The 112,018-nt window shown below is 73.1% G+C and carries 107 protein-coding genes, 2 tRNA genes and 1 other RNA gene (2 of these 110 only partly in view); 49 read left to right on the forward strand and 61 right to left on the reverse strand.

Annotated elements, in window-relative coordinates:
* From ATJ88_RS15850 to ATJ88_RS15870, 5 genes are all read left to right on the forward strand, one after another.
* On the forward strand, positions 1 to 891 hold the 3' portion of the coding sequence (locus ATJ88_RS15850) for a metallophosphoesterase (RefSeq protein ID WP_425432704.1). Its footprint begins 12 nt before the window's first position; only the last 891 of its 903 coding nucleotides appear in the window; the start codon falls outside the window, past its left edge; its stop codon occupies positions 889 to 891.
* A gap of 96 nt (positions 892 to 987) precedes the next feature.
* Positions 988 to 1,064: transfer RNA gene (locus ATJ88_RS15855), tRNA-Pro, on the forward strand.
* A 204-nt stretch (positions 1,065 to 1,268) separates the two neighbouring features.
* Positions 1,269 to 2,339, forward strand: a complete 1,071-nt coding sequence (locus ATJ88_RS15860) for an acyl-CoA dehydrogenase family protein (RefSeq protein ID WP_098464658.1) — start codon at positions 1,269 to 1,271, stop codon at positions 2,337 to 2,339.
* Positions 2,336 to 3,715, forward strand: a complete 1,380-nt coding sequence (locus tag ATJ88_RS15865) for a PIG-L family deacetylase (RefSeq protein ID WP_245852494.1) — start codon at positions 2,336 to 2,338, stop codon at positions 3,713 to 3,715. Before ATJ88_RS15860 ends, ATJ88_RS15865 begins: the two co-directional genes overlap by 4 nt.
* On the forward strand, positions 3,712 to 4,446 hold the full coding sequence (locus ATJ88_RS15870) for a glycosyltransferase family 2 protein (protein ID WP_245852497.1): 735 nt from the start codon (positions 3,712 to 3,714) through the stop codon (positions 4,444 to 4,446). The genes ATJ88_RS15865 and ATJ88_RS15870 overlap by 4 nt, the downstream gene beginning before the upstream one ends.
* A 26-nt stretch (positions 4,447 to 4,472) precedes the next feature.
* On the opposite strand, the gene ATJ88_RS15875 is transcribed toward ATJ88_RS15870, so the two are convergent.
* On the reverse strand, positions 4,473 to 5,327 hold the full coding sequence (locus tag ATJ88_RS15875; RefSeq protein WP_098464660.1) for an SDR family oxidoreductase: 855 nt from the start codon (positions 5,325 to 5,327) through the stop codon (positions 4,473 to 4,475).
* Between the two features lie 199 nt (positions 5,328 to 5,526).
* Here ATJ88_RS15875 and ATJ88_RS15880 point away from each other — a divergent pair, with 199 nt between their 5' ends.
* Positions 5,527 to 6,405 (forward strand): CPBP family intramembrane glutamic endopeptidase, encoded by an 879-nt coding sequence (locus ATJ88_RS15880; protein WP_098464661.1) that lies wholly within the window; start codon positions 5,527 to 5,529, stop codon positions 6,403 to 6,405.
* A gap of 73 nt (positions 6,406 to 6,478) precedes the next feature.
* Here the strand turns inward: ATJ88_RS15880 and ATJ88_RS15885 are convergent, their stop codons facing one another.
* The 8 genes from ATJ88_RS15885 to ATJ88_RS15920 all read right to left on the reverse strand — a co-directional run bounded on the left by ATJ88_RS15885 (position 6,479) and on the right by ATJ88_RS15920 (position 16,324).
* Entirely contained in the window at positions 6,479 to 8,533 is a 2,055-nt protein-coding gene (locus ATJ88_RS15885) for a glycoside hydrolase family 32 protein (protein WP_098464662.1), read from the reverse strand.
* 73 nt (positions 8,534 to 8,606) lie between these two features.
* Positions 8,607 to 9,587, reverse strand: coding sequence for a glycoside hydrolase family protein (locus ATJ88_RS15890; RefSeq protein WP_098464663.1), 981 nt, complete (start codon positions 9,585 to 9,587; stop codon positions 8,607 to 8,609).
* Between the two features lie 108 nt (positions 9,588 to 9,695).
* Positions 9,696 to 10,667 (reverse strand): carbohydrate ABC transporter permease, encoded by a 972-nt coding sequence (locus ATJ88_RS15895; protein WP_098464664.1) that lies wholly within the window; start codon positions 10,665 to 10,667, stop codon positions 9,696 to 9,698.
* A gap of 2 nt (positions 10,668 to 10,669) precedes the next feature.
* Positions 10,670 to 11,629: a carbohydrate ABC transporter permease gene (locus ATJ88_RS15900; protein ID WP_098464665.1), complete on the reverse strand. Its 960-nt coding sequence runs from the start codon at positions 11,627 to 11,629 to the stop codon at positions 10,670 to 10,672.
* Between the two features lie 64 nt (positions 11,630 to 11,693).
* Positions 11,694 to 12,944, reverse strand: a complete 1,251-nt coding sequence (locus ATJ88_RS15905; protein WP_245852498.1) for a sugar ABC transporter substrate-binding protein — start codon at positions 12,942 to 12,944, stop codon at positions 11,694 to 11,696.
* A gap of 155 nt (positions 12,945 to 13,099) precedes the next feature.
* A complete protein-coding gene (locus tag ATJ88_RS15910; protein ID WP_098464667.1) occupies positions 13,100 to 14,128 on the reverse strand; it encodes a LacI family DNA-binding transcriptional regulator in 1,029 nt (342 codons plus the stop codon).
* A 109-nt stretch (positions 14,129 to 14,237) separates the two neighbouring features.
* Positions 14,238 to 15,236: a carbohydrate kinase family protein gene (locus ATJ88_RS15915; RefSeq protein WP_098464668.1), complete on the reverse strand. Its 999-nt coding sequence runs from the start codon at positions 15,234 to 15,236 to the stop codon at positions 14,238 to 14,240.
* Positions 15,237 to 15,289: 53 nt separating this feature from the next.
* On the reverse strand, positions 15,290 to 16,324 hold the full coding sequence (locus tag ATJ88_RS15920) for a LacI family DNA-binding transcriptional regulator (RefSeq protein ID WP_245852501.1): 1,035 nt from the start codon (positions 16,322 to 16,324) through the stop codon (positions 15,290 to 15,292).
* 242 nt (positions 16,325 to 16,566) lie between these two features.
* On the opposite strand from ATJ88_RS15920, the gene ATJ88_RS15925 reads away from it, so the two are divergent.
* The gene (locus ATJ88_RS15925; RefSeq protein WP_098464670.1) at positions 16,567 to 17,061 is read left to right on the forward strand and encodes a low molecular weight protein-tyrosine-phosphatase; all 495 of its coding nucleotides are present in this window, start codon (positions 16,567 to 16,569) and stop codon (positions 17,059 to 17,061) included.
* A gap of 71 nt (positions 17,062 to 17,132) precedes the next feature.
* On the opposite strand, the gene ATJ88_RS15930 is transcribed toward ATJ88_RS15925, so the two are convergent.
* On the reverse strand, positions 17,133 to 17,666 hold the full coding sequence (locus tag ATJ88_RS15930; RefSeq protein WP_098464671.1) for a DnaJ family domain-containing protein: 534 nt from the start codon (positions 17,664 to 17,666) through the stop codon (positions 17,133 to 17,135).
* 69 nt (positions 17,667 to 17,735) lie between these two features.
* Here ATJ88_RS15930 and ATJ88_RS15935 point away from each other — a divergent pair, with 69 nt between their 5' ends.
* The 4 genes from ATJ88_RS15935 to ATJ88_RS15950 all read left to right on the forward strand — a co-directional run bounded on the left by ATJ88_RS15935 (position 17,736) and on the right by ATJ88_RS15950 (position 22,231).
* Positions 17,736 to 18,737, forward strand: coding sequence for a serine hydrolase domain-containing protein (locus ATJ88_RS15935; RefSeq protein WP_098464672.1), 1,002 nt, complete (start codon positions 17,736 to 17,738; stop codon positions 18,735 to 18,737).
* Between the two features lie 93 nt (positions 18,738 to 18,830).
* Complete coding sequence (locus tag ATJ88_RS15940) at positions 18,831 to 19,541, forward strand: HdeD family acid-resistance protein (RefSeq protein ID WP_098464673.1); 711 nt, start codon at positions 18,831 to 18,833, stop codon at positions 19,539 to 19,541.
* 80 nt (positions 19,542 to 19,621) lie between these two features.
* The gene (locus ATJ88_RS15945; RefSeq protein ID WP_098464674.1) at positions 19,622 to 20,821 is read left to right on the forward strand and encodes an NAD(P)/FAD-dependent oxidoreductase; all 1,200 of its coding nucleotides are present in this window, start codon (positions 19,622 to 19,624) and stop codon (positions 20,819 to 20,821) included.
* 72 nt (positions 20,822 to 20,893) lie between these two features.
* Positions 20,894 to 22,231 (forward strand): DUF4232 domain-containing protein, encoded by a 1,338-nt coding sequence (locus ATJ88_RS15950; protein WP_141538707.1) that lies wholly within the window; start codon positions 20,894 to 20,896, stop codon positions 22,229 to 22,231.
* A 4-nt stretch (positions 22,232 to 22,235) separates the two neighbouring features.
* Here ATJ88_RS15950 and ATJ88_RS15955 read toward each other — a convergent pair whose 3' ends face one another.
* Positions 22,236 to 24,404, reverse strand: coding sequence for a cytochrome c biogenesis protein DipZ (locus ATJ88_RS15955; RefSeq protein WP_098464676.1), 2,169 nt, complete (start codon positions 24,402 to 24,404; stop codon positions 22,236 to 22,238).
* Between the two features lie 37 nt (positions 24,405 to 24,441).
* Positions 24,442 to 25,047: a hypothetical protein gene (locus ATJ88_RS15960; protein ID WP_098464677.1), complete on the reverse strand. Its 606-nt coding sequence runs from the start codon at positions 25,045 to 25,047 to the stop codon at positions 24,442 to 24,444.
* Positions 25,048 to 25,185: 138 nt separating this feature from the next.
* Here ATJ88_RS15960 and ATJ88_RS15965 point away from each other — a divergent pair, with 138 nt between their 5' ends.
* Positions 25,186 to 25,881, forward strand: coding sequence for a fasciclin domain-containing protein (locus tag ATJ88_RS15965; RefSeq protein WP_098464678.1), 696 nt, complete (start codon positions 25,186 to 25,188; stop codon positions 25,879 to 25,881).
* 243 nt (positions 25,882 to 26,124) lie between these two features.
* On the opposite strand, the gene ATJ88_RS15970 is transcribed toward ATJ88_RS15965, so the two are convergent.
* Together ATJ88_RS15970 and sigK are read right to left on the reverse strand one after the other, a co-directional pair.
* Entirely contained in the window at positions 26,125 to 26,964 is an 840-nt protein-coding gene (locus tag ATJ88_RS15970) for an anti-sigma factor (protein WP_098464679.1), read from the reverse strand.
* Positions 26,957 to 27,523 (reverse strand): ECF RNA polymerase sigma factor SigK, encoded by a 567-nt coding sequence (gene sigK, locus ATJ88_RS15975; RefSeq protein ID WP_098464680.1) that lies wholly within the window; start codon positions 27,521 to 27,523, stop codon positions 26,957 to 26,959. The genes ATJ88_RS15970 and sigK overlap by 8 nt, the downstream gene beginning before the upstream one ends.
* Positions 27,524 to 27,758: 235 nt before the next feature.
* On the opposite strand from sigK, the gene ATJ88_RS15980 reads away from it, so the two are divergent.
* The gene (locus tag ATJ88_RS15980) at positions 27,759 to 28,733 is read left to right on the forward strand and encodes a hypothetical protein (RefSeq protein WP_141538708.1); all 975 of its coding nucleotides are present in this window, start codon (positions 27,759 to 27,761) and stop codon (positions 28,731 to 28,733) included.
* Between the two features lie 74 nt (positions 28,734 to 28,807).
* Here the strand turns inward: ATJ88_RS15980 and ATJ88_RS15985 are convergent, their stop codons facing one another.
* A complete protein-coding gene (locus ATJ88_RS15985) occupies positions 28,808 to 29,929 on the reverse strand; it encodes a 3-deoxy-7-phosphoheptulonate synthase (protein WP_425432690.1) in 1,122 nt (373 codons plus the stop codon).
* A 339-nt stretch (positions 29,930 to 30,268) separates the two neighbouring features.
* Between ATJ88_RS15985 and ATJ88_RS15990 the strand changes: the two genes are divergently transcribed.
* On the forward strand, positions 30,269 to 30,766 hold the full coding sequence (locus ATJ88_RS15990; protein WP_098464682.1) for an NUDIX hydrolase: 498 nt from the start codon (positions 30,269 to 30,271) through the stop codon (positions 30,764 to 30,766).
* A 14-nt stretch (positions 30,767 to 30,780) separates the two neighbouring features.
* Here ATJ88_RS15990 and ATJ88_RS15995 read toward each other — a convergent pair whose 3' ends face one another.
* The 19 genes from ATJ88_RS15995 to ATJ88_RS16085 form a co-directional block, all read right to left on the reverse strand.
* Complete coding sequence (locus tag ATJ88_RS15995) at positions 30,781 to 31,512, reverse strand: glutamine amidotransferase (RefSeq protein ID WP_098464683.1); 732 nt, start codon at positions 31,510 to 31,512, stop codon at positions 30,781 to 30,783.
* Between the two features lie 80 nt (positions 31,513 to 31,592).
* Positions 31,593 to 32,381: an ABC transporter permease gene (locus ATJ88_RS16000; RefSeq protein WP_098464684.1), complete on the reverse strand. Its 789-nt coding sequence runs from the start codon at positions 32,379 to 32,381 to the stop codon at positions 31,593 to 31,595.
* The gene (locus ATJ88_RS16005) at positions 32,378 to 33,352 is read right to left on the reverse strand and encodes an ABC transporter ATP-binding protein (protein WP_098464685.1); all 975 of its coding nucleotides are present in this window, start codon (positions 33,350 to 33,352) and stop codon (positions 32,378 to 32,380) included. The genes ATJ88_RS16000 and ATJ88_RS16005 overlap by 4 nt, the downstream gene beginning before the upstream one ends.
* Positions 33,353 to 33,396: 44 nt before the next feature.
* Positions 33,397 to 34,152, reverse strand: coding sequence for a hypothetical protein (locus ATJ88_RS16010; protein ID WP_098464686.1), 756 nt, complete (start codon positions 34,150 to 34,152; stop codon positions 33,397 to 33,399).
* A complete protein-coding gene (locus tag ATJ88_RS16015) occupies positions 34,149 to 35,132 on the reverse strand; it encodes an ATP-binding cassette domain-containing protein (protein ID WP_098464687.1) in 984 nt (327 codons plus the stop codon). Before ATJ88_RS16015 ends, ATJ88_RS16010 begins: the two co-directional genes overlap by 4 nt.
* Complete coding sequence (locus ATJ88_RS16020; RefSeq protein ID WP_098464688.1) at positions 35,129 to 35,515, reverse strand: GntR family transcriptional regulator; 387 nt, start codon at positions 35,513 to 35,515, stop codon at positions 35,129 to 35,131. Before ATJ88_RS16020 ends, ATJ88_RS16015 begins: the two co-directional genes overlap by 4 nt.
* Positions 35,516 to 35,776: 261 nt before the next feature.
* A complete protein-coding gene (locus tag ATJ88_RS16025; protein ID WP_098464689.1) occupies positions 35,777 to 36,175 on the reverse strand; it encodes a hypothetical protein in 399 nt (132 codons plus the stop codon).
* A gap of 245 nt (positions 36,176 to 36,420) precedes the next feature.
* Positions 36,421 to 37,536 carry an aspartate-semialdehyde dehydrogenase gene (locus ATJ88_RS16030; RefSeq protein ID WP_098464690.1) on the reverse strand — a complete coding sequence of 372 codons (1,116 nt, stop codon included), beginning with the start codon at positions 37,534 to 37,536 and terminating at the stop codon, positions 36,421 to 36,423.
* Between the two features lie 6 nt (positions 37,537 to 37,542).
* Positions 37,543 to 38,841 (reverse strand): aspartate kinase, encoded by a 1,299-nt coding sequence (locus ATJ88_RS16035; protein WP_098464691.1) that lies wholly within the window; start codon positions 38,839 to 38,841, stop codon positions 37,543 to 37,545.
* Positions 38,842 to 38,984: 143 nt separating this feature from the next.
* Positions 38,985 to 39,764, reverse strand: a complete 780-nt coding sequence (locus ATJ88_RS16040) for a TSUP family transporter (RefSeq protein ID WP_098464692.1) — start codon at positions 39,762 to 39,764, stop codon at positions 38,985 to 38,987.
* Between the two features lie 49 nt (positions 39,765 to 39,813).
* The gene (locus ATJ88_RS16045; protein ID WP_342744859.1) at positions 39,814 to 40,383 is read right to left on the reverse strand and encodes a DUF5063 domain-containing protein; all 570 of its coding nucleotides are present in this window, start codon (positions 40,381 to 40,383) and stop codon (positions 39,814 to 39,816) included.
* Between the two features lie 37 nt (positions 40,384 to 40,420).
* On the reverse strand, positions 40,421 to 41,020 hold the full coding sequence (recR, locus tag ATJ88_RS16050; RefSeq protein WP_098464693.1) for a recombination mediator RecR: 600 nt from the start codon (positions 41,018 to 41,020) through the stop codon (positions 40,421 to 40,423).
* 93 nt (positions 41,021 to 41,113) lie between these two features.
* On the reverse strand, positions 41,114 to 41,719 hold the full coding sequence (locus ATJ88_RS16055; protein WP_098464694.1) for a response regulator transcription factor: 606 nt from the start codon (positions 41,717 to 41,719) through the stop codon (positions 41,114 to 41,116).
* Positions 41,716 to 42,948, reverse strand: coding sequence for a sensor histidine kinase (locus ATJ88_RS19060; protein ID WP_141538709.1), 1,233 nt, complete (start codon positions 42,946 to 42,948; stop codon positions 41,716 to 41,718). The genes ATJ88_RS16055 and ATJ88_RS19060 overlap by 4 nt, the downstream gene beginning before the upstream one ends.
* Before the next feature lie 35 nt (positions 42,949 to 42,983).
* Positions 42,984 to 43,811 (reverse strand): ABC transporter permease, encoded by an 828-nt coding sequence (locus tag ATJ88_RS16065; RefSeq protein ID WP_098464696.1) that lies wholly within the window; start codon positions 43,809 to 43,811, stop codon positions 42,984 to 42,986.
* Positions 43,808 to 44,755 (reverse strand): ABC transporter ATP-binding protein, encoded by a 948-nt coding sequence (locus ATJ88_RS16070; protein WP_098464697.1) that lies wholly within the window; start codon positions 44,753 to 44,755, stop codon positions 43,808 to 43,810. The genes ATJ88_RS16065 and ATJ88_RS16070 overlap by 4 nt, the downstream gene beginning before the upstream one ends.
* A 138-nt stretch (positions 44,756 to 44,893) precedes the next feature.
* A complete protein-coding gene (locus tag ATJ88_RS16075; RefSeq protein WP_245852503.1) occupies positions 44,894 to 46,474 on the reverse strand; it encodes a serine hydrolase domain-containing protein in 1,581 nt (526 codons plus the stop codon).
* Positions 46,475 to 46,478: 4 nt separating this feature from the next.
* Positions 46,479 to 46,892, reverse strand: coding sequence for an NUDIX hydrolase (locus ATJ88_RS16080; RefSeq protein ID WP_098464698.1), 414 nt, complete (start codon positions 46,890 to 46,892; stop codon positions 46,479 to 46,481).
* Positions 46,889 to 50,056 carry a DNA polymerase III subunit gamma and tau gene (locus tag ATJ88_RS16085; RefSeq protein WP_098464699.1) on the reverse strand — a complete coding sequence of 1,056 codons (3,168 nt, stop codon included), beginning with the start codon at positions 50,054 to 50,056 and terminating at the stop codon, positions 46,889 to 46,891. The genes ATJ88_RS16080 and ATJ88_RS16085 overlap by 4 nt, the downstream gene beginning before the upstream one ends.
* Before the next feature lie 89 nt (positions 50,057 to 50,145).
* Here ATJ88_RS16085 and ATJ88_RS16090 point away from each other — a divergent pair, with 89 nt between their 5' ends.
* From ATJ88_RS16090 to ATJ88_RS16100, 3 genes are read left to right on the forward strand one after another with little or no spacing between them, the layout of a single operon-like run.
* The gene (locus ATJ88_RS16090) at positions 50,146 to 50,703 is read left to right on the forward strand and encodes a TetR/AcrR family transcriptional regulator (protein ID WP_098464700.1); all 558 of its coding nucleotides are present in this window, start codon (positions 50,146 to 50,148) and stop codon (positions 50,701 to 50,703) included.
* Entirely contained in the window at positions 50,700 to 51,416 is a 717-nt protein-coding gene (locus tag ATJ88_RS16095) for an ABC transporter ATP-binding protein (protein WP_098464701.1), read from the forward strand. The genes ATJ88_RS16090 and ATJ88_RS16095 overlap by 4 nt, the downstream gene beginning before the upstream one ends.
* Complete coding sequence (locus tag ATJ88_RS16100; RefSeq protein ID WP_098464702.1) at positions 51,413 to 52,204, forward strand: hypothetical protein; 792 nt, start codon at positions 51,413 to 51,415, stop codon at positions 52,202 to 52,204. Before ATJ88_RS16095 ends, ATJ88_RS16100 begins: the two co-directional genes overlap by 4 nt.
* Here ATJ88_RS16100 and ATJ88_RS16105 read toward each other — a convergent pair whose 3' ends face one another.
* Positions 52,205 to 53,071, reverse strand: a complete 867-nt coding sequence (locus ATJ88_RS16105) for a hypothetical protein (RefSeq protein WP_098464703.1) — start codon at positions 53,069 to 53,071, stop codon at positions 52,205 to 52,207.
* 301 nt (positions 53,072 to 53,372) lie between these two features.
* Between ATJ88_RS16105 and ATJ88_RS16110 the strand changes: the two genes are divergently transcribed.
* Genes ATJ88_RS16110 through ATJ88_RS18440 form a run of 6 tightly spaced genes read left to right on the forward strand, consistent with a single transcriptional unit; the run spans position 53,373 to position 56,754 of the window.
* Positions 53,373 to 53,642, forward strand: coding sequence for a hypothetical protein (locus tag ATJ88_RS16110; protein WP_098464704.1), 270 nt, complete (start codon positions 53,373 to 53,375; stop codon positions 53,640 to 53,642).
* On the forward strand, positions 53,639 to 54,253 hold the full coding sequence (locus ATJ88_RS16115; protein ID WP_098464705.1) for a DUF2589 domain-containing protein: 615 nt from the start codon (positions 53,639 to 53,641) through the stop codon (positions 54,251 to 54,253). The genes ATJ88_RS16110 and ATJ88_RS16115 overlap by 4 nt, the downstream gene beginning before the upstream one ends.
* 19 nt (positions 54,254 to 54,272) lie before the next feature.
* Positions 54,273 to 54,986, forward strand: a complete 714-nt coding sequence (locus ATJ88_RS16120; RefSeq protein ID WP_098464706.1) for a hypothetical protein — start codon at positions 54,273 to 54,275, stop codon at positions 54,984 to 54,986.
* A gap of 1 nt (position 54,987) precedes the next feature.
* Entirely contained in the window at positions 54,988 to 55,557 is a 570-nt protein-coding gene (locus tag ATJ88_RS16125) for a DUF2589 domain-containing protein (protein WP_098464707.1), read from the forward strand.
* Positions 55,558 to 55,561: 4 nt separating this feature from the next.
* Positions 55,562 to 56,107 (forward strand): hypothetical protein, encoded by a 546-nt coding sequence (locus ATJ88_RS18435; RefSeq protein WP_170023672.1) that lies wholly within the window; start codon positions 55,562 to 55,564, stop codon positions 56,105 to 56,107.
* Positions 56,104 to 56,754 carry a hypothetical protein gene (locus ATJ88_RS18440; RefSeq protein WP_170023674.1) on the forward strand — a complete coding sequence of 217 codons (651 nt, stop codon included), beginning with the start codon at positions 56,104 to 56,106 and terminating at the stop codon, positions 56,752 to 56,754. Before ATJ88_RS18435 ends, ATJ88_RS18440 begins: the two co-directional genes overlap by 4 nt.
* An 8-nt stretch (positions 56,755 to 56,762) precedes the next feature.
* Here the strand turns inward: ATJ88_RS18440 and ATJ88_RS16135 are convergent, their stop codons facing one another.
* The 4 genes from ATJ88_RS16135 to ffs form a co-directional block, all read right to left on the reverse strand.
* Entirely contained in the window at positions 56,763 to 57,416 is a 654-nt protein-coding gene (locus tag ATJ88_RS16135) for a methionine ABC transporter permease (protein ID WP_098464709.1), read from the reverse strand.
* Positions 57,416 to 58,624 carry a methionine ABC transporter ATP-binding protein gene (locus ATJ88_RS16140; RefSeq protein WP_170023676.1) on the reverse strand — a complete coding sequence of 403 codons (1,209 nt, stop codon included), beginning with the start codon at positions 58,622 to 58,624 and terminating at the stop codon, positions 57,416 to 57,418. Before ATJ88_RS16140 ends, ATJ88_RS16135 begins: the two co-directional genes overlap by 1 nt.
* 261 nt (positions 58,625 to 58,885) lie before the next feature.
* Positions 58,886 to 59,782 (reverse strand): MetQ/NlpA family ABC transporter substrate-binding protein, encoded by an 897-nt coding sequence (locus tag ATJ88_RS16145; protein WP_098464711.1) that lies wholly within the window; start codon positions 59,780 to 59,782, stop codon positions 58,886 to 58,888.
* Positions 59,783 to 60,143: 361 nt separating this feature from the next.
* Positions 60,144 to 60,240, reverse strand: an RNA gene (gene ffs / locus ATJ88_RS16150) — signal recognition particle sRNA small type.
* Positions 60,241 to 60,399: 159 nt separating this feature from the next.
* Between ffs and ATJ88_RS16155 the strand changes: the two genes are divergently transcribed.
* Positions 60,400 to 60,484: transfer RNA gene (locus tag ATJ88_RS16155), tRNA-Ser, on the forward strand.
* A gap of 75 nt (positions 60,485 to 60,559) precedes the next feature.
* On the opposite strand, the gene ATJ88_RS16160 is transcribed toward ATJ88_RS16155, so the two are convergent.
* Entirely contained in the window at positions 60,560 to 61,864 is a 1,305-nt protein-coding gene (locus ATJ88_RS16160) for a glycoside hydrolase family 6 protein (RefSeq protein ID WP_098464712.1), read from the reverse strand.
* A 160-nt stretch (positions 61,865 to 62,024) separates the two neighbouring features.
* Between ATJ88_RS16160 and ATJ88_RS16165 the strand changes: the two genes are divergently transcribed.
* Complete coding sequence (locus ATJ88_RS16165; RefSeq protein WP_098464713.1) at positions 62,025 to 62,321, forward strand: type II toxin-antitoxin system VapB family antitoxin; 297 nt, start codon at positions 62,025 to 62,027, stop codon at positions 62,319 to 62,321.
* A gap of 37 nt (positions 62,322 to 62,358) precedes the next feature.
* A complete protein-coding gene (locus ATJ88_RS16170; RefSeq protein ID WP_098464714.1) occupies positions 62,359 to 63,024 on the forward strand; it encodes a LytR C-terminal domain-containing protein in 666 nt (221 codons plus the stop codon).
* Between the two features lie 2 nt (positions 63,025 to 63,026).
* Here the strand turns inward: ATJ88_RS16170 and ATJ88_RS16175 are convergent, their stop codons facing one another.
* From ATJ88_RS16175 to ATJ88_RS16200, 6 genes are all read right to left on the reverse strand, one after another.
* Positions 63,027 to 64,370 carry a uracil-xanthine permease family protein gene (locus ATJ88_RS16175; protein WP_098464715.1) on the reverse strand — a complete coding sequence of 448 codons (1,344 nt, stop codon included), beginning with the start codon at positions 64,368 to 64,370 and terminating at the stop codon, positions 63,027 to 63,029.
* Positions 64,371 to 64,503: 133 nt separating this feature from the next.
* On the reverse strand, positions 64,504 to 66,603 hold the full coding sequence (locus ATJ88_RS16180; RefSeq protein WP_098464716.1) for a glycosyl hydrolase: 2,100 nt from the start codon (positions 66,601 to 66,603) through the stop codon (positions 64,504 to 64,506).
* Positions 66,600 to 67,331, reverse strand: coding sequence for an efflux RND transporter periplasmic adaptor subunit (locus ATJ88_RS16185; protein WP_098464717.1), 732 nt, complete (start codon positions 67,329 to 67,331; stop codon positions 66,600 to 66,602). The genes ATJ88_RS16180 and ATJ88_RS16185 overlap by 4 nt, the downstream gene beginning before the upstream one ends.
* Positions 67,328 to 69,097, reverse strand: coding sequence for a glycosyltransferase family 2 protein (locus tag ATJ88_RS16190; protein ID WP_098464718.1), 1,770 nt, complete (start codon positions 69,095 to 69,097; stop codon positions 67,328 to 67,330). The genes ATJ88_RS16185 and ATJ88_RS16190 overlap by 4 nt, the downstream gene beginning before the upstream one ends.
* A gap of 261 nt (positions 69,098 to 69,358) precedes the next feature.
* On the reverse strand, positions 69,359 to 70,282 hold the full coding sequence (locus ATJ88_RS16195) for an LLM class F420-dependent oxidoreductase (protein WP_098464719.1): 924 nt from the start codon (positions 70,280 to 70,282) through the stop codon (positions 69,359 to 69,361).
* 36 nt (positions 70,283 to 70,318) lie between these two features.
* On the reverse strand, positions 70,319 to 70,939 hold the full coding sequence (locus tag ATJ88_RS16200) for a mycothiol-dependent nitroreductase Rv2466c family protein (RefSeq protein WP_425432691.1): 621 nt from the start codon (positions 70,937 to 70,939) through the stop codon (positions 70,319 to 70,321).
* 77 nt (positions 70,940 to 71,016) lie between these two features.
* Between ATJ88_RS16200 and ATJ88_RS16205 the strand changes: the two genes are divergently transcribed.
* On the forward strand, positions 71,017 to 71,247 hold the full coding sequence (locus ATJ88_RS16205; RefSeq protein ID WP_245852505.1) for a DUF4231 domain-containing protein: 231 nt from the start codon (positions 71,017 to 71,019) through the stop codon (positions 71,245 to 71,247).
* Between the two features lie 479 nt (positions 71,248 to 71,726).
* Here ATJ88_RS16205 and ATJ88_RS16210 read toward each other — a convergent pair whose 3' ends face one another.
* From ATJ88_RS16210 to ATJ88_RS16235, 6 genes are all read right to left on the reverse strand, one after another.
* Entirely contained in the window at positions 71,727 to 72,308 is a 582-nt protein-coding gene (locus ATJ88_RS16210) for an ECF transporter S component (RefSeq protein WP_098464720.1), read from the reverse strand.
* A gap of 14 nt (positions 72,309 to 72,322) precedes the next feature.
* Positions 72,323 to 73,183: an energy-coupling factor transporter transmembrane component T gene (locus tag ATJ88_RS16215; protein WP_098464721.1), complete on the reverse strand. Its 861-nt coding sequence runs from the start codon at positions 73,181 to 73,183 to the stop codon at positions 72,323 to 72,325.
* Positions 73,180 to 74,958 carry an ABC transporter ATP-binding protein gene (locus ATJ88_RS16220; RefSeq protein ID WP_342744860.1) on the reverse strand — a complete coding sequence of 593 codons (1,779 nt, stop codon included), beginning with the start codon at positions 74,956 to 74,958 and terminating at the stop codon, positions 73,180 to 73,182. The genes ATJ88_RS16215 and ATJ88_RS16220 overlap by 4 nt, the downstream gene beginning before the upstream one ends.
* Positions 74,959 to 75,247: 289 nt before the next feature.
* Positions 75,248 to 77,917 (reverse strand): discoidin domain-containing protein, encoded by a 2,670-nt coding sequence (locus ATJ88_RS16225; protein WP_141538710.1) that lies wholly within the window; start codon positions 77,915 to 77,917, stop codon positions 75,248 to 75,250.
* Positions 77,918 to 77,958: 41 nt separating this feature from the next.
* Positions 77,959 to 79,392 carry a DUF1996 domain-containing protein gene (locus ATJ88_RS16230; RefSeq protein ID WP_098464723.1) on the reverse strand — a complete coding sequence of 478 codons (1,434 nt, stop codon included), beginning with the start codon at positions 79,390 to 79,392 and terminating at the stop codon, positions 77,959 to 77,961.
* A gap of 145 nt (positions 79,393 to 79,537) precedes the next feature.
* A complete protein-coding gene (locus tag ATJ88_RS16235) occupies positions 79,538 to 82,213 on the reverse strand; it encodes a discoidin domain-containing protein (RefSeq protein WP_098464724.1) in 2,676 nt (891 codons plus the stop codon).
* Positions 82,214 to 82,424: 211 nt separating this feature from the next.
* Between ATJ88_RS16235 and ATJ88_RS16240 the strand changes: the two genes are divergently transcribed.
* Genes ATJ88_RS16240 through pnuC form a run of 3 tightly spaced genes read left to right on the forward strand, consistent with a single transcriptional unit; the run spans position 82,425 to position 84,974 of the window.
* Positions 82,425 to 83,465, forward strand: a complete 1,041-nt coding sequence (locus ATJ88_RS16240; RefSeq protein WP_098464725.1) for a LacI family DNA-binding transcriptional regulator — start codon at positions 82,425 to 82,427, stop codon at positions 83,463 to 83,465.
* Between the two features lie 42 nt (positions 83,466 to 83,507).
* Entirely contained in the window at positions 83,508 to 84,248 is a 741-nt protein-coding gene (locus ATJ88_RS16245) for a TetR/AcrR family transcriptional regulator (protein WP_098464726.1), read from the forward strand.
* 36 nt (positions 84,249 to 84,284) lie between these two features.
* Positions 84,285 to 84,974, forward strand: a complete 690-nt coding sequence (gene pnuC / locus ATJ88_RS16250) for a nicotinamide riboside transporter PnuC (protein WP_098464727.1) — start codon at positions 84,285 to 84,287, stop codon at positions 84,972 to 84,974.
* Between the two features lie 140 nt (positions 84,975 to 85,114).
* Here pnuC and ATJ88_RS16255 read toward each other — a convergent pair whose 3' ends face one another.
* The gene (locus tag ATJ88_RS16255; RefSeq protein WP_098464728.1) at positions 85,115 to 86,359 is read right to left on the reverse strand and encodes an acyl-CoA dehydrogenase family protein; all 1,245 of its coding nucleotides are present in this window, start codon (positions 86,357 to 86,359) and stop codon (positions 85,115 to 85,117) included.
* 152 nt (positions 86,360 to 86,511) lie between these two features.
* Between ATJ88_RS16255 and ATJ88_RS16260 the strand changes: the two genes are divergently transcribed.
* The 5 genes from ATJ88_RS16260 to ATJ88_RS16280 all read left to right on the forward strand — a co-directional run bounded on the left by ATJ88_RS16260 (position 86,512) and on the right by ATJ88_RS16280 (position 93,336).
* Positions 86,512 to 87,861 (forward strand): glycosyltransferase 87 family protein, encoded by a 1,350-nt coding sequence (locus ATJ88_RS16260; RefSeq protein WP_098464729.1) that lies wholly within the window; start codon positions 86,512 to 86,514, stop codon positions 87,859 to 87,861.
* Positions 87,862 to 87,952: 91 nt separating this feature from the next.
* The gene (locus ATJ88_RS16265; protein WP_098464730.1) at positions 87,953 to 89,074 is read left to right on the forward strand and encodes a glycosyltransferase family 4 protein; all 1,122 of its coding nucleotides are present in this window, start codon (positions 87,953 to 87,955) and stop codon (positions 89,072 to 89,074) included.
* 147 nt (positions 89,075 to 89,221) lie between these two features.
* Positions 89,222 to 90,958, forward strand: coding sequence for a choice-of-anchor I family protein (locus ATJ88_RS16270; protein WP_211287530.1), 1,737 nt, complete (start codon positions 89,222 to 89,224; stop codon positions 90,956 to 90,958).
* Positions 90,959 to 91,113: 155 nt separating this feature from the next.
* A complete protein-coding gene (locus ATJ88_RS16275) occupies positions 91,114 to 92,646 on the forward strand; it encodes an AAA family ATPase (protein WP_141538711.1) in 1,533 nt (510 codons plus the stop codon).
* Positions 92,647 to 92,703: 57 nt separating this feature from the next.
* Entirely contained in the window at positions 92,704 to 93,336 is a 633-nt protein-coding gene (locus tag ATJ88_RS16280) for a hypothetical protein (protein ID WP_098464732.1), read from the forward strand.
* Between the two features lie 9 nt (positions 93,337 to 93,345).
* Here ATJ88_RS16280 and ATJ88_RS16285 read toward each other — a convergent pair whose 3' ends face one another.
* Positions 93,346 to 94,080: a class I SAM-dependent methyltransferase gene (locus tag ATJ88_RS16285; protein ID WP_425432705.1), complete on the reverse strand. Its 735-nt coding sequence runs from the start codon at positions 94,078 to 94,080 to the stop codon at positions 93,346 to 93,348.
* A 121-nt stretch (positions 94,081 to 94,201) separates the two neighbouring features.
* Positions 94,202 to 95,872 carry an Ig-like domain-containing protein gene (locus ATJ88_RS16290; RefSeq protein WP_170023678.1) on the reverse strand — a complete coding sequence of 557 codons (1,671 nt, stop codon included), beginning with the start codon at positions 95,870 to 95,872 and terminating at the stop codon, positions 94,202 to 94,204.
* A 232-nt stretch (positions 95,873 to 96,104) separates the two neighbouring features.
* Between ATJ88_RS16290 and ATJ88_RS16295 the strand changes: the two genes are divergently transcribed.
* From ATJ88_RS16295 to ATJ88_RS16315, 5 genes are all read left to right on the forward strand, one after another.
* Positions 96,105 to 96,884 (forward strand): SDR family oxidoreductase, encoded by a 780-nt coding sequence (locus ATJ88_RS16295; protein ID WP_098464735.1) that lies wholly within the window; start codon positions 96,105 to 96,107, stop codon positions 96,882 to 96,884.
* A 165-nt stretch (positions 96,885 to 97,049) separates the two neighbouring features.
* Positions 97,050 to 97,292: a helix-turn-helix transcriptional regulator gene (locus ATJ88_RS16300; protein ID WP_245852507.1), complete on the forward strand. Its 243-nt coding sequence runs from the start codon at positions 97,050 to 97,052 to the stop codon at positions 97,290 to 97,292.
* A 1-nt stretch (position 97,293) separates the two neighbouring features.
* The gene (locus tag ATJ88_RS16305) at positions 97,294 to 98,553 is read left to right on the forward strand and encodes a HipA domain-containing protein (protein WP_098464736.1); all 1,260 of its coding nucleotides are present in this window, start codon (positions 97,294 to 97,296) and stop codon (positions 98,551 to 98,553) included.
* A gap of 227 nt (positions 98,554 to 98,780) precedes the next feature.
* A complete protein-coding gene (locus ATJ88_RS16310) occupies positions 98,781 to 99,041 on the forward strand; it encodes a hypothetical protein (protein WP_098464737.1) in 261 nt (86 codons plus the stop codon).
* A 111-nt stretch (positions 99,042 to 99,152) separates the two neighbouring features.
* Entirely contained in the window at positions 99,153 to 99,821 is a 669-nt protein-coding gene (locus tag ATJ88_RS16315; protein ID WP_098464738.1) for a Type 1 glutamine amidotransferase-like domain-containing protein, read from the forward strand.
* Between the two features lie 61 nt (positions 99,822 to 99,882).
* On the opposite strand, the gene hxlA is transcribed toward ATJ88_RS16315, so the two are convergent.
* Positions 99,883 to 100,506, reverse strand: coding sequence for a 3-hexulose-6-phosphate synthase (gene hxlA, locus ATJ88_RS16320; protein WP_098464739.1), 624 nt, complete (start codon positions 100,504 to 100,506; stop codon positions 99,883 to 99,885).
* Between the two features lie 71 nt (positions 100,507 to 100,577).
* Entirely contained in the window at positions 100,578 to 101,156 is a 579-nt protein-coding gene (gene hxlB / locus ATJ88_RS16325) for a 6-phospho-3-hexuloisomerase (RefSeq protein WP_098464740.1), read from the reverse strand.
* A gap of 97 nt (positions 101,157 to 101,253) precedes the next feature.
* Between hxlB and ATJ88_RS16330 the strand changes: the two genes are divergently transcribed.
* The 4 genes from ATJ88_RS16330 to ATJ88_RS16345 all read left to right on the forward strand — a co-directional run bounded on the left by ATJ88_RS16330 (position 101,254) and on the right by ATJ88_RS16345 (position 104,078).
* Positions 101,254 to 102,120, forward strand: a complete 867-nt coding sequence (locus tag ATJ88_RS16330; RefSeq protein ID WP_098464741.1) for a helix-turn-helix transcriptional regulator — start codon at positions 101,254 to 101,256, stop codon at positions 102,118 to 102,120.
* Between the two features lie 347 nt (positions 102,121 to 102,467).
* Positions 102,468 to 102,953: a hypothetical protein gene (locus ATJ88_RS16335; protein ID WP_141538712.1), complete on the forward strand. Its 486-nt coding sequence runs from the start codon at positions 102,468 to 102,470 to the stop codon at positions 102,951 to 102,953.
* A gap of 257 nt (positions 102,954 to 103,210) precedes the next feature.
* A complete protein-coding gene (locus ATJ88_RS16340; protein WP_098464743.1) occupies positions 103,211 to 103,432 on the forward strand; it encodes a hypothetical protein in 222 nt (73 codons plus the stop codon).
* A gap of 22 nt (positions 103,433 to 103,454) precedes the next feature.
* Complete coding sequence (locus ATJ88_RS16345) at positions 103,455 to 104,078, forward strand: site-specific integrase (RefSeq protein WP_170023680.1); 624 nt, start codon at positions 103,455 to 103,457, stop codon at positions 104,076 to 104,078.
* Between the two features lie 7 nt (positions 104,079 to 104,085).
* Here ATJ88_RS16345 and ATJ88_RS16350 read toward each other — a convergent pair whose 3' ends face one another.
* Together ATJ88_RS16350 and ATJ88_RS16355 are read right to left on the reverse strand one after the other, a co-directional pair.
* Entirely contained in the window at positions 104,086 to 104,619 is a 534-nt protein-coding gene (locus tag ATJ88_RS16350) for a hypothetical protein (protein WP_098464745.1), read from the reverse strand.
* A 489-nt stretch (positions 104,620 to 105,108) separates the two neighbouring features.
* Positions 105,109 to 105,534, reverse strand: coding sequence for a hypothetical protein (locus ATJ88_RS16355; RefSeq protein ID WP_141538713.1), 426 nt, complete (start codon positions 105,532 to 105,534; stop codon positions 105,109 to 105,111).
* An 87-nt stretch (positions 105,535 to 105,621) separates the two neighbouring features.
* Here ATJ88_RS16355 and ATJ88_RS16360 point away from each other — a divergent pair, with 87 nt between their 5' ends.
* The 4 genes from ATJ88_RS16360 (at position 105,622) to ATJ88_RS16375 (ending at position 109,913) form a co-directional block, all read left to right on the forward strand.
* Entirely contained in the window at positions 105,622 to 105,843 is a 222-nt protein-coding gene (locus ATJ88_RS16360) for a hypothetical protein (protein WP_098464747.1), read from the forward strand.
* A gap of 338 nt (positions 105,844 to 106,181) precedes the next feature.
* Positions 106,182 to 107,405, forward strand: coding sequence for an ABC-three component system protein (locus tag ATJ88_RS16365; protein ID WP_098464748.1), 1,224 nt, complete (start codon positions 106,182 to 106,184; stop codon positions 107,403 to 107,405).
* A 53-nt stretch (positions 107,406 to 107,458) separates the two neighbouring features.
* Positions 107,459 to 107,950 (forward strand): three component ABC system middle component, encoded by a 492-nt coding sequence (locus tag ATJ88_RS19150; RefSeq protein ID WP_098464749.1) that lies wholly within the window; start codon positions 107,459 to 107,461, stop codon positions 107,948 to 107,950.
* A gap of 292 nt (positions 107,951 to 108,242) precedes the next feature.
* Positions 108,243 to 109,913 carry a DUF3732 domain-containing protein gene (locus ATJ88_RS16375; protein WP_211287531.1) on the forward strand — a complete coding sequence of 557 codons (1,671 nt, stop codon included), beginning with the start codon at positions 108,243 to 108,245 and terminating at the stop codon, positions 109,911 to 109,913.
* A 6-nt stretch (positions 109,914 to 109,919) separates the two neighbouring features.
* On the opposite strand, the gene ATJ88_RS16380 is transcribed toward ATJ88_RS16375, so the two are convergent.
* A complete protein-coding gene (locus tag ATJ88_RS16380; RefSeq protein WP_141538714.1) occupies positions 109,920 to 110,654 on the reverse strand; it encodes a hypothetical protein in 735 nt (244 codons plus the stop codon).
* A 56-nt stretch (positions 110,655 to 110,710) separates the two neighbouring features.
* Complete coding sequence (locus ATJ88_RS16385) at positions 110,711 to 111,541, reverse strand: hypothetical protein (protein ID WP_098464751.1); 831 nt, start codon at positions 111,539 to 111,541, stop codon at positions 110,711 to 110,713.
* 184 nt (positions 111,542 to 111,725) lie between these two features.
* Here ATJ88_RS16385 and ATJ88_RS16390 point away from each other — a divergent pair, with 184 nt between their 5' ends.
* A protein-coding gene (locus ATJ88_RS16390; RefSeq protein ID WP_211287532.1) for a plasmid replication, integration and excision activator crosses the window boundary here: on the forward strand, positions 111,726 to 112,018 show its 5' portion. 106 nt of this gene lie beyond the right edge of the window; 293 of the gene's 399 nt are visible here — the first part of the coding sequence; its start codon is at positions 111,726 to 111,728; its stop codon lies beyond the right edge, outside the window.

A 112,018-nucleotide genomic window follows, 5' to 3' on the forward strand; every position in this document is an offset into this window, starting at 1 on the left:
GGCGGCGTCGCCGGCGTCGCCGCGGCCGGGCTGGCGTACGCGCACCTGGAGACCAAGCTCTTCACGCTGCGCCGCGTCACCGTGCCGGTGCTGGCGCCCGGCGAGCGGGACGTGCGCGTCCTTCAGGTCTCCGACCTGCACCTCACCCCGGGGCAGCGCCGCAAGATCGAGTGGGTGCGGTCGCTCGCCGCCCTGGAGCCGGACCTCGTCGTCGACACGGGTGACAACCTGGCGCACCCGGACGCCCTCGACCCGCTGCTGCACGCCCTGGAGCCGCTGACGGCGTTCCCCGGCGCGTTCGTCATGGGGTCGAACGACTACTACTCCCCCACGTTCAAGAACCCGGCGCGCTACCTCCTGCCCGACGCGCGCAGCCCCATCCGTCGGCAGCCGGACCTCCCCGCCGACGAGCTCGCGAAAGCCCTGTCCGCCGCCGGCTGGGCGGACCTCACCAACCGGCGCGACGTCGTCGAGGTGCACGGCCGCCCCGTGTCGCTCACGGGCGTGGACGACCCGCACATCGACCGCGACGTCTACCCGGCGCCGCAGGACGCACCGCCCGGCACGGTGCTGCGCCTCGGCGTCACGCACGCCCCGTACGTGCGCGTCCTCGACGAGATGCACGCCGACGACGTGGACGCGATCATCGCGGGCCACACGCACGGCGGCCAGCTCTGCCTGCCGTTCTACGGCGCCCTCGTGACGAACTGCGACGTCGACCGTCGACGTGCGAAGGGCCTGCACGGCTGGCCCGGGCCGCGCCCCGACGAGCGCGGCGGCCAGGGCTCGACGTGGCTCCACGTGTCCGCCGGTGCGGGCACCTCGCCCTACGCCCCCGTGCGGTTCGCGTGCCGCCCGGAGGCGACCTTGATCACGTTCACCGCCCGGTGAGGACCTGAGTTTTCTTTCCGGGCCGATCGTCGGCTATTCTGAGCAGGCTTCCGCACGCGGGGCCCGGTCACCGGGTACGTGGCGGACGTGATCCCTCGGGGTGTGGCGCAGCTTGGTAGCGCGCTTCGTTCGGGACGAAGAGGTCGCAGGTTCAAATCCTGTCACCCCGACCACAGAGAGGCCCTCCGGCCGGCGGAAACGCTGGGCCGGGGGGCCTTTCGCCTTGCTCCGGTCCTGGTCCGGGAGCGGCCCGGGAGGGATCGGGGCGTCACCTGTCGCGTCGCGGTGCGTGCATCGTTTGCACGGTCCGGTACCCGCCCGCATCCTGGTGGACGGTTCCCGAGGGAGGGGACGCACCCGACGACCTTGGAGGCCCTGTGGTGAGTTCTTCCGGGTCGGCGCCGCCCGTTCCCGTCCTGCTGCGCCCGGCGGTCCGTCCGCTGCTCGACGGTGCGGATCTCGCCGCCGTGGCAGCCCGGCCCGACGACGTCGACGCCCTGCTGGCGTGGGCCGGCGAGGTGTCCGGACGGTTGCCGCTGCCCGGTGCCGGTGCCACGGCGGCGCTCTGGTCGGCGCTGGCGTCCGTCGCGGCCGCGGACGTGGGCGCGGCCCGCGTCCTGGAGCCGCACCTCGACGCGCTGTCGATCCTCGCGCAGGCGCCTGCACCGGTCGACCTGGCGGCGGTGGGTGCCGGTGACGGGAGCACGTGGGGCGTCTTCGCGGCGGAAGGGCCGGGTGTGCGGCTCGACGCCCGGCAGGGGGACGGGACCTGGGTCCTGAACGGCACGAAGCCGTGGTGCTCCCTCGCGGGTTCGCTCTCCCACGCCCTGGTGACGGCCTGGGTGGGTGCCGACGAGCGTCGCCTGTTCGCCGTCGACCTGCGCGGCCACGGCGTCCACCCGGCGGCGGGTCCCTGGGTGTCGCGCGGGCTGGCGCAGGTGGTCAGCGCGCCGGTGAGCTTCGACGACACCGCTGCGGTCCCGGTGGGCCCGTCCGGCTGGTACCTGCGCCGGCCGGGTTTCGCGTGGGGCGGCATCGGTGTCGCGGCGTGCTGGTGGGGCGGTGCGGTCGGTCTGGCCCGCGCCCTGTGGGAGGCCGTCGGGCGGCGCGAGCCCGACCAGCTCGCGCTGGCCCATCTCGGTGCGGTGGACGTCGCGCTCGGGGCCGCTCGCGTGTGCCTGGCCGAGGCGGCCGATCTCGTGGACGCCGGGATCGACGGCAAGCCGTCCGCTGTGCTGGCCCGCCGGGTGCGCACGGTCGTGGCGGGCGCCGTCGAGGAGGTCCAGCGCCGGTGCGCGCACGCCCTCGGTCCTGGTCCTCTCACCGCCGACGAGAGGTACGCGCGGCGCGTCGCCGATCTCGGGGTGTACGTCCGCCAGCACCATGCGGAGCGCGACGAGGCCGCCCTGGGTCGGGACCTCGTGGCGGTCGGGGAGCTGCCGTGGTGAGGTTCGACCACCGCGAGCCCGGCACGTCCGAGGCCGCGTGGGTGTCCGTCGGCGTGCTGGACCGTCCCGCCCCGCTGCAGGTCGAGCAGGTCGACGCCCTGGTCGTCGTCGCGGCCCATCCGGACGACGAGTCGCTCGGTGCGGGTGGCCTGATCGGTCGGCTCGCCGACCGCGGGGTGCCGGTCACGGTCGTGGTGGCCACCGACGGGGAGGGGTCCCACCCCGACGACGACCTCGACGAGCTGCGCGCCGTGCGCCGTCGCGAGGTCGCGGACGCCCTGGCCGCCCTCGCGCCGGCGGCACGTCTCGTCCTGCTCGGTCTGCCGGACGGCGGCCTGAGGGAGCACCGCGCGCAGCTCGCCGAGAGGCTCGACGCCACGCTGGACGCCGCCGGCGGACCCGGTGGACCCGGCGTGGTGGTGTGCGCTCCCTGGCGCGGTGACGGCCACCGCGACCACCGCGTCGCCGGCGAGGTCGCCGCTCAGGTGGCCGGTCGCCACGGTGCCCGGCTCCTGGAGTACCCGATCTGGCTCTGGCACTGGGGTGACCCGTCGGCGGCGGACGTCCCGTGGGGCGAGCTGCGCGGGCTCGACCTGACGGCGCGGGAGAGGCGGGCCAAGGAGCGTGCGGTGCGCTCGCACACGAGCCAGGTCCGGCCCCGGTCGGGCCTCCCTGCCGTCGTCGGCCAGGAGATGCTGCGGCACGCGGCGCGCACCGTCGAGGTGTTCGTCGAGGCCGAGGACGCGTCCGCCGGCGACGCCGCCGCGGTCGGGCCGGGCGGGTCCCTGGGTCGCGACTTCTTCGACCGCTTCTACGCCGGCCGGGACGATCCGTGGGGTTTCGAGTCGCGGTGGTACGAGGCCCGCAAGCGTGCCGTGCTCCTCGCCTCGCTGCCGCGGGCGCGGTTCCGCCACGCGCTCGAGCTCGGCTGCTCCACCGGGGTGCTCACCCAGGAGCTCGCCGCTCGCTGCGACCGGATCACCGGGGTCGACATCGCCGACGCTCCCCTGGCGTCGGCCCGGGAACGGCTCGGGGACGACGCCGAGCTCCTCCGCCTCGACACGCCCCGGCGGTGGCCGGACGGGTCGTTCGACCTCGTCGTGCTGTCGGAGGTCCTCTACTACTACGGACGCGGCGACCTCGACCTCACGCTGGACCGGGTGGTCCGCTCGCTCGACGCGGACGGCGTCGTCGTGGCGTGCCACTGGCGCCACGAGGTGCCCGAGTACCCGCTGGGCGGGGACGAGGTGCACGACGTCCTGCGGTCGCGGACCGACCTGGCGGTCCAGGTCCGCCACGAGGAGGACGACTTCGTCCTCGAGGTCCTCGCGCGGCCCCCGGTGAGGTCGGTCGCGGCGACGGAGGGACTGCGTTGAGCGACGGCGACCTGGGATCGGTGCTCGTCGTCGTCCCCGTGCGGGACGAGGAGGACCTGCTGCCGGCCTGCCTGACGGCGCTGCGCCGGGCGGTCGACAGGCTGGGCGACGCCCGGCCGGACGTGGACGTCGAGGTCGTCGTCGTGCTCGACGGGTGCACGGACGGCAGCGCGTCGATCGCGCGACGCTCCGGCTTCCGGACGGTCACGACGTCGGGCGTCGGGGTAGGGGCCGCGCGGCGTCGCGGCGTCCGGGCGGTGCGCACCGGCGTCCCGGCCGAGCGCGCGTGGATCGCCTGCACCGACGCCGACTCCGAGGTGCCGCCGGGGTGGCTCACCCGGCAGGTGGAGCTGGCCGACAGCGGCGCGGACGTCGTGGTCGGCACGGTGCGGCCGCGGCTGGAGGACCTGTCCCCGGAGCGCGCCACGGTGTGGCGGGCGACCCATCGTGACGGCGCCGCGAACGGGCACGTCCACGGGGCGAACCTGGGGATCCGCCGGTCGGTCTACACGGCCGCCGGGGGTTTCGCCGCGGTCGCGGAGCACGAGGACGTCGCGATCGTGGAGGCCGCCCGGGGTCTCGGCGGGTGCGTCGTCGCCGACGCGGTGGCGGAGGTGCTGACCTCGGCCCGGCTCGTCGGGCGGACGCCCGGCGGGTACGCGCGGCACCTGCGTGACGACCTGGTCACGGACCGCACGACCGGCACCGGGCGGCGGGACCTGGCCGGCTGACCGGCCCGGTCCCGCCGGTCGGTCGGTCAGAAGACCGGCTTGCCGCCGGTCACGCCCAGGACGGTCCCGGAGACGTACCCGGCGTCCGACGGCGAGGCGAGGAACACGAACGCCGGGGCGACCTCCGCCGGCTGGCCCGCTCGGCCCAGCGGGGTGTCCTTGCCGAACTGCTCGATCTTCTCCTCGGGCTGGGTGGCCGGCTGCAACGGCGTCCAGATGGGGCCGGGCGCCACGGCGTTCACCCGGATGCCGCGCGGTCCGAGCTCGGCCGCGAGGTTCACGGTGAGGTTGTTGATCGCGGCCTTCGTGGAGGCGTAGTCCAGGAGGGCCGTGGAGGGCTGGAACGCCTGGATGGAGGAGTTGTTGATGATGCTCGCCCCGTCCCCCAGGTGGGGCAGCGCCGCCTGGGTCACCCAGAACAGGGCGTACAGGTTGGTACGGAGGACGCGGTCGATCTCGTCGGTCGTGACGTCCTCGAACGAGTCGCGCCGCGCCATCTGGAAGCCGGCGTTGTTGACCAGCACGTCCAGGCCCCCGAGGGCCTCCGCGGCGCGTCCGGGCAGGGCACGGGCGGTGTGCTCCTGCGTGAGGTCGCCCGGCAGCAGGTGCGCCGTCCGGCCCGCCTCGGCGACCCAGCGGGCGGTCTCCTCGGCGTCCTCCTGCTCCTCGGGCAGGTAGCCGATGGCGACGTCCGCGCCCTCGCGGGCGAAGGCGATCGCCACCGCCCGCCCGATCCCGGAGTCTCCGCCTGTGATCAGGGCACCCAGCCCGTCCAGCCGGCCGCTGCCGCGGTAGCTGGACTCGCCGTGGTCGGGGACCGGGTCCATCGCACCGGTCAGGCCCGGCGGCTGCTGCTGCGCGGGGAACGCGGGGTCCGTCATGGATGTCCTCCTGGGGTGAACGGTGGTGGTGGAGCCGTGCGAGCGGCCCGTCCCGACGGTAACCGCGGGCACGAGGAGCGGCCAGCGCTGCCCAGGGCAACGACGGACGGCGGGTCGCGCACCGCGCGCCGACTCTCCACCGCGTCGCTACCGTGTGCGCAGAGGCACATCCTCACCCTTTCGAGAGGGGAGCACCACGATGACCGAGTCGTCCTCCGCCGCACGAGCCGGGTTCTGGGACCGGGGTGGGTTCTGGAAGGCCGTGATCCTGGCCACCCTCTACGTGGCGCTGAACTTCGCCCTCGGGCTCACCATCGGCGCGCTGTTCGCCGACAGCCTCGACGCGGACGACCTCCTCGGGGACCCGCTCACCCTGTTCCTCGCGGTGATGCTGCCCACCGCCGTCCAGGGCGCCGTGATGGCGTTCATCGCCTGGCGGCTCGGCTGGCTGCGGTCGCTGTTCAGGACGCAGCCCACCACCCTGTCGCGGAGCTGGTGGATGTGGATCCTGCCGATCGCCGTCCTCGTCTGGAACGTCCTGCGCCTCGCCGCGACGGACTACTCGCGGTACACGTTCACCTCGATCGCGTTGATCCTGCTGCTCGGTCTCCTCATCGGCTTCGGGGAGGAGCTCACGACGCGCGGTCTCGGTGTCACGCTGCTGCGCCGCGCCGGCTACCGCGAGCTCGCGGTGGCCGTCCTGTCGTCGCTGGTGTTCGCGGCGATGCACCTGGGCAACATCGCCGGCATGGACGGCCTCACCGTGGGGATCACGGTCTTCTACACGTTCTTCTTCGGCGTCGCGATGTACTTCACCCTGCGCGTCACACGGAACCTCGTCTGGCCGATGCTGCTGCACGCCACCACCGACCCGTCGGCCATGCTGCTGACCGGGGGCATCGACGAGGCGACCGAGACGGCGTCGACCTCCGGGCTGGCCGCCGTCGCCGGACTGGCGAACTTCGTGGTGATCGGGCTCGGCATCCTGCTGCTGTGGTGGGTCCGCGGTCGGGTCGACCGGTTCCGCGAGTTCGGGCTCGGCGAGCCGTCCGGCGACGCCGCACGGGTGACGGCCTGAGGTCGACCCCGCCGGGAGCCGGGTCGAGCACGGGGAGCCCCGTCCTCGACCCGGCCGTCCCCTCGCAGCGGTGTCAGTCGCTCAGCGTCACGTGGTCGACCACGAGGTGCCCCCAGTCGGCCGTCGCGTCGTCGAGCACCTGCAGCTGGACGGTCCGCCCCTGCAGGTCCGCGAGGTCCCACTCGACCAGTCGCAGCGTCGCGTCGTCGTTCCCCGTCGCGGTCCGGACCGGCCGGCCGTCGAGGAGCAGGTTCACGGACGTCGCCGGCTCGACGCCGAGGGGATGGTCGCCGCCCGCCACCCGGAGGCGCAACCACCGGCGGTCCACGACGAACGGCGGCGAGGTGACGACGCCCGTCGCGGCGTCGGCGCCCGCGAAGGTGTCCAGCACCCGGTGCCCCGCCTGACCGGCCAGGTCCGACACCTGCGGTGCCAGACCGGAGAGCCCGCCGGTCGCGGTCCAGCCGGCCGGCAGCGCGTCGCCCTCGAAGTCGGCGATCAGCCGGGCGGCCGGGCGGTTGACGTCCCCGAAGGTGGTGACGGTCAGGTCGCGGAACGTCGCGGTGCCGCCCACGGCGTACAGCGCCGCACCCACGTCCTCGGGCCGGCCGAACACCTGGCTCGAGTGGACGACACGGCCGTCGTCGACGAACACCTCGACGGAGGTGCGGTCGACGAGCACGGTGAGACGGACGTCGTCGGACCCGGCCGCGCCGGCCAGCGGGGCACGCGACTCGAGCTTCTCCCTCGACGCGTCGGGCTGCACCGTGCCACCCCGGTTGAGGTAGGAGTACGCGACGTCGTCGCCGAAGAACGCACCTACGTCGGCGTGCCGAGTCCCGTCGGCGGAACGGCGGAGCTGGAGGCCGACGTTCTCCGCCGTGCCGCGCGAGACCGTCGTCTCGATCCGGTAGGCGACCTCCTGCTGGTCGAGCACGACGGGGTCGCCCGCCGGGACGTCGACGTCCCCGAGGACGGTCGTCGAGGTCGCGTGGTCGTCGAGCGCGGCCACGGGTCGTGACAGGAGCGAGTAGCCCGACGGGTCGTCCGACGCCCCGAGCCGCAGCTCCCGCACGATCGAGTCGGTGCCGTTGAACCCGTCGACGTCCCACGTGGGTGTCGAGTGCGGGTAGGCCCACGAGTTCATCCAGCCGATCGCGTACCGCCGGTCGAGCGAGCCGTCCCGGTCCTCCCAGGTGACGGCGCCGTACCAGTCGAACCCGTGGTCGAGCCACTGCGGGTCGGCGACGTCGGGGGTGAACGTCTCCCCGTCGAAGTCACCCGTCCAGTAGGCGTAGGTCGCCCGGTCGCCCGTGAGGTACCCGTTGGCGCTGACCCCCAGGACCCAGTGCAGGGTGCCGTCCGCCGCCCGGATCCGGAACAGGTCGGGGCACTCGATCATGCCGAGGTCGTCGCGCACGAGCTCGGACACCCGTTCCCACGCGTGGAGGTCCGGCGAGGTCCAGAAGCTCACCCGGTCCGCCTCCGCGACGAGCGCGACCCAGCGTCCGCGCTCCTCGTCCCACACGACCTTCGGGTCGCGGAAGTCGGCTCGACCGCCGTTCGCCATGACCGGCTCGTCACCGTCGGGACGGAACGTGCGTCCGCCGTCGGTGGAGTACCACAGGAACTGGGCCTGCGGCCCGGAGGCGTCGGCGATCTCGGCGAGGGTCGGGTGGTCCATCTGGGTGACGAGCATGATGACGGCCCCGGCGCCGAACCCCGCGGTGTCGTCGTGGTCCACGACGGTGGAACCGGACCACAGGTCGTAGTTCGCGTTCGTCCCCTTGGCCGCCGCGACACCCTGGTCGCGGAAGACGACGCCGTCCGAGCTGGCGGTCAGGCGCCATGACGTGCCGACCTTCTCGTCGTAGTCGGGGTTGTACAGGTAGTGGTACCGGAGCTCGCCGTCGACCCAGATCGGTCGCTGCGGGTCGTTCTTCCAGTGGTCCGGCACGGAGTGGTGGTAGACCGGCCGGTACGTCGTCGCCTCCGTGGTCGTGGTGGTCGGCCGGACCTCGGCCGGCGCGGCTGCGCCCGCCGTCGGCGTGGCGGCCGCCAACGGTGCGGCGAGGGCGAGGGCGAGCAGGGTGGGCGCGAGCACGCGCCCGGGGTTGCGGTTCGTCATCGTGACTCCGTCGTCTCGATCCGTCAGGGGACGGCCTGCCGGGGTCGCGCGCGACCCCGGCAGGCCGGGGGGACTAGCGGGTGCCCGCGGGACGCGCCGTCGGGGCGGGCACACCGGTGACGACCAGGCGGTCGCCCTCCCGGTGGACCGGCATCGGGTCGCTGATGCTCCCCACGAAGGACCCGTCGGGCGCGTCGTGGTGGAACGCGAGCAGCATCCAGCGCCCGGACCGGTCGCGCACGAGCCGCCCGCTGTACATCGACGAGTCGGTGAGCTGCTGGGCCCGGGTGACGTCGAACGGGCCGAGCAACGACTCCGCGGGGGCCGCCCATACGCCACCGGTGGTCCCGGCGCGACGCTCCGCCGACATGTCGGCGGCGAGGCAGGAGAACAGCAGGACGGGCGCGCCGTCGACGATCTCGACCTGCGTGACCTCGAGCTGGCCGAACCCGTGACCGGGCTCGCTGAGCGGCGGGCGTAGCTCCCAGCGGCGCAGGTCGGGCGACCAGGCGTGGCCGACGACGCCGCGGTCGTCCGCCGGCCCGCTGCGACCGCGGGCGGTCAGGAGCATGTGCCACCCGTCGCCGTCCGGGTCGGGCAGCACCCACGGGTCGCGGAACGCCTCGTCGTGCCACTGGCCGTCGGCGAGCGTCTCGTACCAGCGCCCGTCGGCGGTGAGCACGGGGTTCTCCGGCGCCTTGGTCCACGTCGCCAGGTCGGACGACGTGGCGTACCCGACGCGCTGGACGTTGCCGGCCGGGGTCAGCGTGGAGCCGGTGTAGAAGAGGAACCAGGTGCCGTCGGGGTGCCGCACGACCGACCCCGTCCAGGTCGCGAGGTCGTCCCAGCCGCCGGCGTCGGACCGGACGAGCGCGTCCTCCACGCGCGTCCAGTGCACGAGGTCGTCGGACACGGCGTGCCCGATCGACGCCCGGTAGTGCCGCGCGTCGGGTTCGTGCAGCGCCCGGGACGCGTAGAGGAAGAACAGGTGGTGCCGGTCACCGTCGTCGGCGAACCAGAAGTCCCACACCCAGGAGTCGGGAAGCGTGAGCATGCGAGAAGGACCTTTCGGGAGGCTCCGCGGAGGAGTCGAGCAGGAGCGCGGGGAGCGCGGGGCGGTCCACCGGGGGCCCGGTGGACGGGGGCGGGTGGGGGCGTCAGGTCAGCCCTTGACCCCGCTCGCCGCCACGCTCGAGACGAACGCGCGCTGGAAGGACAGGAAGACGACGAGCACGGGCAGGGTGATGAGCGACGTGTACGCCATGACCTCTCCCCACGCGGTGTTGAGCTGGAAGAAGTACTGCATGCCGACCATCACCGGGCGCAGCTCCTCCTGCTGCACGACCATGAGCGGCCACAGGTACTGGTTCCACGCCGGCAGGAACGTGAGGATGGCGACGGTCGCGAACGCCGGGCCCGCCAGCGGTGCGACGATGCGCCGGTAGATGGTGAACCAGCCCGCGCCGTCGATCCGGGCCGCCTCGTCGAGCGACGTCGGGATCGTCGAGAAGTACTGGGTGAACAGGAAGATCGAGAACGCGTTCGCGATGAACGGGACGATCTGCACCTCGTAGGTGTTCAGCCACCCGAAGTCGTACTTCGGGATGCCGCCCTCCAGGACGATCGTCGGCAGCTTGGACACCCAGTAGACCATCGGGACGGCGATCGTCTCGAAGGGCACGATGAGGGTCGCGATGACGAGGCTGAGCACCAGGGTGCGGCCCTTCCAGCGCATGCGCGCCAGGGCGAAACCCGCCATCGAGTTGACGACCAGCCCGAGCCCGACGGTGAGGACGGTGACGAGCACGGAGTTCAGCAGGAAGCGGCGGACGGGGACGCGGTCGAACACCCCGTAGTAGTTGTCGAGGCTGATGTCGCCGACGGGGAGGAACGCCCGGACGGAGTCGACGTCCCCGAGGATCTGCGCGTCCGGCTTGAGCGAGGACACGAACATGAACACCAGGGGGAAGAGGAACACGACGGCGAGCGCGCTCATCGCGAGGTAGGACCAGGCCCTGCGGCGACGCCTCAGGTGGCGCTCGCCCTGGTGGTCGCCTCCGCCGGCGCGGCGTCCGGGGCGTGCGCCGCCCGGGTCGGGCGTCGTTCCCGTGGTGTCGAGGGATGCGGTGGTCATGGTCAGTCCTTGTCTCGGGTCAGGAAGCGCTGCACCAGGGCGATCACCAGCACGAGCACGAAGAAGATGAGCGAGATCGTGGCGCCGTACCCCGTCTCCATCTCCCGGTAGCCCTTGCGGACCGCGTGGTAGACGAGGGTCGAGGTCGAGTTGACCGGCCCGCCCTGCGTCATGACGTCGACCTGCACGAAGAGCCCCAGGGCCGCGATCGTGATGGTCACCAGGACGAAGACCATGGTCGAGCGCAGGCCCGGCCACGTGACGTTCGTGAACTGCTGCCACGGTGTGGCGCCGTCCATCCGGGCGGCCTCGTAGAGCTCCTCGGGGATGGTCTGGAGCCCGGACAACCAGATCAGCATGTGGAAGCCCACCGCCTGCCAGATCGACAGCACGATGATGGCGCCGAGCGCGGTGCTGGGGTCGTTCAACCAGGCGGTGCCCTGCCACGCCCCGAACGTGAGCGTGTCGATGAACGAGTTGACCAGGCCGTTCTCCTGGTACATGAACTTCCACAGGATCGACACGACGACGATCGACGTGACGACCGGGATGAAGTAGATGACCCGGAACGCGGTGACGCCGCGGATCTTCTGGTTCACGAGGACCGCGAGGAGCAGCCCGAGCCCGGCCTGCACCGGGACGACCACGAGCGCGAACACGAACGTGTTGACCGTCGAGCGGAGGAACACCGGGTCGGCGGTGAACGCGCGGACGAAGTTGTCGAGCCCGACGAAGCGGGGCGGGTTGGGCGAGATGAGGCGCGCGTTGGTGAAGGACAGCCCGAACGCGAGCATCACCGGGACGACGAGGAACAGCACGAGGAGGACCAGGGCCGGCAGGACCATCGCGAGGCCGGAGCGGCCCTCGTGCCGGCGAGCCCTCCCGGCGCCTCGCCGGCGTGGGGGCAGGGGGTGGGAGGCGGCGCCCGCGCCGGTCGCGGGCGCGCTCGTGGGGGTGGTCATGATCGACTCCGTCCGTGCGTGGGCGGGCCTGCACGGCCCGCCCACGCCGATCTGGAGGGACGGCTCAGAAGCCGTACCCGTCGTTGGACTGGATGTTCGCGTCGATCTCGGAGACGGCGCCGTCGAGCGTCGACTGCACGTCGGCGCCGTTCATGATGTCCTTCGCCGCCTTCTCGAACGTCGAGGAGATCACGGGGTAGGCCGGGGTCTGCGGGCGCAGGACCGCGAGCTGCTGCGAGAGCTCGACGAACGGACGCAGGTCGCCGTCGGTGGAGAAGTGCTCGGACGCCTCGGTCGCGCTCTCGGTGGCGGGGATGACGATCTGCTTGTCCGAGAACGCGGTGAGGTACTCGTCGGCGAAGGAGAACTCCAGGTAGGCCCGCGCACCCTCGGGGCTCGCGCAGGTGGAGGAGATGCCCCACTGCCACGAACCGCCGCCGATCTTGGGGCCGTTCCCGAAGTCCGGCGGGGGCAGGATCAGCAGGTCGTCACCGACCGCGTCGAGCGAGTCGAGGGCGTTCCAGACGCCGGTGTAGCTGAGCGCGACCTCGTCGGCGTTGAACTCCTCGTTGCCGATCGTGCCCGCGTTGCTCGTGTACCCCTGGTCGAACGCGCCCTGGAACCAGGTGAAGAAGTCGACGGCCTCGGGGCCGTTGAGCGTCCCGTCCGAGGTGAGCATCGTGTCGCGGTCGACGAGGTCGCCGCCGGAGCTCTGCAGCATGGGCGAGTACGCGTAGGACCACCACTCGCCGGTGTCCTCGGCACCGATGTCGAGCGGGGTGTCGTAGCCGGCGTCCTGGAGCGTGGCCAGGACGGTGTCGAACTCGTCCACCGTCCACGGCTCGTCGATCGTCGGGATGCGGACGTCGTTCGCGGTGAGCACGGACTCGCGCGCGAAGATCGACAGGGCGGCGTCCCAGTACCCCGCCGAGTAGATCTCGTCCTTGTACGTGCCGACCGCCGTGGGCAGCAGCGAGTCGGTGATGTCCGTCGACAGCCCGAGGGGCTGGATGTAGCCGGCCCAGGCCCAGTTCGGGACGATGGGTCCGTCCATGTCGAGCAGGCAGGGCAGGTCGTCGGCGGCGGCCGCGGCGACGATGGCGTCGTTGTAGGCGCCCTGCGGGAACGACTCCTCGACGACCTCGTACTCGTCCTGCGACGCGTTGAAGTCGTCGATGATCTGCTGGTAGACCTCGAGCTCGGCCGGGTTGCCGGCGGAGTGGGTCCACATGGTCAGCTGCACGGGTCCGTCGCCGTCGGCGGCGGCACCGCCCTGGCCCGCCTGGCCGCAGGCGGTGAGCGTGAGTGCCGACACCGCCGAAGCGGATACGATCGCCATGAGGGATCTGCGGTTCATCTAAGGTTTCCTCTCCGGGTACCGGACGTCGACGTCCGGCATCTGATCGGTGACCGCCGTGTCTTGGCGGATGGGAGCGGTCACGATGGATCACGGTTCGTCGCCGACGGCAGTCAGGCTGCTGTCGGCGGCGGACCTACCGAGTCCCGACGCACGATCGGGCACGGCATGAGGTGGGTGCTGTCCTCGCGCGGGGGTTCACGGACCCCCAGCGCGACCTCCGTCGCCCAGCGCCCCATCTCGTAGTGGGGCAGCGCGACGGTCGTCAGGGGCGGGTCCTGCTCGCCCGCGACGAGCTGCTGGTCGTCGTATCCGACGATCGAGACGTCCCGGGGGACGTCCATCCCGCGGCGGTGCGCGGCGACGTACGCGCCGGCCGCCATGCGGTCGTTGAAGCAGAAGATGCCCGTGGGCCGCCGGTCGGCGGGCAGGTCGAGCAGCCGTCCGACGGCGGCGCACCCGCCCGCGGCGGAGGTCTCGCCGCGGGCGTGCAGGGCGGGGTCGGGGGTGATGCCCGCCTCCGCGAGCACCTCCAGGTAGCCCTGGTGGCGCAGGCCGGAGGCGACGGGCGGCTCGTCCTCGGCGACGTCCACGTACGCGATCCGCCGGTGTCCCGCGGCGACGAGCTCGCGGACGGCGGCGACGCCGCCCTGACGGTCGTCGGGGACCACGGCCGGGAAGCCCCCGCCCGAGGGGCGGCAGTCCAGGAACACCGTGCCCGTCGGCAGGCCGGCAGGGGCTTCGACGACGCGGTGCCACATCGCGGCGTAGATCATGGCGTCCACCTGCTGGCCGACCAGGGCGCGGATCGCCTTCTCCTCGACCTTCGGGTCCGCGTCCGTGTCGACGAGGAACACCAGGTATCCGTGCTCGCGCGCCGCGTCCTGGGCCCCGGCCAGCATGCGGCCCGCGAACGGGGTCGTCGCGATGGTGTCGGAGATCAGTCCCAGGGTGTGGGTGCGCTGCGTCCGCAGACCGCGGGCGACGGTGTTGGGGGTGTAGCCGACGGCGGCGGCCGCCTGCCGGACACGGGCCGCCGTCGCGGGCGAGATCCGCTCGACACGGTCGTTGAGGACCAGCGAGACGGTGGCCGTGGACACGCCTGCCGCGGTCGCGACGTCGGAGATCCGTACGCGGGCCATGCTGCCACCTCCTCGTGGTTAATCGATTGAACAGGATGGTGCCCCTCGCTCACCGCGTTTGTCAAGCGGCTCCGCCCGGGCGCCCGGCGCCGCGGCGCCGCGGGACGCGTCACGCGCCCTGCCGCGGGATCGGCGGCGCGGCGTCGAGCTCGGCCCGGCGCGGCGGGTTGGCACCGGCACGGGAGACGGTCACCGCCGCCACCGCGACGCAGTGGTCCAGGAGGCGCCCCAGCGTGGCGCCGTCGACCTCGCGCAGCGCGTCCCGACGGGCACCGCCGAGCAGGTCGGCCGCCCACAGGCCGTCGACGAGCGCACCCATGAAGGAGTCCCCCGCGCCCACCGTGTCCACGACCTCGACCCGTGGTGCGACCGCCCGCCGCTCGCCCGCCGCCGAGACCGCGACGGCACCCTCGCCGCCCAGGGTCACGACCACGAGCGCGGGACCGAGGCCCAGCCAGGAGCGCGCCACGACGAGGGGGTCCGCACCCGGGGCCAGCCATCCGAGGTCCTCGTCGCTCACCTTGACCACGTCCGCGAGGGAGACGAGCTCCTCGACCGTCGGACGCACGTCGGCCGGGTCGCCCATGAGGTCGGGTCGGACGTTGGGGTCGTAGGTGATCGTCGCGGTCGGTCGCGCCGTCCGCACGAGGTCGCGGACCGCGGAGGCGCCGGGTTCGACCACGGCCGCGATCGAGCCCGTGTGCACGGCGAGCGCGTCGGGGGACGCGGCCGCGCCCGTCGGCACCCTCCAGTCGAGCCGGAACTCGTAGGTCGCCGCGCCGTGCTCGTCGAGGCGCGCGACGGCGACGCTGGTGGCCGGGGCGTCGGTGCTCCCCGGTGCGAGCAGGACGCCCGAACCCTCCAGCCAGGTCCGCACCGCCGAGCCGCGGCCGTCGGCGCCGAGCCAGGTGACCAGCCGGACGTCGCGGTCCAGCCGGCCCAGGGTGAGGGCGACGTTCGCGGGGCTGCCGCCCGGCAGCTCGTCGACGCTGCCGTCCACCCGGTGGACGACGTCGAGGAGCGCCTCGCCGACGACGACCACGTGGGGTCGCCGGTCGTCGGCCGGCGGGGAGTCCGACCGGGTGACAACGATGTCAGTCTGTGCCATGGGGACATTGAACCCCATCGTGGGGACCGCGCGGAACAGGGTCCGGACGGCGGCTAGCGGGCCGGTCCGCGGATCTCCCCCGAGCCACGGGCGACGAGCGACGTCGGCACCACGACCCGGCGGCAGGGCCCCGCGTCACCGTCGAGCCGGGCGAAGAGGAGCTCGGCCGCACGCCTGCCGAGCCCGTCCGTGTCCTGCACCACGGCCGTCAGGCCAGGCACGACCAGGTCGCCCGCCTCGACGTCGTCGAAGCCGACGCACGCGATCTCGCGCTCACGACCGGCCTGCTGCAGGGCACGGACCACACCCAGGGTCACGGTGTTCCGGGCCGAGAAGATCGCCGTCGGCGGGTCCGGCAGGGCGAGCAGCCGGTGGACCGCGGCGGTCGCGCTCGCCTCGTCGGGCAGACCCGGCACGACGAGGCGCGGATCCACGTCGAGCCCGGCGGCAGCCATCGCGGCCGCGTACCCGTCGCGGCGGAGCCGGGCCGTCTGGACGCTCTCGACGTCACCGAGGAACGCGACGCGTCGGTGCCCGTGGGCGACCAGGTGGCGCACGGCCGCACGAGCACCGTCGACGTGGGACGACACGACGCGGTCCGCCTCCAGACCGGTGGGCTCCCGGTCGACGCACACCACGGGCGTGCCCCGGTCGACGTGGACGGCCAGGTAGGACTGGTCGTCACGCACCGGCGTGACCACGAACCCGTCGACGCGACGACGCGCCAGCTCGGTGACGGCACGCACCTCGGCGTCCGGGTCGTCCTCCACGCTGACCGCGAGCACGGCGTAGCCGTGGGCGGCGGCGACGCGCTCGATCCCGCGGTGCACCTGCCCGGCGAACGGGTTGGCCACGCTGGACACCACCAGCCCGAGCGTCCGGGTCCGGCCGTCACGACGACGCAGGTTGCCGGCGTGCAGGTCGGGCTCGAAGTCCAGCCGGGCCGCTGCGGCACGCACCTTCGCCGCGGTCGCGCTCGAGACGTTCGGCTCACCGTTGACCACCCGCGAGACCGTCTTCACGCCGACGCCCGCCAGCGCGGCGACGTCGCGCATGGTCGGCCGCGGGCGGGTCGAGCGCGGTGTCACGTGTCCCGGCTCCGTCGTCAACGGCTGCCACCCCTCGTCTCGAACCTCGGTCCCGGACCCCGCAGCCCGACGACCCCGCCGGGGCGGGGAGGGCCCACGCCGCACATCCTCCCACCGCCCTCCCGGACGGCCGTCGCCGTGTCCCCTGGACGGAGGTCCCGGACGCGACGCACGTCACCGGGACGGCAGCCCGTCCGACCCCGCGGATCGTGGATGATGGAAGGGTGAGCCCGTACCGCGTGATGACCGTCTGCACCGGAAACATCTGCCGCTCCCCCATGGCCGAGATCGTGCTGCGCGACCGCCTGGAGGCCGCCGGCCTCGGCGACCAGGTCGTGGTCGACTCGACGGGGGTGAGCGACGAGGAGCACGGCAACCCGGTGGACCCGCGGGCGCGCCGCACCCTGGCCGCGCACGGCTACCCGGCCGGTGAGGGTCACCGCGCCCGCCAGGTGTCGCCGGGCGACCTCGCCGAGCGCGACCTGGTGCTCGCGATGACGTCGCAGCACGCGCGGCGGCTGCGGACGCTGGCCCCGGGCGCGCCGGTGCGCATGTTCCGGTCGTTCGACCCGGCGGCGCCGGCGGTCGGCCTGCAGGACGAGCACCGCATCGACGTGGAGGACCCCTGGTACGGCGACCAGGCGGGGTTCGAGACGACGATGGCGGAGATCGAGGCGGCGGCCGACGGCATCGTCGAGCACGTCCGCGCCGGTCTCGCCGCGCACGCGTCCGCCTGACTCCCCCGGGCACCGGCGACGCGACGCCGGGCACACCTCGCCCGTGACGGCGGTCGAGGCGGCCGGTCCGGTCAGCCCCGGATGCCGCGGGCGTGGCGCCGTTCGCGCCACCGCCGCACCTCGACGTCGACGTCGCGGGTGGGGGTGACCACGGGCGGTCCGCCGAGGAGCTGGCGGCGGGCGTCGACGACGCGGGCGTTGAACTCCTCGACGACGCGCCGCACGCCGCGCTCGTCGTGCTCCCGGTCGACGGTGTCGTCGAGCTCGGCGGCGTCGCGGCGCAGCTGCGCCGCGGGCAGGACCCCGGTGATCTGCTCCCGCTCGACAAGGTTCTTGAGCCACCAGTCGGGGTCGTGGGTGCCCTTGATCCCGCGCAGCGGCTTGCCCTGGCCGGGGAGGTCGTCGAACTCGCCGCGCCGCATCGCCTGGTCGATGACGGTGTCGACCCACAGGGCACGGTCGTCCATGCGGGGTCGCGGCTGTTCCACGCCCTCGTCGGACCCGGTGTCCTGACCGTCCTCGGGTCCGGGTCGCGCCCGGTCGCGGGCCGCCTCCCGGTCCACGCGGTACTGCGCCGCCCGACGGGCGGGGTCGTCGTCGCTCATGCCCCCAGGCTACGGACGGGCCGGAGAAATCGCTGTCCTCACCCGCGCCCGGCGGGGCACGATCGAGGCATGCGGATCGACGAGGAGGCGCTGGCCCGGGCCGTGGAGCAGGGCACGTTCACGGGCGTGGTCACGGTCGACGTGGGTGACGAACGCGTGCTGGAGCAGGCGCACGGGTTCGCGCACCGCGCGGCGGGGGTGCGCAACACGCCGGCGACGCGGTTCGGGGTGGCGAGCGGGTCCAAGGTGTTCACCGCGCTGGCGGTGCTGCGCCTCGTCGAGGACGGCGCGCTGGACCTGGGCACGCGGGTGCGGGACGTCCTCGACGACGACCTGCCGGACGTGGACGACGGCGTGACCGTCCAGCACCTGCTGACGCACACGTCGGGGATCGGCGACTACCTGGACGAGGAGGCCGCCTGGGACCCGCACGACCACGTGCTGCGCACCCCGGTGCACCTCCTCGGAACGGCGGAGGCGTTCCTGCCGGAGCTCACCGGGTTCGCGCAGGTGTCGCCGCCGGGCGAGCGCTTCGCGTACAACAACGGCGGCTACGTGGTGCTCGCGGTCGTCGCCGAGCGGACCTCGGGCCGCACCTTCCACGACCTCGTGCGCACCGAGGTGATCGACCGTGCGGGCCTGACCACGACCGACCACCTGCGGTCGGACGACCTGCCCGGGGACGCTGCGCTCGGCTACCTGGACGCGGAGGGGAACGCCTGGAACGTGCTGCACCTGCCGGTGCTGGGCACCGGTGACGGCGGGGCGTGGACGACGGCGGACGACCTGCACCGGTTCTGGCGCGCGCTGCTCGACGGCCGGGTGGTGTCGCGGGAGACGGTCGCGTGGATGGTCCGGCCGCGGCACGACGTCCCCGGTGAGGACCTGCGCAGCGGCGCGGGAGTGTTCCTGCACCCCACGGGCGAGGCCCTCGTCGTCGAGGGGTACGACGCCGGGGTGTCGTTCCGGTCGACGCACGACCCGGCGACGGCCACGACGGTGACCGTGCTGGGGAACAGCTCGGAGGGCGCCTGGCCCGTGATCGGCGCGCTGGCGCCGCTGTTCGACTGACCGGCCGGGGACGTCCCGACCAGGCGTGTTGCCACGCGGATCACGGCGTCCGCTCGTAGCATCGTCGCAGGACCGGCGACGGGGAGGCCCTCGATGACCGACAGCGGCACACCGCTCTCCCAGCGGACGATGGGTACCGCCCGCAGACTGTGGGGGCTCGTGTACGTCCGCGCCGCCGCCTACCTGGTCGTCGGGGTGCTGCTGTTCGTCAACCCCGACGACGGCCTGGAGGCGTTGCGCTGGCTGATCGGCATCGCGATCGCCGCACAGGGGATCCTGCTGGCGCTGGAGGGGTACGCGGCCCGTACGGGGCCGGACGACGGCCAGTCGTGGCGCCTGATCGCGGGCGTCGTCAGCATCGTGGCCGCGGCGATGATCGTGCTGTGGCCGTCGATGACGTCGTCGGTGGTGTTCCTCGCGGTCGGGATCTGGGCGTGCATCGCGGGCGTGCTGGGCACGATCGCGGGGCTGCGGGGCCGCGTGACGCGCAACCTCGCGTGGGACTGGCAGCTCGTCAACGCGATCCTGTGGATCATCCTGGGCATCGCCGTCCTCGCCCGGCCCACGGACGACGTGACGACGATCGCGATGCTGCTGGGTCTCTACCTCATCCTGTCGGGCGCGGTGCTCGCCGTCGGCGGGCTGTCCACCACGACCCGGCAGAAGGACCTCGACCGGCGGTCCGGTGGCCGTCGGGCGTCCCGGCGCACGCCCGACGCCGACGCGGGGACGGCCCCGGCGGGCGGGGCGGACGACGACGCGTGGCCGGACGACGCCGGCCCGGCGACCGACCGCACCCGCTGAGCGCGGCGCCTCCCCCGGCGCTGACCGGGTCACCGTGGCAGGGTGGTGGGTCGAGGAGCACCCGACCCGGAGGAGCACCGATGGACCCGATCGTCGTCGTCGGAGGCGGGCTCGCCGCGGCCCGCGCCACCGAGACGCTGCGCAGCGAGGGGTACGACGGCGACCTCGTCGTCCTCGCCGCCGAGCCGCGCACCCCGTACGAGCGTCCCCCGCTGTCGAAGGACTACCTGCGCGGCGAGGCCGACGGCGCCTCCCTGTCGCCGTTGAACGCCGACTGGTACGCCGACCAGGGCGTGGACCTGCGCACCTCGACGAGCGCGACCGCCCTCGACGTCCCCGGCAGGGTCGTCGAGACCGCGCCCGGCGGCTCCCTGCGGTACTCCCGCCTCGTCCTCGCGACGGGGTCACGGGTGCGCCGGCTCGACGTGCCCGGGGCCGACCGGGACGGCGTGCACCACCTGCGCACCGTCGCCGACGCGGACGCGCTCGCCGCCGCCCTGCACGGCGACGGCCCGGTGGTGGTCGTCGGGGACGGCTGGATCGGGATGGAGGTCGCCGCGTCGGCGCGCCAGATGGGACGCGACGTGACGGTGGTGGGCCGCGGACCGCACCCGCTGGGCGTGCTCGGCGCGGAGGCCGCGACGATCTTCGCGTCGCTGCACACCGAGCAGGGGGTGCGCCTGCTGGCGGGCCGCAGCGTGGTCGAGGTGCTCGGGGACGGCCACGTCACCGGGGTCCGGCTCGACGACGGCAGCACCCTGGACGCCGCCACCGTCGTCGTGGGGATCGGCGTCACCCCGGAGGTCGGGCTCGCCGCCGAGGCCGGGATCGACCTCGTGCCGACCGGCGCGGGCGGCGGGATCGCCGTCGACGGGACGCTGCGCACGAGCGCGCCCGACGTCTGGGCCGCCGGCGACATCGCGGCCGTGCCGTCGCGGCGCTACGACCGGCTGCTCCGGTTCGAGCACTGGGCCACCGCCGACGAGACGGGCAAGCACGCCGCCCGGTCCGTCCTCGGCGACGCGTCGGCCTACGACGTCCTGCCGTACTTCTACTCGGACCAGTTCGACCTCGGCATGGAGGCCAAGGGCCTCACCGAGGGCGAGATCGTGGTGAGCGGGTCCGCGGCCGACCGGGAGTGCGTGCTGTTCTGGGTGGACGGCGGGCGCGTGCAGGGCGCCATGGGGATCAACGTGTGGGACCGGATGGACGACGCGGAGGAGCTGATCCGCGCGACCACGGCGGTGGACCGCGCCACGCTGGAGGGCTTCACCGGCTGACCGCGAGCCCCGTGCACACCTCCTGCACGGGGCTCTCACCTGCCCGGACGGGCGGCCTGCCAGGATCGTGGCGTGCCCCGCCGCCTCGTCCTGCCGACCGCCGTCGTCGTCGCCGCGCTCGTCGGCCTGCTCTGGTGGAGCCCCTGGGACCCGGCGCTGCCGGGCGACGTCCGCCGCGCCGTCGACCGCGCCGCCGCCGTCCCCGGTGTCGTCGCGGTGGAGGCCGAGGCCTGGGACGACGACCTCGCGGCGGGCGGCGTGGACGTCACGGTCCGGCTCGACCCCGGGCTCGACCCCGACGCCGCGCAGGACGCCGCCGACGCCGCGGCCGCCGCGCTCGACGGCTCCCGGTCCCCGACGCCCCGTGCCGTGCAGGTCACCGTCGTGGTCGGCGGGTCCGACGGGCCGGTCGACGCTCCCGTCCGCCTCTCCTCCGTCGAGGACGGTGCGGTCGCGCTCGCCTACCGGCTGCGCGCCGCCGGGGCGACGGCGGTCGACGACGTCTCCGTCACCGTGCCGCACGCGGCGGACCTGCCCACCGCCGCCGGCCTCGTCGTGGACGCCGACCTGTTCACCTCCCCCGCCACGTTGCGCACCGGCGACGGGAGCGTCGTCTACGACGCCGGGCTGGTGCCCCGCGCCACCACGGCGACGCTGCTCGCCGACCTCGCCGCGCGGCCCGCCGTCACGTCCGTCGCCTTCACGTGGAACCAGGGTGCTCCCAGCCGGCTGGCGGTGACCGCGACGTCCGCCGACGCCGCGGCCGACGTCGCCGCCTGGCTCACCGGCCAGGACGAGGAGTCGGTCGTGACCCCCGCCGTCGCGGAGATCACCGTCGCGGGCGACGACCCGGTGCACGCCTGGGTCGCCGGGCTCGAGCCGGCCGTCGTCGTCCCGCACACCGTGCCTCTGCCCGACGACGTCGAGGCCTGGCCGGCGGACCACGCCGCGCCCGACTGCGCGGGCGACGACCTCTCCCTGGCCCTCGGCGCGCCGGACGCCGCCGCCGGGCAGCGGTACCTGGCCGTGCTGGCCGAGAACACGTCGGGCCGCGCCTGTGCGCTCGACGGCGTGCCCCGGATCACCTACCTCGACGCCGACGACGAGCCGCAGGACGACGTCCGCACTGTCGCGGCGTCCGACGGCGTGGTGCCGGGACGCGTCGTCGTCCCGCCCGGCGAGCGGGCGATGGCGACGCTGCAGTGGGGCGCGATGTCGACCGCGAACGACCCGGACGTCACCGTCGCCCTCGACGTGGTCGCCGTGGACGGGGCCGACGCGGTCCGGCTCGTGCCCCAGGTCCCCGCCGGCGCGGGCGCGGCCGGCCCCACGACCCTCGACGTGCTGGACGGCGCCGAGGTGCGCGTCAGCCCCTGGGTGCAGGGGGCGTCCGGCTGGGCGACGCCCTGACCCGTCACCCGAAGGTGAACGTGTACACCGTGACCCCCGGCGGGACGTCCAGCTCGACCACGCCCGACGTCGGCCCGTCGCCCCGCAGGACGTCGTGGAGCGTCGGGCTGCCCGTCACGTCGACCTCACGCTCGGCGCGCACCGACCCGTCGTCGGCGAGGACCCGCGCCGTCACGGTGCCCTCCCCGCCCAGCACCGCGTACACGTCGGTCGCCCGGTAGGCGAGCCGCAGCCGCGCGTCGTCGGCCGCCGCCGTCGCCCCCTGGAAGTCGACCTCCCAGCGTCCCGCGAGCGAGAACGTGTCGTCCTGCTGGTCGGGCGCGGGCTCGTACGCCCGCTCGCCGCTGCCGTAGTCGGTCGGCCCCGCGTAGTTGAACACCCGGTTGAGGGACAGGTACGTCTCCGGGGTCCGCTCCCCGCCCGGCGTCGAGTCGACGACGTCCGTCGGGTCCGGCAGGACGACGTCGGGGTCCGCCGCGCGCAGCAGCTCGCGGACGTGGCCCTCCGTCGTGGCGTAGTCGCCCTCGCCGAACTTGAGGTACCGCACCGTCCCCTCGGCGTCGATGAGGTACTCCGCCGGCCAGTACCGGTTCCGGTAGCCCGTCCACGTGGAGTACGCGTTGTCCTGCGCGATCGGGTGGTCGACGCCGAGGTCGGCCGCGCCCGCGACCACGTTGCGGGTCTCCCGCTCGAACGCGAACTCCGGCGTGTGCACCCCGATGACCTCGAGCCCGGCGTCGGCGTACGCGTCGTACCAGGCGTTGACGTGCGGCAGCGCCCGCTGGCAGTTGATGCAGGAGTACGTCCAGAAGTCGATGAGCACCACCTTGCCCCGCAGGTCCGCCAGGTCGATCGGCTCGCCGCCGGGCGTGTTCAGCCACTGCGTGATGCCGGTCAGCGGCGGCGCGGTCCCGCAGTCCGCCAGCTCGGTCGCGCCGCTCTCGCAGTTCGACAGCTCCCGGTTCGCGTCCGTGACAATGCCGCCGAGCCCGAGGGCCTCCTCCACCGTCCCGCTGGAGTCGAGCCGCTCCTGCAGGGTGCCCGTGTAGTCCGGGAGCGCCCGCTGCAGCTGCGCCGGCAGGTCGAGCGCGAGCGCACCCGCCAGCGCGATCATGACGATGCCGCCGGTGACGCGGATGCCGCGCTGGTGACGCTGGAAGCCGCGCACCCGCTCCGCCACGCGCCGCCCCGCCAGGGCGAACACGAGCAGGGGCACCGCCGCACCCACCGCGAAGCTCACCGTGAGGGCCACCGTGCCCGGGCCGATGTCGCCCGTCGCGCCCGCCACCGTGATCGCGGCCAGCACGGGCCCCGCGCACGGCACGTACAGCACGCCCAGGCCCAGACCCAGCAGGAACGCGCCCCGGTCCTGGCTGGGCCCGCGCCGCGAACCCAGCGCCGCGAGCCGCAGGAACGGCCGCTCCAGCACCTCCTCGAACCGCGGCACGACCATCCCCACCCCGATCGCCGCCAGGAGCGCGATCCCCAGCCAGCGCAGCAGGTCCTGCGGCAGGCCGAGCGCGCCCAGGAGCAGCGACCCCAGCAGCGTGAACACGCTGAAGCTCACCACCAGGCCCGCGATGACCAGGTACGGGCGCCACGACCGGGCCGTGGCCGGCCGGCGCGACGCCGCGTGCCGCGCCGCACGCGCCCGCCCGTCGGCCGGGACCGCGCCCGTGCCGTCCGCCGCGGTGCCGCCGTCGGGGTCGCCGGTCGGGGTCGCGCCCGGTGCGGCGTCCGTCGACGTGGCGACCGACCGGTCCGTGCCCGACGGACCCGCCGAGATCGGCACCGTCACCCGGCCGCCCGGGCGCTGCGCCGCACCCGTCACGATCCGGCCGCCACGCCCCACCCGCACCGCCGACGGCGCCCCGGCGAACAGGCCCGGGTCCACGCCGCCGGTCGGCACCGGCAGCGGGTCGGACGTGGTGCCGGCGTCCGGGTCGGCCAGGCCGCCGGCGTCCGGGGAGCGCGACGGACCGCCCTCCGTGCCCGCCGTCCCGGGCGGACCGTCCAGGCCCGACCCACCGGAGGACCCGGCGTCCGCGGCGGCCCGCTCCCGGGCCGCCTCGACCCCGCCGGCGAAGAAGATGACCGGCAGCATCGGCAGGATGCACGGCGAGATCCCGGTGATCAGACCACCGAGCAGACCGATGAGGATGAGCGTCTCCATGCCCCGGGTTCGGAGCCGACGCCCACCCGGATGGCGCCTACCCCCGCACGGTCGTCGTCACCGCCGTCCACGACGGCCGCCGCGGCGTCGACCCGAACCCGAACTTCACCGGCGGGTCGACGTCCGCGAGCGCCCCCAGGTCGGCGCCGTCCCACGACGCGCGCACCGCGTCGACGGCATGCACGTCCCAGGCGCCGTACGTCTCCCGGCGCCCACCCCCGGCGCTCCCGCGGGTACGGACACCGTCGAGCAGCAGCCCCGCCACAGGATCGGTGAGCAGCGTGAACGACGACGACGCGGCCAGCCGCCGCGGCACCAGGCGCAGCACCCTCCCGAGCGGGGTGCGGCCGCCGAGACCGGCGACCAGCCGCAACGGGCCGGCCTCGACCCGCACCGCGCCGTCGGCCACGACCGCCTGCACGTCCGTCTCCACGACGTCGTCGAACCCGTACGTCGACGCCACGAACCCGGCGACGTGCGCCGGCGCCAGCAGCCGGCGGCGCCCCGCGGCGTCCTCCACCATGACGTCCGCGAACCCGCCGAACGGGGAGCGCACCCAGCACCCCACCACCAGCCGGGTCCCCGACGTCGTCCCCACGCCGAGGATCCCGCCCTCGAACCGTCGCACCGGCGCACCCGTCATGCCCCGAGTCTGCCCCGCCGACCCACCACGGACCGCGCCGAAAAAACTTCCCGTCCGCCACCCATCCACCCCGCGACCGGCTCCGAACCCTCCCTGAAGCCCCGGAGAGGTCGGGGCGACGACGCATAGGAGAGAACGATGAACGCCTCCGCCCGCACCCGCACCGCCGCCGCCGGCTTCGCCACCCTGGCCCTGCTGGCCCTCGGCGCGTGCTCCTCCGACGACGGTGACATGACCGGATCCGAGGACTCCATGTCCGAGGAGTCGATGTCCGAGGAGCCCATGGACGACATGACGTCCGAGTCCCCCATGGAGGACGACGCCATGGCGATGGACCCCGCCGCCAACCTCGTCGGCCCCGGCTGTGCCGCCTACGCCGAGCAGGTGCCCGACGGCGCCGGCTCCATCGAGGGCATGTCCACCGAGCCCGTCGCCGTCGCGGCGTCCAACAACCCCATGCTCACCACCCTCGTGTCCGCCGTCAGCGGCGAGCTCAACCCCGACGTCAACCTCGTCGACACCCTCAACGGCGGCGAGTTCACCGTGTTCGCGCCCGTCGACGACGCGTTCGCCGCCGTCGACGCCGACACCCTCGACACCCTCGCCACCGACGCCGACCTCCTCACCTCCGTGCTGACCTACCACGTGGTCGAGGGCCAGACCCTCCCCGAGGACCTCCCCGGCGAGCACACCACCGTCCAGGGCGACACCCTCGAGGTCACCGGCTCCGGCGACGAGCTCATGGTCAACGACGCCACCGTCGTCTGCGGCGGCGTCATGACGCAGAACGCCACCGTCTACCTCATCGACTCGGTCCTCATGCCGCCGATGTGACCCCGCTCCCCGGGCACGCAGGGGGCGCCCGGGGCCCGTGCACCGGCCCGTCTCGTCACCGACGAGGCGGGCCGGTGTCGTGCGCGGTCAACCCCAGCGTTCATGGTCGGGACGACCTGCACTCGCGAGCTCGCTCCGGTCATCCCCAGCGTTCATGGTCGGGACGACCTGCACTCGCGAGCTCGCTCCGGTCATCCCCAGCGTTCATGGTCGGGACGACCTGCACTCGCGAGCTCGCTCCGGTCATCCCTCCGCGAGCACGACGATCGGGTCCGACGTCGGCTGCTCCGAACCGCCCTCCGGCTCCATCGTCACCGCCACGCCCACGCCCGGGACGTCCTGCACCAGGTGCTCCACCGCGCCGTCGTGCGTGCTCAGCACGCCCGCCGGGGCCACGGCACCGTCGGCGCCCACGACCCACAGCTGGTAGTCCTGGCCGTCGCCCGGCCCGGGCAGGCCGCTCGCGCTGAACAGGTAGTCGTCGCTCGTCATGAGGACCGTCGCCTTACCACCGCCGGCGACCTCACCACGCACGAGGTGCGCCGACGGGTCCGCCATGATCCGCGCGACGGCGTCCGCCCGCTGCTGGAGGACCGCCTGCTCCTGGCGGGCCTGCACGGCGACCGTGGTCGGCACCGCGACCGCGACCACCGCGGCGGCGGCGGCCGCGACGAACGTCCAGCGCCGCCGGCGCGGCCGGTCGATCGGCACCACCGCGTCGCCCGCACCGCCGTCGTCGGTCCCGACGTCCGCCGCTCCCCGCGCGTGCGACCCGGCCGGTCGGCCGTCATCGGCGGACGGCTGCGCGGTCCCGGGAGCGGGCAGCGGCGCGATAGCTGCGGGGAGCCCTGCGTGGGCCGCGGGCAGTCCCGTGATGCGCGCCATGACGGCGTCACGGACGGACGCCGGAGGTTCGGTCTCGACGGTGAACGCCGCGACGACGTCGCGGTACTCGTCCAGCGCCCGGCGCGCGGCCGGGTCGGCGGCGAGCAGCCGCTCCACGGCACGTCGGTCCAGGTCGTCGACCGCGTCCAGCGCGTACGCGGGCAGCAGCTCCCAGGCGTCGCGGGCGTCGTCAGCCACGGTTCACCCCCAGGCAGTCGCGCAGGCGGCCGAGGCCGTCGCGGATGCGGGACTTCACGGTCGGCAGGGCGGCGCCCAGCCGGTCGGCGACCTCCCGGTAGGTGCGGCCCCCGTAGTAGGCGTCCACCACGGCCTCCCGCTGCGTGGGCGTGAGCGAGTCGAGGCAGCGTCGCACCGCGGCGTCCTCGAGGCGGCGCTCCACGTCCTCGGCGACGACGTCCCGGTCGGCGCCCGCGCGGGAGCTGTCGACGTCCCGCTGGTCACGGTCGCGGCGGGCCTGCTCCGAGCGCACCCGGTCCACGGCCCGGCGTCGCGCGAGCGTCACGACCCAGGTGCGCGCCGAGGCGCGGGCCGGGTCGAACCGTGCTGCCGTCTGCCACACCTCGACCATCACCTCCTGGGTCACCTCGGCGGCGTGGTCGGGGTCGCGCAGCACGCCGAGCGCGGTGCCGTGCGCGACGGGCGCGAGCGCGTCGTACACGGGCGCGAACACCGCGGGGTCGCCGCCGGCGCACGCGACGAGCGCGTCGTCGATCGGTGTCGTCCCCGGTGGTGGCACCCGCTCAGTGTGCCGCACCGCGCGTGCGGGGTCGATCTGCGTGCCTTCCGCCGTCGTCCCGGGCTCTCCGGGACACCAGTGGTTCGGCGCCGAGCCGCCCCCGGATGGGTCCCCCGCGTCGAGCGTCTCTGAAAGTCCGGGATCAGGTGCCGATGCCGGATTTTCAGAGACGCTCGACGGCGGGGCCTGTGGACGGCTGCGGCGAGCAGACCGCCGGCCTGGTTCGCTGCGTCAGGTGCCCAGCCGTCCCCCCGCCGTGCCCGACCGCCTCCGCGCCCTGGCCACCCGTCAAGAAGGTCTGCTCGCCGTCCGGCAGTGCGTGGCGGCCGGGATGACGCGGGAGCAGGTGGCCGCCCTGCTGCGCACCACGGACTGGGGACGCCCCGCACGCGGTGTCGTCGACCTCGGCGTCCCGGGAGGGTCCGACGACGTCGAGCACCGTCGACGTCGCGCCGCGGTCCTGGGGCTCCTCGCGCACCCCGGGTCGGTCGCGACCGGGCTGTGCGCCCTCGTGCTGCACGGGGTGCAGGGTGCTCCGCTCACCGTGGGGCCCGAGGTGTCGCTGCCGACGGGAGCGCCGCGCCGCGCGCGCACCGGCGTCCGGCTGCGACGCACCTCGATCGCCGAGGCGGTCGAGGTCGACGGGTGGCGGTGCGTCCCGCCCGGGCAGGCGCTGGCCCAGGCCGTGCCGGAGCTCGGGCGGAGGCACGCCGTCGCCCTCATGGACTCCGCGCTCCACCGGGGTGTCGTGACCCCTGGCGGGCTCGCGCTCGCGCACCGGGCGTCCCGCGGCCGGCGCGGCGTCGCCCGCACCCACGCCTGGTGGGGTGAGGCGGACGGCCGCGCCGAGTCGCCCGCCGAGACGTGGGCCCGGCTGTCGTGCCTCGACGCGGGCGTGCCGCCCGACGTCGTCCAGCTCCCGTTCGTCGCGGGCGGCGTCGTCGGGCGGGTCGATCTCGCGTGGCGGCTCCCGGACGGGACCTGGCTGCTGGTCGAGGTCGACGGGCAGGACGTCCACGCCGCTCCGGCAGCCGTCTACCGGGACCGTCGTCGGCAGAACCTGCTGGTCACCCCGCGGACGGTGCTGCGCCGGTTCACCGGGACCGACGCCTGGCACGGTCGGGTGGGCGAGCACCTGGGACGTGTGCTCGACGACGCGGGGTGGCGGGCCGGCCAGGTGCGGCCCGACGGCGTCCTCCGCCTGCCGTGACCGGCGTCGAGCGTCTCTGAAAGTCCGGGATCAGGGGCCGATGCCGGACTTTCAGAGACGCTCGGCGACCGGGGTCAGCCCTCGCGACGCGCGCGGACGGCCGCCGCGAGCTCGGTGAGGAGCTCGGCGGTGGTGCCCCAGTCCATGCACTTGTCCGTGACGGACCGACCGTAGACGAGCTCGTCGAGCGGCGCCGGAGCCTGGGCGCCCGCCTCGATGAAGCTCTCCATCATGAGCCCGGAGATGCCGCGCTCGCCGTCGGCGAGGCGGGCCGCGATCTCGCGGACGACCTCGGCCTGGCGCACGTGGTCCTTGCCGGAGTTGCCGTGGGACGCGTCCACGACGACCCCGGTCTCGACGGCGCCGCCCAGCCCGGAGGTGCGCGCGGTGGCGAGCGCGGCCGCGACGTCGTCCGTACCGTAGTTGGGGCCGCCCCGCCCGCCGCGGAGGATGACGTGACAGTCCGGGTTGCCGGCCGTCTTGACGGCGGCGGCGCGACCCTCGGCGTCCGCCCCGAAGAACGTGTGCTCGCTGGCGGCGGTGATGCAGCCGTCGACGGCGATCTGGACGTCCCCGTCGGTGGCGTTCTTGAACCCGACCGGCATCGACAGCCCCGACGCGAGCTGGCGGTGCACCTGCGACTCGGCGTTGCGCGCCCCGATGGCGCCCCAGGTCACGGCGTCCGCGATGTACTGCGGGCTGGTCGGCTCGAGGAACTCGCACGCGGCGGGGACGCCGGCGTCGAGCACGCCGAGCAGGACCTCGCGGGCGAGGCGCAGGCCGTGGTGGACGTCGTGCGTGCCGTCCAGGTGCGGGTCGTTGATGAGGCCCTTCCACCCGACGGTCGTGCGGGGCTTCTCGAAGTAGACGCGCATGACGACCACGAGGTCCTCGGACAGCTCGCGGGCGAGCGGCGCGAGCCGACCCGCGTAGTCGAGGGCGGCGGCCGGGTCGTGCACGGAGCAGGGGCCGACGATGACGACGAGCCGGTCGTCCTCGCCGCGCAGCACGTCGCGGACCTCGCGGCGCGAGGTCGTGACGAGGTCGCTGCGGGTGGTGCCGAGCGGCAGCTCGGTGCGCAGGGACCGCGGTGCGGGCAGGGGGTCCAGCGCGCGGACGCGCAGGTCGGAGGTCTCGGCCATCAGCTCAGTATGGTCCGGGCGGGCGTCGCGCGCCGGGGTGGTCGTGGTGCTCATCGGGGCTCCAGGTCGTCGGTGCGTCGGGTTCGGGGCGGGAGGCTGGTCCGGCGTCGTCGCCGCACAGGACCCGATCCCGACCGGTGGCCCGTCCGACGACGAAGGGCCTGGACGCAGACGCGTCCCAGGCCCTGTGCTGGCTCCGGTGGAAGGTGTCGGTCAGGCGCGAGCCCGCCGAGCTCCCAGCGGAGCCGGCGTAAAGCGCCAATACCAACGGTTGTTCACGGCGTCGACAGTACGCCGCGACCTCGTGCTCGTCCAGGCGTGTCCACGATGCGGGCCCGGAACGTGGCCGACGGCACACGCCACGCCCCGGCGGGCGTCGGCTAGCGTCGGGGCATGCCGGTCCCCGACTTCGTCCTCGCCCTGCGCGCCCAGGTGGGCACCGCCCCGCTCTGGCTGCCCGGCGTGACGGCCGTGGTGCGCGACGACGCGGGCCGGCTGCTGCTCGGCCGACGCAGCGACAACGGCCTGTGGGCGCTGGTGAGCGGCATCCTGGAGCCCGGCGAGGAGCCCGCCCGCGGGATCGCGCGGGAGGTCCTGGAGGAGACGGGCGTCGAGGTGGAGGTGCTGGCGCTGGCCGCGGTGTCCACCACGCCGGAGGTGACCTACCCGAACGGGGACCGCACCACGTACCTGGACCTCTGCTTCGTGGCCCGCCCCGTGTCGGCCGCCGCGGCGGCGGCCGCGCACGTCGCGGACGACGAGTCGACCGAGGTCGGCTGGTTCGCGCCGGACGACCTCCCGGCGGACCTGGCGGGCTCGACGCGCCACCGCCTGGGCCTGGTCGAGCGGTACCTCGCGGCCCCGCACGCGGGCACCGTGTTCGTGCACTGACGGCACGCCGGGCATCAGCGCCCGTAGCGCGCGACGAAGTTCCGCAGGATCTTCGGGGGCTGGGTGACCCGCCGCGACGAGGCGCGCGCGATGACGGCGTCGGCGTCGCCGGGCGCGAAGTACCCGTAGTCGCGGTAGACCCGCACGCGCTGGACCAGGCCGTCGAGGTCGAGCTCCGGGTGGAACTGGGTGGCGTACAGGTTGTCCTGGAGCCGGAACATCTGCACGGGCGACCGCGGCGACAGGGCGAGGCGCACCGCCCCGGGCGGCAGGGTGCGCATCGCCTCCTTGTGCCCGACGAACGCGGAGAACGCGGGCGGCAGCCCGGCCAGCAGCGGGTCCACGGCGCCCTCCCGAGTGAGCTCGACGGTGGCGAGGCCGACGTCCTCCCCGAACGTGCGGTCGACCGCTCCCCCGGCGTACGCGCCGAGCGTCCCGACGCCGTAGCAGGCGCCGAGGAACGGCAGGTCGCGGGCGACGACGACGTCGAGCAGGGCGTTGATCTCCCGCTCGACGCGCCGCTGGTCCGCGGACTTCTCCTCGTCCGGGTCGGAGAAGTTGTAGGGCCCGCCGCCCACGAGGATGCCGGAGTAGTCGTCGAGGTCGAGGTCCGGCATCGGCCCGGCCTCCAGCCGCACCCGGTGCAGCTGTGCGGGCTCGAGGCCGCCGAACCGGCACAGCGCCGCGTACTCGGCGTCCGCGGCGTCGTCCTCCGCCCGCGACGCCAGCAGCAGGAACGGCTTCATGCCGAAACCCTAGGCCGCGGTCCCCGACGACGCGCGGCACGACGGGAGCGGCGACGTGCTCGTCCGCTCCCGTCGTGCGTTCAGGACCAGCGGAACACGCGGATCGCGATCGGCAGCAGCACCACGGTCCACCCGATCATGACGACCGTCTGGACCAGCGGGAACCCGGTCTCGAACCAGCCCGTGGTGAGCGCCTGACCGGCGGCGCCGAGCGGCGTGAACTGGCCGACCTGGCGCAGCAGGTCGGGCATGATCGGCCCCGGTGTCCACAGCCCGGCGAGCAGCAGCATCGGGAAGTACAGGGACATCGCGACCGCGTTCGCCGCGGAGGCACGCGGGGCGAGGGCCGCCACCAGCATCCCGAGCGCGAACATCGACGTCAGGCCCAGGACGAAGGCGACGAGGACGACTCCCGTCCGGGTCGGCACGGGCACCCCGAACACCACCTGGGCGACGACGAGGGCCAGCACCACCCCGAGGACGGTCGTGACGGCGTTGATGATCAGGTGCGACACGACGATGCCCTGCGGCCGCATGGGCGTCGTGGACAGCCGCCGCAGCACGCCCTTCTCGCGGTAGGTCGCGATCGTCACCGGCATGACGGTGAGCGCCGCCGTGCCGATCGCCATGGCGAGCACGGTCGGCAGGTACGTCGCGATCGGGGTCAGGCCGTACCAGACGGACGACGGCGGCGCGTCGGTGATGGGGTCGCGCATGCCGGGGATGAAGAACCCGACACCGAGCAGGATGATCGTCGGGAACAGCATCCCGAAGAACGGTGCGGCGAGGTCCCGTGCCCACACGCGGGCCTCGGTGCGCAGCAGCAGGCCGAATCCCCGCCAGGGGGCGGGTGCGGTGGTCGTGGTCACGGTCGTCCTCCTTCGGTGGCGGGCTCGACGTCCTGCGTGGCGTACGTCCGGCCGGTCACGGCGAGGAAGACGTCCTCCAGCGACCGGGTGACGGTGCGGACGTCGTCGGGCACCAGGTCGGCCTCCGCGAGGGCCGGGACGACGGCGAACAGCACGCGGGGCGACCCGGTGACGGCGACCTCGCCGCCCTGGCCCGGCTCGACCCGGTCGACGTCCGGGTGGGTGGCGGCCAGCGCGGTCAGCACGCCGCGCGCCCGGTCGGCGTCGGCGGCGGGGAAGCGCACGACGACGGTGCGGTCGTCGTCGAGGTCGTCGATCAGGCCCTGCGGGGTGCCGGACGCCACGACCCGTCCGGCGTCGATGACGACGAGCCGGTCGCAGAGGCGTTCGGCCTCGTCCATGAAGTGCGTGACCAGCAGGATGGTGACGCCGCGGTCCCGCACCCGCTCCACGAGGTCCCAGGTGGCGCGGCGGGCCTGCGGGTCGAGGCCGGTGGTGAGCTCGTCGAGGATCGCGACGCGCGGGTTGCCCACGAGGGCGAGCGCGATGGACAGTCGCTGCTTCTGCCCGCCGGACAGCCGCGCGAACTGCTTGTGGGCGTGCTCGGTGAGGTCCAGCAGCGCGAGGAGCTCGGCAGGGTCCGCGGGGTCGCGGTAGAACCCGGCGAACAGGTGCAGCGCCTCCGACACGGTGATCCGGTCGTGGAGGGTGGCCTCCTGGAGCTGCACGCCGAGGAGGTCCCGGACGGCCGCCGGGTCGCGCTGCGTGTCGACGCCGAGGACGCGGACGGTGCCGCCGTCGGCGGCGCGCAGCCCGGCGAGCGTCTCGACGGCGGTGGTCTTCCCGGCGCCGTTGGGGCCGAGGATCCCGAAGATCTCCCCGGGGGCGACGGCGAACGAGACGTCGTCGACGGCCACCTTCGGTCCGTAGGTCTTGCGGAGGTTCGTCACCTCCACGACGGGTGCGGTCATGGTGTCCTCCTGGGACGGGGCGGGCGGGTCGTGCGGGGACGGGGTCAGCGGGTGGGGCGCAGCCGCAGACGGGACAGGTGGAGGTGCATCCAGCCGGCGGCGACCGCCAGGACGGCCACGCCGACACCGGCCCAGAGGACGCCGGGGCCCACCCGCAGCGGGGAGAGCAGGTCGTCGGCGCTGCCGGTGCCCGCCGCGAGCTCCACGGCCGCGAGCAGCACCAGGCCGGGCAGGAGCAGCAGGGTGCCGGTCCAGGCGCCGTGGTTCTGGTAGCCGACGGCCACCGCGACGCCGACCATCACGTAGACGCTGACGACCAGCAGCTCGGACAGCGCCACACCGGTCCACCACAGCAGGTCGCCGGGGACGACGTCGACGGGGGCGGTCCAGGTCCAGCCGAGGCCCGTGAAGACCGCCCGTTCCACGAGGAACGCGACGACGTTGAGCACGCCGTACACCGCACCCGTGAGGAGCGCCGCGACGACCGACCCGGTGAACAGGGAGCGGCGCGTGCCGCCCGCGGCGACGTGGTTCGTCATGATCGTCGACACCAGGATGATCCCGAGCGTGAACGCGAACCAGCGGGCGCTGTACTCGGCGCCGACGAGCACGCCGTTGCCCATCTCGTTGCCGGCGGCGTCGACGATCAGCGGCACGACGACCGCCACCAGGGTGAACACGGCCCAGAACCCGGCACCGACGATCACCCCGCCCTCGGTGACGCTCCGCACGACGCGGCGGAACCCGCGGCGGCGGGCGGCGGCGACGAAGACGTCGCGGTCGGTCAGGACGGTCGTCATCGGGCTGCCCTCGCAGGGTCGGCGGCGCGGTCGCGCCGGGGGTCGGTGAGACGGACGAACAGGTCCTGCAGCGGCAGGGAGCCGATCTCGACGCCCGCGTCCCGGGCGGCCGCGGCCTCCCCGTCGACGGGGGCGCCCTCGATCGTCACCTGGACGGTGCTCCCGAGCTGCTGGCGGTGCAGCACGCGCCGGCCGTCGACCAGCCGGTCCACGGCCGGGGCCGGGCCGGTGAGGCTGAACCCGCGCGCCTGCATCTCCTCGGCGGTCTCCGCCAGGAGGACGCGGCCCCGGTCGAGGACGACGACGTCCTCGAAGAGCCGCTCGACCTCCTCGACCAGGTGGCTGGACAGCAGGATGGTGCGCGGGTGGGCGGCGTAGTCGGCGAGGATCTCGTCGTAGAACGCGTACCGGGTGGGTGCGTCCATCCCGAGGTAGACCTCGTCGAACACCGTCAGCGGCGCGCGGGACGCGAGACCGATGGTCGCGCCGACGGCGGACCGCTTGCCGCGGGACAGCGCCGCCGGCTTCTTGCGGACGTCGACCTCGAACAGGTCGAGGAGGCGGCCCGCGAGCTCCGCGTCCCATGCCGGGCGGAGCGCCTCGTAGTACCTCAGCGTCTCGACGACCTTCTCGTCGTCCTGCAGGTCGCCGCTCTCACGGACCACCTGCACGTTGGCGGTCACCCACGGGTTCTCCCACGGGTCCTCCCAGCGGCCGGGGTCGACGTCCGCCGCGCCGACGCGCACCGTGCCCGACGAGGGCCGCGTGAACGCGGCCAGCAGGGACAGCATGGTCGACTTCCCGGCGCCGTTGCGGCCGAGCACGCCCGTGATGACGCCGGGTCGCAGCGTCACGCCGACGCCGTCGAGCGCCGTGGACGCGTCGTTCGTGACGGTGGTCCCGTCACGGGTGATGCGGCGCTGCCTGCCGAACTCGACGACGACGTCGTCGAGTCTCGCGCCGAAGGGTGGGGTCGTCATGACTTCTCCGGGGTGGTCGGACGGGCGTGGCCGTCGGTGCCGAGGACGTAGGCGACGATCTCGTCGGAGCCGATGCCGAGGACGGCGGCCTGGGCCAGCGCCGGCGCGAGGACGTCGGTGAAGTAGGTGTCACGGTGCTGGTCGAGGAGGCGGCGGCGCGCGCCCGGGGCGACGAACATGCCGAGACCCCGCCGCTTGTAGAGCACGCCCTCGTCGACGAGCCCGGAGAACGCCTTGGCGGCGGTCGCCGGGTTGATGCGGAACGTCGTCGCGAACTGGGTGGTGGACATGACCTGCTCCTCCTCCGCGAGATCACCGGCGAGCACCTGCGCCCGGATCATCTGTGCGATCTGGACGTAGATCGGCTCGGGTCCGTCGAACACGCGGGCCTCCTGACCGTGTAGTGCTGGGGTTCATTACTTAACTAATGAACCACAGATGCTGGGGAGCGTCAACCCCCTCCCGCGAGTCAGCGCACGACGGCGCGAGTCAGCGCACATCCGCGCGAGTCAGCGCACGACGAAGCGCACCGGCCTCCGGACCGACGGGATGTCGTCGGTCCGGAGGCCGGTGCGCTCGGGGGTCATGGCCGCACGGCGCGGCCGTCGCACGCCCGACTCCGGGCGGTGCGGCGCGGGCTCAGGTCAGAGGGCGGCGCGGATCTGGTCGGCGAGCTTCTGCGCGGACTTCTTGTTCTTCTTGCCGTCGAGCAGCGCGGTCGGCCGTCCCGGCATGTTCGCGACGTAGATCGCCACGTGCGACCCCTGCGCGGTCGGCGTGATCTCGATCCCCGTGGCCAGCTCCCAGCTCAGCCACGTCTTGCGCGTGATGACGGCGATGGTGCGCTTGTCGTCGCTCTCGCCGGCCACCTGGTGCTTGTTCGCCGCCACGACGGCGTGGACCGCGGCGCTCACTTGCTCCGGCGTCCCGGGCAGGTCGACCTCGACGGCCGCGGACGAGTCGACGAATCCGAACGACGGGGCCAGCGCGGCACCGTACTGGTCGACGAAGCGCGACTCCAGGACCTTCTCAAAGATGGGCATGGGGGAACATTACTCACGAAACGGGCGCCGGTGATCGTCCGACCCGCAGGACGTCGCGCACGTCCTGCGGGCGACGCGGGCCTGCCCGGACTCCGGGACGCCCGCCGACGGCGAAGGCCCGTGGCGGGAGCACACCCGCCACGGGCCTTCGTGCGCTGACTCGCGCTGATCAGCGCTGAGTCGCCGGAACCTGCGCTGAGTCAGCAGAACCTGCGCTGAGTCAGCAGGACCGGCGCTGACTCGCGTCAGATGTCGGCGGCGGCCGCCGCCTCCGCGACGTCGATGGTCGACAGCTCGGCCAGGTCGGCCGCGACGAGCTCCGCGATCTGCACGGCGTTGAGCGCCGCGCCCTTGCGCAGGTTGTCGTTGGAGACGAACAGCACGAGACCGCGGCCGCCGGGGACGGACTGGTCGGTGCGGATGCGGCCCACGTACGACGGGTCGGCGCCGGCGGCCTGGAGCGGCGTGGGGACGTCGACGACCTCGACGCCGGGTGCGGTGGCGAGGAGCTCGCGTGCCCGCTCGGGCGTGATGGGCGACGCGAACTCCGCGTGGATGGCGAGCGAGTGGCCGGAGAACACGGGCACCCGGACGCACGTCCCGGCGACGGCCAGGTCGGGCAGGCCGAGGATCTTGCGGGACTCGTTCCGGAGCTTCTGCTCCTCGTCGGTCTCGCCGGACCCGTCGTCGACCAGGTTCCCCGCCAGCGCGATGACGTCGAACGCGATGGGGGCGACGTACTTCTCCGGCGCCGGGAAGTCGACGGCGGACCCGGAGAGCGCGAGACCCTCGAGGTCCCCGGCGACGGCGGCCCGCGCCTGGTCGGCGAGCTCGCGCACGCCGCCCAGCCCGGACCCGGACACCGCCTGGTAGGTCGCGACGCGCAGGCGCTCCAGGCCGGCCTCGTCGGACAGCGGCTTGAGGACCGGCATGGCGGCCATCGTGGTGCAGTTGGGGTTCGCGACGATCCCCTTGGCGGCCTCGGAGATCGCCTCCGGGTTCACCTCGGACACGACGAGCGGCACCTCGGGGTCGAGGCGCCACGCGGACGAGTTGTCGATGACGACGGCGCCGGCCTCGGCGAACCGCGGCGCGTGCTCGCGGGACGTGCCGCCGCCCGCGGAGAAGATCGCGACGTCGACGTCGGCGAGGTCGTCGGTGGCGGTCGCGGCGACGTCCTCGACGACGACCTCGACGCCCTCGTAGGTCAGCGTGGTCCCGGCGGACCGGGCCGACGCGAAGAACCGCAGGTCGCGGACGGGGAAGGCCCGCTCCGCGAGGAGGCGCTGCATGACGCCGCCCACCTGGCCGGTCGCGCCGACGACGGCGACGTTCACCCCGGAGTCGTTGATCAGTGCCATCTCAGCTCACCGCCCCGTGCCCGCGTAGACGACGGCCTCGCCGTCGGCGGAGTCGAGCTGGAACGCGGTGTGCACGGCGCGCACGGCGTCGTCGAGGGAGTCCTCGCGGGTGACGACGGAGATGCGGATCTCGGAGGTGGAGATCATCTCGATGTTGACTCCGGCGTCGCGCAGCGCACCGAACAGGCGCGCGGACACGCCCGGGTGCGACTTCATGCCGGCGCCGACCAGCGACAGCTTGCCGATCTGGTCGTCGTGCTGCAGCTCGACGAACTTCAGCTCGTCCTTGACGGCGTTGAGCGCCGCCATGGTGGAGCGCGCGTCGCCGTGGGGCAGCGTGAAGGAGATGTCGGTGAGGCCGGTGTCCGCGGCGGACACGTTCTGCACGATCATGTCGATGTTGGCGCCGGCACCGGCGACGACCTCGAAGATGCGGGCGGCCTGCCCGGGGACGTCGGGCACGCCCACGATGGTGATCTTGGCCTCGCTGCGGTCGTGCGCGACGCCGGAGATGATCGGGTCTTCCATGGCTTCCTCCTGGTCGTGCGAGGCGTTCGGGTCGATGAGGTCGCCGTGCGTGCCGACGACCATCGTGCCGGTCGCGCCGGAGAACGAGCTGCGGACGTGGACGGGCACGCCGTAGCGGCGGGCGTACTCGACGCTGCGCAGCGCCAGCACCTTGGCGCCGGACGCCGCGAGCTCGAGCATCTCCTCGTAGGTGGTGCGCTCGATCTTGCGGGCGTTGGGGACGATGCGCGGGTCGGCGGTGAACACGCCGTCGACGTCGGTGTAGATCTCGCAGACGTCCGCGTCGAGGCCGGCGGCGAGCGCGACGGCGGTCGTGTCGGAGCCGCCGCGACCCAGCGTGGTCACGTCGTTGGTGCTGCTGACGCCCTGGAACCCGGCGACGATCGCGACCTGGCCGCGCTCGACGGTCTCGCGGATGCGGTGCGGGACGACGTCGACGATCCGTGCCCGCCCGTGGACGGCGTCGGTGATGAGGCCGGCCTGCTGGCCCGTGAAGGACTTCGCCCTGACGCCGAGGTTGGTGATCGCCATCGCCAGGAGCGACATGGAGATCCGCTCGCCTGCCGTGAGCAGGATGTCGAGCTCTCGTTGCGGGGGTGTGGCGGTGATCTGGTCGGCCAGGTCGAGGAGCTCGTCCGTGGTGTCGCCCATGGCGCTCACCACCACGACCACGTCGTTGCCGGCCCGCTTCGCCTCGGCGATGCGCTTCGCCACCCGCTTGATGGACTGGGCGTCCGCGACGGACGACCCACCGTACTTCTGCACGATCAGTGCCATGTTGTGCTGCTTCCTCCTCCCGGCCTCCGTCTCTCTCAACGGTCCGCCGGTGCTCGATGCTTGCGCCGACCATCGTAACGGCCGACGCGGGCGGCGCCAGGGCACGTCCGTCCCGTGGGCGCCCGGGCGCCGGGGCGCGCCCGTCAGAGCAGGTCGCCGACGACGTCGTAGCCGAGCTTGCAGACGAGCGCCCCGACGACGACGACGAACACGACGCGCACGAACCCGCTGCCCTTCGCGACCGCCATCCGCGCGCCGACGTACCCGCCGACGAGGTTCGCCGCACCCATCGCGAGGCCGAGGCCCCAGATCACCGCGCCGTGCGGGACGAAGTAGAGCAGCGCGCCGAGGTTGGTCGCGAAGTTGACGATCTTCGCCAGCGCCGACGCCGGGAGGAACGCGTACCCGAGGATGCTCACGAGCGAGATGACGAGGAACGTGCCGGTGCCGGGACCGAGCAGCCCGTCGTACGCGCCGATGACGAGCCCGATGCCGGCGGCCGTCCAGCGGTGCCGGTTGCCCTCCCAGCGGAGGTCGTCGTGCGCGCCGAGCTGCGGCTTGAGGATCGTGAAGAGCAGGACGCCGATCAGGACCACGAGGATGATCGGGGTGAAGAGCTCGGCGGGGATCAGGGTGGCGAGCGCGGCCCCGCCGAACGCCCCGACGAGCGCGGCGAGCGCCATCGGCCCCGCCGTGGTGAGGTCCGGCCCGACCCGGCGGTAGTAGGTCAGGGAGCTGACCGAGGTCCCCATGATCGAGCCCAGCTTGTTGGTCGCGAGCGCCTGCACCGGCGAGATCCCGGGGACGAGGAGCAGCGCCGGGAGCTGGATGAGCCCGCCGCCCCCGACGACGGCGTCCACCCACCCGGCCGCCAGGCCGGCGAGGACGAGCAGGAGGACGGTGGTGAGGTCGAGTTCGGGCACCCGGTGATCCTAGGCACCGCCCGCCCGCGGGGCGGCGGCTGCCCGCCCCTCAGGAGTGCAGGGCGTCGTACTCCGCCTCGGCGGCGACGTCGTCCTCCACGTCGAGGCGCAGGTGGGACAGCACGCCCTGCAAGACGCGCAGCACGGACGACGCGCGCTCGCCCCAGATCGACAGGTAGGAGAACTGCCACCACCACAGGCCCTCGAGCTCGTGGCCGTCGTCGTAGTGCTGGAGGCCCTTGGCGATCTCCTCCGTGACGCAGGCGAGGTCGCCGGACATCGTGGCGGGGGTGACGTCGCCGCCGAGCACGGGGTCGGGCACCTCGACGTAGTCGTCGAAGCCGTCGAACATCTGCGCGAGCGCGTCGCGCAACGGGTCGACGTCGGTCTCGCGTCCGGCGTCGGGCTCGAACCGTTCGACGGGGACGACGTCGACGATCGCGGCGAGGCGCGCGCCGGCCGCGAGGAGGTCGGAGGTCGCCAGGATGAGGAGGGACAGCTCGGCGCCGGGGAAGCCGCCGGACGCGACCTGCGTCGTCGTGGACAGGAACGTGCGGGCCTGCGCGGACATCAGCTCCGCGACCTCGCGGAGCTCGGAGTCGGCTGCGATCTCTGGCACGGTCCTCACCTGGTCCTTCCGGGGGCCGTGGTGCCGGTCAGGCTCCGACGACCCGTCGTCCTTCGAACGCCCGGCCGAGGGTGACCTCGTCGGCGTACTCCAAGTCTCCCCCGACGGGCAGGCCCGACGCCAGACGGGAGACGGTCACACCCATGGGGGCGATGAGGCGGGACAGGTAGGTGGCGGTGGCCTCGCCCTCGACGTTGGGGTCGGTGGCGAGGATGACCTCGGTGACGGTGCCGTCGGCGAGCCGGGTGAGGAGCTGGCTGATGCGCAGGTCGTCGGGGCCGACGTTCTCCAGCGGGTTGATGGCGCCGCCGAGCACGTGGTACCGGCCGCGGTACTCACGGGTGCGTTCGACGACGACGACGTCCTTGGGCTCCTCGACGACGCAGATGACGTCGTCGGCGCGGCGCGGGTCGGCGCAGACGCGGCACTGCGCGGACTCGGCGACGTTCCCGCACGTCTCGCAGAACTGGACGCGCGCCTTGACCTGCGTGAGCGCCTCGACGAGGCGGCGGACGTCGGCCGCGTCGGTGGCGAGCAGGTGGAACGCGATCCGCTGCGCGCTCTTGGGCCCGACGCCGGGCAGCCGGCCGAGCTCGTCGATCAGGTCCTGGACCGCGCCTTCGTACACGTCCTCAGCCTACGGCCCGCCGGTGACGCCGGTGCACGCGGCGCGCGTGACGCTCGCCGCCGACCGTCCGCGCCCCCGGCCGTCGGGCGCCCGTCACACCCAGCCCTGGGCGCGGGCGATCCGCACCGCCTCGTGCCGGTTGGCGACGCCCAGCTTGGCCACCGCCGACGACAGGTAGTTGCGCACCGTGCCCGGCGCGAGCGCGGCGCGGGCCGCGATCTCCTCGACGGGGGCGCCGTCGGCGGCGAGCTCCAGGACGTCGGCCTCCCGAGCGGTCAGCGGCGAGTCCCCGGCGGCGATGGCGTCGGCCGCGAGCTCGGGGTCGACGTACCGGCCGCCGGCCGCGACCTGCCGGACGGTGTCCGCGAGCACGGTGGCGGGCACGGACTTGGGCAGGAACCCGCGCACCCCGGCGCCGAGCGCCTTCTTGAGGTGGCCGGGACGCCCGTGCCCGGTGACGATGACGACCCCGCACCCCGGCTGCCCCGCCAGGACGGCCTCCGCGACCTCGATGCCGTCCGCGCCGGGCATCTGCAGGTCGAGCACGGCGACGTCGGGCCGCTCCCGCTGCACGACGGCCACCGCCTCGGGCCCGGTGCCCGCCACCGCGACGACCTCCAGGTCGTCCTCCAGGTCGAGCAGGCGGGCGACGGCGTCCCGGATGAGGGTCTCGTCGTCGGCGAGGACGATGCGGATCATGCGGCGGCTCCGGCGGGGACGCGGGCGGTCAGGGTGAAGGAGTCGCCGGGGGCGGCGGCGTCGAGGGTGCCGCCGACGGCGGCGAGGCGTTCCCGCAGGCCCGTCAGGCCCGTCCCGGCGGACGGCCCGGGGCGGACCGTGGACGCACCGGCGGGCGCCGCGCCGTCGTTCTCCAGGCGCAGGACGACGGCGTCGCCGTCACGGTCGAGGTCGAGACGGCAGCGGGTGGCGCGCGAGTGCCGCACCACGTTGGTCACGCCCTCGCGCACGACCCAGGCGAGCGCCTCCTGGCGCGCCGGGTCCAGGGCGGGCACGTCCCCGACGACGCGCACGGAGATCCCTGCGGCGCGCAGGACGGAGCGCGCGCCCGCGAGCTCGGTGGCGAGGTCCGCCGTCCGGTACCCCGCGACGACGCCGCGCACCTCCCGCAGGGAGTCGTGGGCGAGGGTGCGGACCTCGACCATCTCGTCGGCCGCGCGCGCGTCGCCACGGCGGGCCAGCGCCGCCGCGAGGTCGCTCTTGACCGCGACGGCGGACAGGGCGCGCCCGACGACGTCGTGCATGTCCCGGGAGATGCGCAGCCGTTCCTCGGCGACGGCGAGCCGCGCGGCGACCTCACGGGCCGCGGTGAGCTCGCGCACGACCTCCAGCACCCACATCGACAGGCGCACGGTGCCCGTCCAGAACAGCGTCGCGAGGTAGAGGAACACGGCGACCGGGACGGTGCCCGCCCGCAGGTCCCCGTCGAGGGCGGCCGCGGCCACCACCAGCACGGGCACCGCGACCGCCGCGACCGCCAGCCGGCGGAACGGGAACCCGACGGCCAGCGCCCCGAACGTCGCCGCGCCGCACACGCCCACGGCCGTCGCCCGGGCGTCCGACCAGCCGTCCCCGCCCGGCAGGACGGCGACGGTGAGCGCCAGGAGGACCGCGGTGGCCCCGAGCATCGCGACCATCGCCGGGTGCGGCCGTCCGCCGTCCACCAGCGGACGGTCGAACCCGGCGTGGATCGTCGCGAAGCACAGCCCCATGTGGACGATCGCGGCGACCGCCACCGCGCCCAGCGCGAGGTCCGACGGCATCGGTCCGGGGTGCTCGGACACCGCGGCGACCGGGTAGAGGTAGAAGAACCCCTCCAGCGGCACGAACAGGTAGAGCGTGACCCGCGTGTACAGCTCGACGCCGCGGGCACCGCCGGCGAGGGACGCGGCGGGCCGGTGGGAGGTCACCCGGCCAGCCTGCCACGTCCCCGCGTCCGCACCGGTCACCGGCGCGGCGCCCAGCGCATCCACCGCTGCGCCACCCACGCCGCGAGCGCCGTCCACGCCACGACCACCCCGAGGGGCTGCGCGGCCGCGGCGAACGTCGCGGCGAAGGTGAGGGTGGCGCCGTCGCCGGCGCTGCCGGTCAGCCCCAGCCACAGCAGGTCCGTGACGGCCCGCAGCGGCGTGAACCCGGCGACGACGTCCACCACGCTGCCGGGCGGCAGCGGGAACATGCCCGCGAACGGCAGGACCAGCACGATGACGGGCAGCGTGGTGAGCTGCACCGACTCGACGGTGCGCGACATGCCCGCCGTGGCGGCGGCGAGCGCCACCATGACGGCCGTGCCGCCCAGGGCCGCCACGAGCACGAGCACCGGGTTCGCGAGCCCCGGCGGGTCGAGCAGCAGCGCCACCGCGGTGTACCCGAGGACGAGCTGGACCAGCACGATCACGGCGGGCGGGACCGCGGGCGCCAGCAGCACGTCGAGCCGCGTCGACGACCCCGTGAGGAGCCGCTGCAGCACCCGGTCCTCGCGGCGGGCCACGTACGCGGTCGTGATGTTGTAGTAGACGACGAAGATCAGCGACACCGTCAGCAGCGTCACCAGGACGCCCGCCGCGACGTCCTGGCCGACGGCGTCGTCGCGACCCACCCCGCCGACGACGGAGAACAGCAGGACGAACGCGACCGGCAGCGCCAGGGCGTACATGAGGGCGGTGCGGTTGCGGACCAGCAGCAGCGTCTCCGCGCGGGTCAGGGCGAGCAGCCGGCGCACGCGCGGGGCGGTGGGCCGGGTCGTGCGGGTGGTGGCGGTGACGGCGCTCATGCGGCGACCTCCTCGTCGACGTCGGCGCCCTGCGCGAGGGACAGGAACGCCTGCTCGAGCGACGCGGACCGCGCCCCGAGCTCCTCCAGGGCCAGACCGCGCTCGCGGGCCCACACCAGCAGGGTCTCCAGGTCGTGCTGCAGGGCGGTGGTGCGCACCAGGACGCGGTCCCGCTCGACCTCGGCGTCGACCAGGCCCGACAGGGCGGGCAGGTCGGCCGGCGTGAGGGTGAGGCGCTCACCGCCGACGCCGGACGGCACGAACTCGACGCGCGCGGGCTCCGCGGCCACCGTCTCGGCGACGGTGCCCTCCCGGACGACCCGCCCGGCCCGCATGATCGCGATCCGGTCCGCGAGCGCCTCGGCCTCCTCCAGGTAGTGGGTGGTGAGCAGCACCGTCATGCCGTCGTCCAGCAGGCCGCGCACGAGCCGCCACACCGCACGGCGGCTCTCCGGGTCGAGGCCCGTGGTGGGCTCGTCCATGATCAGCAGCTCGGGGCGCCCCAGGATCGCGAGCGCCAGGTCGAGGCGGCGGCGCTCGCCGCCGGACAGGCTGCCGACGCGCACGTCGGCGCGACCGGAGAGCGACAGGGCGGCGAGGACGTCGTCGACGTCCCGCGGCGCGGCCAGGGTGCCCGCCCACGTGCGGGCGGTCTCGGCGGTGGTGAGGTCGGCGGAGAAGCCCGCCTCCTGCAGCATGATGCCGAGGCCGCCCACGACCTGGTGCCGGTCCCGGTACGGGTCGTGCCCGAGGACGCTGATCGTGCCGCCGTCGGCGGGCGCCAGGCCCTCGACGAGCTCGACGAGCGACGTCTTGCCGGCGCCGTTGACGCCGAGGAGGGCGAGGAGCTCGCCGCGGCGGACGTCGAGGTCGACGCCGCGCACCGCCTCGAAGCGGCCGTAGCGGCGCCGCACGCCGCGCAGGGAGATGATGTTCTCGGTCATGACCCCAGCCTGTCGCCGCGGCGTCGTCGCAGGTAGTGCCGCCTGTCACGGGTTCGTGTGAGGTCCGCACGGGCGGGGCGTGACATCTGTCATCACGTGCGTGGACCGCCCGACCCGGAGGTCAGGAGGGCGGGTCCCTCAGGCGCCGAGACCGGTCGCGCGCAGCACCGCGGTGGGGCCGAACGAGACGTTCTGGTCGACGGCGACCTCCACGTGCCGGCCCTCGCCGTCGCCGCCGAACCGCAGCGTGACGTCGAGGGCGAACGGCGTCCCCCGCCAGAGCAGGCGCAGCAGGAGCGTGTCGGGCGCGGTCCACGCGGCGGCCCCCGCGACGCGCGTCGGGGCGCCGTCCAGGTCGACCTCGCCCGTGGTCCACGACCCGACGCCGCACCGCACGACGTGCCACGGCCCCTCCGGCGTCGTGGTCCAGGACAGCTCGATCCCGTCGCCCGTGTGGTGGACCGCGAGGGCGTGCCACCGGCCGAACGCCTCGGCGCGGTCGTCGTCGGGAGCGCCCGTGGCGACGTCACCGGCAGGGGTGTGGTCGCCCGCGTGCGGCGCCAGGACGAACGGCGCGCCGTCGACCATGCGGCCGAGCAGCGTCGTGGCGGCACCGCTCGGGCGGGCGACGGCGAGACCGGTCGGGGCGAGGGGCGCCCCGAGGGTCGCCTCGGTCGCGGGACCACCGGGCGTCCCGGTGCCGGGCGTGCGCGGTGCGGCGCCGTCCGACGGCGCGCACGCCGCGCCCAGGTCCTCCAGCAGCACCGTGAGCTCCTTGGCCGTGCGCACGGTCCCGCTGGTGAGGACGGCCACGAGGTCGTGCTCCGGCCGGACGAGGCAGAACTGCCCGAACGCGCCGTCGGCGCGGTAGGCGTCGAACCGGCAGCGCCAGAACTGGTAGCCGTACCCCTGCACCCAGTCGACCTGCTCCCCCGGTCCCTGCGGGTCGGTCGGCCCGTTCGGCACCTGCGCGGACGTCATCGCGTCCACCCAGGACGCCGGGACGAGCTGCCGGTCGCCCCAGCGTCCGCGCTGCAGCCAGAGCTGCCCCAGGACCGCCACCTGCTCGGTGGTGAGCGTCAGCCCGTACCCGCCGACGTCGATCCCTCGCGGGCACTGCTCCCACGTCGCGCCGGTGATGCCGAGCGGTGCGAACAGCCGCGGCGTCAGCCAGTCGAGCAGGCGCTCGCCCGTGAGACGGTGCAGGATCGCGCTGACCAGGTACGTCGAGCCCGTGTCGTAGACGAACCGGGTGCCCGGCACTTGCGGCACCGGCGCGGCCAGGATGTCCCGCGCCCACGACGCGCCCGGTCGGTGCAGGGTGCGCAGCGTGAAGTGCATCGAGTCGGCGTCGTGCCCGCTCGTCATCGTCAGCAGGTCCCGCACGCGCATCCGGGCCAGGTTCTCCCCCACCTCGGCGGGGGCGTCGTCGGGCAGCAGGTCGACCACCCGGTCGTCCACCGACAGCAGGCCCTCGGCGACGGCGATCCCGACGGCGGTCGCGGTCACCGACTTCGACACCGAGAACAGCTGGTGCGGCTCGACCGGGCCGAACGGGTCCCACCACGCCTCGGCCACGACGTGCCCGTGCCGCAGCACCATGAGGCTGTGGACGTCCCGGACCGTGTCCAGGCGCTCCACCATCCGGGCCAGGGCGGCGGGGTCCACCCCCTGGGACTCGGGGGTCGCGCGGGGCAGCAGGTGCGTCGTCGTCGTCACGCGGTCAGTCTGCCCGACCTCCGGCCGCGGCGAGCAGGTCCACGGACAGCGGCGCCACGGGGTGGCTCGTCACCGGCGCCGCGGGGTCCACCCACACGGTCTCGGCGAGCTCGGCACGCGGCTCGGGCTCGAACCCCGCTGGGAGTTCGACGGCGAACACGTGCGCGTCGACCACGTGGTCCGGCTCGTTCGCGGCCACGGCGTGCCGACGCCCCAGCGGCCGCACGCTGCCGGCGTCGACGACGAGACCGATCTCCTCGGCACACTCCCGCAGCAGCGCCGCGAGCGGGTCCTCGCCGGGCTCGATCTTGCCGCCCACCTGCATGAACGCGCTCGTCCCCTGCTTGCGGACGAGCAGGGCACGGCCGTCGCGCTCGATGACGGCCGCGACGATGTGCAGCGTCGTCGGGGCCGTCACGGCTGGTCCACGACCTCGTCGATGACGGTGCCGTCGAGCATCTTCACCACGAGGGGCACGCCCACCAGACCCGTGGACGCGATGTCCGGGTCGTCGTCGGACATGTCGTCGTAGCCGTCGGGGTACCCGGCGTCCGGCGCGGACGGTTCCGCGGCCCGCTGCGGTGCGGGGCGCTCCGGTGCCGACGCCGTGGGTCGCACGGCGGCACGGGCCGCGGCGGTGGCGCCACCGGAGGCCGCCCTGCCCGCGGGCGCGCCGGACGCGGCAGAGCCTCCCGCCGGCGCGGACGGCGCCGAGGACGCGGAGGCGGAGGGTCCGGAGGCGGTGGGTGCCGACGCGGTGGGTGCCGACGCGGGCGCACCGCCACCGGGACCGGACGGACGGCCGGTCGGTGCCGGCTCCGGGGCGCGGGTCGGATGCGCGGGCGTGCCGGCGAGCCAGGCCGCGTCGGCGGCCGCCGCGGCGGACCTTGCGCCCGCATCGGGCTGCGACGCGGTGGACCGCGCGCCGACGTCGGACCGGGCCGCGGACGCACCACCCGCGAATGCGGCCGCGGAGCCCGCGCCGCGGGCCGACGCCGCCCCCTCCTGCGCCGGGCGGTCGGGGTCCGTCGTGCGGGCGGCGGCCGGACCGGCAGGCGAACCGCCTGCGGGAGCCGGGTCCGCGCCGTGGGCAGGTACGGGCGGTGCCCCCGCGTCGGCGGGGAGGTGCTCGGTGTCGTCGTCGGGCGGGGGGACGTCTGGCCAGGGGTCGGCGTCGCCGGGGTCGTCGCCCGGCGGGACCTCCGCCGCGGTCCGGGACTCCCGGGCCGCGGGCGCGCCCTGCCGCGGGGCGTCCGTCCGGGTGGCGTCCGAGCGGGTGGCGTCCGCGCGGCCCGGACGGTCGACCGGCGCGCTCGCGGGTCGCACCGCCTGCGGGGCGGCCTCCGGGCCCGGCGCCCCCACCGTCACGTCGAGCTGCACGCGCAGGCCGAGGGTCTGGTAGAGCGCGTCGCCGAACGCGTCCAGGTGCCGCGGCTGCGCGAAGTTGCGCGCCAGACCGTCGGTCTGGAACGCCAGCAGCAGCCGGTCCCCCGCGAGGGAAGCGACCTGCGCGTTCTGGTCCACCAGGGCGCGCGTGACCGGGCTCGACAGGTTCGCGACGACCTCGTCCCAGCGGCGCCGCACCTCCTCGGCGGTCATCCCCCCGGCGGCCGGGGCCGCCGGCGCGGGCACCGTCGCGACCGGCTGCGGCTGTGCCGGCGCGGGCGTCGGCGCGGGCATCGGCGTGTCAGGCTGCGACGTGCTGCCGGTCCCCTCGGCGTGCTCCGGGCCGTCGGCGAGAGCCGGGGTGGCGTCCGTCGTCCCCGCGGCGGGCGAGGCCGTGGCGTCCGCCGCTTCCGTCGCGGACGCCCCGACGGAACCCTCGTCGGGGACGGCGGGCGACGACCCCGGTCCGTCGACCGCGGCCACGTCCCCCGGGTGGGCGGCGGGCTGCTCGGCGCCCGTCGGCGCCGCTGCCGGACCTGCAGCCGGACCGGCCCCGCGGGCCGGCGTGCCCGCGGCGGTCCCGGCAGCGTCGGGGGGCGCAGGGGAGCCCGCCGGCGCGCCGGAGCCGGGCGCAGCGGTCTCGCGCTCGACCTCCCGGTCCGCGGCGGCGGGGCTCGCGTCCTCGACGGCAGGGGTCGGACCCGCGTCGGACGCCGACTCCGCCGAGGTGTCCGGGGCCGCGGGGACTGCCGGTGCGGAGGCAGCCGGCGCCGACGCGGCGGGCGCGCTCGACGCGGGAGCCGCCGGTGCGGGGGCGTCCCCCGCGGACCCGGCCGACGAGGTCGAGCGGCGGCTCGCCTGGAGCGCGGCGCGCGCAGCGGCAGCACCCGAGAGTCCGCCCGCGACGACGGTGGCGACGGGAGCGGCGTCCGGCACCGGGCCCGGCACGGGGGCGGGAGCGGTGGGCCGATCCGGCGCGGCTCCGGCAGCCGGCGCCTGGCCCGCGGGGGCGACGGGACCGGCGGCGACCGCGCCCCGCTCGAGGCGGTCGAGACGGGCGGCGAGACCCTGCGTGCCGTCGTCGGCGCCCGGCAGCAGGAGCCGCGCGCACAGGAGCTCCAGGTGCAGGCGCGGCGACGTGGCGCCCGCCATCTCGGTGAGGGCGTCGTTGACGAGGTCCGCGGCGCGGGACAGCTCCGCCACGCCGAGGTTCGCGGCCTGGTGCCGCATGCGGTCGAGCTGGTCGGCGGGCAGGTCCCGCAGGACGGCGGCCGCGGCGTCGCCGGACACCGCGATGACGATGAGGTCGCGCAGCCGCTCCAGGACGTCCTCGACGAACCGGCGGGGCTCGTGCCCGGTGGCGACGACGTGGTCGACGACGCGGAAGATCGAGCCGCCGTCGCGGGCGGCGATCGCGTCCACGACGTCGTCGAGCAGGGTGGCGTGGGTGAAGCCGAGCAGGCCCACGGCGGTGTCGTACTCGACGACCTTCCCGGTGGCCCCGGCGATGAGCTGGTCGAGGACGGACAGGGTGTCGCGGGCGGACCCTCCGCCGGCCCGCGTGACGAGGGGCGTGACGCCCGCGCCGAGCTCGACGCCCTCGGCGGCGCACAGCTGCTCCAGGTAGGGCCCGAGCACGTCGGGCGGCAGCAGCCGGAACGGGTAGTGGTGGGTGCGCGACCGGATGGTGCCGATGACCTTGTCGGGCTCCGTCGTCGCGAACACGAACTTGATGTGGGGCGGCGGCTCCTCGACGATCTTCAGCAGCGCGTTGAAGCCCGCCGGGGAGACCATGTGGGCCTCGTCGATGACGAAGATCTTGAAGCGGTCGCGCGTGGGCGCGAACGTGGCGCGCTCGCGCAGGTCGCGGGCGTCGTCGACGCCGCCGTGCGACGCGGCGTCGATCTCGACGACGTCGAGCGAGCCGGAGCCGCCGCGGGCGAGCTCGACGCACGACGGGCACACGCCGCAGGGGGTGTCGACCGGCTGCTCGGGGGTGTTGGCGTGGCAGTTGAGCGTGCGGGCGAGGATGCGCGCCGACGTCGTCTTGCCGCAGCCGCGCGGGCCGGAGAACAGGTAGGCGTGGTTGACGCGGCCGGTGCGCAGCGCCTGCATGAGGGGCGCGGTGACGTGCTCCTGGCCGATCACCTCGGCGAACGTCTCGGGCCGGTAGCGGCGGTACAGAGCGGTGGTCACCGGCCCAACGATAGACGCCGACGCCGACACGCACGAGGCCGGACCGGCCCACAAATGTGAGTCTCTAACATTTGGCGTAGGATCGATCCGTGAGCACCCCGGTGACCCCCCGCGCCCGGCGCACCCGCGACCGCATCCAGGCCGTCGCCCTCGACCTGTTCGAGCGGCACGGCTACGGCGCGACCACCGTCGAGGCGATCGCCGGTGCCGCCGGCGTCACCCCCATGACGTTCTTCCGGCACTACCCCACCAAGGACGCCGTGGTCGTCACCGACCCGTTCGACCCCCTCGTCGCCGCCGCCGTCGGCGCACAGCCCGCCGACCTCCCCGTCCTCGACCGCGTCCGGCGCGGGCTCCTCGCCGCCCTCGACGCCGTCGACCCCGACGAGGACGAGGTCGCCCGCCGCCGCGTCGCCGTCGTCGCGGCCGAACCGGCCCTGCGCGCCGCCGTCGTCGCGTCCACCGCCGCCACCGAGGCCGCGATCGTCGACCGTCTCGTCGCCGACGGCGCCCCCCGGCTGGACGCGACCGTCGCCACCGCGGCCTGCCTCGCCGCGTGCACCGCCGCCCTGCTCGCCGCCGACCCCGGCACCCCCCTGCACGCCACCGTCGCGCGCGCCCTCGACGTCCTCGCGGTCGCACCGTGACCGCCCTCGAGCTCACCGCCGTGCACCACGCGTTCGCGGGGCGCCCCGCCCTCGACGGCCTCGACCTCGCCGTCGCGGCGGGCGAGGTCGTCGCGCTCGTCGGCCTCAACGGCGCCGGGAAGACCACGGCCCTGCGGGTCCTCACCGGCCGCCTCCGCCCCGACACCGGGCGGGCCCGGGTCCACGGGCAGGACCCCGCCCGGCTCGACCCCGCGACCGCCCGCCGGTTCGGGCACTGCGTCGGCGCCGGGCTCGTCACGCCCGACCTCACGGTCACCGAGAACCTGCGCACCGCGGCCCTCCTGCACGGCCTGCCCCGCACCGCCGTCGACGCCGCGAGCGCCGCCGCCCTCGACCGGCTCGACCTCGGCCCGTGGGCCGACGCCCGCGCCCGCACCCTGTCGGCGGGGAACGCGCAGCGCCTCGGCATCGCGTGCGCCGTCGTGCACTCCCCCGCCGCGGTCGTGCTCGACGAGCCGACGGCCACGCTCGACCCGCGCGGCGTCGTCGTGGTCCGCACGCTCGTGCGGTCCCTCGCCGACGCCGGGGCGGCCGTGCTGGTGTCCAGCCACCACCTCGACGAGGTGGCGCGCGTCGCCGACCGCGTGCTCGTGGTGCACGCCGGCCGGGTCGTGGGCGGGCTCGCGCCGGGCCCCGAGATGGAGCGACGGTTCTTCGCGGCCGTGCTCGCCGCGGACGGGGGCGCACGATGACGGGGCTCGCCACGGCGCTGCGCGTCGAGGCCGCGGCGTGGCGGCACTCGACGGTGGCCCGCCTGACGACGCCCCTGCTGGTGCTGCTCGTGCCCGCGGCCTGCGTCGGGCTGGTGGCGCTCGCCCGGTCCGGCGCGATCGTCGGCGCGGGCGGGGCCAAGCTCGTCGGCCTCGGTTCCGCGGACGCCGCGACCGACCAGCTCGTCGCCGCCGGGCAGGTCCTCGCCGTGGCCGGGCTCATGGCGGGCGGCTTCGCGCTGGCCGCGGCGTTCGGTGCACCCCTGGCCGACGGCCGGGTCGGCGGCTGGTTCGCGCTCGCCGTGCCGCGGGACGTCGTCGCGCTCGCCCGGGCCGTCGTCGTGCTGGCGTGGACGGCCGCGTGCGCGGTCGCGGCGACGGTGGTCGTGGTGGCGTGCGCCGCGACGACGGCGGCGCTCGACCCGGGCGTCGCCTGGGACGGCGGGCACTGGGCGGCCGCCGGGCGGGCCGTCGTCGCGGGAGTCCTCTCGGCCGGGCTCGCCCTGCCGTTCGGCGCGGTCGCGACATGGACGCGCAGCCCCCTGGCGACGGTCGGGGCGCTGGTCGGGACGGTCGCGGTGACGCAGGTCGTCGTCATGCTCGGTGGCGGCGCCTGGTTCCCGTGGGCCGTGCCGTCCCTGTGGACGGGCACGGGCGGGGACGCCGCCGCGGCGGCGGTCCACGGGCCCGCGCTGCTGCTCACCGCTGCCGTCGCACCGGTCTTCCTCGCCGTCCTCGTCGGGCAGTGGCGCCGCCTCACCGACGTCTGATCAGTGCGTCGTGACCGGGCTCAGGTAGAGCCAGGGCACGCAGCCGAGCTCGCCCGGCTCCAGCAGGACGCGGTCGAAGTCGCTGAACCGCCACGCCGCCTCGCCGTCGGGTCGCACCCCGACGACGCAGTCGCGGGCCCGCAGCACGCCCACCGCGGCGACCAGCTCGCTCCCCTTCCGCTCGACCCGCACGTCGACGAACCCGTCGAACGCCGCCGCGAGCGCCGACTCCGCCGCGGCGGCGGTCGCTCCCGTCGGCAGCCCGTCCAGCGTCGTCAGGACGACGGCCTCGGCGTCCGGGCCGAGCGACGGCAGCGGCGTCGGGGAGGGCGAGGGCCGGTCCGTCGGCGACGGCCCGGCGCGCACCACGTCCTGCGGGCAGTCGAACCGCTCGTGGTCCGCGACGTCGTCGTGCTCGTGGGCCCGCACGACGAACCGCCAGCACTGGGTCGTGCTGCTCGCCTCGCGCCGCTCACCGAACATCGCGCCGTCCGACCAGGAGGCGACCTCGACGTGGATCGCGACGTCGACGGTGGCGCCGCCCTCCCCCGAGTCGCCCTCCCAGGCGAGAGCGACGACGTCGTAGTCGACGGCCGGGTCGGGCGGCCGCCGCGGGTCGGCGACCGCCATCTGGACGAGACGTTCCGCGTCGAGCGGTTCGGCGTACGACCCCTCGACGTCGTCCGCGATCCCGATCGCGACGCGCTCGGCCAGCTCGTCGGCCAGGCCGCCACCCGACCGACCGGTCACCGCGGCGGCAGCCCACACCACGACGGCGGCGAGCGCCAGGAGCATCACGAGGGCGAGTCCGCCGAGCACCTTCAGCAGAGTTCGGACGCCGTGCGCCCCCGGTCGGTCGTCGGCCATCCGTCGATCATGCCGGTGCGCCGGCGCGCCGACGACCCCTCTGAGCGGAAGGAGAGGTTCTCGGCCCGCAGCCCCCGCCGCGTTTTTCACCCGCACGGACCGAGCGAGCAACAGTGCCCGAGGCGACCATGAGAAGGACGGCGAGGCCGCACCCGCGACCAGCCCGTCCCCGCACCCCGCTGACCCCGGCCCGGCACCGTCCCCGGGGACACGACGACCACCCGCGGCAGTCCCGCGGAGGCCGCCACCTCGCAGGCGCGACGACGCGCCGCCTGTCCTCGCCCCCCGAGGAGGTGTCGTGATGGCCGACGAGTTCCTCGTGCTCGGCCTCGGAGACGAGCACATGAAGGTCGGCAAGTCCTACCTGCTGCTCGGGGTCGCGCCCACCGCGGCGAAGGCCCGCGAGCTCGCCGAGGAGCTGCCCGCGGCCACGGCGTCCCGCGTCGTGATCGCCCAACGGCACGCCCTCGTCCGCCGGGTCCCCGCCGTCCGGCTCGAGGACCTCGATGACAGCCTCGTCGACACGGCCACGTCGGCCCGCGCGACCTCCCGAAAGGAAGCCTCGTCATGACACGCGCAGTCCAGGAGCTCTCCCAGATCCCCTTCGCCCACCTCATCGGCGGACCCATGAAGGCGGCCGTCGAGGCGCAGGCGCTCGCCGCGCAGAGCACGGTCGAGTTCATCCAGAAGGTCGGCTTCAAGCAGCCCGCCACGGGCGTCGCCGGCGACATGCTCTTCACCAACCAGTCCGGGAACGCCGAGGCGGGCGAGATCCGCAGCGTCACGTTCGAGTACGAGAAGACCGACGAGAACAACGACGCCGCCACCTTCTCCCTGACCGTGCCGCTGCTCGCCATCGTGCCCATCCCGTACCTGCGCATCGACGAGATGACGATCGACTTCAAGGCGAAGCTCACCGACTCCGTCGTCCGCAACACCAACACGTCCTTCGAGCTCAACACGTCCGTGGGCGGCAGCTACAGCGCCTTCTGGTCCCCGGTGAAGCTCGACTTCCGCGTCAACGCCGCGTTCAAGACGTCCAGCGCGTCCCAGGCGACGTCGACCCGGGAGTACTCCATGGACATCCACGTGCGCGCCGTGCAGGACACCATGCCGGCCGGGCTGTCGCGCGTCATCGACATCCTCGAGGCCGCCATCGTCGAGGAGAAGGAAGCCGCGTGACGACCGGAAGGGCTGACACATGGCCAGGCTGAGCAGCATCGTCGGCGGCCTCCTGCGCGACCTCGCCGAGAGCCACAGCGTCGCCGACGCCTTCACCGTCCAGACGCTCGAGACGTACCGTCACGACCCGGTGCTGTCCCAGCTGCCCGTCCCGAGGATGGCGATCGGCGAGGTGCAGCTCACGCTGCGCTTCGTCGTCGACGCCGTCGAGGACCCGACCGGCACGGTCGACCCCCAGCAGCTCCTCGACGTGTGGCGTGCCGCCGTGCGGGACCGCGTCCTGCCCCGGGCGCTCGCGTCCGCCGGACGCCTCGACAACCCGCGGATCGTCGCCGCCCTCGACAAGCGGCTCGCCCGCCCGGGGGTGGCGCAGGAGGTCGACCTCGCCTCGGCGCTCGACCCGAGCCGCACCGGCACCCTCGACGACCTCACCGTGAAGTTCGTCGAGGAGCAGGTCGCCGCGCTCGCCCCCACCTTCCGCAAGAGCCTCGACGGCTCGTCGTTCTCCGAGGACCTGAAGGCGGTCGTGGCCGAGGAGGCCGGCGGGATCGAGCGCGAGGTGGAGGCGTTCCGGCAGGCGCAGGTCGCACCCCAGTCCGACGTCGACGTCCGCATCGACGCGGCCGCCCTCGCGGCGACGCCCGAGAGCCAGGTCAGCGAGCTGCGCCTCACCGTGCGGCCCGAGGAGCTGAGCCTCGGCGCGTCGGCCACCACCGGACTGAAGGCGGTGTGACGTGGCGACCGTCATCGACCCGCTGACCGCCCTGACGCTGGGCCAGGCCGTCGGCAACATCATGTCCGCGCTGGTCGACGCCCAGGCGGCCGCCGCCCGCACCACGGTCGACTTCATCGACGAGGTGGGCTTCGACGGCCCCGCCCTCACCGCGCCCGCCGACGCGCAGGACCCGCCCTCGCTGCGCCAGGTCTCGTTCAGCTACCGCAAGCGGGACGAGAACGGCGACGAGTCCGACTTCGAGGTACGCATCCCCCTGCTGGGCCTCGTCGACGTCCCCCTCATCGCGGTCCGGCGGGCCACCATCGACCTGGAGTTCCAGGTGTCGACGGTCGACGAGACCCCCACCAGGGCGACCCCGGCGTCGTCGTCGCCCGCCGTCGCGTCGTTCGCCCGGCCCGCCGTCCTGCGCGGGCAGGTGCTCAGCGGCCGGGCCACCCCGACCGACCAGCGGGCCTCCATCAAGGTGCGGGTCGAGGTGGAGAAGGCCGAGATGCCGCCCGGCCTGCTGCGCGCCCTCGACATCCTGGAGGTCGCCGCGAACGAGTCCAAGACCGAACCACAGGGGTGAGCCGATGTCCGTGGACGAGCTGACCCGCAACATCGTGCGGACCGTCGCCACCGCCGAGACGATCCTCACCCACTTCGAGGACGCCCTGCGCCGGTCCGGGTTCGCCGAGGGCGCCGAGCAGTACGGCCAGCTCGCCGACACCCTCCTCGGCCAACGGATGTGGGCGGCCTCCAGCGGCCAGCCGTCCGGAGCGCGCTTCGGCGCCGTGGGCGAGCGAGCCCAGGCGATCCACGCCCTGCTGCTGCCGTACGTGGAGGCGTTCCGCAAGATGGGGGCGCTCGCCGAGCCCGCGCTCGCCGACCCGCCGCCGACGGACGACGCCCCGCAGGACGCCGACGTCGCGCCCGTGCCGCAGGAGACCGGCGGCGCCGCGGGGCGCGTCCTCGCCGCCCTCGAACGGTCCGGCCGCCCGCTGTCGATGACGGCCCTGCGGGCCGAGCTGCGGGTCCCCCGGGCCGAGCTCGACGCGGCGGTCCGGTGGCTCGGCGAGGAGCACCTCGTCGAGGTGCGGGACGCGGGCGGGCGCCAGATGGTGCGGAGCCTGCCGTGAGGGTCGGGATCCTGAGCCTCGGCAGCCGCGGCGACGCGTCGACCTTCCAGGCCGGCGCGGTCGCGCTCGGGTTCACCGCGACCGCGCCGATCAAGAAGTCCGCCCCGACCCTCGCCGAGCTGAAGGACTTCTTCGCCCACGACCACGAGTGGCTCTACCTCGGGGGCCACTTCGGTGGGCGCGAGCTGTCCAACGACGCCGGCGACGTCACGCTCACCTTCCACGCCGACAGGATCGAGCTCGCCTCGGGCAAGGAGTCGGCGACCCTCCGTCGCGGTTCGGCGGACCTCGGCGTCGTCCCCCGGCTCGTGCTGTGGGGCGGGTGCAGCACCCTCGGCAACAACCAGCTCGTCGCCGACCTCGGCGTCCTGTTCGGCGCCCACGCCATGCTGGGCTTCCGCGACGTCACCGGCTGGAAGATGGTCGACGCCGCGCTCGGCAAGGGATTCCTGGCGGGCAAGAAGCACTTCTTCACCCGCGTCGCCGCGGACTCGACGCCCGCGGTCCTCACCGACGCGTGGATGCAGACCGCGAAGCTCGGCTGGGGCGGCGGGACCGAGGAGCACCGGTTCGCCGCCGTGGACGACACCGGTCAGCGCTGGGTCCTGCGCGACGGACGCGTCGTCAAGGACAAGAAGCTGTTCTGAGCCCGCCGTCAGCGACGCAGCGCCCGCTTCGCGAGCGTGTTCCCCAGCCACTGCACCAGCTGCACGATGACGACGATGATGACCACGACGACGGCCGTCACCGCCCAGTCGTACTGGCGGTACCCGTACTGGATCGCGAAGTCACCCAGACCGCCCGCGCCCAGGTACCCGGCGATCGCCGACATGTCGAGCACGCCCACGAACAGGAACGTGTAGCCGAGGATCAACGGCGACAGCGCCTCCGGCACGACGACGGTGCGGACGATCCGCAGCGGCGTCGCCCCCATCGCACGGGCCGCCTCGATGACCCCCGGGTCGATCGACACCAGGTTCTGCTCCACCAGGCGCGCGAACACGAACGACGCCATCACGCACATCGCGAACGTGAACGCCTCGATGCCGATCGTCGTGCCGACGACGGCACGCGTCACCGGGCCGAGTGCCACCAGGAAGATGAGGAACGGCACCGGCCGCACCACGTTCACTGCGAGGTTCAGCACGGCGAACACGCCCCGGTTCGCCAGCAGGTTGCCCGGCCGCGTCAGGTACAGCCCCAGCCCGATCACGAGGCCGAAGAACCCGCCCACGACCAGCGTGATGAGCACCATGTACACGGTCTGGCCGAACGCGTCGACCAGCAGAGGTGCGAGATCAGGTCTCATCAGTCGATCCCTCCCAGGGCTGCGGTGGTGCCGCCGAACGTGCCGCCGCCCGGCAGCCGGGGCGGCAGGTCGGCGGTCGGTCGGGTCTGGCCCGGCTCGACGACGTCGTCCGGGGCGGCGGGCAGGTCGCCCGCGTCGTCGACCGGCCGGGCGGCGGTGCCGTGGTCGGCGACGACCGTCACGCGCCGCAGCGCGTCGAGCGCGGCCGTGACGGCGTCGTCGGACCCGACGAGCTCGAGGGTGAGCGACCCGTAGGGGCGCTCCGCGACCTCGGAGATGCCGCCGTAGACGATGGTGCCGGTGACGCCGTGCTCGGCGAGCGCGCCCATCACCTGGGCGGACGACCCGGCGACCTCGTCGACCCGGACCGTGACGATGCGCCCGGCGTGCCGGGTGCGCAGCCGTGCGAGGACGGCGTCGGACGGGCGGTCCCGCAGGGCCGAGGCGACGAAGCGACGCGTGACCGCGTGGCGCGGGGCGCTGAAGATGGAGTAGGCGTCCCCGACCTCGACGACGCGGCCGTGCTCCATGACGGCCACGCGGTGACAGATGGACCGCACGACCTCCATCTCGTGCGTGATGACGACGACGGTGATGCCGAGCTCGCGGTTCACGCGCTGCAGCAGGGCGAGGACGTCGGCCGTGGTCTCGGGGTCGAGCGCGCTCGTGGCCTCGTCGGCGAGGAGGATCCGCGGGTTCGCGGCCAGCGCCCGGGCGATGCCGACGCGCTGCTTCTGCCCGCCGGACAGCTTCGCGGGGTGGACGCCCGCCTTGTCCGCGATGCCGACGAAGTCGAGCAGCTCGGCGACCCGGGCGTCCCGGTCGGCGCGGGACCAGCCCGCGACATCCAGCGGGTAGGCGACGTTCCCCGCGACCGTGCGCGACGACAGCAGGTTGAACTGCTGGAAGATCATGCCGATGCCGGCGCGGACCGGTCGCAGGCGCGCCTCGCTCAGCCCCGTGAGGTCGGTGCCGTCGACGACGACCGCGCCGGACGTCGTCGTCTCCAGGGCGTTGACGAGCCGCACGAGCGTGGACTTGCCGGCGCCCGAGTAGCCGATGACGCCGAAGATCTCCCCGGCCGCGACGTCCAGCGTGACGCCGTCGACGGCCCGCACGGCGGCGCCGTGACGCCGTCCCCGACGGAACCCTCGGGGGGCGGGGAACTCCTTGACGACGTCGCGAAAGCTGATGATGGGCTCGCTCACGACTCTCCTTTCGAACGACTCTCGACCGCGACTCAGCGCGGCTCCCCGCGACTCAGCGCAACTCTCCGCGACTCAGCGCAGGTTCCCGTGACTCAGCGCAACTCTCCGCGAGTCAGCGCGGGAACCCGCGAGTCAGCGCTGTCGGCCGCGAGTCAGCGCGGGATCTTGCAGGATCCCGCGCTGACTCGGACGGATCTGCGCTGAGTCACGGGAACCTGCGCTGACTCGGCGGAACCTGCGCTGACTCGCGGGCGGGACGGATCAGCCCTGGGCGGCAAGGTTCGTCTCGATGCCGTCGAGGATGGCCTGGAGGTCGGCGGCGTCGTTGTCCTTGATGACGCCGGTGCCGCCGGAGGCCTCGATGACGCCCTCCTCGACCTCGGTGGTGTGGAAGATGTCGACGAGCTTGTTCAGCGTCTCGTCGTCGGCGTCCTCGGCCCGGGAGACCCAGATGTTGATGTAGGGCTCGGCGGCCGACGCGTCGGGGTCGTCGGAGAAGATCGCGTCGTCGACGGTGAGGCCGGCGTCGCCGACGAAGTCGTTGTTGATGATCGACGCGTCGACGTCCTGGAGGGCGAGCGCGGTCTGCGCGGCGTCGACGGGGGTGACGGTGACCTTCGACTCCTCGGCGACGACGTCGGCGGGGGTGGAGAACGAGTTGCCGCCGTCGCGCAGCGTGAGGAGGCCGGCCTCCTGGAGGACGAGAAGGGCGCGCGCCTGGTTGGTCTCGTCGTTGGGGATGGCGACCTGGCCGCCGGCGGGGATCTCGTCGAGGCTCGCGTGGGCGGTCGAGTAGAGGCCGAGCGGATAGACGGCGGTGGCGCCGATGGGGGTGAGGTCGTCGCCGCGGGCCACGTTGTAGCCGGCGAGGAACTGCAGGTGCTGGAACTGGTTGAGGTCGAGGTCGCCGTCGGACAGCCCCTGGTTGGGCAGCTGGTAGTCGGAGAAGTTCTCGATCTCGACGGTGATGCCCTCGGCCGCGGCGGCCTCGGTGAAGGTGGTCCAGTAGTCCTCGCCGGAGGAGACGACGCCGATGCGGATCGGGTCCTCGGGGGTGCCGGCGGCGGGGGCGGCGGCCTCGCTGTCGCCACCGCAGGCGGCGAGGGCGAGGACGGAGGCGAGGGTGCCGGCGGCGAGCAGGGTGGAGCGCAGGTTCACGATGGTGTCCTTCGGGCAGGGCTGCACGACGGCGGGTCTCGCCGGTGCGGGGAGGGTGAGGGGTGCGAGCCGCGGCCATCAGCGCGCGGCGGGCGAGCCGTCGGTGGTCGACGGCGGTGGGGGCGGGGGCGTGTCAGCCCCGGCGCATTCGCCCGCTGGCCGCAGGACAGCACATGCCGGCGCGCAGGGTGCGGCGCGCGGGGCTGGGTGCTGGGCTGACGGTGCGGTGCATGGCACCAGATGACCATCCGGGGGGCGGGTTCTCCAACTCGGAACCCGGGAAATCCCACTCTTCGGACGATTCGACGTCCGCATCGCGAGATCGGTGCCGAGAACGGGGCAAAACGCCCATCGTCGGGCAGCAAAGGACCCCTCGCGCACCCACCAGAGCTCACTTACCCTTGCTGCCTTCCGGCCCTGGGGGAGTTCGGCGAGATGGTGCCGCACGAGGGGTCTGCCCCCACCCTAACCGAGACCCGGGCCTGTTCCGAAACCCGTCCGCACCCCGGCCTCGCGAGCGGGTCGTGCACCTCACAGCACCCCGATTCGGAGTCCGGGCCCTGCGTCCGCTATTCTGCTGAAGTTGCCTGCGCAGACGTGCAGCGGGTGGCACCAAAGGAGGATTCGCCTAGCGGCCTATGGCGCACGCTTGGAAAGCGTGTTGGGTTCACGCCCTCGGGGGTTCGAATCCCCCATCCTCCGCCGGCCGAAGGCCCGCACCGAACGGTGCGGGCCTTCGTCGTACCCGCCGGACGCACCGGCGGGGACGAGGTCACGTCAGAACGCCGGGTCGGCGAGGGCGATCAGCTCGTCCGCCTGCTCGACGAACCACTGGCCGGCCGGCGGGTCGACCATCCCGCGCTCGGGGTCGAGCGGGCCGCCCGTGCCGCGGTAGCACTGGCCGTCCGACTCCCCCGGCACCTTGATCCACAGGTACGCGTCGACCAGCGGGTCGTCGACGTCGAGCGTGGGTCGCGCACCGAGCCCGCGGTCCGGCGGGTTGCACCACGTCTCGGCGTCCGGGTAGGTGTTCGCCGACGTCGACGGGTCCCACGGCCCCTGCCCGTTGCGGGAGGTGTCGATCACGAAGTGCGTGGACGGCTCGACGTCGCCCAGCGCCGCCGCGTACCGCGAGTCGATGCCGAGCGTGTTGCGGTCCAGCGGTACCTCGTCGAGCGGACCCGACGACCACGGGGCGAACGACGTCATGGCCGTGCCCTGCCAGTCGGTGGCCGGGCCGCCGTTCCAGTACTGGTTGCCGCAGTCGCCCGGCGCGCCGCCCACCTCCGTGACCAGCGCGAGGCACGAGCTGATCCAGCGGCCGTAGGCGGTGACGTTGGTCGTGTGCTCGTAGTTGGAGGCGTTGAGGAAGAACCCGTCGGCGCGCTCGACGCCCGCCTGGAGCAGCCGGTCCGTGATGTCGCCGACGTTGAGCCACCCGCTGTGGGTGCCGTCCAGGTAGACCGAGGTGCCGGCGAGGCCCGCGAAGGCGTCGACGGCGTGGTTCAGCATGGCGAACCTCTCGGCGGCGGCGGTCTCCGCGTCGGCCTCGGCGGGTCGGCACCACTCCTCGGTGCCCTCGAACGTCGTGTACCAGGGGATGATCCCCAGGCCGTCCGGCTCGAGGACGACGATCGCCTGCTTGTTGCCGATGCCGCGGGCGAACGCGTCGATCCACGCCTCGTACTCGGCGGCGCTGGTGGCGCCGCCCGCGGAGTACTGGGCGCAGTCGCGGAACGGCAGGTTGTAGGCGACGAGCACGGGCACCTGGCCGGCGGCGTGCGCGTGCACGACGACGTCCTTGACGTCCTGCTTGACGCTGACGGGGGTGCCGCCGGTGAACCAGGTGGCGGTCGGCACGGCGGCGAGGGCCTCGGCGTCGGCGCGGGCGTCGCCCTGGAGGTCGAGCTCGGCGACGTGCTGCCGGGTGGAGCTGTCGGGGTTCGTCCACAGGACGGGGTCGCGGGGCGGCGGCGGGGCCGCCGACGCGGAGCCGGCGACCAGTGCGGGAACGGTGAGGAGCGCGGCGGCGGCGATCGCCGCCACCCGACGGAGCGCGGGCGCACCGGCGTGGTGGGACATGATCGATCTCCTTTGATCGGACGGTGGTCCCGACCGGCTGTGGAAGCGCTACCACGCCGGTCAGGGCACCAGTGTCCCGCATCCGCGGGGCCCACACCAGCCGACCCGACCCCGCCGGGCGCCCGGCCCGGCCCGACCGGTGCCCCCTACGATGGCAGCCATGATCTTCAAGGCCGTGGGCGCAGGACGCCCCTACCCGGACCACGGACGCGACGGCGTCGGGGACTGGTCGGACGTCCCGCCCCGACAGGTGCGCCTCGACGAGCTCGTGACGACCAAGCGGACCCTCGACCTCGACGCCCTGCTGGCCGACGACTCCACGTTCTTCGGCGACCTCTTCGCCCACGTCGTCGAGTACCACGGGGTGCTCTACCTGGAGGACGGTCTGCACCGCGCCGTCCGGGCCGCCCTCCAGCAGCGGCCCATCCTCCACGCTCGCGTCCTCACGGTGGCGTGAGGCCGGTGATTCTCGGATTCTCGGGTAGTTTCGTCGCGTGACCTCGACAGCTCAGGACCCGGCACGCGTCACCCGGCGCCGCCGCAAGCACGAACGCCAGGCCGTGATCTTCGGGCTGCTGCTGGCGTTCCTCGTGCTGGTCGGCCTGGGTGCCGTCGCCATCTACACGGACACGATCGAGGCGCCGTTCGCCGAGCCGATCCACACCCCGGCGGCCACGGCCACCGCCATGCGCCCGGCCTGCCTGCCGGAGTCCGCCGACGGCACCCTCCCGCTGGCGTACGACAAGGTGCGGGTGCGGATCTACAACGCCGCGGACGACCGGTTCGCCCTCGCCGGCGCCAACGAGGAGGTCCTCAGCGAGCGCGGCTTCGACGTCCGCGACTCCGGCGACTTCTCCCGCCCCGTCGAGGGCCTGTCCGAGATCCGGTACGGCGCGAAGGGGGTCGTCGCGGCCTACACGCTCGCCGCGCAGTTCCCCGACATCGAGCTGATCCTCGACGACCGCAACGGCGCCGTCGTGGACCTCGTCGTCGGCACGGAGTGGGTGGAGCCGCTGCCGGTCGAGGAGGTCCCGCTCGCGGCGGACCAGCCGATGCAGAACCTGCCGGGCTGCCAGCCGGTCGACGAGATCACCCCCGTCGCGCGCGAGTACGGGCTCGGGCGGGACCCCCAGGAAGAGGCCCCGCCCGAGGACGCCTGACGTCAGTCGGACGTCGTCCCGTCCGACCCCACCGGGGAGTCGTCGACGCGGTCGTCCGTCATCGACGCGGACGCCGGGGAGGCGATCTCCGCGGTCGTCCCGCGCCAGCGGCCGATCGTCCGCATGAGGTGGTAGATCACCAGGGCGGCCGCAGTGCCGAGCGCGATGCCCTCGAACACGAGGTCGCCCACGCCCCACGTGTAGTTGGCGATGCCGATGATGAGCGGCACGGCCGCCGTCGTGAGGTTCACCGGGTCGGCGAAGTCCACCTTGTTCTGCACCCAGATGCGGAACCCGAGCACGCCGATCATGCCGTACAGCACCGTGGTGACGCCGCCGAGGACGCCGACGGGCACACTGTTGATGATCTCGCCGAACACCGGGGAGAACGACAGCAGCAGCGCACCGATGCCCGCCACCCAGTACGCGGCGGTGGAGTAGACGCGGGTGGCGGCCATGACGCCGATGTTCTCGGCGTACGTGGTGGTGCCGGAGCCGCCGCCGGTGCCGGCGAGCGTGGTCGCCACGCCGTCGGCGATGAGCGCGCGGCCCATCCGGTCGTCGAGGTTCTGGCCGGTCATCGCGGCGACCGACTTCACGTGGCCGACGTTCTCGGCGACGAGGACGAACACGACGGGCAGGAAGAGCCCGAGGACCGACAGGTCGAACGTCGGCGCGGTGAAGTCCGGGAGACCGAAGAGGTCCGCCTGCTCGACCTGGCTGAAGTCCACCTCGCCGCGGACGACCGCGACGACGTAGCCGACCAGGACGCCGAGGAGGATGGACAGACGCCCCAGGATGCCGCGGAACAGCACGGAGATGAGCACCACGGACGCCAGGGTGACGGTGGCGGTCACCGGGGCGAGCTGGTAGTTGTTCCAGGCGGCCGGGGCCAGGTTGAGGCCGATGAGGGCGACGATGACGCCCGTGACGACCGGGGGCATGACGACGTCGATCCAGCGCGGGCCCGCGAAGTGCACGACCACGCCGACCAGCACGAGCAGGAGACCGGTGACGAGGATGCCGCCGACCGCCGCCGAGTGGCCGCCGGACGCCGTCGCCGCGCCGATGGGCGCGATGAACGCGAAGCTCGACCCCAGGTAGCTCGGCAGGCGGTTGCCCGTGATGAGCAGGAACCCGATGGTGCCGATCGCCGAGAAGAACAGCGTCGTCGACGGCGGGAAGCCCGTGATCAGCGGGACGAGGAACGTCGCACCGAACATGGCGACGATGTGCTGGAGGCCGATGCCGATCGTCCGCGGCCACGAGAGCCGTTCGCCGGGGGCGACGACCTCGCCCGGGGCGACCCGGCGACCGTCGCCGTGCGTGGTCCATCCGCGCTGCATGATGCTCCGTCCGTGAAGAAGGTGTGAAGAGTCGCCTCACTGTACCCGCGCGGACCGCAGCATCCCGCTGGTCCCGGCGTGGGCTGACTCACGCCGACCGGCACCGCCCCCCTGGCCGAACCCGCCGCTGCGGTCAGGTGCGCGACGCGATCCAGGCGAGCAGCCAGGCGCGGGTGGAGCCGTCGTCGATGCGCTCGTCCGGCAGGTCCCGGGCGACGTCGAGCGCCGCGGCGGCGTCCTGCGGCCCGAGCAGGGCCGCGTACCCGAGGAGCTGGTCGCCGAACATGACGTCCCAGGTCGCGGGGTCCGCCCACAGGTCGTCGGTGCCGAGCGCCTCGACGAGGTTCGCCCGCACCCGGTCCGGGTCGCCGCCCAGGTACGTCGAGACTCCCGTGACGGGCAGCACGAGGATCCCCAGGGCCGCGCTCGGCTCCGCGGAGAACCACGTGGCGCGCTCCCGCTTGCCGTCCCACACGAGCGACGTCACGGACGCCTCCAACCCGTCGACCGCGGGGTCGGCGGTGTCGAAGTCCGTCCAGTAGGCCCGCGCGGACGCCGCCTCCGCGGACAGCAGCCAGCGCGCCTCCCCCGCGAGGGCGTCGTCGCCGCGGGCGTCCGCCCACAGCGCGAGCCCGTTCCACGCGTTCACCGCCTCCGACGACGACTCCTGGTTGTTCCCGTCCCCGAACGGCGCCTGGCCGGACGCCCACGAGTGCCCCATGACGACGTCGAACACCCGCAGCGCGGGCATCGGGGCGCCACCGTCGACCGGCACGTCCGCGCCCGCGGCCACGTCCGCCGCGAGCAGGTCGACCACCGGCGCGAGGTCGTCGCCCAGCGCCGGGTCGTCGGCCGCCAGCACGCCCGCCGCGTAGAGCAGGTAGCCGTAGTGGAAGTGGTGGTCGTTGCCCTCGTCGCTGCCGAACGACGGCGCCTGCCCGACGACGGTGCGCAGGGACCCGTCGAACGTGAAGCAGCGTTCGGGGCGGGTCGTGCAGCCGTCCGGCTCGGTCCAGGTGCGCAGGTCCGTCACGAGGGAGTCGTGCAGGTCGGCGGCGACGCCGTCCAGCCCCAGCTCGCGGGCCAGCGACCACAGGTTCGCGTCCCGCGCCAGGGCCTTGCCGCCGAAGTAGGTGTCCGCCGGACGCACCTCCGCGAGCACCGCGGCGGCGTCCGCACGCACCTGGTCGGCGAGCTCGTCACGCAGGCCGGCGTCCACGCCGGACAGGTCGGGAGCGGCCGCCGGTTCGCGGGCGGGCACCGTCCAGCCGAGGGTCGTCGCGAGACAGACGTCGGCCGTGCCGAGCACCGTGGCGTACGTGCCGAGCCCGCACGTCACGTCGTCCGCGGCGTCCCCCTGGTGCGGGAACCGCACGACCACCGCCGGACCACCGCCCGCCGTCGCCCAGGTGAGATCGGTGGTGACGTCGTCCGCGGACGTCGCGTACCCCACCTCCGCGGCGACCACCGGGTCGCGGACCGCCTCGACGAGGTCACCGAGCGACCCCTCGCCGCCGTCCGGAGCGACCAGCCACGACACCGTGTCGTCCGCCGCGAGCGCCAGCGACGTACCGTCCTCGGCGAGGACGCCGGTGACGTCGAGGCCGTCCGCCCCGACGAGCACGTGGGTGCGCCCCTCGACGTCCGTCGCGGCGACGTCGGCGGGCAGGCCGTCCGTCGCGGCGAAGGGCCGGCCGAGAGCGAGGTCCTGGTCGCGGCCCGCGGTGTAGGTGACCACCGGGGAGCCGCGGGTGAGGCGCAGGGTGCCGAGCACCGCGTCGTCGCCCGCGACGAGGTCGACGACGACGGTGGCCGCGTCGTAGCCCGACACGACACCGGTCACGGGCTCGCCCAGGTCGGCCTGCACCTGCGCCGCGTGCCCGCCCATGACGAGCGTGCCGTCCGCGGACACGTCCGGCAGGCCGTAGGCGAACCCCGACGCGGTGAGGCCGACCGAGACGGGCAGGGGGAACACGGGCTGCGGGACGTCGCCGAACACCAGCCCGGAGAACCAGCGGTTCGTCGGCGGGGCGAGCCCGTCCGCGAGCCGCATCGGGACGGCCGGGGCGTCGGCGTCGGGCAGCGACGCCACGTCGACGTCGGGCGCCTCGGCGTCCGTCACCGTGACCCCGGACGCGGCCGGCGCCGGCGCGGAGACGACGTCCGCCGTCGTGCACCCCGCGAGCAGGGTCACGACCGCCGCCGCGGCGAGGACGCGACGCGTCCGGGTCACAGGCCCAGCCTCTGCAGGAACCGCTGGAACGCGAGGTCGGGCCCGGCCAGGGGTCCGTCGTCGCGCAGCTCGACGCGCGCCACCACGGGGGTGCCGGGCAGCACGAGCTCGTCGGCGGCCTGCTGGTCCAGGGTCGGGCTGACCACCGACACCGTCGCCTCCGCACGGTTGCGGGTGTTCTGCACGGCGACGGACGCGACCTCGCCGGGCACCTCCGTCTGGTCCGGCAGCACGATGCGGACGTAGGAGCCCTTCTCGATGCGGGCGAAGTCCGCCGGGTCGAGCAGCATCTGCGCGTCCACGCGGGTCGTGCCCGCCTCGTGCAGCGTCGCGACGACCTCGCCCGCCTGGATGAATCCGCCCTGCGTCGCGTCGATCTCCGCGACGACGCCGTCGACCGGCGCGACGACCGTGATCTCGCCGTCGTCCGTCACCTCGTTGACCGACGCCCGCTTCGACACCAGTCCCACGGACAGGTCGTGCGCGAGGACGAGGCTGCGCAGGCTGAACAGGGGCTCGCCCGCCGCGACGGTGTCGCCCTCCTCGACGAACGACTGCAGGATCGTGCCCGCGTAGTCCGTGCCGACCGCGACGTCCTCCGACACGATCGTGGCCTGCGACGACGTCGCCTGGGTCAGCCGGCGGTTCAGCACCAGCGTGAGCGTGGCGCACAGCGCCAGGACGACGACGACGCCGACGGCGAGCTTGAGTCTCGTGGCCCAGGTCATGCGGCACCTCCGGTGGTCACGACGTCGCGCCGGGTGGCCCGACGGGTGGGCGGTACTACATCGGCCCGGCGGGCGGCCCGGGCCGGTCGGCGCGCGGCGCGCTGCTCGCGCACGGCGGCCCGGTGCTCGCGCAGCGCCGTCACGAGGAAGCCGCCGAGGATGACGGTGTTGGTGATGTTCCAGGCCACCGAGAGGCCCGGCAGGCCGTCGTCGCCGCCGTGCTTCCACACCCCCACCACGGAGGTGACCAGCAGGAACACGAAGCACAGCACCTGCGGCACGATCACCTCGAACGGGGACGTGGCGCCGCCGGTCCGCCCCGTGACCGACCAGGCCTGCTGCTTGCCGGTCAGGGCGTTCCAGAACGCCTTGACGTAGATCGGCCAGGACACCGCCGACAGCAGCAGCACCTCCCAGCGGAACGACCCGAGCGTGAAGAACGCCAGCGCGATCTGCAGGCCGTAGAACCCCAGGTAGTACAGCAGCCACGTGCCCACCGACACGTCCAGCCGCATCGGGGCGAGGTCCAGGTAGATCTGCAGCGGCGGCACCAGCAGGAGCAGCAGCGGCGCGATCCCCGACAGGTAGTGGGTCGAGGTGACGAAGTACTGCAGCCGCTGGTCGACGGTCAGCTTGCGGCGGGGCGACAGCGGGTTGTGCTGCAGCAGGATCTCGAACCCGCCCGTCGCCCAGCGCAGCTGCTGCTTCGCGTACGCGACGATCGTCTCCGGGGTGTCGCCGACGGCAAGAGTCTGCGGGATGTAGACGGACCGCCAGCCGCGCTCGTGCAGGTGCAGGGACGTCCACACGTCCTCCGACTTCGAGTCCGTGCACATGCCGCCGATGTCGTCGATGGCCTCGCGACGGAACATCACGTTCGTCCCCACGCAGAACGCCGCGTTGAACCTGTTCCGGCCCGGCTGCACGAACCGGTAGAACACGGCCTGCATGTACCCGGCACCGCGCGAGATGAGGGTGTGCATGTTGCCGTACGTCTGCGGCGACTGGACGAACGCGACGTCGTCACGCACGAAGAACGGGACCATCTCGACGAGCAGGTCCGGCTTCGGCACGAAGTCGGCGTCCAGCACCACGAACAGGTCACCCTTCGCGATGCTCAACGCGTGGTTGATGTTCCCGGCCTTCTGCCCGCCGCTCGACATCCGCCGCACGTACCGGGCACCCAGCGTCGCCGCGAGGTCCCGCACCTCGTCGTCCCGGCCGTCGTCCAGCACCCACGTCCGGTGCGACCCGTGCACCGCCATCGCCGCGCGCACCGTCCGCGCGATCGTGTCCACGTCCTCCCCGCACGTCGTGACGAAGACGTCGACCTCCACCGGACGGTCGTGCAGGTACAGGCGCCACCGCGTCGGGTCGTCCGCCACCCCCTCGCGCAGGATCTCCGGCGCGTCGAACATCCGGTCCCGCGCATGGTGGTACGCGAAGTCGCGCGGGTTGTACCCCGACGACAGCACCGTCCACATCGCCAGCAGCGCCAGCCCCAGCAGCACGCACTCCGCCGTGATCACCAGCGCGTACGGCAGCCAGTCACCCCGATGGTCCGGGTCCAGCAGGAACACCGCGTACGCCACCGCACCCAGGGTGGCCAGCATCATGATCAGCATCAGCGACGGCGAGTGCGCCGCCGCGTTCGCGTCCCGACGGCGAGCCGCAGCCTGCGGGTCGCCCTGGATCGTCGTGGTCGGCACCGGCGGAGGACCCGCAGGGAACGGGAGCTCCGGGGTGCGCGTGTCGAGCGTGGTCATCGGCGTGTCCCATCACGAGGCGGTCGGACTCGGTCCAGCACGACGGGGAGACCTCCCCCGGGACGCAGAAAGTGGGTCCCCCGCACTGGGGAACCCACTTCCTCGTCTGCTCACAACGTACGGTCGTCACGCCCCGCTGTCACCGGTCCGGGCACACCGGACGGGAATCTCCACGAGCCCGCAACGCCCGGAGGCTCTGCCCGCAACCGCCCGTTCACACGGCACCGGCCCGCCGGTCACCGGTGCCGACGGCGGGGACGCTCAGAGCTGCGTCGCGACCTCCCGCGCCACCAGGTCCAGGTGGTCCAGGTCCTGCAGGTCCAGGACCTGCAGGTACACCCGCTCCACACCCGCGTCGCGCAGCGCACCCAACCGGTCCACCGCCTCCGACACCGTGCCCGCGATCCCGTGCTCCCTCAGCTCCGCCGGCTCCCGGCCGATCGCCGCCGCACGACGCGCGAACTCCGCCTCGTCCCGGCCGACCGCCGACACCAGCGCCACCGACTGCGTCAACGACCCCGGCTCACGACCCGCCGCCGCCAACGCCTCCTCGATCACCGCGATCCGCGGCCCGATCGTGTCGAACTCCGGGAACGACTGGTTGTACTCGTCCGCGAACCGCGCCGCCAGCGCCGGCGTGCGACGCGGGCCGCCGCCACCCACCACGATCGGGATCCGCGCCTGCGCCGGCTTCGGCAACGCCGGCGAGTCCGTCAGCGTGTAGTGCTCGCCCGAGAAGCTGAACGTCTCCCCCGCCGGCGTACCCCACAGACCCGTGACGACCTCCAGCTGCTCCTCCAGCAGACCGAACCGCTTCGCCGGGAACGGGATGCCGTACGCCGCGTGCTCCGCCGCGAACCAGCCCGCCCCCAGACCCAGCTCCACCCGGCCGCCCGACATCTGGTCGACCTGCGCCACCTGGATCGCCAGCACCCCCGGATGGCGGAACGTCGCCGACGACACCAACGTCCCCAACCGGATCGTCGACGTCTCCCGCGCCAGACCCGCCAAGGTCGTCCACGAGTCCGTCGGCCCCGGCAGCCCGTCCCCACCCATCGCCAGATAGTGGTCGCTGCGGAAGAACGCGCCGAACCCCAGCCGCTCCGCCGCCAGCGCGACGGCGAGCTGGGTGTCGTACGACGCCCCCTGCTGGGGCTCCGTGAAGATACGCAGGTCGAGAGTCATGATTCTCCAGAAGTGCTCGGTGCAGGACAGGCCAGGTCAGTCGTGGACGGGCGACTCGGTACGCGTCCGCTTCAGCTCGAAGAAGTGCGGGTACGCCGCCAGCGTCACCGCCGCGTCGAAGATCCCCACCGCCTCCTCGCCGCGCGGCACCCGCGTCAGCACCGGACCGAAGAACGCCACCCCGTCCACGTGGAACGTCGGCGTCCCCACCTCGTCGCCCACCGGGTCCATGCCCGCGTGATGGCTCTGCTCCAGCGCCGCGTCGTACTTGTCCGACGACGCAGCCTGCGCCAGCTCCGCCGGGAGACCCGCCTCGGCCAGCGACTCCGCCACCACCACGTCGACGTCACGCACCTTCGCGTCGTGCCAGCGCGTGCCCCACGCCGTGTAGAAGCGGCCGAACGCCTCCGCACCGTGCTCCGTCTGCACCGCCGACGCCACCCGGCCCGGGCCACGGCTCGACGCCAGCATCTCCCGGTAGTCCGCCGGGATGTCCTTGTCCGCGTTCAGCAGGTACAGGCTCATCTGCTTGAACGTCAGCGCGACGTCACGGTGCTCCGCGACCTCGAGCGCCCAACGGGACGTCACCCAGGCGAACGGGCAGAAGGGGTCGACGTACACGTCGACGACGGGCATGGCGGTCTCGGTGGAAGTCACCACCGCACGGTACCCCCGCTCGCCGCCCGCACCGACGTCGGTGACCCGCCGCGCCCTCGGACCGGTAGCCTCGCAGGGTGCTGCAGAACGTCGTCCGCGCCGTCCGCGAGGTCCGCTGGTCCAGCGTCGCCACCGTCGTCGGCGCCGGCGTCATCGCCCTCGTCGCCCTCGTCGCCGCCCTCCGCGGACGCACCTGGGCGTGGCTGCCGTTCGTCCTCGCCGCCGCCATCGCCGTCCGCGAGGTCCGCTACCTCCAGCGCCTCCTCCACCCGCCGGCCGGCTTCGACGAACCCGACCGCCGCGACTGAGCGCCACTCAGCGCAGATTCCCGCGAGTCAGCGCAGGTCCCGGCGAGTCAGCGCAGGTCCCGGCGAGTCAGCGCGGATTCCCGCGAGTCAGCGTGGCGCGCTCGGGTTCCGGACGTGGGAGGGGGCCGCGCGACGTCGCGTTCACGGGCGCAGGGCGCCCTCCACTTCGGGTCTGACGACGACGCGCGACCCCCTCCCACGTCCTTTCAGCGTCGCGTCCGATGTCGGTCCCGCAACCAGCACTGACCGGTGGCAGCTTGCGCTGACTCGCGCACAACTGCGCTGAGTCGCGTCGGAGAGCGCTGAGTGGCGGGGTTCTGCGCTGAGTCGCGTCGGAGAGCGCTGACTCGCCAGACGGTGCGCTGACTCGCGGAGTTCTGCGCTGAGAGGCGGGGTTCTGTGCTGAGTGGCGAAGTTCTGCGCTGAGTCGCGGGGTTCTGCGCTGAGTCGCGTCGGTAAGCGCTGAGTCGCGAGGGTCGTCAGGAGGTCGGGGCGGTGGGCTCTGGCACCGCGGTGCGGACCGGTGCGGGGGCGAGACCCCGCGCGACACCGACCCGTGCGAGCTTGCGGGCCAGCAGCAGGCCGAGCGCGGTGCACACGACGAAGCTGCCCACCATGAGCACGACGAACGTCACGAGGACGACCGGCGACATCGCGGCCATGTCGAACGCGGCCCAGCCGGACGCGACGTACAGGACTCCCAGGACGACCGCGTCGACGTAGAACAGCCACGACCTCCAGACGCGGTAGCGGGTGACGAGGAACGCCAGCTCGACGGCGGCGCCCGCCATGAGGCAGGTGACGATCGACCAGGCGCCCACGGGCGACGCGGACGACACGACGCCGGCGACGAACGACGTCAGCAGGGCCGCCGCGGGACGGCGCACGAGGGCGGTGGCGAGCACCGGCCCGATGATCCACAGCCCCACCAGCGGGGCGTACGCCATCGGCGCGGCGGCGGCCAGCGGTGCGCTGACGAAGTTCGCGGGGATGAGCAGGACGCCCAGGGCGGCGCCGATGGCGGCGCACGTCATGAGGTAGCGGGTGGTCAGCGAGGACATCGGACGCTCCAGGGTCAGACGAGGGTGGGGGCCACGACGCACGCGGCGCCGACGACCCAGATCGAGACGAGCAGGACGACGTCGCGCGCGCCCCACGGCACGACGACGCGTTCGGTGCGGCGCGGGTGGGCGCCGAACCCGCGGGACTCCATCGCGAGGGAGACACGTTCGGCGTGCCGGATGCCACCGGCGAGCAGCGGCACGACGGTCGCGAGCCACCGACGCATCGCCGCGAGGGGGCCGCGGCCGTCGGCGACGCCCCGCACCCGGTGCGCGCCCTGGATGACCTCCAGCTCGTGGGCGAACCGGGGCACGAACCGCAGCGCGGCGAGCGCCGCCCAGCCGACGCGGTACGGGAGCCGGAGCTGCTGGGTGAAGGCCCGCACGAGGTCGGTGCCGGTGGTGGTGAGCCCGCCGAGCAGGACGAGCAGGAGCAGCGCCGTGGTGCGCAGCGCCGTCGCGAGGCCGACGGCGAGCGCCCCCGACCACAGCTCGAACGGGCCGACGGCGACGAGGAGTCGCGTGTGGTCGACCTGCGCGGGGTCGGTCAGGACGCCGAAGGAGACCGTCATGACCAGGCACAGCGCGGGCAGTCCCGCGAGCAGGCCGGCGAGGGTCCGGCCGCGAGGGCGCGCCATGACGAGGATCGCGCCGAGGGTGGCGGCCGCGACGAGCGTCGGGGTGAGCACGTCGCGGGACGCGACGACCGCGACCATGACGGGCAGCGGACCGAGGATCTTCACCAGCGGGTGGTAGGTGCGCAGGTCGGCGAGGCTCCCGCGACGGGGCGCGGCGCCGTCCGAAGTGGTGGCGGCGACGCGCGCCGGGGTGACGGGCGGGGTCCCGCGGGTCCCGGCGGTGGTCGCCGCGCTCATGCGTCCACCCCGGCGAGGCGACGGGTCGGGAGGTCCGCCAGCCGGGCCACGCCCCGCCAGGCGGGGTCCCGCAGCGCACGGGTCGCGCGGGCCAGCGCGGGGACGCGCAGACCGGCGGCGTGCAGGACGTCGTCGTCGCCGAGCACGTCCCCCGGTGCGCCGTCCGCGACGACCCGGCCGTCCGCGAGCGCGACGACGCGCGTCGCGTGCTCGGCGACGAGCTGCATGTCGTGGGAGACCACGACGACGGTGGTGCCGTCGTCGTGCAGCGCCGTGAGGAGGTCGACGAGCTCGACGGCGCGCTCCCGGTCCTGGCCGTAGGTCGGTTCGTCGAGGACGAGCACGTCGGGGCGGGTCATGAGGGCGGTGCCGACGGAGAGGCGGCGCTTCTGCCCGCCGGACAGCCAGAAGGGGTGGCGGTCGCGCAGGTCCGCGAGGCCGAAGCGGTGCAGGACCTCGTCGACGCGGGCCGCGACCTCGTCGTCGGTCAGGCCGCTGCGGCGCAGGCCGAGGGCGAGCTCGTCGTCGACGCGGGACGTGACGAGCTGGTGCTCCGGGTTCTGGAAGACGAACCCGACGGACGCGGTGAGGTCCCGCACCCGGGCGCGACGCGGGTCGAGCCCGGCGACGCGGACGGACCCGGTGACGTCCCGCCGGCGCGGTCGGTGCACCCCGGCGAGGAGCTGCGCGAGCGTCGTCTTGCCGGCACCGTTCGCGCCGACGAGCGCGACGAGCTCCCCGCGGGCGACGTCCACGTCGACGTCGTGCAGGACGGTGCGGTCGCCCCGTCGCAGCGTGAGCCCTCGGACCTGCACCACGGGCTCGGGTCGCGCCGTGCCAGGTCCGAGGGCGGCGCGCGCGGCCGTCGCGCCAGTGGTGCCGCCGGGCGGCGGGAGCGTGGGCAGCGCGTCGAGGGCGGCGGTCAGCTCGGCGGGCAGCAGCGGCAGCGGGTCGAGGACGACGCCCGCGTCGCGCAGGCGCAGCGCGGCGAGCGTCGCCGTGGGCAGCCAGACGCCGAGCGCCGCGAGCCGGTCGGCCTGTCCGGCGAGGACGTCCCGGACGGGGCCCTCGGCCACGACCCGGCCTGCGCCGTCGAGCACGACGACCCGGTCCGCGACGGGCACCGCGGCGTCGAGGTCGTGCTCGACGAGCAGCACGCCCCGCTCCCCCGACGCCGTCAGACGGCGCAGGACGGCGTACACCTCCTCGACGCCCGCGGGGTCGAGGTTGGCGGTGGGCTCGTCGAGGACGAGCAGCCGGGCGCCGGACGCCAGCGCGCAGGCGAGCGCGAGACGCTGCCGCCCGCCACCGGACAGGACGGCGGGGTCGTCGTCGCGCCGGTCCCACAGACCGACCTCCCGGAGCGCCGACTCGGCGCGGGCCAGCACCGCGGTCGCGGGCAGGCACAGGTTCTCGGGGGCGAAGCACACCTCGTCGAGCACCGTCGCGGTGACGACCTGCGCGTCCGGGTCCTGGAAGACCGTCGCGACGGCGTCGGCGAGGAGCGGCGGTCGGGTCGTGGCGACGTCGCGCCCGACGACGTGCACCGCGCCGGTGACGTCGGCCGTCACCACGTGCGGGACGAGCCCCGTCGCGGCGAGCGCGAGGGTGGACTTGCCGCAGCCCGACGGGCCGAGCAGGAGGACGACCTCGCCGGGGTGCACGGCGAGGTCCACGCCGTCGGGGGCCGGGGCCGCGAGCGCGTGGGAGCCGTCGTCGAGCGGCAGGTGGTGCCGGACGCGCAGGCCGCGCAGCTCGAGCAGGGCAGAGGTCACCGGCACAGGATAGGCAAACCTCACCTGCGCTGGCGAGAGTCGCCCACGGACCAGACGTGCGCTGACTCGGCGGAGTCTGCGCTGACTGGCCGGAATCCGCGCTGAGTCGCGAGAGTCTGCGCTGACTCGCGGGAGCCCGCGCTGAGTCGCGAGAGTCTGCGCTGACTCGCGGGAGTGCGCGCTGGGTCGCGGGAGCCCGCGCCGGCTCGGAGGAGTCGGCGCGGGCTCGGCGTGTGTCGTGACGGACCGCCCGCTCGCGGGGCCGACGGTCGTCGGCCCCGCGGAGGGGTCAGCCGGTGGTGCCGTTCGAGTAGAACGGGACCTTGGCCGGGATCGTCTCCGTGCCGGACGCCTGCGGCCCGACACCGTTGATGACGTGCGCGTACGTGCCCGCGCCGCCGAGGGAGACGGTGAGCAGGGAGTGCATGCGCACGCCCGGGGTGTCGGGCACCTCGAACCCGTTGTCGACGGTGATGGACGCGTCGGTGGTGAACACGCAGTAGGAGCCGAGGCCCCACGCCTCGTGCTCGCGCACGTGGTCGGCCACCTTGTAGGCGGCGTACCCGCGGATCCCGTCGTGGGTCCACTCCTCGACGCTCGGCGGGTCGTAGGGCAGCTCGTTCTGGTAGAAGATCGTGCGCCCCCGCTCACCGTTCCACAGGGTGTTCTCCTTCTGGTAGTGCTCGACGAACAGGCCGTAGCCGCTGACGTCGTCGCCGTCGACCACGAGCCCGTGGTCGGCGGTGTTGACGTCCCAGCCGATGCCCTCGCCGTGGTCGCCGCGCCAGGACCAGATGTGGTCGATGATCGTGTCGTCGGCGTTGACGACGATGCCGGACTCGACCTTGCCGGCGACGGCGCCGCCCACGCGGACGAAGACGTCGTGGATCGAGATCGGGTCGTCGGCGTGGTCGGCGGACGACCCGTCGGGGCCGACCTGGAGCATGGCGGGCGACTCGGTCTCGCCGGCGTCGAACAGCAGCGCGGCGATCTTCACGCCGTCGACGTCCGCCACGGTCATCGCCGTCTGACCGGCCGTGGGGATGATGGTGGCGTAGCCGAGGCCGAGCACGACGGTGTCCGGCTTCGTCACCTCGATCGTGTCGGCGAGCCGGTAGACGCCGGGGGTGAACAGGACGTGGAGGCGCTGGTCGAGCGCGGCGTTGATCTTCCACTCGGCGTCGTCGGGGGTGGCGACGTAGAAATCGTCGAGCGGGATCGACTCGCCCGGCGTGGACCCGTTCTCCCAGGTGGTGCCGCGGGTGCCGTCGCGCAACTCGGGCACGAGGACGGCCCAGTCGTCGGCCTGCTCGTCCCAGTACAGGTACGGCTTCTCCCGGATGACGCCGGTGGTGTCCAGGGTGGTGACGGCCGGGTCGGGGAACGTGGTCGGCGGGGCGTTGAGGACGCCCGAGTAGGTCATGTTCCACAGGGTGCCGTCCCAGCCGCCCGCGAGGTTCGAGTCGCGCGTGTACCACTGCTGCTGCGTGTACCCGTTGACCTGGCCCTCGATCTTGGAGTCGGCGATGAACCCGCCGGACGCCCAGCCGTACCAGGACGAGTGCAGCGACAGCGCGCCGTCGACGTGCACGCGGCGCATCGGCGCGGCCTGGGACACGGCCCAGCGGTCGTCGCCGGTGCTGGGCGTGATCTTGAGGTTCTCCACCGACCGCCAGAAGTTCTGGGTGGCGTTGCCGTTGAACCACTGCGCGTCGGCCCACACGCCGCCGGTGACGTCGACGTCGTCGGGGTCGCGGCCGGCGCCGGACACCGACGTGTAGAACCCGACGTGGGCGTGCACCGGGTAGGTGCCGGGCTTGAACAGGAACTGGTGGCGGCCCTCGCCGAACTGGTCGGACTCCTGCTGCGTGAACGCGGCGTCGAGCTCGGCCTGGATCTGCTGGGTCGGTGTGGTCGCGTCGTAGACGTGGACGTTCGGGCCGAGGTCCCCGCCGGTCTCGACGGGGTCCGTCGGGTCGGTCGGGTCCGTCGCCTCGCCCACGTGCACCTCCAGCTCGAACAGCGAGTACCCCCAGCCGGTGGCGCGCTCGACGCCCTGCACGCGCACGTAGCGGCCGGCGGCGTCGAGGGCGACGGCGTCGTGCCCGCCGTCCCCGTCGGTGACCGTCGCGGCGGTGCTCCAGGTGGTGCCGTCGTCGGACACCCGGATCTCGTAGCCGCGGCCGTACGCCGTCTCCCAGGTGAGGTCGACGCCGCACAGGTCGGTGACGGCGCCGAGGTCCACCTGGATCCACTCGTCGTCGCTCGCCGCGCTGGACCAGCGGGTGCCGGGGTCGCCGTCGACGGCGTTCGCCGCCGCCCAGGGACCCTCGACGGACGACGCCGTGACCGGCCGGTCGAGCGCCGCGTCCGCGTCGTCGCAGGTGCCGGGCCCGCCGGTCGGGTCGGGTGCGGGCTCCGGCGTCGGTCCACCGGTCGGGTCGGGCGTGGGCTCCGGGGTCGGCCCGGTGCCGGGGGTGCCGAACACCTGGAGCTCCCACAGCGAGTAGCCGTAGCCGGTGGCCCGGTCCACGCCCTGCACGCGCAGGTACCGGCCGGACGCGCCGACCGCGACGACGTCCGTGCCGCCGTCACCGCCCGTGACCGACGCGGCGTCGCTCCACGCCGAGCCGTCGTCGGACACCTGGATCGTGTACGCGGTGCCGTACGCGGCCTCCCACGCCAGCTCGACGCGGTCGATCGTGGCGACGGCGCCGAGGTCGACGCTGATCCACTCGTCGTCGCTCGCGGCGCTCGACCAGCGGGTGCCGAGGTCGCCGTCGACGGCGGCGGTGGGCGGGGTGTAGTCGGGGTTCTCCACCGAGGACGCCGCGACCGGCCTCCCCTGGGACAGCAGGACGGGGTCGGCGGCGAGCGCGGGCAGCGCGAGCGCGCTGCCGGCGAGGGCGACGGCGAGGGCGCCGGCCCCCACCGCACGCCGGGACAGAGGTGTTCTCATGTCGGATCTCCTTCGATCGGACGGACGGGTGCGCCGCACGGTCACGGCAGCTCGAAGTCCGCGGTGAGGGCGGCGCCGCGGTGCGGCTTGTACTGGTCGTAGCCCTGCGGGTTGCACTGGAGCCCGCCGTTGATGCAGTGCGTGACGAGGGCGTCGAGGATCGCCGGGTCCCAGCCGTTCATGAAGTCGTAGTGCCACGACTGGTCGGAGCCGCTGACGAGGTGCACCTGCGACATGTCGCCGGAGACGGGCCAGCCGATCTTGAGCTCCAGCATCGGCACGGGCACCGGGTGCGTCAGCGGGCACTCCCCGTTGACCGGGTAGGCCATGTGCGCCTTGTGGTTCGGGGAGTCGAGGTCGACGCCGTTCCAGCAGCTCGGCGCCTGGTACCGGATGTTGAGGTCGCTGCCCTCGGCGCAGTGCTCGGGGATGGACCACTGCTGGGTGAGGTCGCCGCACTCCCAGCCCTCGACGGCGCCGGGCGCGCTCGCGAACGACTCCGGGGTCGCCATCATGTCGCCCGCGATGAGGCGCAGCCCCGCGGGGAACGGCTGGACGCTGCGGTAGTCGTCGATGCCGGCCTTGTAGTAGATGGTCTCCAGGTAGGGGGCGACCACCGGGTCGTCACCGTTCTGGATGGTGGGGAACCAGTACGCCGACAGGTCGTTCGGGTTGGTGCAGCTCGTCTCGGGGTTCGCGAACAGCGACTCGATGGTGGTGAACGCGTCGGTGCTGGTGTTGCCCATGAACGAGTGCAGGTGGGAGGCGCCCGGCTGCCCGGGGAACACGATCGGGTCGTCGTACCCGAGGTGCTCGACGGTGCAGTTGGCCTGGAACTCGTGGTGGGTGACCTCGTCGTCGAACACGGGCAGGTCGTCGCCGTCGTGGGGCGCTCCGCCGGTCCCGTACACCTCCAGCTCCCACAGCGAGTAGCCGTAGCCGGTGCCGCGCTGCACGCCCTGGAGCTGGACGTAGCGGCCCGCGGCGTCCACGTCGAGGGTGTCGACGCCGCCGTCGCCGTCGGTGACGTCCGCGACGGTGGTCCACGTGGAACCGTCGTCGGACACCTGGATCTCGTAGGCCGACGCGTACGCGGCCTCCCAGCGCACCACGACCTCGTCGAGGGTGGCGGGGGCGCCGAGGTCGATCCGCAGCCAGGCGTCGGCGTCGTCCTGGGCGCTGGCCCAGCGGGTGCCCTGGTCGCCGTCGACGGCGAACCGGGCGCCGGCGAACCCGGCCTCCGTGCTGGAGGCCGCGGCCGCGGCACCCCGCGAGATCAGTGCGGAGTCGGCGGCGCCGGCGCCGCCCGGCAGACCGGTGGCGACCAGGGCGAGGGCGCCGACGGCACCCGCGGCCAGGGCACGGCGGCGTGCGACGGGCGCGGTGACGGCGGTAGTGCGGGAGGTGGTGCGGGAGGTGCTGGCGGGGGTGCTGCCCGGGTCGGTGCCCGGGGTGGTGCCGGTGGTGCGGAGCATGGTGTCTCCTTCGACGTCGTCGTCGAGGCGCGCGTCGTCGCGCGCCCAGCGGTGGTCGCCGCCCCCTGGCGACGTGCGACCGGCGGGTGCCGCCGGTCGTGGGGGTGGGCCCGGCCCGGATGCCGGACCGGGCCCACCGCACGGGTCAGGACGCGTACACGCCCATCTCGTAGAGCGAGTAGCCCCACGCGGTGCCGCGGTCGTGCAGCGCGAGCCGCACGTAGCGGCCCGTGCCGGACGCGTCGAGCGAGTCCACGCCGCCGTCGCCGTCGGTCACGGACCGGACGGTCGTCCACGACTGGCCGTCGTCCGACACCTGGATGTCGTAGGCGAGCGCGAACGCCGTCTCCCAGACGAGCTGGACGTGGTCGAACGAGGTGACCGAGCCGAGGTCGACCTGGATCCACTCCTCGTCGTCCCAGTCGCTGGACCAGCGGGTGCCCTGGTCGCCGTCGAACGCCTGCTTCGGCGTGAAGTCGCCGTTCCACGGGTCGAAGCTCGACGCGCTCGCCGGCTTGCCGAGCGCGACGTTCGTGCCGGCGACCTCGGGGGCGACGACGCGGATCGACCGCGTCTCGACGCCCACGTTGCCCTGGCCGTCCTCGGCCCAGACGTACACCTTCCACACGCCGAGGCGCTGCGGGGCGGTCATCCGGAGCGTGCCGGGCGACGGCTCGGTGTGCTCGGTCCAGGCCAGCCCGCCGGAGCCGTCGATGTACTTGCTGTTGAAGAACGGCACGTACGTGATCGGGTCGCCGTCGGGGTCGACGACGTCCATGTCGACGGTGATCGTCGAGCCCGCCTCCACGGAGGTGACGTCGCCCTCGATCGTCATGTCCCGGATCTGCGGCGGGGTGTTCATCGCCGCGATGTCCTGCCCCCACGTCTTGGCGAGCGCGTAGTAGCCGAGGCGCTTGTTGCCGCCGGGGACGACGTTGAACCAGACGCCGCCGAAGTCGCCCTCGGTGCCGTAGTGGAAGAACGTGGCGCCCAGGCCCTTGTCCTCGTGCTCCATGATGCACTTCCAGGAGTCGACGTAGGCGGCGCCCTTGGCCACGTCGGACGGCTCGTCGGGGACGCCGTTGACGTCGTCGGGCACCTCCCACTCACCGTCGGCGCCACCCTCGGTGACGATGTAGGGCCGGTCGTAGCCGCCCGCCTCCCAGAAGTCGGCGATGTTGCACACGTCGCCGTAGGAGTTGATCTGGAGCAGGTCCAGGTCCGGGGAGTTGGCCTCGTAGTAGGGCCAGGCGCCGCTCCACGCGTCCGTGGAGCTCACCGGGTGGTCGGGGTCGATGGCGTGGATGGCGACCGACATGTCGTTGACGAACTGCGTGTAGGCGGTGCGCTCGGCCTCGAGCTCGGCACCCGAGTAGCAGTTCTGCAGGCCGAGGATGGACTCGTTGCCCACCGACCACATGAGGACGCCCGGGTGGCTCTTGTACGCCTCGACCTGGGCGAGGATGTGCGCCCGGGTCTCCGCCTCGTAGGCGGTGGCCCCCTGGTAGGAGACGCAGCCACCGGAGCCGGGCCCGCCGCCGGGCACGAGCCAGAAGCCCATGATGACGCGGATGCCGTGCTCGGCCGCGGAGTCGAGCAGCGTCACCGTGTCCGGCCCGGTGCCCCAGGTGCGGGTCGTGTTGGCGCCCATGGCCGCGAGGCCGGGCATGTAGGTGTCGGCCTCCGCGAACGACGGGCCCCAGGTCAGGCCGCGCACGGTGTACGGCTCGCCGTCCACCTCGAGGCGCCAGCCCTCGCCGTGCTCGACGACCTCGACGTGGCTCGCCGACGTGATCGGTCCGGTCGTGCCGGCCCAGCCGGGGTTGACGTAGTCCGGGTAGGGGTCGGTCGGGTCCGTCGGGTCGGTCGGGTCCGTGGGGTCGGTCGGGTCGGTCGCGCCGTCCCCGAGGTGCACCGCCAGCTCCCACACGGAGTAGCCGTAGCCGGTGCCGCGCTCGACGCCCTGGAGGCGCACGTAGCGGCCCGAGCCGTCCACCGCGAGCGAGTCCGTCCCACCGTCGCCGTCCGTCACCGTGCGCAGCGTGGTCCACGACGACCCGTCGTCCGACACCTGGATCTCGTAGCCCTTGCCGTACGCGCCCTCCCAGACGACGTCGACGCCGCAGACGTCCTGCACCGCGCCGAGGTCGACCTGGAGCCACTGGGCGTCGCTCGCCGCGCTCGACCAGCGGGTGCTGGTGCTGCCGTCGACCGCCGCGGAGGCCGGGTAGTAGTCGGGCGCCTCGGACGACGACGCGGTGGCCGGGCGGCCGAGCGCGGCGTTGTCGTCCGCGCACGTGCCCGGTGCCGGGTCCTGCCCGCCGGGCGTCGACGTGCCGGGCGTGCCGTACACCTCGAGCTCCCACAGCGAGTAGCCGTAGCCCGTGCCACGGTCCACGCCCTGGAGGCGCACGTAGCGGCCGGTCGCGTCGAGGTCGACGGTGTCGCCCCCGCCGTCGCCGTCCGTCACGGACGCCGCGGTGGTCCACGACGCGCCGTCGTCGGACACCTGGACGTCGTAGGCGCTGCCGTAGGCGGACTCCCACGCGAGGTCGAGGCGGTCGAGGGTCGCGACGGCGCCCAGGTCGACCTGGATCCACTGGTCGTCGGTGGCCTGGCTGGCCCACCGGGTGCCCTGGTCGCCGTCGACGGCGGCGCGGGCGGGCGTGTAGTCGGCGTTCTCCACCGACGACGCCAGGACGGGTGCGCCGCGGGAGAGCAGCGCGGGTTCGGCGGCGGCCGCGGGGACCGCGAGCGCGGCACCTCCCACGGCGACCGCGGTGGCGGCCGCGAGCAGCGGCCTGCGTGGGCTTGCGTTCATCGTGTCCTGCCTTCCGCATGGCGGGCGGTTCCTCGGTGAGCCGCCCGGTGTCGACCTCGTCGTCGGTGCTGCGTGGCCGGCGACACTCTGGGAGAGCGCTCTATCACCGGCGTGACGCAGTATGCGCACACCTCACCGACACGTGTCAACGGGGGGTGATGTTCCGGACGGGCGCAACGGGAGAGCGCTCCATCCTTGGTACGGTCCCCTCATGTCCGCGAACCGTGCGCCCACCCTCGAGGACGTCGCGCGCGTCGCCGGGGTCTCCCGCGCCACCGTCTCCCGCGTCGTCAACCAGGAACGACGCGTCGCCCCCGCCATCCAGGAGAAGGTCCACGCGGCCATCACCGCCACCGGCTACGTGCCCAACCGCGCCGCCCGCTCCCTGGTCACCCGCCGCTCCGGCGCCGTCGCCGTCGTCGTCGCCGGGTCCGCCCCCGACGACGGCCCCGACCGCGTCGCCGAGATGCTCGCCGACCCCTTCTTCGGCCGCGTCGCCGGCGGCGCCGTCCGCGCCCTGCGACCCCGCGACGTCCACCCCGTCCTCATGCTCGCCGACGACGCCGACGCGCGCCGCCAGGTCCTCGGGTTCGTGGGCGGCGGGCACGTCGACGGCGCGCTGCTCGTCTCCACCGACGGCAACGACCCGCTCGCCGCCGCGCTGCACGCCACCGGGCGCCCCCTCGTCGTGTTCGCCCGGCCCCCCGAGGACCTCCCCGTCAGCTGGGTCGACGTCGCCAACGCCGACGGCGGCGCGCTCGCCGCCGGCCGGCTGCTCGACCGCGGGCGACGCCGTCTCGGGGTCCTCGGCGTCGCGCCCGAGCTCGCCGTGCACGCCGCCGACCAGCGCACCGCCGGGTTCACCGCCGCCGCCGAGCAGGGCGGGGCGCACGTGGTCACCGAGGCGTCCGGGGAGTTCACCGTGGCCAGCGGCGCCGCCGCCGCGGCACGCCTGCTCGACCGCGCCCCCGACCTCGACGGCCTGTTCGCCGCCAACGACCTCATGGCCCTCGGGGCGCTGCAGGTGCTGCACGCCCGCGGGCTGCGCGTGCCCGACGACGTCGCCGTCGTCGGGTTCGACGACAGCCCCGTCGCGTCCATCAGCGCCCCCGCGCTCACCACCGTGCGCCAGCCCGTCGAGGCGATGGCCCGCGCCATGGCCGAGATGCTGCTGCGCGCCGTCGACGGCGACGACACCGCACCCCGCTCCGAGGTGTTCGCCCCCGCCCTCGTGGTCCGCGCGTCCGCGTAGACGGACGCGCGACGCAGTCTCACCCCGGAGTAGCCTTCGGCCATGACCGCCGTCCGGACGCACACCCACGCCCAGGCCGTCGACGCCGCCGTCGAGCTGTTCTCCCGCCAGGGGTACGAGAACACCACGGTCGAGGAGATCGCCGACGCCGCCCAGGTCAGCCGTGCCACGTTCTTCCGCCGGTACCGCTCCAAGGAGGACGTGGTCTTCGCCGACCACGAGCTGCTGCTGGAGGAGGTCGTCGTCATGCTCGCCGCGACCCGCCCCGAGGCGCGCGCCAGCGAGGAGGCGAACCGCAGCCGGGAGTCCGCGTGGGACCCCGCCGTCGACCCGTACCTGGAGGTCTGCCGGGCGGCGCGCCTCGTGTTCGACCACCACGTCGGCCAGCGGGAGACGTCGCTCGCCCGGCACCGCCTGCTCCAGCAGGTCCCCGCGCTGCGCGACCGCGAGCTCGTCACGACCCACCGCTACGAGCGGGCGTTCACCGCCTACCTGCGCGACACGCTGCCGCCGGACCGCTCCCTGAGCACCATGTCGATCTCGTTCGCCGCGTCCGTCGTGGCCGTCCACAACGCGGTCCTGCGGCGCTGGCTGCGCAACCCGCACCTCGACCTGCGCCCCGACCTCGAGGAGGCGTTCGCCGACCTGCGCCGCGCCGCCGCCGCACCCAGCGGCGCCGCGAACGAGCCGGCGCCCAGCGGGAAGCGGGTCGTCGTGACCGTGCTGGAGGCGGGCGCCCGCCCGGAGGACGTCGCCCGCGCCGTCCGCGACGTCCTGTCCTGACCACCTGACCCGCACGCCTGACCCGGGGGGCATCCGATGATCGACTGGCTCTTGAACGCGACGTTCACCATCGGCGGCTCCGAGCTGTTGTGGCGCGAGGTCATCGGCAACGGCTTCGGCCTGGCGTCCGCGCTCGGCGGCATGCGCCGCAAGGTGTGGGCGTGGCCCGTCGGCATCGTCGGGAACGTCCTGCTGTTCACCGTGTTCCTCGGCTCCTGGTTCGGCTCCGAGGGCCGCCCCGACATGCTCGGGCAGGCCGGCCGCCAGGTCATGTTCGTCGCCGTGTCCGTGTACGGGTGGATGCGCTGGCGCGAGACCCGCAAGCAGGCCCTCGAGGTCCGCGCCGACGGCAAGGTGCCGTCGTCCGACGCGGAGGGCGTGCACCCGCAGTGGGCCACGTGGCCGCAGCGGGCGTTCCTCGTCGGCGCCCTGGTGGTGGGCACGCTCGCCCTCACCCCGCTGTTCAAGGCGCTCGGCTCCTACGAGCCCGTCTGGGCGGACGCCTGGATCTTCATGGGGTCCCTGCTCGCCACCTACGGCATGGCCCGCGGCTGGGTCGAGTTCTGGCTCATCTGGGTCGCCGTGGACATCGTCGGCGTCCCCCTGCTGTGGTCGGCCGAGTACTACGCCACGGCGCTCATGTACGTGTTCTACGGCGCGTTCACCCTCGTCGGGTTCTTCGTGTGGTGGCGGGTCAACCGCCGCGAACGGCTCTCCGCGGCCTGACACGGCGACGGGCGCCGCCCCCTCCGGGTGGGAGGGGACGGCGCCCGCGAGGTGCGGCCCGCCGGGGCTGGTGGACCCGGCGGTGCGCACGGTCTGCGGCGTCGACCCACGCCGTCAGTCTGTGGTGGAGCGGTGGCCGCTCAGGCGAACGAGGAGAACCCGGTGATGTCGCGGCCCACGATGAGCGCGTTCATCGACTCGGTGCCCTCGTAGGTGTGGATGGCCTCGATGTCGGCGAAGTGCCGGGCGACGCGGTTGCCGAGCAGGATGCCGTTGCCGCCGAGCATGTCGCGGGCGATCTGGGCGACCTCGCGGGCGCCGCGGGTGCACGTGTACTTCGCGAGCGACGCCTGCTCGCCGGTGAGGGTGCCGGCGTCGGCGAGCTCGGTGAGGCGCGCCACGAGGAGCTGCATCTGCGTGATGGTGGAGAGCATGCGGGTGAGGCGCTCCTGGACCATCTGCTGCGCGGCGAGCGGCTTGCCGAACTGGATGCGCTGCTTGGCGTACGCCACGGCCGACTCGTAGCAGGCGATGGCGTGCCCGACGGCGGACCACGCCACGGTGAGGCGGGTCGCGAACAGCACGGCGGCGGTCGCCTTGAAGGAGGTGGCGCCGGGCAGGGCGGCGTCCGCGGGGACGAACACGTCGTCGAGGACGATGTGCGCCTGCCAGATGGCGCGCAGCGACGCCTTGCCCTCGATGGTGGTGCCGGTGTAGCCGGGGGCGTCCTGCGGGACGACGAAGCCGTGGACCTGGTTGTCGCCGTCCTCACCGACCAGGCGGGCCCACACGACGGTGATGTCGCCGCAGGAGCCGAACCCGATCCACTTCTTCTCGCCGTTCAGCACGTAGCCCTCGACGCCGTCGCGGGTCTCGCGGCGGGCGGTGGTCTCCAGGGAGACGGAGTCCGAGCCGTGGGTGGGCTCGGTGAGCGCGAACGCGCCGAGGATCTCCCCGCGCGCCATCGGCTCGGCGTACCTCTCGACCTGCTCGGGCGAGCCGTGCATGACGATGGAGCGCAGGGCGAGGCCGCCCTGGACGCCGCAGATGGTGGCGACGGAGCCGTCGCCGCGGGACATCTCCATGCTGGCCAGGCCCTCGGCCATGAACGACACGGCGGGTCGGCCGGCGACGTCGACGCCGTCGCGCAGCAGGTCGAGCTCGCCCATCTTCTTGACGAGGTCGAAGGGGACCTCGGCGCGCTCCCAGTAGCCGTCGATGACCGGCAGCACCTCGTCCTGGACGAAAGCGCGGACGGCGAGCTGGTGCTCGCGCGCCTCGGGGGCGACGTCGGCGAACGCGCCGGCGTAGTCGAGGTCCGACGGGGTGGTGAGGTCGTAGTCGGGCGCGGTGACGCCGGGCATGACGGGGGCGGGTCGGCTCATGGGTACCTCTCTCGGACGGGGACGACGGCGCCGCCGACGAGGCTGGTGGCGGCGGCGCCGGTCTGGACCCATCATGCGCCTGCGACCGAGTATCGGTCAACTGATACGCCGTCCCATGCCGGTGGAGGTGTCGTTCTGCCACCATGTGACCCGTGCCCGACGACGCGGACCTCCGCCCCACCGACCGTCCCACCGGCAGCACGCCGGTCGAGGCGGCACCCGCCGACCACGCCGGACGGCTCCTCGGCTCCCCCTGGCTGCTCGCCCTCGCGTTCGTCGTCGTGCACGCCAAGCTCGTCCACGAGGCGATCATCTGGCAGAACACCATCTTCGGGGACGTCACCCTCTACGAGTGGTGGGCCCGCTACGGCCTCGACCACGGCCAGTGGCCCGTCCTCGACTACGACTGGGTCTACCCCGTCGGCGCGCTCGCGCCCGTCGGGCTGCCCGCCCTGCTGTCCGACGACGTCCTCGGCTACGAGATCGTCTGGGTGGGGCTCGTCGTCGCCCTCAACGCGCTCGCCACCGTGCTGCTCGTGCGCTCCACGCCCCGCGGCGTCCTCGGCGCCTGGTGGTGGCTGCTGTTCCTCCTCGCGCTCGGCCCCATCTTCCTCGGCAGGCTCGACGGCGTCGTCGCGCCGCTCATCCTGATCGCGCTGGTCGTCGCCCGCCGCCACCCGCGCGTCGCCGTCGCCGTCGCCACCCTCGGCGCGTGGATCAAGATCGCGCCCGGCGCCGTCGTCGTCGCGATCGCCGCGACCCGACGAAACCTCCGCGGCCTGCTGCGCACCGTCGTCCTGCCCGGCGCCGCCGTCAGCCTCGTCGTGGTCGGTCTCGCCCTCGCCGGCGGTGCCGGCTCCCGCGCGCTCAGCGTGTTCGGCGAGCAGGGCGACCGCACCCTCCAGGCCGAGTCCGTGTTCGGCACCTGGTTCTCCGTGTCGCGGCTGTGGGACCCGACCGTCGCCATCGAGTACAACGACGAGATCTTCACCTACGAGTTCACCGGGGACACCGCCCGTGCCGTGTCCGACCTGCTCGACTGGCTGCTGATCGTCGCCGTCGCCGTCATCGCCGCCGTCCTGTGGTGGGCCGCCCGACGCCGGCCCGCCCGGGCGTACGAGCTCGTGCTGCTCGGCTCGGCCGCCCTGCTCGTCGCGCTCATCGTGTTCAACAAGGTCGGCTCCCCGCAGTTCGTCGCGTGGATCGGCCCGCCCGTCGCCGTCGCCCTCGCCGCCGTCCCCGCCGGGCGGCCCCTGCGCTGGTGGTGGCCGCCCGCGCTCGGCATGATCCTCGCCGCGTACGCCACCTACCTCGTCTACCCCGTCGCCTACGGGGAGTTCCTCGGCGGCGAGACCTGGATGATCGTCGTCGAGGCGCTGCGCAACCTCGGGCTCGTCGTCCTCATGCTCGGCGCCGTCTGGCGGATCGTCCGCGTCGGCCTCGCCCACGACGCCGCCGACCGGCCCGGCAGCGAGCCGGAGACCACCGCCCCGGCCGCCTGACCCCGCGCGTTTCCCCGGCGTTCCGCCAGGCGACCACGACACGTCGCCCCCCGCTCCCCCGGCCGTCACCCGCGGCCGCCACAGTGCGAACGTGAGGGTAGCGATCGTCGCCGAGTCCTTCCTGCCGCAGGTCAACGGGGTCACGAACTCCGTGCTGCGCGTCCTCGAGCACCTGCGCGCCACCGGGCACGACGCGCTCGTCCTCGCCCCGGACGCCGACCACGACCTCCCACCGTTCGTGCACGGCGCGCCCGTCGTCGAGGTCCCCGCGGTCGGGCTGCCCGGCTACCCCGACGTCCGCGTCGTCGTCGGGCAGCGCGCCCGCATCGAACGCACCCTCGCGGCGTTCGCGCCCGACGTCGTGCACCTCGCCTCGCCGTTCCTCCTCGGGTACCGGGGCCTGCAGGCCGCCGAGTCGCTCGGCGTGCCCACCGTGGCCGTCTACCAGACGGAGGTGCCCGGGTACGCCGCCCGGTACGGCATGCGGCACCTCGAGCCGCTGCTGTGGCGGCGCGTGCGCACCCTGCACGAGCGCGCCACCGTCAACCTCGCGCCCTCCACCCCGACGGTCGACCACCTGCGTGCCCGCGGCATCCCGCGGCTGCACCGCTGGGGGCGCGGCGTCGACACCGTGCAGTTCCACCCCGGCGCGCGCGACGACGTGTGGCGGGCCGAGGTCGGTGCCGGACGGCCGCTGCTCGTCGGGTACGTCGGCCGGCTCGCCGCCGAGAAGCAGGTCGAGGCGCTGCGCGTCCTCGACGACCTGGCCGACGTGCGGCTCGTCGTCGTGGGCGACGGCCCCGAGCGCCTGCTGCTGGAGTCCCTGCTGCCCGACGCCCGCTTCACCGGGCTGCTGCGCGGCGCCGAGCTCGCCCGCGCCGTCGCGAGCCTCGACGTGTTCGTCCACCCCGGCGAGCTGGAGACGTTCGGCCAGACCCTCCAGGAGGCCCTGGCCAGCGGCGTCCCCGTGGTGGCGCCCGCCGCGGGCGGCCCGCTCGACGTCGTCGCGCACTCCCACACGGGTTGGCTCTACCCGCCCGGGGACCACGCCGCGCTGCGCGCGCACGTCCTCGACCTGCTGGGCGACGACCGCAAGCGCGCCGCGTTCGGGCAGGCCGCCCGGCAGCGGGCGCTGGGCCGCACCTGGGCCACCGTGTGCGACGAGCTCGTCGGGCACTACGAGGCCGCCCGGCAGACCGCCGGCGTCGCCTGACCGCCCTGTCCGGCGGCGGTACGCGAGGCGTTCATCCGTGCGCCACGACCGGTTCACCGGCCCGGCGGCCGGACGCCACCGCAGGTCCCTAGGTTTCCCGCGACGGGCGGCGCGGCCGCGACCGCCCCGCGAACCACGGAGGACCACGTGCCACGCAGAACCCGTCCCCTGCTCGCCCTCGCCGCCGCGACGGCGCTCACCCTGACGGCGCTGCCCGCGTCCGCCGGGCCGGCCGAGCCGGTCGAGCACCTCGCCGACGGCGCCCGCGTCACCCTCGACCCGCTCGGCACCTACGCCACCGGGGTGTTCGACCAGTCGGCGCAGGAGATCGCCGCGTACCACGCGCTCACCCGCCGCCTGTTCACCGTCGACGCCGCCGCCGCGCAGGTCCGCGCCCTCGACGTGCGCGACGCGACCCGCCCCACCGAGCTGTTCGCCGTGCAGACCACCGGCGTCCGGGCCGCCGACGGGTCCGTGGTGCCCGACGGCGCCGTCGCGAACTCCGTGGCGGTGCGCGCCGACGGGCTGGCCGTCGTCGCCGTCGAGTCCGACGTCAAGACCGACCCGGGCTGGCTCGTCCTGTTCGACGCCGCGGGTGACGGGGCGGCGCTCGGCGCCGTCCGCGTCGGCTCCCTGCCCGACATGGTGACCATCACCCCCGACGGGCGCCGCGCCGTCGTCGCGAACGAGGGCGAGCCCGCCGACGACTTCAGCGTCGACCCCGAGGGCTCCGTGTCCGTCGTCGACCTGCCCGTGCTCAAGCGCAAGGTGTCGTCGCTGCGGCAGAAGGACGTCGCCACCGCCGACTTCCACGCGTTCGAGGGCGACGCGCTGCCCGACGGCGTCCGCGTCTTCGGACCCGACGTCGCCGACGCGTCCGGGTCGCTCACGCACCGCGTGTCCCGCAACCTCGAGCCCGAGTACGTGACCGTCGACTCCCGCTCCCGCACCGCCTGGGTGACGCTCCAGGAGGCGAACGCCATCGCCGTCGTCGACCTGAAGAAGGCCGAGGTGACCGACGTGTGGTCGCTCGGCGCCACGGACCACTCCGTGGCCGGGCAGGGCATCGACCCCAGCGACAAGGACGGCGTCGCGGACATCCGCACCGTCCCGGTCAAGGGCCTGTCCATGCCCGACACGATCGCGTCGTACGAGGTGCGCGGCGAGACGTACCTCGTCACCGCCAACGAGGGCGACGCCCGCGAGTGGGGCGACTACGTCGAGAACGCCCGCGTCAAGGACCTCGGCAAGAAGGGGCTCGCGCCCGTGTGCGCCGACTCCCCCGCCGTCGCGCTCCTCGGCGACGCCGACCTCGGCCGCCTCAACGTCACCACCGCCTCCGGCCTGCGCGCCGACGGCACCTGCTACGAGCAGCTCTACTCGCTCGGCGGGCGCTCCTTCTCGATCTGGACCACCGACGGCGAGCTCGTCTTCGACTCCGGCCAGGACTTCGAGGAGATCACCGCCGAGGCGCTCGGCGACGCGTTCAACACGAACCACACCGAGACCGGCTTCGAGGGCCGCAGCGACGACAAGGGCCCCGAGCCCGAGGGCCTCACCCTCGGCGAGGTCGCGGGCCGCACCTACGCGTTCGTCGGGCTGGAGCGCGCCGGCGGCATCATGGTCTACGACGTGACCAGCCCCCGCCGGGCCGCGTTCGTCTCCTACGTGTCGAACCGCGACTACTCCGTGTCCGTCGAGGACGCCCTCGACGACGGCGCCGACCTCGGCCCGACCCTCGACGCCGCCGGTGACCTCGGCCCCGAGGGCGTCACGTTCGTCCCCTGGTACGCCTCCCCCACCTGGCGGCCCATGCTGGCCGTCGCCAACGAGGTGTCCGGCACCACCACCCTGTTCGACGTCCGCCGGGTCGCCCGCCACTGAGCTCTCCCCCGAGACGCCGTGGGCGCACCCTGACGGGGTGCGCCCACGGTCGTGTCAGCGCAGACCCGCGAGGCGCAGCATGCACCCCTCATGGTCCGAGCCACTGGCGGAGGACCGTAAATGGCGTTACCGTAAACGGCATTACTATTATTGCCGTGAACCCGGGAGCGTGCCCGATGCCGTCGATCGCCCGACCGGCCGACCTCTTCGACCGCACCACGGCATGGCGAGACCTCGCCGATCTCGCGTCGACCGACCGGCCGGGACTTCGGCTGGCCGTCGTCACCGGTCGTCGGCGCCACGGCAAGAGCTACCTCCTGCGGCGACTCGCTCGCGCGACCGACGGCCTGTACCACCAGGCCCGGGAGCTCGACCGGCCCCTCGCACTCCGCGAGTTCGCCATCGACGTCGCCGCCCACCTCGACCTCGACCCAGAGGCGCTACGGTTCGACGACTGGGAGACGGCGTTCCGTGTCGCTCTCGGCCTGCGTCGAGGACGGACCCCCCGCCGGACGGCGGGCGCACCCCTGCTCGTCATCGACGAGCTCCCCTACCTGCTGGTGCACTCGCCCGAGATCCCCTCCGTCCTGCAGCTCCTCTACGACGAGGCGCAGGACACCCCCGACCTGCCGGCCACCACCCTCGTGCTGTGCGGATCGGCGCTGTCGGTCATGCGTGACCTCCTGACCGGTGCGCGACCACTCCGCGGTCGGGCACAGGTCGAGCTGACCCTCCATCCGTTCGACTACCGCACGTCTCGGGCCTACTGGGACATCGCGGACCCGCAGGTCGCGTTCCACGTCGACGCGATCCTCGGCGGCACGCCCGGCTACCGCCAGCTCGTCACCGCTCCGCCCCCGGACACGGTCGACGGGCTCGAGGAGTGGTTGGCACGCCAGGTCCTGAATCCCGCCGGAGCGCTCTTCAACGAGAAGTCCTTCCTGCTGCGAGAGGACCCGCGCAACCTCGACAGGAGCGTCTACCACTCCGTCCTCCAGGCCGTCGCCGACGGAAACCACTCACCCGCTGCGATCGGCACCGCTGTGGGGCGTGACTACAACACGCTGAAGCACCCGCTCGGCGTCCTGGAGTCCACCGGCTTCCTCACCCGTGTCGACGACGTCCTCACACGCCGCAGGCCGCTCTACTACGTGGCGGACCCCATCGTGCGCTTCGCCCAGGTGATCATCGACCCCCACCGGGCCACGCTCGAGGAGCGTGACCCCCACGGCGCATGGCACGCCGCCACCGACGCGTACTCGTCCCAGGTCGTCGGCCCGCACCTCGAGCACCTCGCCCGCGTGTGGACGGCCCGCTACTCGGGGTCGCGATGGGGCACCTCGCTCGGCGTGGTCGGCCCCGCCGTCGTCAACGACCCCCGCGAGCGCCGTCAGCACGAGGTCGACGTCGTCGGCCTCGAGCAGGGACGACGTCCGTACGACGAGACGGCTCGCGTCGTCGTCCTCGGCGAGGTGAAGTCAACGAACAGACGCCGGACCGCAACGGACCTGCGACGCCTCGAACACCTGCGGGACGTCCTGAGCACCTCGGGGCGCCGTGCCGGCGACGCGAACCTCGCGCTGTTCAGCCGCTCCGGGTTCGACGAGAGCCTGATGGACGAAGCTGCGCACCGGGACGACGTCCACCTCGTCACCCTCGACGACCTCTACCTGGATCACGACGGCTGACGGCGTGGCGCGCCGCGAACCGACGTCGGCGCAGGTGATCAGCGCTAGGTTCGGGCCGTGACGGACGACACGGTCGAGATCAGGTGGCGGTTCCGACGCCGCACGGCGCGCGTCGCCGGCGTCGTCGCGGGGGTGGCGGTGCTGGTCGGCACCTGGTGGGTGGTGTCCGCGCAGGGCGTCGTGGAGACCGGGTCGTCGAGCTGGTCGCGCGGGTACCCTGACGGCTGCCTGTTCCCCGACGACGACATGTGGGCGCTGTACGCGGGCGACGAGGACGTCGTCGCCGTGCAGACCGTGGGCAACCCGGCGCCGTGGCCGGTGACGGTCGTCAGCCACCGACCCGACGTGTTCAGGTTCGGTGGGCCGTTCGACGAGTTCACGACCTTCCCGCCCTCCGACGGAGTGCCGCCGGCGCCCGACGAGACGAACGACCGCGCCACGATCCCGGCCGGAGGAGAGGTCGTCCTGTGGATCGTGGAGCCGTTCGCCGCGGACGGCGAAATTCTTCCCGGGTCGTACGGGTACAACACCATGACGGGGATCGACGGCGCCGACCTGCAGGTGTGGTCCCTCGGATTCCCGCACGACACCCACGTCGAGTTCCGCGGTCGCCTCTGGCAGAGCGAGCTCGACCTGGAGTCCGCGGCCTTCCAGCGCCAGCTCGCCGAGATGTGCGTCGACGACGAGTGACGCGACGGCTCAGGGTCGACGCGCCTCGATGAGGTGCCGCGTGGAGTGCGCGACGAACGGGCCTTCGGCCGCGATGAGGTCATGCAGGTCCCGCAGCCGGTCCCGGTACGCCTCGACGGTGAAGCCCGGCACCCACCAGATCACCTTGCGCAGCAGGTAGACGACGGCGGCGACGTCGTGGATCTCGATCCGCAGCCGGGCGGTGCGCAGGTCCACGATCTCCAGGCCCGCGGCCCGTGCGGCCGCGGTCTCGTCGTCGGGGTGCCGGCCGCGCCGGGCCTCCGGCTGCGGGCCGAGGAAGAACTCGATGAGCTCGAACACGCTCGCCGGGCCGACGTGCTGCGCGAGGTAGGTGCCGCCCGGGCGCAGGACCCGTGCGATCTCGTCCCACCAGATCGTCGCCGGGTGACGGCTCGTCACCAGGTCGAACGCGCCGTCGGCGAACGGCAGCGGCGGCTCGTCCGGGTCCGCGACCACCACCACACCGCGCGGGTGCAGCAGCCGTGTCGCCTTCGCGACGTTCGGCGGCCACGACTCGGTCGCGACCGCCGTCGGCGGGAACGTCGTCGCCTCGGCCAGCACCTCACCGCCGCCGGTCTGCACGTCGAGGGACGCCGACGCCGTCGCGAGACGCTCCGCCAGCAGCCGCGCGTACCCCCACGGCGGGCGTTCCTCCGTCGCCCGACCATCCAGCCAGGAGAAGTCCCAGCCGGACACGTCCGCGGACGCACCGGCCTCGATCATCGCGTCGAACGAGTCAGCCACCCACCGACCTTCTCAGACCATCGCGACCTCGCCCAGCGGATTCCCGACCTGCGCCCGGGGCGATCGGTCGTCAGCGTCGAGGCCCCGCCGAGCCGGCGCCTCAGAGGAACCGCAGGCGATTCGGCTCGGCGACCGACCGCTTCGTCTTGTCGTTGCCGACGTAGACGATCTTCAGCCGGTGCTTCCCGGTGTCGATGTGCGGCATCGTGATGGTCGTGCGACCGTCGTGGCGCTTGCGCAGGGTGACAGTCTTGACGGTCCGGCCGTCGACCTTGACCTTCACCTTCCCGGTCAGGGCGATGTCGGAGGGTGACGTCACCCTGACCTTGATCTTCAGCCGCTCGCCACGCGGCACGGGCCGGTCGCTGAGGCGCACCTTCACCTTCGACAGCGCCTTCCACACGCCGATCGTCGACGTGCCGCTCGATCCCCGATAGTTCTCGTCACCGGAGTAGACGGCGCGGATCTTGTGCTTGCCGATGGCGAGACGCTTGTTCCCGAGGGTGAGCGTGCCGCCGTATCCGTCGGCACGGAGCGACGTGCTGCCCAGCCTGGTCGACCCCTCGTAGAACGTGAGCGTCCCCGTCGCGCGAGGTTCGCCGCTGTTGCGCCACATCATCACGCCGGCACCGAGCTTCATGGTGTCGCCGAAGCGCAGCAGGTCGGCCGTGCCGCGGGATGGGTCCGTCGTCGTCCTGAGCTTCTCGACCGACATCGACCACGACGTGCTCGCGTCCTTGACGTACGTCGCGCCCGTGAGGCGTGCCGTCAACCGGTGCTTGCCCACCGGGAGGTCCTTCTCGCTCAGCCGGAACTCGGTGACCACCAGAGGATCGCCGTCACGGTAGCTGGGGAAGGGCTTCGACCGCAGGAGACGGTCGCCCTCGTACAGGGAGATCGTCCCGTCACTCACTTCCGGCCCGTAGTAGTAGAGGTCAGGGACGTACACGCTGACGTCCCAGGGGTCCGCCGTGACAGGGAAGACCCCGTCCCACACCCGGTCGAACCAGATCTCGAGCTCGCGCGTCGTCCGCCCCCTGGTGAACGAGTCCGCGGCGCTCGACGTCTGCATGTCTCCGGCCGGGTAGTAGACGACACTGAAGTGTCGAGTCACTCCCAGCGTCCCTGGATCCCCGTAGCCCAAGACCCTGACCGTCGCCCTGCCGTCGACGAGCGTCGAGCGGTAGAACCCCGACGGCCACGGATCCCCGTCCCACCAGATGCCGACCTTCCCTTCGGGCGTACCGGTCGCCGAGGTGACGCCGACGTCGAGCACGACCTGCTCGTCGAAAGGCACCACGTCCGGCGCGGACACCTCGACGGTCGTCGGGATCGTGCCGTCCTGCACCACGACCTCGCCGTTCCACGTCGACGCCGCATACCCTTCGGCCGGCCGGTACTCGATGGACGCCCCGTACCGTCCGGGCAGCAGCGGCTGCTTCACCACCAGCGGTCCGGTCGGGACGGTGCTGCTCACGGTTCCCGGGACGCCGTCGATGTCCGCGACGATCCTGCCCTCGTCGACGACGGTGCCGTCCGCCGTCGTCACGACGACGTCCAGCACGCGATCGCCCAGCGACGTCCAGGGTGCGGGTTGGGTCACCGCGATGCTGGTGGGAACGAGCTCGACCTCCTCCGCCGCGGCGGGCCGCGGGGGTGCGACCACCAGCGCGGCGGCTCCGACCATCAGTGCGACCACCGCCGCGAGTCCTCGCGCGAGGACTCCCGTGTCGCTCGCCCGTCCGCCGCGCCGCGCCCAGCCGCCCGTCATCGGTTCCTCCCCTTGGTTGCCGTGCGCGCACGCTATCGGTTCTTCCCGACGTCGTCCAGGATCGGTCAAGGATTTTTCAAGCCTGCTGGTGGGCGGCGAGGGGGGCTGCCGACCAGTCAATCGTCGCGGGCCGTGCCGCCGAGCAGCTGGTGCCCCACCGGCCGTGACCCTCGACCTGCGCTCCCGGCGATCGGTGGTTAGCGTCGAAGGCCCCCGACGAGAGGAAGACCTCGTGTCACTGGAAGGCAAGGTCGCGCTGGTCACCGGCGCAGGCTCCGGCATCGGACGCGCCACCGCCGTCCGTCTCGCCCACGACGGCGCCACCGTGGTCGCGCTCGGCCACCGGCAGGAGAGCGCCGACGACGTCGCCGCCGAGATCCGCGCCGCGGGCGGCAGCGTCCTGGCGGTGGCGGGCGACGTCGGGGACGCCGACTCGGTGCGCGGCGTCGTCGACCGCATCGAGCGGGAGCTGGGCCGGCTCGACGTCGTCGTCGCGAACGCGGGCGTCAACGGCGTGTGGGCGCCCATCGAGGAGATCGAGCCGGACGAGTGGGCGCACACCCTGACCACGAACCTCTCCGGCACGTTCCACACCGTGCGGTACGCCGTCCCGCTGCTCGTGCGGCAGGGCGGCGCCGTCGTCGTGGTGTCGTCCATCAACGGCAACCGCACGTTCACGACGCCCGGCGCGTCCGCGTACTCGACCAGCAAGGCCGGGCAGGTGGCGTTCGCCCGCATGGCCGCCGTCGAGCTCGGCCCGCGCGGCGTCCGCGTCAACACGGTGTGCCCCGGCGCCATCGACACCGAGATCGACGACAACACCGAGCAGCGCGACAACAGCGACCTCGGCCTGCCCGTCGAGTACCCGGCCGGGCAGATCCCCCTCACGGGCACCGAGCCCGGCAGCGCCGCGCAGGTCGCGGACGCCGTCGCGTTCCTCGTGTCCGACGCCGCGAGCCACGTGACCGGCACCGAGGTGTTCGTCGACGGCGGGCAGTCGCTCATCGTGTGACGTACCGCCGACGGCGCGACGGTGGCCGTCCGTCGCCCTGCCCTCGGGCAATGCTTGCGATGCGACGACTGCACGCGAGGCGCCCGCGCGTTGTCACCGTACGACGATATCGAGTCCATGTCGCCATACATTGACATCACCGAGACGTCGCCGTACGTTGACAAGATGCGTTCCCCGTCCTTGCTCAACGCGAGGTCGCTGTCCCGGCTGGGCACAGCGGTCCGCCGCCTGCGCCACGATCGAGGCCTGACCCAGGCCGAGCTCGCCCGGGCTGCCGGGGTGTCCCGGCAGTGGCTCGTGGGGCTCGAGGCCGGTCGCACCCCCGGGCTGGAGATATCGCTCCTCCTGCGCGTGCTCGACCAGCTGGACGGGAGCCTGATGATCCGCGACGACCACGACAGCGCCTGAGATGGCCGCAGCGAGCCACCTGGCCGTCCTCCTCGAAGGCCGCTACGCCGCGGACCTCCGACGCACCCGGTCGGGCGTCCTCCGCCTCGACTATCTCGACGAGGCGCGCACCCCCGGTGCCACTCCCCTCTCACTCTCCCTGCCCACCAGCGAACCGACGCACAGCGGCAACGCCGTCGAACGCTTCGTGCGCGGCCTCGTGCCCGACCACCCCGGAGCGCTGCGCGCGATCGCCCGCCGTCACGGTGTCGACGCCGACGACGTGCTCCAGGTCCTCGCCGCCATCGGCAAGGACTGCGCCGGCGCGGTGCAGTTCTGCCCCGCGCACGAGGTGGACATCACGATTGAACGCGCCGGAACCCTGGAGGAGTGCACGACCAGCGACATCGAGATGCGGCTCGCCGAGATGGACACCGACGAGAACGCGGCATGGACCATGGCAGGCGAGCACTGGTCCCTCGGTGGGACGCAGCAGAAGATCGCGGTGCGTCGGGAAGCCGAGGGGTGGTACGTCGCCCAGGGCGCTGCGGCCACCACCCACATCATCAAGCCGGGGATTCGCCGGATGGCGGCACAGGCATTGGTCGAGCACGTCTCGATGCGAGCCGCTCGGCTGCTCGGCGTCGACGTCGCCGACACCGAGTTCAGGTCCTTCAGGAGCGAGGACGCCATCGTCGTCACCCGCTTCGACCGACGACGACGAACGGACGGCACGGTGGAGAGGCTCCACCAGGAGGATCTGTGCCAGGCCCTCGGAAACGCTGAGAAGTACGAGGAGTTCGGCGGTCCCTCTCCGATCGAGATCGTGGCCCTTCTCCGCGACGCCGCGGCGACGGCAGCCGTCGCTCGCCGCAACGTCGACCGATTCGTGGACGGCCTCGTCTTCAATTCCGTCGTCGCGGCACCGGACGCGCACGCCCGCAACTACGCCGTCCTCCTGAGCGGCGACGACGTCGAGCTCGCGCCGCTCTACGACGTCGCGTCCGGCCTCGCGTACGACATCCAGCCAGGATCGCGCCGGGCGCTCTCGATGAGCGTCGGCGGGACGTTCGACGCCGACTCGATCACCGCCGACCACTGGGCCGAGTTCGCGGAGTCCGCCAGACTTGACGCGGACAAGCTGATCGAACGAGTCGATGCCATGCGTCACGAGGCTCCCGACGCATTCGCCACCGCCCTGGACGAGATCGACGACGTCGACGGCCACGCGACGGCACTGCGCGCGCGGCTGCTGCCTGCACTTGAAGCTCGCGCGCACTGACGCGCGACCGCCGATGACGCCCGCTGCCTCAGCGCCGGTGAGGAGACCACCGTCGAGCCCGGGAGATCCCGCTGACCGGCACCGAGATGTTCGTCGACGGCGGGCCGTCTCTCATCGTGTGAGGCGGGGCGCCCGCCGCGCGCCATGCCTGCCGGACCGCGCGTCCGCGCAGGTCGGAGCCACGCGACGCGCACCGACGGTCGCCAGCCGCGGGCTACGCTCTGACGGTGGACCGACCGAGCCCGCTGGACACCCTGCGCAGCAACGTCCGCATCGCCTCGTGGTTCTCGGTGGTCGCCGCCGCCTCCGCCGCCCTCTACCCGTTCCTCACCTGGTGGTCGGAGCGTGCCGGGCAGCCGAACCTGCTGGTCGTCGCCCTGATCGTCCCCGCGACGGTCTGCTACTCGTACTTCGCGCCCCCACTGCTCGCCACGGCGCTCGGCTGCTGGGTCGCCACCGTGGTCAGCTGGCGGCGGGTCCTGGCCTGAGCCCGCCCGGGCGGCTGCGGCCCGACCACACGGGCCGGCCGGCAGGCGATGAGTTCCGGGAGGTCGCCGGGTCTGTCCTCGTGACCCGAGTCCCTATCCCCGGAGGCACCCGTGAAGCTCCTGCTCACCTCGGGCGGTGTCACGAACCCGACGATCCGCGCCGCGCTCGACGGTCTCCTGGGCCGACCCGTCGAGGAGTGCACCGCCCTGTGCATCCCCACCGCGATGTACGGGCACCCCTGGGTGGGGCCGGGCGTCAAGGCTCGGGAGTTCGTGCTCGGCGAACCGGGCAACCCCATGGTGCAGCTCGGGTGGCGGTCGGTGGGGCTCCTCGAGCTCACTGCGCTGCCCAGCCTTCCCGCCGAGCGGTGGGAGCCGGTGGTCCGCGAGGCGGACGTGCTCCTGGTCAGCGGCGGCGACGCCCTCTACCTGAGCCACTGGGTGCACGAGTCCGGGCTCGGGGACCTGCTGCCCTCGCTCGAGGACACCGTCTGGGTCGGGATGAGCGCGGGCAGCATGGTCATGACGCCGCGCGTCGGGGACGAGTTCGTCGGGTGGCGGCCGCCCGCCGGCGACGACCGTGCGCTGGGGCTCGTCGACTTCTCGATCTTCCCGCACCTCGACCACCCGGAGCTGCCGACCAACACGCTGGCGGCCGCGGAGACCTGGGCCGCCCGCCTGGGCGGGCCGGCCTACGCCGTCGACGACGACACCGCGATCGTGGTCGCCGACGGCGAGGTCGAGGTGGTCTCCGAGGGGACCTGGAAGCTGCTGGCGTAGACGGCAGCGGCCGCCCGCCCCGGTGCGGGGCAGGCGGCCGGTGCGAGGCCGAGGCCGGAGGTCAGCCGATGGCGGCGCGCAGCGCGGCGGCCGCGGCGGCGATGTCGGGGGCGCTGTAGATGGCGCTGCCGGCCACGGCGACGTCGGCGCCCGACGCCTGCACGGACCCGATCGAGTCGACGCTGACGCCGCCCGCGACGGAGAACGGCGCGCCCGCGTCCTTGCCGTCGCGCAGCAGGGTGTCGAGGGTGTAGCCGTCCTCGGCCTGCTCGTCGAGACCGGCGTGCATCTCGACGAACGTGGCGCCGAGCGCGACGACCTCGCGGGCGCGTGCCGGCTTGTCCGCGACGCCGATGAGGTCGACGACCACGCCCTTGCCGTGCGCCTGCGCGGCCTTGACGGCACCGGCGATCGTGCTGTCCCCGGCGGATCCGAGCACGGTGACGAGGTCCGCGCCGGCGGCGAAGGCGATGTCGGCCTCGAGCTCACCCGCGTCCATCGTCTTGAGGTCGGCGAACACGGTCTTGTCCGGGTGCGCCTCCTTGATCGCGGTGATGGCCGCGAGGCCCTCGCTCTTGATGAGCGGGGTGCCCAGCTCGAGGATGTCGACGTGCGGCGCGGCGGCGGCCGCCCACTCGAGGGCGCTGGCGGTGGTCAGGGTGTCCATGGCGAACTGGAGCTTCACGGGTGGTGCCTTTCGATCGGGGCCTGGCTGGCGGCGTCGGCCCGTGCGGGGTGCAGAGGTGGAGGGCGGGTCTACTCGAGGTTGGCGTGGCGCGGCCAGATCTCCGCGGCGGCCAGACCCGAGCGCTGCCACAGGCCGTGGAAGACGGCGTCCCCGAGGAGGCCGACCGCCTGCTCGAACAGCGACCCGGCGTACTGCGCGGACGCGGTCCCGGAGTGGTCGGTCTTCGACGCCGCGCCGACGGTCACGGTCACCCGGGCCAGGCCGGCGAGCGGCGAGCCCGGGTCGTTGGTGATCGCGGCGACGGCGGCACCGGCAGCGACCGCGGTCTCGGCGGCACGCACGACGCCCGGGGTGGTCCCCGAGCCGCTCACGGCGAGCAGGAGGTCGCCGGTGCCGATCGCCGGCGTGGTGGTCTCGCCCACCACGTGGGCGGTGAGGCCCAGGTGCATGAGGCGCATGGCCAGGCCGCGGACGGCGATCCCGGAGCGGCCGGCACCGTGGACGAACACCGCCCGGGCGCCGGTCAGCTCCGCGGACAGGCGGTCGAGGGAGTCGGCCTGGTCGTGCTGCACCCGGGTGAGCACCGCGTGCAGCTCGTCCAGGATCGTGTCGACGGCGGCCGACGCCGCCGGGCGTGTCTCAAGCATGCCGCCATCGTGCGCCGCCCGGCACCCGCTCGGCATCGCCCCGGGCGGGCAGCCCACCTACCCGTTCGGGTGGGCCCGCCGCGGGTAGGGTGACGGGATGGAGAGCCAGGCGGTGGACGAGCGGTCCGTGGTCCACAAGTACGTTCGGGCGCTGGCGGAGCAGACCGACCGGCACGCCGTCCAGCTCGAGTCGATCCTCGCCGTGCTGCGGTCACGCCGCCTGGACGACGCCTCCTCCCGGGCCGCCGCCGTGGACGTCGCGGCGAGCGCCCTCGTCGAGCTGCGCACCGCGACCGACCAGCGCACCTTCACGCTGCTGGAGCCCGTGGTCGGGGCGTTCGCGCGCCTGCGCGACGACCTGCGCCCCCTGGTCCGGTTCGGCCAGCTCGACGTGGAGTTCGTCGAGCCGCCGACGACGGGCCGGGCCCTCCCCGGGACGGTCGCCCACGAGGCCCGCGCCATCGTGCGCAACGCCGTCCTCAGCCTCCTCGACGAGGGTGACGCGCGGCGCGTCCGGATCCACTGGGACTGCGACGGCCGCAACCTGCTCATCGGCATCCGCGACGACGGCGGCGGCACCCGAGACGTGCACGACGACGGGCTGCGCCCCATCGCCGAGCGTGTCTCCGCCCTCCACGGCGTGCTCGGCGTCGACGCCACGCCCGGCTGGGGATCGAACCTCGCGATCACGCTGCCCCTGGACCCGCCCAGCCGCGAGTTCGCCATCGACGCCGACGCCGATCTCACCTCCCGGGAACGCGACGTGCTCGCGCTGGTCGCCGCCGGACGCCGTAACGCCGAGATCGCCGAACAGCTCGCCATCAGCGCCAACACGGTGAAGTTCCACGTGGCGAACCTGCTGCGCAAGGTGGGTGCCGCGAACCGCGCCGAGCTGGCCGCGCTGGCCGGGTTCTCCACGACGGGCGCCCGGCGGGCAGCGAGGCCTCGGGACGACCAGGCGTGACGGCATCCCTCGCGGGCGGGGCGCGCGAACTCCGCGCGGAAAGTCCCCACCTGCGCTGATGTCGAAGGCCGGCCCTTAGACTCGCCGAGGGGTCTGGCCGACCTGTCGATAAGCGCGCACTCGGGTTGTCCTCGTTCGCGGGGTTCAAGAAGGGCAGGAAATAGACCCCGGTGCGCCGCCAGACTTCCCGCCCTGCTCTGCACACAGGTAGGCGCCCGACCGATAGCGGAGCGCCAGAGGTCTGAAGGTCCGGGTCCAGGGTGGCCGCAGGCCATCGCGCAGCGACGCCGCAGGCGCCCTTGACGCGGACCGGAGCCGGCCGGATGCTCGGCGGTCGGCTCCGAAACGTGACCACCTCGGAGAACGACGCAGTGGCTACGGTGTTGCCCGTGATCGATCGCCACCGAACACACGGAACTCCATGGCTGAGGGCCCGCGTGGGTTTCGCATACCTCAATGCCCTGCTGACCGGCCTGGTGGCGTACGTCTTCGGGTGGGCGTGGACGGACGAGCTGGTCGCTGGAAGCCCCTATGCCATCGCGGACCCTGTGGGTACCGGCATCGAGGGAGCACAGGCCGGCCTCGTGCCCATGGTCTTCGGAATGGGCGTGAGTGCGCTCATCCTGTGGGGATCGCGGATCTCATGGTGGTGGCCGCCACTCCTCGTCGCAGCTAGCGCGGGTATCGGTGCCGTCCTTGGCTCGTCCGCCCGTTTCGGTGAAGGCATGCCGGCGATGGCAGCTGCACCGCTCGTGCTGGTCGGGCTGGCGGCGGCGACGGGAGTGGCCGTCGACGCGCGAACACTTCGACGCAGGGCGAGCGTGAGCAAGTAGTCCCGACCCGTGATTGGACGCAGACGGCCCTCAGTCAAGTGGGCCGCCTTCTCCCGCGTGGGTGAGCACAAGAGGTCGTTGGAGGTCCGGGTCCAGGGTGGCCGCAGGCCATCGCGCAGCGACGCCGCAGGCGCCCTTGACGCGGGCTGGAGCCGGCCGAATGCTCGGCGGTCGGTGCGGGGCCGGAACGCTCACGTCAGCCCCAGGACCTGGGCGGATGCGCCCGAACGGTCGACCGACCTGCAAGAATCCAGGCCATGATCGCGACGGTAGTGGGTGCCCTTCTTCTTGCCATTGGACTGATCTGGAGCGTCGGCGAACCCGGCGTCGACACGGCCGTGCCCTTCATCGCTTCGGGAACGGTCATCTTCGTGGTTGGTCTGATCCTGAACGCGGGTGCTGGGACCCGGCAGGAGCTCGTCCAGATTCGCGCAGAGCTCGAGGCGTTGAACCGTAGGAGTGACCAGTCGGGCGAGTAGCTACGGCCTGAGTCGAATGACCATGAGGGCGGACCTGGGGAGACTCGGAGCCGCCTTCGCCGCTGAGGGGAGGCCGAGCGGGTGGGGTGCGCGAAGCGAGCCTGCGAGCGGAGCGCGGGACCCCGCCCGGCAGGCCGACCGCGCGGCGGAGCCGCGCCTTGACGCGGCGATCCCGACGCTCACCGTCACCGGCACCATCGTCCGGGTCGAGGGCCGGCTGCTGCGGCAGTCCAAGCCCAAGTCGGACACGTCGCGCCTCACCATCACGCTGCCGGACTTCGTGGTCGCGGCGATCACCGAGTCGCTGGACATCGGGCTCGACGGCGGGCCGGACGACCTGGTGTTCCCGTCGACCAACGCCACGCCGCGCGCTCCGAGCCGGATCCGCGACCAGCTGCGCGACGCGCAGGCCGCCATCGGCACCAAGGTCACGCCGCACGACTTCCGCCGCACCGTCGCCACCCAGGTCGCCAACTCGACCACCATCGCCAACGCGACCGCGCTGCTCGGCCACGCCGACGAGGGCACCACCGTGCGGCACTACGTGAAGCGGACCCACGTCACCCCGGACCTGCGGGTCGTCATCGACCAGCTCGTCACGCAGACGAGTGGCGCGTTCGACGAGGAGGTGCGTCGTGATCGCTGAGCGTCGTTCAACCACGATCGATGGGGCGGCGGGCTCGTGCGCTCTCGCGCAGCCGTGCACAGTCCACTGCACGCCCTACGGTCTGCAGCGAGTCAAGGATCGAGCGCTGCCAGCGAAGTTCGTCCTGGACGACGTCGTGCGCCGTGTCATCACCGAGCGGTCCGAAGGAGCGGTCGTCCGCGACCTCGGGTATCCGTCGATAGGCGTCATCGCGCAGGCGGTCGGCGCCCCATCGCGCGCCATCGTGGGATCCACCCAGCGCAGCCACCGCGTAGTACAGGGCGGCGATGTCGTCCCGGTCATCAAGGTCCGGCCTGCTGCCCAGGCTCTCGGCAACCTCGGACAGCGCCGATCGATCTCGCGCCAGCGAGTCCCAGATCGCGCGGACGTACTCCTGGCCTTCGGGATCCGGCACCGGGCGCATCGCCAAGACGCTCTCCACGCAGATCAGGATGAAGATCGCCTGCACCTCGAGCGGCAGGGAGTCCCGCTGCGCGTCGAGCGCTCGCCATGGCTTGAGCGGGTCAGTGACCGGGTCCATGGCGGAAAGGTACTCGCGTGCTCTCGCCGACCGCTCTGGACGCAAGACGGAGTGAAAAAGGAGTACGGGAAACGACGAAGGACCCCACAGCCGCGGAATCTCGCGGGTGGGGCCCTTCGGGTGGCGGTAGCGGTGGGCTTGACCGTGCCGCGTTGGTCGCGACTGCCCGCCCGGGTAGTTCTGGCGCCTGACCTGGGCCTTCGTCGCGCCGCCAGTTGGACCGCGTTCCTCTGGCGGGCACGAATCCGACGACCAATGTGGAGGCAATCCGGAGACCGATCGGCGAGGACACTCCGAGGCGCCGAACCGATAGCGGAGCACCAGAGGGCGGCGGAGGTCCGGGTCCAGGGTGGCCGCAGGCCATCGCGCAGCGACGCCGCAGGCGCTCTTGACGCGGGCCGGAGTCGGCCGGATGCTCGGCGGTCGGTGCGGGGCCGGAACGCAAGATCGTTCGAATGCCCACGCCTCACTGGCGTAGTTGAGACCGCCCTAGTCCTCGTCAGCCACCCAGTAGATTGCCGCACCCATCGTGCTGATGACGGCAAGCCCCGCATCGAAGGTGTGTTCAGTCGCGGGATCCCAACCGAACGCCGCCCCGTCCGGCAGGTCCGGGCTGTTAGTTGCGAAGCGAACATCGTATCGACCGAATGCTCGTACGAACTCGCCAGCGAGCCAATCCGCTCGGTGCTGTGTCATAACCTCGCTCTTGTAGGCAAGGTCGAAGCGGAGCAGTCCCGCAAGAAATCGCTCGGCGCGTCCGCGGTCGATCTCCACCCATGCCCGGCCGAGTGGCGTCAGACCAGCCGCAGTCGCCAGTTCGTCAAAGTCGCGCGCGCCGCTCGCAAGGACAGCGAGCCAGACGCGCGTCGCGGGCCGATCACGCATCATCTGGTGCACGTCGGCACGAAGCGTCACGCCGCCAGACTACAAGCGTGTGCCGCACGCAGCCGGAATCTGGGCAGATACGCCCAACCTGTCGAACGACCTGCAAGACTCCAGGCCATGACCGCGACGGTAGTAGGTGCCCTTCTTCTTGCCATCGGCCTGATCTGGAGCGTCGGTGAACCCGGCGTCGACACAGCCGTGCCCTTCATCGCTTCGGGGACGATCATCTTCGTAGTCGGCCTGATCCTGAACTCGGGCGCTGGGACGCGCCAGGAGCTCGTCAGGATTCGGGCCGAGCTCGAGGCGCTGAACCGCAGGGGCAACCAGTCGGACGAGTAACTACTGCCCGACGCAGATGGCCGTGAGGGCGGTCCCGGGGAGACTCGGGGCCGCCTTCGCCGTTCCGGGAGGCCGAACGGGTGGGGTGCGCGAAGCGAGCCTGCGAGCGGAGCGCGGGGCCCCGCCCGGCAGGCCGACCGCGCGGCGGAGCCGCGCCTTGAGGCAGTAGGGAAAGTTCTCCCGGTAAGTGGGGCACGAAGCTATCTGCGTCGGACAGGTTCCCTCCCCAGGAGCCTCAGAGTAGGCTCGCGCCAGGCCATCCGGGTCATCGATGATCTATTGCAGGACGCCCAGGACCGTCGTTCTCGGCGCCGAGCGGTCGACGGAAGGACACTCGCATGACAGGGCACGGCGCGGCAGCGTCAGCGGCGGGTTACCTATATCAGACCAATTGGGCACTCGTTGACCTGCTACGCAAGGGAAATGCTAGGCCGGACCAGGCCATGACGCTAGAGACGCATGATGATATCGCCTGGACTTCCGATACTGACGCAGACGACCCAATCGAACTACTACAGGTAAAGCTCCATTCGACGAGCACTTCGGCAGGCCTCGGAGACATGGCGGTTGACATGTGGAAAACAATCCAGGTTTGGATGGACCGCCCCGACTCGATCGATCCCTTGGGGCCAGACTTGAACCTAATCACAACTTCCGTTGCGAGTCCAGGTACAGCAGCCTTTGCCTTGAGACCCACGAGCCGCAATACCGACTTAGCACTGAACAAACTGATCGCTGCCGCAACAAACTCTACAAACGACGACACTAAACGCGCACGCGAAGCGTTCCTCGCCAAGGATCGAACCGAACTCGTGAGCCTGCTAGAGCGCGTGAGGGTACTTGATGGCCAGCCACCTCCGGAGGACCTCGAGTCCGCGGTGCGAGTCACCTTGGCCTATGCGCTACCAAGCGGCGGAACAGCCATCGAGGATAAGTTCGTCGCGCAGGTATGGCTGTACTGGGCGAACGTCGCCGTCGACATGCTCAGAGGTAGACGTACCCTTATCTCGGTCACAGAGATTCGCACCTACATCCGTGAACTTCGCGATAGCTACACGACGGAGAATCTCCCCACCACAGTCCAGATATCAGCCGTTTCGGACGATCAGATTGACCTCTATTCGGACGCGACCTTCGTCCAGCAACTAGAGATGGTGGACTACGCGGGGCCATCCTTGCGAAATGCGATTATCGACTATCACCGAGCCGTGACCCAGGAAACCGAATGGCTAAGCGATAGCCTAATTGGGCTTCATGAGTTGCGAAGGTTCGAAGAGGAACTTCGATTCGAATGGCAACGCGAGTTCTACAACATGGTTCAAGACCTAGAGTTAGAACACCTGGATAGCGACGCGGCGGAGAAGGTGAAGCGTCGGGCAGGTAGAAAGCTACTGAACTATCTACTTCAGTCTACGGCGGTTAGCGTGCGCTCCTACTACAACGAGGGATTCTACGGCCGGGGCAAAAGGCACGAACTCGCCGGGCATACGTCAGAAACACACCGAATCGGATGGCATCCGGATTTCGCAGAAAGACTGGAGTCGCTCGCGACACTAATCTAGTTCGCAGGGGCGGGCTCCGATACTTGTCTAGAATCGAATGGGCAGGGAGAATAATGACGGCCTGGGAACAAAGATCACGCACGGAAGCCGCAATGCTCAATCCGGCGCTACTTGCAGCCATCACTGCAAGCGCCGCGATTCGCTTCCTTGAAGCGGGAGGTCGGGCTATGCCTTGGTATTACGCTCATCTCGTTGCACCGCTTGTGCTACACCGCGGGACTCGCGAGGCACTCCCCCGCGACACCCGTACAAACCTGACGACCTGGGTATCGAGGCATCCTGTCGAACACGCAGGCTTTGGCCAGCGAGCTCAGTCGCTTCGCGGCGCGGTCCAGGATGGCCTCCGCTTCGGCTTCAGGCACCACATGCTGGAGCTCAACCAGGAAGGCGGACTCACGGCTTCGCTGGCACAGGGACGAGGCCACACCCTTGAGCCCAACAGCGATGTGCACCGAGTCGTGACTCGTGCGGGCTTCGTTGGCAAGTGGCTCACCAAGATCGAGCAGCCAGCGACTGCGTTCGTGATCCTCGGTGTGGCACCCTAGCGTCATGCAACTTCTCGCCCTCGTCCTATACAACGCGGACGGACGTGTACGACGACTTGACTTCCAGCCAGGTGCGCTCAATATCGTGACTGGCCAGTCAGGCACCGGCAAGAGCGCACTTCTTACAATAGTTGAGTACTGTCTCGGCCGCTCCACAAATCTCGTTCCTGTGGGTCCAATATCGGATACCGTCGTGTGGTACGGGTGCCTCTGGCAGCTAAACACGTCGGGCGATCAGGCATTCGTGGCGCGCCCCCGGCCAGCCGGCCACAATGCAAGTACGACAGTCGCAATGCTTGAGTTCGGGAGCAACCTAGACATACCCCCGCTGGAAGCGCTCCGAGGCAACACCGACTCTCGCCAACTTAGGCACCAACTTGGGCGCAGGATCGGCATCGAGGAAAATCAGATCGAGCGAGGACCATGGTCGCTGAGGAACGCGCTCGAAGCGAACATTGGACACGCGGCACTGCTTTGCTTCCAAACTCAGTCGGAGGTCGCCAGTCAGTCCCTGCTATTCCATCGGATGGGCGAGGAAGGAATCGACCAGGCGCTCAAGGATTCAATTCCCTATTTCCTTGGCGCTCTCGCACCAGACGAGGCTAGGAAGCGCGCTCAACTTCGCGACGCGAAGCGAACGCTTTCACGGCTAGAAGCAGAGTACGAGCGCGCTCTCCGAATAGTGGAGACAATCGATGTGGAACTTAGCGCACTGCACGCCGAGGCACTCACTGTGGGCTTGGTGACCGCACTTCCGGAGCCGGATCGCCTGTCACTAGTGCGGGCGCTCCAAGCGGCACGTTCCGCGCCTGCCGGACCGGTCACATACGCGGAAACGCCCGAGCAGCAAAGTAGACGTCACGCACTCGAGGATCAGCGTGATGAACTAAGGAAGACACTCCGCGGAGTAATGGAGAATCGCAGCCTACTACTTAATGAGCACCGAGCCGCAAATGAATATGTGACGGCACTCTCCCAGCAAGAGTCTCGCCTCACGGCACTTAATCTCGTTCCAAGTGCTGCCAGCGACGGCGGATCCCTCGATCACAGTTCGCGCGAGTGCCCTGCATGTGGAAGTCATCTCGAGCATGCGGACCCGACCGCTGAAGTCCTCGGGCGCAGCCTCGAAGAATTGCGAGTTCAAGTTGGCACGTTGACTGGTGCCCGGCCGTCCCAGCGACAATCTCTGGAGAGCCTGGACCTGGAGGCGGCCGAACTACGAGAGCACCTCCGAGTCGCCGAGTCCGCGCTGCAGGACCTTCAAAGGGCCAACCGTATCCAGGAAGAGTCCGGAGCGGAAGGGCGCGACTTTACGCGCGGCAGAATCGACGCAATCCTTGCACGATTGGCCGTGGTGGATGACGCTTCGCTAGAAGTGATTCGTCAACAGTTGGAGAGCGCGCGTTCCTTCGTAGCCGAACTTGGTGCGGACCTTGACGACGAAAATCGTCGAGAACAGTTGACCTCCAGGCTGGTCGCGGTGGGTCGAGACATCAAGCGCTTCGCCGAGCGTTTGGGATTGGAGCACAGCGACGACGACGTCCGCCTGGATCTCTCGCGACTCACGATCGTTGCCGATACCGACTCCGGTCCTGCCCGACTCTCCCGCATTGGTAGCGCTAAGAATTGGGTGGGTTATCACCTAGCTACTCATCTCGCGTTGCACGGCTACTTTGTCCGCCAGAGTCGGCCTGTTCCGCGATTCCTCATGCTCGATCAGCCAACGCAAGCTCATTATCCCGCGGAGAACGACAATTCGAGCGGCCTGCCGAGTGAAGATGCGGATCGCCTCGCCGTGAGGGCGATGTTTGAGTTGATGTACGATGCCGTCCAGGACCTCGCGCCGGACTTTCAGGTCATTGTTTGCGACCATGCCGATCTTCCTGAGAACTGGTTCCAGGAGGCAGTGCGGGAGAGATGGCGCAACGGCGCTGCACTAATTCCCGCGGAATGGCTCTTGTGACGATGTCTACCCATAGCGAATGACAGCTAAGGCCTTATCGTCATGGCGCTTGGCTCGGGGAAGTGTCAATCCGTCCGGATCCTCGCAGTCCTCCCAAGTGTCCAAGTCACGCATGAGGCTTGCTAACTCCACACCACTCAATTTTGCGACATTTGCCCATACGTCAAGGCTGAGATGCCGCATAGGTCGATAGGCGCCGTCAGTCGCCAGGACTAGCCACGGTGTGGTGTCGAGGCTCATGCGGACTTCGAGTCCGTGGCGGGCGGCGTTTGGGGCCGCCTCTGCGATCCAGAACCCGTCGTCGGCGTTTCGGTGTCGCGCCTGCTCTGCCTGGAGCGCCCTCAATAGTTCGCGGTGTGTCTCGTCGAAGCCGTAACCCTGAGCGAGCCGCGCTCTGTACCTTGCGCGCTCCTCCTGAGCGACGCCGTCGATCCGTGTGTCGACGTAGACGCCGTGGGGTGTCGCGATCTGACTGTCACCGAGGACAAACAGGTCGAGGCCCTCATCGTCATGGCGTGCGATGGCAACGGTACTCGACGGAGCGGCATCAGGATGGAGGTCGAGCGCCGAGGAGGTCTCCTTGATTGATTGCGCTACAAGGTCGGCGAGTGGAATCTGGGGCTTGGCCGCGAGGCCGTCTATGAGGCTGTTGCCAAAGGTGTCGACGTAGGTAGAGGTCGGGACGTCGACCGGCACGAAGGCCGAAGCGCCATCGAGGACGATGACAGCCGTGTTGGTCACGAGTATGCGGTCTTGTGACGAAGCAGCCTCGGGCAGCATCGCTGTTGCGACCCGCATCAGTCGTCCCACCGCCGGGGCGCGCCCAGGGCCACTGCACTGGTGATCGTCAGGCCATCGTGACTGCTCTCGACGAGAAGGGAGAAGTCCCCTCCCTCCGTGGTGCTGAAGAGCTCAGCAGCGTCATCGGTCAGTTGAGTGAGTGCGCCCAAGGAGCCGATGGCGTGCAGTCCTGCTACGTGTGTGATCGTGCGGCTGCCCTCCCTACGGCGCGCCACATAGGCGACATCAGTGCTGCCGCCCGAGGTGTCCATGGGCGAACGATGGTGCTCGTGAGTCTGCCGGTCCTCGATGAACCAACCGTCCTCGTCACGCCCAATGGTGAACCGCGGATCGGTGTCGAGAAGGTCCGCGACAGCCGGTGACGACTTCGGGCCGCAGATGACGAACAGGTCGCCTTCCGGGAGCTCCGTGTCGTCCGGGCCGACCTGCGCGGTGCGGGTCGTGAAGCCGAAGGACTCCAAGAGCTGCTTGGCGAGGTCGCCGGCTGCCACGTCCTCGGCAGCGAGCAGCGGCCGTTCCCGATCGGTCACTTGGTAGCGGTACGGCAGCACGACTGTCACGGGACCGATCCCGAACAGTGCGCGTGCGGCAGGTGGGGCCGACGAGCGGATCTGCGTGACGCGACCCTTAGTGATCCCCAGGGCCTTCGCCACGTCGGTGTACGACATGCCCTTCTCGACGTGCGCACGTTCCATCCCGGCACGTCGCAGCCGACCGAGCTCGGTCGAGTGCTGCTGGTAGACGGCTTGGAGCGCAGCGGCTCGCTGGGCCTGCCGGATCGGGTCGGGCTCCTGTCGGATCGCGTCGATGTCGTCGGGGAGTAGCACCCTTTGAGTTTAGGCATCCTCGACAGTGCTTGACGAGGCGCGCACCTGCGGTCTAGCGTGTTTAGTACCTATCAACCCCTTGTTCGATCCGACCCGGCCAGCGTTCCGCTCGCTGGGTTTAGGGGGTATCAACGGAGAGGCGAGTCCCATGGCGATGAAGCAGCGGTTCGAGGTAGGGCACGCGGTGGCATTCCCCAAAGGCGCGTTCCTGCGGGGCGAGGTCGAGGCGGTCGCGGACTTCAACGGTGAGAGGCGTGCTGACGGCTCGCGTCCGCAGCAGCACGACAAGGAGACGGGCCTGCCGTTGTGGCAGTGCGTCGTCATCGACGGTGACGAGGACGCCGGTCGGAAGGAGATCGGTGTGACCGTGAAGTTTGCGGCGAAGTACCAGCCGGTTCCGCCCGAGAACAAGTCCGGGATGCCGTGGACGCCCGTCGAGTTCGTCGGGCTCACCGCACTGCCCTACGTGGACGACAA

It is taken from the genome of Isoptericola jiangsuensis, from assembly GCF_002563715.1.
Taxonomy (GTDB): Bacteria; Actinomycetota; Actinomycetes; order Actinomycetales; family Cellulomonadaceae; genus Isoptericola; species Isoptericola jiangsuensis.

What these genes read in the sequence shown, in the direction of transcription:
- ATJ88_RS15965 (WP_098464678.1), top strand. Translation starts at nt 25,186, where the DNA reads ATGAACGCCTCCGCCCGCACCCGCACCGCCGCCGCCGGCTTCGCCACC.
- ATJ88_RS16100 (WP_098464702.1), top strand. Translation starts at nt 51,413, where the DNA reads ATGACGGGGCTCGCCACGGCGCTGCGCGTCGAGGCCGCGGCGTGGCGG.
- ATJ88_RS16165 (WP_098464713.1), top strand. Translation starts at nt 62,025, where the DNA reads ATGATCTTCAAGGCCGTGGGCGCAGGACGCCCCTACCCGGACCACGGA.
- ATJ88_RS15910 (WP_098464667.1), bottom strand. Translation starts at nt 14,128, where the DNA reads ATGGCCCGCGTACGGATCTCCGACGTCGCGACCGCGGCAGGCGTGTCC.
- ATJ88_RS15985 (WP_425432690.1), bottom strand. Translation starts at nt 29,929, where the DNA reads ATGAGCACCACGACCACCCCGGCGCGCGACGCCCGCCCGGACCATACT.
- ATJ88_RS16030 (WP_098464690.1), bottom strand. Translation starts at nt 37,536, where the DNA reads ATGGCACTGATCAACGACTCCGGGGTGAACGTCGCCGTCGTCGGCGCG.
- ATJ88_RS16005 (WP_098464685.1), bottom strand. Translation starts at nt 33,352, where the DNA reads ATGACCGCACCCGTCGTGGAGGTGACGAACCTCCGCAAGACCTACGGA.
- ATJ88_RS15925 (WP_098464670.1), top strand. Translation starts at nt 16,567, where the DNA reads ATGACCGTCTGCACCGGAAACATCTGCCGCTCCCCCATGGCCGAGATC.
- ATJ88_RS15995 (WP_098464683.1), bottom strand. Translation starts at nt 31,512, where the DNA reads ATGAAGCCGTTCCTGCTGCTGGCGTCGCGGGCGGAGGACGACGCCGCG.
- ATJ88_RS16345 (WP_170023680.1), top strand. Translation starts at nt 103,455, where the DNA reads ATGAGGGCGGACCTGGGGAGACTCGGAGCCGCCTTCGCCGCTGAGGGG.
- ATJ88_RS16340 (WP_098464743.1), top strand. Translation starts at nt 103,211, where the DNA reads ATGATCGCGACGGTAGTGGGTGCCCTTCTTCTTGCCATTGGACTGATC.
- pnuC (WP_098464727.1), top strand. Translation starts at nt 84,285, where the DNA reads ATGATCGACTGGCTCTTGAACGCGACGTTCACCATCGGCGGCTCCGAG.
- ATJ88_RS16070 (WP_098464697.1), bottom strand. Translation starts at nt 44,755, where the DNA reads ATGACCGAGAACATCATCTCCCTGCGCGGCGTGCGGCGCCGCTACGGC.
- ATJ88_RS16285 (WP_425432705.1), bottom strand. Translation starts at nt 94,080, where the DNA reads ATGATCGAGGCCGGTGCGTCCGCGGACGTGTCCGGCTGGGACTTCTCC.
- ATJ88_RS16160 (WP_098464712.1), bottom strand. Translation starts at nt 61,864, where the DNA reads ATGTCCCACCACGCCGGTGCGCCCGCGCTCCGTCGGGTGGCGGCGATC.
- ATJ88_RS15915 (WP_098464668.1), bottom strand. Translation starts at nt 15,236, where the DNA reads ATGGCACAGACTGACATCGTTGTCACCCGGTCGGACTCCCCGCCGGCC.
- ATJ88_RS16350 (WP_098464745.1), bottom strand. Translation starts at nt 104,619, where the DNA reads ATGGACCCGGTCACTGACCCGCTCAAGCCATGGCGAGCGCTCGACGCG.
- ATJ88_RS18435 (WP_170023672.1), top strand. Translation starts at nt 55,562, where the DNA reads ATGTCCGTGGACGAGCTGACCCGCAACATCGTGCGGACCGTCGCCACC.
- ATJ88_RS15880 (WP_098464661.1), top strand. Translation starts at nt 5,527, where the DNA reads ATGACCGAGTCGTCCTCCGCCGCACGAGCCGGGTTCTGGGACCGGGGT.
- ATJ88_RS16120 (WP_098464706.1), top strand. Translation starts at nt 54,273, where the DNA reads ATGGCCAGGCTGAGCAGCATCGTCGGCGGCCTCCTGCGCGACCTCGCC.
- ATJ88_RS16175 (WP_098464715.1), bottom strand. Translation starts at nt 64,370, where the DNA reads ATGCAGCGCGGATGGACCACGCACGGCGACGGTCGCCGGGTCGCCCCG.
- ATJ88_RS16115 (WP_098464705.1), top strand. Translation starts at nt 53,639, where the DNA reads ATGACACGCGCAGTCCAGGAGCTCTCCCAGATCCCCTTCGCCCACCTC.
- ATJ88_RS15945 (WP_098464674.1), top strand. Translation starts at nt 19,622, where the DNA reads ATGGACCCGATCGTCGTCGTCGGAGGCGGGCTCGCCGCGGCCCGCGCC.
- ATJ88_RS16360 (WP_098464747.1), top strand. Translation starts at nt 105,622, where the DNA reads ATGACCGCGACGGTAGTAGGTGCCCTTCTTCTTGCCATCGGCCTGATC.
- ATJ88_RS16135 (WP_098464709.1), bottom strand. Translation starts at nt 57,416, where the DNA reads ATGAGACCTGATCTCGCACCTCTGCTGGTCGACGCGTTCGGCCAGACC.
- ATJ88_RS16055 (WP_098464694.1), bottom strand. Translation starts at nt 41,719, where the DNA reads ATGATCCGCATCGTCCTCGCCGACGACGAGACCCTCATCCGGGACGCC.
- ATJ88_RS16215 (WP_098464721.1), bottom strand. Translation starts at nt 73,183, where the DNA reads ATGAGCGCGGCGACCACCGCCGGGACCCGCGGGACCCCGCCCGTCACC.
- ATJ88_RS16290 (WP_170023678.1), bottom strand. Translation starts at nt 95,872, where the DNA reads ATGACGGGCGGCTGGGCGCGGCGCGGCGGACGGGCGAGCGACACGGGA.
- ATJ88_RS16305 (WP_098464736.1), top strand. Translation starts at nt 97,294, where the DNA reads ATGGCCGCAGCGAGCCACCTGGCCGTCCTCCTCGAAGGCCGCTACGCC.
- ATJ88_RS16330 (WP_098464741.1), top strand. Translation starts at nt 101,254, where the DNA reads ATGGAGAGCCAGGCGGTGGACGAGCGGTCCGTGGTCCACAAGTACGTT.
- ATJ88_RS15955 (WP_098464676.1), bottom strand. Translation starts at nt 24,404, where the DNA reads ATGGAGACGCTCATCCTCATCGGTCTGCTCGGTGGTCTGATCACCGGG.
- ATJ88_RS15960 (WP_098464677.1), bottom strand. Translation starts at nt 25,047, where the DNA reads ATGACGGGTGCGCCGGTGCGACGGTTCGAGGGCGGGATCCTCGGCGTG.
- ATJ88_RS16240 (WP_098464725.1), top strand. Translation starts at nt 82,425, where the DNA reads ATGTCCGCGAACCGTGCGCCCACCCTCGAGGACGTCGCGCGCGTCGCC.
- ATJ88_RS16255 (WP_098464728.1), bottom strand. Translation starts at nt 86,359, where the DNA reads ATGAGCCGACCCGCCCCCGTCATGCCCGGCGTCACCGCGCCCGACTAC.
- ATJ88_RS16110 (WP_098464704.1), top strand. Translation starts at nt 53,373, where the DNA reads ATGGCCGACGAGTTCCTCGTGCTCGGCCTCGGAGACGAGCACATGAAG.
- ATJ88_RS16195 (WP_098464719.1), bottom strand. Translation starts at nt 70,282, where the DNA reads ATGACTCTCGACCTGCGTATCTTCACGGAGCCCCAGCAGGGGGCGTCG.
- ATJ88_RS16025 (WP_098464689.1), bottom strand. Translation starts at nt 36,175, where the DNA reads ATGCCCATCTTTGAGAAGGTCCTGGAGTCGCGCTTCGTCGACCAGTAC.
- ATJ88_RS16375 (WP_211287531.1), top strand. Translation starts at nt 108,243, where the DNA reads ATGCTTGAGTTCGGGAGCAACCTAGACATACCCCCGCTGGAAGCGCTC.
- ATJ88_RS16210 (WP_098464720.1), bottom strand. Translation starts at nt 72,308, where the DNA reads ATGTCCTCGCTGACCACCCGCTACCTCATGACGTGCGCCGCCATCGGC.
- ATJ88_RS15900 (WP_098464665.1), bottom strand. Translation starts at nt 11,629, where the DNA reads ATGACCACCCCCACGAGCGCGCCCGCGACCGGCGCGGGCGCCGCCTCC.
- ATJ88_RS15895 (WP_098464664.1), bottom strand. Translation starts at nt 10,667, where the DNA reads ATGACCACCGCATCCCTCGACACCACGGGAACGACGCCCGACCCGGGC.
- ATJ88_RS19150 (WP_098464749.1), top strand. Translation starts at nt 107,459, where the DNA reads ATGACGGCCTGGGAACAAAGATCACGCACGGAAGCCGCAATGCTCAAT.
- ATJ88_RS15885 (WP_098464662.1), bottom strand. Translation starts at nt 8,533, where the DNA reads ATGACGAACCGCAACCCCGGGCGCGTGCTCGCGCCCACCCTGCTCGCC.
- ATJ88_RS16035 (WP_098464691.1), bottom strand. Translation starts at nt 38,841, where the DNA reads ATGGCACTGATCGTGCAGAAGTACGGTGGGTCGTCCGTCGCGGACGCC.
- ATJ88_RS15890 (WP_098464663.1), bottom strand. Translation starts at nt 9,587, where the DNA reads ATGCTCACGCTTCCCGACTCCTGGGTGTGGGACTTCTGGTTCGCCGAC.
- ATJ88_RS16105 (WP_098464703.1), bottom strand. Translation starts at nt 53,071, where the DNA reads ATGGCCGACGACCGACCGGGGGCGCACGGCGTCCGAACTCTGCTGAAG.
- hxlB (WP_098464740.1), bottom strand. Translation starts at nt 101,156, where the DNA reads ATGCTTGAGACACGCCCGGCGGCGTCGGCCGCCGTCGACACGATCCTG.
- ATJ88_RS15875 (WP_098464660.1), bottom strand. Translation starts at nt 5,327, where the DNA reads ATGACGGACCCCGCGTTCCCCGCGCAGCAGCAGCCGCCGGGCCTGACC.
- ATJ88_RS16010 (WP_098464686.1), bottom strand. Translation starts at nt 34,152, where the DNA reads ATGACGACCGTCCTGACCGACCGCGACGTCTTCGTCGCCGCCGCCCGC.
- ATJ88_RS15930 (WP_098464671.1), bottom strand. Translation starts at nt 17,666, where the DNA reads ATGAGCGACGACGACCCCGCCCGTCGGGCGGCGCAGTACCGCGTGGAC.
- ATJ88_RS16185 (WP_098464717.1), bottom strand. Translation starts at nt 67,331, where the DNA reads ATGACCTGGGCCACGAGACTCAAGCTCGCCGTCGGCGTCGTCGTCGTC.
- ATJ88_RS15935 (WP_098464672.1), top strand. Translation starts at nt 17,736, where the DNA reads ATGCGGATCGACGAGGAGGCGCTGGCCCGGGCCGTGGAGCAGGGCACG.
- ATJ88_RS16235 (WP_098464724.1), bottom strand. Translation starts at nt 82,213, where the DNA reads ATGAACGCAAGCCCACGCAGGCCGCTGCTCGCGGCCGCCACCGCGGTC.
- ATJ88_RS15990 (WP_098464682.1), top strand. Translation starts at nt 30,269, where the DNA reads ATGCCGGTCCCCGACTTCGTCCTCGCCCTGCGCGCCCAGGTGGGCACC.
- ATJ88_RS16245 (WP_098464726.1), top strand. Translation starts at nt 83,508, where the DNA reads ATGACCGCCGTCCGGACGCACACCCACGCCCAGGCCGTCGACGCCGCC.
- ATJ88_RS16300 (WP_245852507.1), top strand. Translation starts at nt 97,050, where the DNA reads ATGCGTTCCCCGTCCTTGCTCAACGCGAGGTCGCTGTCCCGGCTGGGC.
- ATJ88_RS15940 (WP_098464673.1), top strand. Translation starts at nt 18,831, where the DNA reads ATGACCGACAGCGGCACACCGCTCTCCCAGCGGACGATGGGTACCGCC.
- ATJ88_RS16230 (WP_098464723.1), bottom strand. Translation starts at nt 79,392, where the DNA reads ATGCTCCGCACCACCGGCACCACCCCGGGCACCGACCCGGGCAGCACC.
- ATJ88_RS16225 (WP_141538710.1), bottom strand. Translation starts at nt 77,917, where the DNA reads ATGAGAACACCTCTGTCCCGGCGTGCGGTGGGGGCCGGCGCCCTCGCC.
- ATJ88_RS16190 (WP_098464718.1), bottom strand. Translation starts at nt 69,097, where the DNA reads ATGACCACGCTCGACACGCGCACCCCGGAGCTCCCGTTCCCTGCGGGT.
- ATJ88_RS16065 (WP_098464696.1), bottom strand. Translation starts at nt 43,811, where the DNA reads ATGAGCGCCGTCACCGCCACCACCCGCACGACCCGGCCCACCGCCCCG.
- ATJ88_RS16365 (WP_098464748.1), top strand. Translation starts at nt 106,182, where the DNA reads ATGACAGGGCACGGCGCGGCAGCGTCAGCGGCGGGTTACCTATATCAG.
- ATJ88_RS16015 (WP_098464687.1), bottom strand. Translation starts at nt 35,132, where the DNA reads ATGACGACCCCACCCTTCGGCGCGAGACTCGACGACGTCGTCGTCGAG.